The sequence below is a fragment of the Burkholderia pyrrocinia genome (genome assembly GCF_001028665.1).
GTDB lineage: Bacteria > Pseudomonadota > Gammaproteobacteria > Burkholderiales > Burkholderiaceae > Burkholderia > Burkholderia pyrrocinia.
Map to the genome: position 1 here is coordinate 288,358 of NZ_CP011505.1, position 112,230 is coordinate 400,587.

Consider the following 112,230-nt stretch of genomic DNA (forward strand, 5'->3'; position numbering starts at 1 on the left):
CGCGCGTGATCCGTTTTCCGGTTTTTGGAATGAGAGTTCCGGTCGTACCTTTTCACGACATTGCATCGTGAAAATCCGGCGGTCGTATTGTCGCGCCCGTCCGGTCTTTTATAACGCCGTAAAAATATGGAGGAATCGCATGGCCGGTTATCGCGAATTGAAGGCGCAAGCCGACGAGTTGATGAAGCGCGTCGAGGAAGCGAGACTCGCCGAACTCGAGGCCGTCATACACGAGGTTCGCACCCGGGTCGCCGAATATGGCCTGACAGCCGGACAGATATTCGGTCGCGCGGGCGGTGCCGGAAGACCGGCCGTGCGAAAGACCGCGGCAGCGCCGAAGTATCGCGATCCGAAGACCGGCGCGACGTGGAACGGGCGAGGTCGCGTGCCCGGCTGGATCAAGGGCGGGCGTCGCGAACGGTTCCTGATCGAGCGCAACGCCGCTTGAGCGCGTAGCGGCAAACCGGGCCGCGACGATCGGAGGGCGAGTCGTGAATCGCGGGAACGCACCGATCGTCTGGATACGTCCACGTCGATTCGGCACTGCGCGAACCGGGCTGTGACACGGCACTCGCGGTGCTCGCGCCCGGTGCATGACGTCACGCCGATTGTGTATCCGTTGATCGTACGTTACGAGCCGACGGCGCGCGACATCGACGACGAAAGCGCCGCGTAAACGCTGGCGGGGCGCGTTCGCCGCCCCCGGAAAATACCAACGGCTTCGTCGGACCGCACGAAGCCGTTTGTGCTGAAGCCGGTCGCCGCCGAATGCGGGCAAGCCGGCTTCGACATTGCCGTCACGCGCTGACGGCCTCCCGCTCGGCATCGCGCTTGACCTGCTCGATATCGCGAAACTGCGCGGCCGGATGTTCGTCCGGTAGCCGCGCCGTGCCGCCGAACAGTTTCTCGCGCAGCGTGCCCGGCGCATATTGCGTCGGATACACGCCGCGCCGCTGCAGCTCCGGAACGAGGTAGCGCACGATGTCTTCGAAGGTTTCATGCGCGACCGCATACGCGAGATTGAAGCCGTCCACATCGGTTGCGGCAACCCATTCCTGCAGGATGTCCGCCACGGTCGCTGCCGACCCGACGAACACCGGGCCCAGGCCGCCGATGCCGCCCCAGGCCGCCAGTGCCTCGATCGTCCACGCGGTGTCGCCGCCCGCCAGGTGCTCGACCGCCGAAACGATCGCATTCGTTTCGACGCGCCTGACGGGATCGGCCGGCGCATACTGGCCGAAGTCGATGCCGGTCCAGCCGGACATGAACACCAGCGAGCCGTCGTACGACACGTAGCGGCGGTACTCGTCGAACTTGGCCTGCGCCTTCTCGTCGGTTTCGTCGACGATCACCGTGACGAGGTTGTAGATCAGCACCTTGCGCGGATCGCGTCCCGCGGCGGCGGCCTGCGCGCGCACGTCGGCCACGTAGCGCGCGAGCTGCTCGCGGGTCGGCGCGGCGACGAACACGCATTCGGCGTGCTGCGCGGCGAACGCCTTGCCGGGGCCGGACGCGCCGGCCTGGAACAGCACCGGCGTGCGCTGCGGCGACGGTTCGCACAGGTGATAGCCGGGCACGTCGAAGAAACGGCCCTTGTGGCCGATCTCGTGCACCTTCTCGGGATGCGTGAACACGCGGCCGTCGCGATCGCGCACCACGGCGCCGTCTTCCCAGCTGCCCTCGAACAGCTTGTACAGCACCTCGACGTATTCGGCCGCGACCGCATAACGATCGTCGTGCGTGCGCAAGCCGTGATCGCCGACGTTCTTCGCGCCGCTCTCCAGGTAGGACGTGACGATGTTCCACGCGAGCCGGCCCTTGGTGTGGTGGTCGGCGGTCGACAGCCGGCGCGCGAACGTGTACGGGTGCTCGAACGTCGTCGACGCGGTGATGCCGATGCCGAGATGCTCGGTCGCCATCGCGATCGGCGCGGCGAGCTGCAGCGGGTCGTTGACCGGGATCTGCGCGGCCTGGTGCAGCGCGTGGTAGTTGCTGCCCTTGTAGACGTCGTAATAGCCGATCACGTCCGCGATGAAGATCGCGTCGAAGATCCCGCGTTCGAGGATGCGGGCGAGGTCGGTCCAGTAGTCGAGGTCCTTGTACTGCCACGAACGGTCGCGCGGATGCGCCCACAGCCCCGGCGACTGATGGCCGACGCAGTTCATCTCGAACGCGTTGAAGCGGATGGTCTTGCTCATTGAACGGCTCCCGTTTCCGTGCTCGGGCTCGTGCCGTCGCCGACGCGCCAGACGAACGGCGGCGTGCGGCCGTTGATGACCCAGTCGCCGACGATCCTGGCCTTGTAGACAAGCGGATTGTGCGACGACACCGTGCGCGCATTGCGCCAGTGGCGGTCGAGCGCGGTCGTGCTGCGCGTGGCGGACGCGCCGAGTGCGTCGAACAGGCGCGTCGCGGCACGCAATACGAGTTCGGACACGACGAGCTGGCTCTGCGCGGATTCGATTTCGGCCGCGACGTTCGCGTCGTGCTCGGCCTGTTGGTCGCCGCCGAAGCGCGCCTCGTAGGCGAGCTGAAGCGGCTGCGCGGCGCGCAGCGCGAGCGCGTCGGCCGCGTACGCCCACGATGCGATCTCGCCGATCACCTGCTGCAGCTGTGCGTCGTCGCCCGCGCGCGGCGCGTTGCCGTGGCTGTACACGCGGGTGCGAGCGCGCACGAGTTCGCCCGCGTCGCGCACGATCGCGTGGCCGATGCCGGCCAGCGTCGCGACGTGGAAGAGTTGGTAGAACGCGGTCTGGTACTTGAAGCGGCGTGCGAAGTCGATCACGTCGTGCGCGTCGACCGCCGCATTCTCGAAGCGCGTCGTGCCGCTGCCGGTAGTCGTCTGGCCGAAGCCGTCCCAGTCGTCGTCGCGGATCACGCCGGGCTGCGCGGTCGCGACGGCGACGATCACGTCGCTGCCGTCATGTGCGCGCTGCGCGAACACGTCGATCCAGTCGGCGAACAGGCTGCCCGTGCTGTAGAACTTCCGCCCGTTCAGCACCAGCCGGCCGTTCTGCTCCGACACCTTCGTGATGGTCTGGCCGAGCGGCACGTCGCCGGCCTCCGACCACGCGTTGCCGACGAGCTGGCCGCTTGCGAAGCGGTCGAACCATGTCGTGCGTTGCGGCCCGGGCGGCGCGTTCAGCCAGTCCTCGACGAACGCGAAGTGTCCGCGCAACGCCTGCGGCAGATTGGAATCGGCGGCGGCGAGCTCGATCAGCAGCCGGAACAACTGCGGCAGCGATGCGCCGGCGCCGCCGTCGCGTACCGGCAGCCGTACCGCGCCGAAGCCGGCCGCCTTCAGCCAGCCGATCGCTTCGTGCGGCAGTTCGCGGCGACGTTCGCGTTCGGCGGTGCCGGTTGCGATGCGGTCGAATATCGGCCGGAACCGGCTCGCGAGTGCGTCGTAGTCGGTGCCGGTGGAAAGGTCGGTGTCTGCGTGCGACGAAGTCATGCGGATTTCCTCGAAGGGCGGGGCCGTTTGCGCCGGGAGGCCAGTATAGGAAGCGCGGGGCGGGCGTTCCAATAACGGATTCGCAGATCGTTATCGTCGATCAGCATTACGCGGAACGGCCTGGAACACCCCGGCGCTCGGGCATCGATTGCGACGCAGAAGCACGATGTCGCGTGCGAGACTCTCCATGTCGTTTGTGATCCGAAGGAATATCGTTCCGAGAATCGCTCGGTTTGCCGACCTGCAACGTGCTGCTAGATTGAGTGCTATCGCCATTCGACAGGAGAGCCCGATGTCAGATACGAGCGCCACGATTCAGGAGCGGTCGGCCGATCAGAAACCGCAAGTGGCCCGCGTGATCGCCGACGATGCGCAGGCGATCGCAGCCGCGCATGCGCTGGCGCAGCGGCTTGCGGAAGGCGCTGCCGAGCGGGACCGGGAGCGCCGGTTGCCGCGCGACGAGATCGAATGGTTCTCGCAGTCGGGGCTATGGGCGATCACGGTGCCGAAGGCATACGGCGGTGCGGGCGTATCGCATGTGACGCTCGTCGAGGTGATCAGGATTATTGCGGCGGCCGATGCGTCGCTCGGACAGTTGCCGCAGAATCATTTCGGGCTGGTCGACGTGATCGCGCTGGCCGGCACCGACGCGCAGAAACGTCATTTCTTCGCGGAAGTGCTGAGCGGCAAGCGGTTCGGCAACGGTTTCTCGGAGAAGGGCACGAAGCACGTGCTCGATCTGAAGACGCGCGTGCGCCGCGATGGCGACGGCTATGTCGTCGACGGCACGAAGTTCTACTCGACGGGCGCGCTGTTCGCGCATTACGTGCCGGTGCTCGGTCTCGACGACGCGCAGCACGCGTGGCTTGCCTACGTGCCGCAGCCGAGCCCGAGGCTGACCGTGATCGACGACTGGTCGGGGTTCGGGCAGCGCACGACCGCGAGCGGCACGGTGGTGCTCGACGGCGTGCGCGTTCCCGCGTCGCATGTGCTGCCCGCGCAGCGCGTGTCGGACGAGCCGACGCTCAATGGCCCGCTGTCGCAGATCATCCAGGCGGCGATCGATGCCGGCATCGCGAAAGCGGCCATCGACGATACGCTGGCGTTCGTACGCACCCGCACGCGGCCGTGGGTCGACAGCGGCGTCGAACGGGCGGCAGACGATCCGCTGATTCTCCGTGAGATCGGCCGTCTGCACATCCAGCTTCATGCGGCGGAAGCGCTGCTGGAACGTGCGGCGCGCACGCTCGACGAGATCGGCGCGCGCGGCACGGTGACCGACGACGATGTCGCGCGCGCGTCGGTCGCGGTCGGCGAAGCGAAGGTGCTGACGACCGAGATCGCGCTGCTCGCGGGCGAGAAACTGTTCGAACTGGCCGGCACGCAGTCGACGCTCGCCGAGCATAACCTCGACCGGCACTGGCGCAACGCGCGTACGCATACGCTGCACGATCCGGTGCGGTGGAAATATCACCTCGTCGGCAACTACTACCTGAACGGCGTGCGTCCGGCGCGCCATGCGTGGAATTGATCCGCGCACGTTCGTCGGCTTCAACGACGTGCTGTTTGCGCGCAAGATCGTGATCGTCGTCGGGCTCGGCGTCGCGGCGCGTGCGTGCCGGTCGCTGTTGCGGGAGATCCTGCCGCATGAGCGCGCCGGCGCGGTGATTCTCGCGTTCGCGGTGCGCTCGCGCAGATGCGACGCCGTCTGACGCAACTACGCGGCGGTGCACACGACGCTCACGCGTACGCGTGGATCAGCGTGTCGAGATTGCGTTGCGCAAGCGGCGTGAGCGGCGCGAATTCCGCCGATTGAAACAGCGGGACTTGCCTGCGCAGATGTTCGAGCGCCTGCTTGCGGCCGGCACGGAAGGCCGCCGACGGCGCGTCCGGATCCTGCGCCCATTCGCGTGCGATCGCGCGATCGTACTCGCGCAGCCGGTCGGGTGCGGCCGCGAGGATCGCGAGATCGGCGTCGAGAAAAATCCACCCGGCGCGCTGCAAGCCCGGATCGGACGCGAACGTAGCGGGCAGCCGGTGCGACTTCGTCGCGAGCACGAGATCGTGTGCAGCGGACACATGCGATGCGTGCGCATGCAACCACGACTCGGTGCAGCGTTCGTTCGTGACCTGCACGAGCCAGTGCGCACTGCGCGCTTCGTTGTCCGCATAGTCCGGCAACGTCGTCGCGTAGACGAAATCGTGTGCCCATACGGCGAGCTCGATGGCCGGCCACAGTGGTTCCGCGCGATACGGCGCGAGGTGCGCGAACAGTTCCGCCAGGTGCGCGAGCGTGTGGTAGAAGCGCTGCGGCTCGTTGTATGCACGCTCGACGAGCGGCCAGACAGCAGCTGTGCCGAAGCAGGCGTCGCAGGATGCGCGCAGCGTGCGGGCGAGGTCGGGGGCGAGGGCGTTCATGTCGACGATCGGTTCGGGCGAGCGATGCACGCAGCATAACAAACGCGGCGGCGCGTGCTGCGTCTATACGTTGACGGTACCGCGCCCGAGTTCGATCACGCGCCCCCCGACACCGATTTCGCCGTTCGCGCTGACCGACAGCCGCAGCCGACAAGGCCGGCCCACGGCGTCGCCCTGCTCGACCTGAAAGGCCGCAGGCAGATCGTGTCGGGCGGCAAGCAGCCAGCCACCGAGGTTCGCACAGGCCGACCCGGTGCCCGGGTCTTCCGAAATGCCGCCGCCCTGTTTCACGAAGAAATAGCGGGATACCACTTTCCCGGGGCGCCCGGCGTCGAACGCGAACACGTAGGCGGTCTTGCGGCCGAGACTGCTTTTCGGCCAGATGTCGACGCACGCGCTGTCGGGCTGCGCGCGGCGCACCGCGTCGGTGTCCTTGAGTGCGACCAGCAGTTGATCGGCGCCTGTATTGATCCAGATCGGCGGTGCGAGCAAGTCGTCTTCCGTCAGCCCCAGCATTGCCGCCGTTTGGGCATCGGACAACTCGCACGCTGCCGTCTTCGGCATGCCCACGTGCGGCGCGATGAACGTCCACGCGTCGTCGTGTGCAGTGACGTGGACCACCCCGGCCTTGAATTCGAGCGCGAGCGCGTCGCCGGCACTCAGCAGGTCACGCACGACATGCGCAGTGCCGAGCGTGGGATGGCCCGCAAAGGCCATCTCGTACCCCGGCGTGAAGATCCGTACCCGCGCGTGCGCGCGGTCAGACGGCAACACGAAGGTCGTTTCGGACAGGTTGAACTGCACGGCCAGTGCCTGCATCGTTGCGTCGTCCATGCCGCGCGCATCTTCGAATACGCAAAGCGGGTTGCCGCCGAACGTCGATTCGGCGAATACGTTCAGCAGGCGGAAGGCATACGTGGTCATTCGAATCTCGCGTGGGTGTAGCGATCGCCGGTCTTTGGGCAGGGGATTATCGGCTGTCGGTGTCGACGCCGGGAATGCATGTCGTTGCGATGCAGTACGCCATTGTGCCCGCAAGATTCGATGAAGGGTGCGGCATGCGTGCCGTTTGAATTTCATGCATGATCAGGTTTCTCCGATGTGTCGATGGCAATCCGATCCGGGAATTCAAATTCCCGTACTACCGGCGGATATTCTTGCGTTGGAGCAGGCAGTCGCGCTTGAATGCGCGCGATGTGCGGTCGCATCGCGAACACCGTTTCACCCGATTTCGCGACAACGACACCGTTCCCCGGCAACCCTGTCGGGTTGGGCGCCGCCCGGAGCTTGCAGATTCAAGCGCGCAGGAGGAAGACATGGCATCCGACAGTAGTGTCCTGGAAACGATCGTGCGCGGCGTGGAACGCTTCCGGATCCCGGCCGAAACGGATTGGCCAGCGGCGAAGCGATACCTTGCGGACAACGACGGACAGTGGAAATTCTCGGCTGTCCTGGTGGCGATCGTTGCGCGGCACGAGCCGACGATCCTGCTGACCAAGCGTTCGTCGGGGCTCAGCGAATATTCGTCGCATGTGAGTTTCCCGGGCGGACGTCCGGCGGAATCCGACCGCGATATCGGCGCGACTGCATTGCGCGAAGCGTTCGAGGAAATTCGCCTCGAGCCCGGCGCGGTCCGGGTGATCGGGTGCCTGCCGATTCATAAAACCCGAAAGCGCCATCACGCGATCTTTCCTGTGATCGGCATCGTGCCGGAAACGGCCGAATGGGAAGCGGCGCCGGCCGAAGTCGAGGAGATCTTCGAGTTTCCGTTCTCCGCGCTGCTGAATCCGGATCTGCCACGGCAATACAGCGAAGGCGAACGCACGGGCGCCTGGTACTGGGCGGATCAGGCGCAGGACATCTGGGGCGTGACCGCGTTCATCCTGAAGTCGCTGGCAGGTCTGGTTCTCGACGCTGCGTGACGAACGCGTGTGCTGCGATCGGGCTCCGACGCACTTCAATGCGAGGACACATAAACCGCATCCTCGAATGCCTCCGGAATCGCGAAACTCGCGCGCATGCGCTGCGTTTCCTTCGCCGGCGTCAGACCGAACAGACGTTTGAATTCGCGGCTGAACTGCGACGGGCTCGTATAACCCACCGCATAGCCGGCCGCCTCGGCCGTCAGTTCCTGGCGCACCATCAGCAGCCGCGCCTGATGCAGGCGCGTCGACTTCAGGTACTGCATCGGCGACACCTGCGTGATTGCCTTGAAGTGGCTGTGAAAGCTCGGCACGCTCATGCCGGCTTCGTCGGCCAGTTGCGACACGTCGAGCGGCTGCGCGTAATCGGCATGGATCACGCGCAGCGATCGGCCGATCCGGCCGAACTGCCCGCGCATCGCGAGTGCGCTGCGCATCGCGCTTCCCTGCGCGCCGGTGAGCACGCGGAAATACAGCTCGCGAAGCAGCGCCGGGCCGAGCACCGCGGCTTCGAGCGGCCGCTGCATCGCCTCGACGAAGCGCAGCACCGACGCGTGCATCGCTTCATCCATCGGGGTCGACATCATGCTCCTGGGCGCCTGCACGTGTTCCGCCACGCCTTCGCGGTCGATCTGCGCCGCGAGCTCGGCGGCCATCGTGAAATCGAGGTGCAGATACAGCGCGAGCAGCGGGCGCTCGGGCGTTGCGTCGGTTTCCATGCTGAACGGGACGGGCACGGACACGGCGAGGTAGTGGTGTTCGTCGTACAGATAGCGTTCGCCGCCGAAGTATCCGCGCTTGCAGCCCTGGCACACGATCACGATTCCCGGGTCGTACAGGACCGGCGTGCGCGACAGTGCGCGGTTCGAACGCAGGATGCGGACGCTCGGCAGCGCGGTCAGGTTGTAGCCTTCGTCGGGCGCCAGCGTGCGCAGCAGCGTGACCAGGCGCTTCCGGTTTCGCGGTGACGGCGACAGCGACGGATGGCGGGCGGAGGTGGACTCGGTGCTCATAGTTTTGTGCAAGAAAATCAGCGGAATCGGGCTTATTCGACGTTGATCGTCAGACTAGTATGCATGCTTCAATCGACATTCGGGAGAAGCGAACATGGCATCCGGCAACATCATGCTCATCACCGGCGTCAGCAGCGGCTTCGGCCGCGCGCTGGCACAGGAGGCGCTCGCGGCCGGCTACACGGTGGTCGGCACCGTGAGAAGCGCGCAGGCGGCACGGGAATTCGAAGCCCTGTCCGCGCAGGCGGCTTTCGCGCGCGTGCTCGACGTGACCGACTTCGATCGCATCGACGGCATCGTCGCGGAAATCGAAGCGAATGTCGGGCCCGTGGACGTGCTGGTGAACAACGCCGGCTACGGGCACGAAGGCGTCATGGAAGAAGCGCCGCTGGCGGAGATGCGCCGGCAGTTCGACGTGAACGTATTCGGCGCGGTCGCGATGATGAAGGCCGTCGTGCCGTTCATGCGTGCGCGGCGGCGCGGCCGCATCCTGAACATCACGTCGATGGGCGGCCACATCACGATGCCGGGGATCGCTTATTACTGCGGCAGCAAGTTCGCGCTGGAAGGCATTTCCGAAACCCTCGGCAAGGAACTCGAGCCTTTCGGCATTGCGGTGACGGCCGTGGCGCCCGGTTCGTTCCGCACCGACTGGGCCGGTCGCTCGATGGCGCGCACGCCGCGCTCGATCGCCGACTACGACGCGACCTTCGACCCGATCCGCAAGGCGCGCGAGGAGAAGAGCGGCAAGCAGTCGGGCGATCCCGCGAAAGCCGCGCGGGCGATGCTCGCGGTCATCGCGGCGGAACATCCGCCCGCACATCTGTTGCTCGGCAGCGATGCGTTGCGGCTGGTGCGAGACAAGTTGTCGGCACTGGAACAGGAAATCCGTGCATGGGAGGCCGTGACGGTGTCGACGGACGGCTGACGGCTGACGATCGGCCGGGCGGGGCGCACGAATCCGGATGCCCCGTTTCGCACGGGGCGTCGTTGACGCGATGCAGCACGGCAAGAAAACACCTTGATCGACAGTCGGTCCGACTTGCCGTGCATCTCGTCCGGGCGCACCGGCGTGGTGCGTATTCCAGGCGCTCATTCACCGTCAGCGGATGGTCGGCAGTCGCGGTGCACCGTCGCATCGCGGTTTCACAAAAATGCTGATAATGGCTTTCGGCCGTACGCCGTGTTCGTCCAACTCACCACAGGAGTCAATCGCGATGCCATACGTCACTACGAAGGATAACGTCGAGATCTTCTACAAGGACTGGGGCCCGAAGGACGCACAGCCCATCGTCTTCCATCATGGCTGGCCGTTGTCGGGCGACGACTGGGATGCGCAGATGCTCTTCTTCGTTCAGAAGGGCTATCGCGTGATTGCGCACGACCGGCGCGGCCACGGCCGGTCGGCGCAGGTGTCGGACGGCCATGACATGGATCATTACGCAGCGGACGCGTTCGCGGTCGTCGAAGCGCTCGACCTGCGCAATGCGGTGCATATCGGTCATTCGACCGGCGGCGGCGAAGTGGCCCGCTACGTCGCGAAGCACGGCCAGCCGGCCGGTCGTGTCGCGAAGGCGGTGCTGGTCAGCGCGGTGCCGCCGCTGATGCTGAAAACCGAATCGAACCCCGAAGGCTTGCCGATCGAGGTGTTCGACGGCTTCCGGAAGGCGCTCGCCGACAATCGCGCACAGTTCTTCCTCGACGTGCCGACCGGCCCGTTCTACGGTTTCAACCGGGCCGGCGCGACGGTGCATCAGGGCGTCATCCGGAACTGGTGGCGGCAGGGGATGGAGGGCAGCGCGAAGGCGCACTACGACGGCATCAAGGCGTTTTCGGAAACGGATCAGACCGAGGACCTGAAGTCGATCACCGTCCCGACGCTCGTGCTGCATGGCGAAGACGACCAGATCGTGCCGATCGCGGATGCCGCGCTGAAGTCGATCAAGCTGCTGCAGAACGGCACGCTCAAGACGTATCCGGGTTATTCGCACGGCATGCTGACGGTGAACGCGGACGTTCTCAACGCCGACCTGCTGGCGTTCGTGCAGGCGTAACGGCGGCGGCAGGCGATCCGGCAGCGCCGTTGGAAACGGCTGTCGGATCGCCTGCCGCATCTACCGGTCCTAACCGCGTTGAGGCGGCGGCCCGGATACGTGACCCGAGGCCGAATTTCGTGATCGATCAGGCAGTGAGTCTCGCGTCGATAGTGTCGGAATCCTGCCTGGCTCGACGCACCGTGGCCGGAGGTTGATAGCGATGTGCGCCATGGAGCCGGCGCTCACCTCGATCGTCAGTCACTCGCGGGTGTATTCATCGATCACACCAAGCATCTTCAACGCCCGTCCATCCACCAACTGGTCGTGCACAAAGTCGTAGCGCCAAACCGAATTCGGTTGCGTCGCACCGGGCAGGCGAATGTCGTTGCCGCAATCAACCGAAAGAAGCGCCGCGTTGCGGGCACGAATGCGTCACGCCTCACCGTTTTTTGAACTGCAACAAACAATGGGGTTGGATTGAGAAATGAAAATCCAGCCCCTGGTGCCGAATGTCGGTAGTTTCCGGATTATTGAAAGTTTATCGAATGGCAAAGCGGGTGGCCGGTGAGCCATTCGCGCAATTGTTGCCGTAGACAAACAGGTTTCTATTTTCGGAATATGCCGAATAAATCAGCGGATAAACTTCCTTCGCGCTGAATGAATAGGCGCCATCGCCAATGGTCACCAGCAGGTTGCCGGTGGCGTCGGTTTCGATCTTGTCGATCTTGCCGGCCTTGCAAAGTGCCTGCGCGAAAGCGCACGAGGAGGCGAACATCAGGGCTGAAAAAAGCACGGTCGCAATCTTTTTCATGTTTATTCCTAGGGTAATAATGAATGGAGTAACGCGGTTTGGTGTCGCATGGCCATGCCCGGAACTACATGCCTGCTTTTCCAGATCGCTGATTTTCGAGTGTCGAGAAATATGCGATGGCCTCGTCAGGCAAAAAACTCGTGAAAATAAATGTATAAAATAATATTCTTGCACCTCCGTTGTCTCGTCGATTTGGAATCGCGATGTTGCGGCGCGGAACACAGGCTATTGATTGGATTCGATGGATTCCAATCGAATTAATTTATCGGCTTCTTGATCCGATAATTTTTTGAATTAACTATGTTTTCGTAAATTTTCGATGAAGCTGTTTTTGTTTATTGATTGCTGTTGGAATTTGAATAATCGGCGATGAATATTGATGCGATGGTTGATGGTGTTGCGAGCGGGAGGACCAGGCGCACGGGATCGCCGGCCGCACGTTTCAGCGCAACCCGTTCAAGCGCATGCCCGGATACGTCAGCCGCGGCATCCGGCTTTCGACGAATACGTGCGGTTCGCGCACCTGCGATCAGCCGTTCGTCGAGCCGCTTCACGCGGTGTGTGTTCTCGCCGAACTTGCCTGCGCCGAGCAGGGTCGCGCAAGCGCAGGATTCGCTGAAAAGATCGACGGTGTCGACATCCATCCGCACGCTCGCGATCTGCACCTCTTGGGCGGGCCGCGTCTTGCGAAACGCGGCGAGCGCGTCGACTCCACCGGGGGCTTGCGTTTGATGCGTCCAATCGCTTTCCCTTGCTTTGTCCGCATGAGGCTGCCAATACCGGCCGGACGCGATGTGTCGGACTGTCGACCGGGCGCTCAGGGCGCGGTTCCGGTATAGCGGCCCGGGCGATGCCATGCGACGACCATCGCGCTCATGGCGATGGCGCTGATCGCCGACCAGCCGACGCGATCGACCTGAATGACCAGCGTGGACGTCAGCAGGATCGTCGCGTCGATACACACTTGCGTAATACCGGCGTTAATGCCCCGCACGCGTTGCAGCCACAACGTGACGACACCGGTACCGCCGACGCCCGCGCCGTGCCGCGCGAGCGCAAGAATGCCCATGCCGCATAGCGTGCCGCCCACCAATGCCGCGAACAGCGGGTTCACGAAGGCAATTTTCAGTGTCCGGGGCATCGCCGCGAGGGCGAACGTGATGCCGCAGCTCGCGATCGTCGATTTGATCGCGAAACGTGGCCCCATCACGAAGTGCGCGAAGATGAAGAACGGCAGGTTCACCAGCGTGAAGATCGTACCCACCGACAATGGACAGAGGTACGAGACGAGCAGCGCAATGCCGGCGATCCCGCCGGTGACAAGTCCGGCCGCCTTGAGCAGGACGAGCCCAATCACCACGAAGGCCATGCCGACTATCATCCCGTAGATGTCTTCGAGCACGGAGTGCGGCGTTGCACTTTTGTCGCGTGTCGGAATGGCGCCGGATACGGCGCCTGATTCGTGCTTCATGATGTCTGCAGCCACATCGGGACGGCGGATCGAATCCTCCCAGGTCGATCGCGCCGCGGGTTCCTGGTACGTGCCGATGTCTCCGGGCGGCGCGTGTCAGGCAGCTTACTCAGGCAATATTATTTGGGCAAATAACTCAAGCGACGTAATGGACCCGGCCGAACGGATCGGCAACCTTGCTGCGCCGTATGCGGGTCGAGTGCCGTCGGGAGGCTACAGGTACCAGTCGATCGTCTTCAGGATGCCCGTCTCGAAGGTTTCCGTCGGCTTCCATCGAAGTTCGCGCTCGAGCTTGCCTGCGTCGATCGCATAGCGGCGATCGTGACCGGGGCGGTCGGCGACGAAGTGCTTGAGGCGCGCGTGCGGTGCGCCCTGCGGCCGCCGCACGTCCAGCAGCGAGCAGATCAGGTCGACGATGTCGGCGTTGCGCCACTCGTTGCATCCTCCGACGTTGTATGTCTCGCCGACCGTGCCGTGCCGGATCACGGCATCGATCGCCCGGCAGTGATCATCGACGTAGAGCCAGTCGCGGACGTTGGCACCGTCGCCGTAGAGCGGAATGGGGGTGTCGTTGATGCAGTTGCGGATCACCGTCGGGATGAACTTCTCGTCGTGCTGCCGCGGGCCGTAGTTGTTCGAGCAGTTGGTCGTCGTGACGGGTAGCCCATACGTGTGGAAGTACGCGCGCACGAGATGGTCGGAGCCGGCCTTGCTGGCGGAATACGGCGAATTCGGCGCGTACGGCGTGGTTTCCGAGAACGGTGGATCGTCCGGGGCGAGCGATCCGTACACCTCGTCCGTGCCGATGTGATGGAAGCGGCGCTGCGCGTGCACGTCGGCGTTCCGCCCCGTCATCCAGACCGTGCGCGCCGCGTCGAGGAGGGTCCAGGTGCCGACGACGTTCGCGCGGACGAATTCGCCCGGGCCGGTGATCGAGCGGTCGACATGGCTCTCGGCGGCAAAGTGGACGATCGTGTCGATCGCGTGGTCGTGCAGCAGGCTTTCGACGAGCGGCCGGTCGCAGATGTCGCCGAGCACGAACCGGTGGCGGCCGGTGTCTTCCGAGCCCGAGAGATGGTCGAGGCTGCCGGCGTAGGTGAGCAGGTCGAGATTGATGATCTGGACCTGCGGGTCCGTCGCGAGCAGGTAGTGGACAAAGTTGGCACCGATAAACCCGGCGCCGCCCGTGACGAGGACATGTTTCGGTCGATGGCTCATGAGGTTCGTTTCCAGGTATCGAGCACGTCGGCGAGCGCCGGGATCCAGCACGGCGCCTCGATGCCGAAATGCTCGCGAATGCGGGTGCAGTCGAGTGCGGAGTTCGCCGGCCGTGGCGCCGGCAGCGGATAGGCGGCCGTGCGGATCGGGCGCACGAGCGGTATGCGATCGATGAGGCCGGTGCGCCGTGCCTGCCCGAAGATCGTCTCGGCGAAACCGTGCCAGGTCGTGACGGGTGTGCCGCACAGGTGGTAGGTGCCCCAGCGCGTCATCGCACCCGTGCGATGGCGATCAGCGATCGCAAGCAGCGCGTCGGCGACTGCGCCGGCGTGCGTCGGGCCGCCGTACTGGTCGGCGACGACCGCGAGTTCGTCGCGCTCGCGGCCGACCCGCAGCATCGTGCGCACGAAATTGCCGCCGTGCGCGCCGAACACCCACGCGATCCGGAGGATCAGGTGCGCATCCGGCAGCCGCTGGCGGACCGCTTCCTCTCCTGCCCATTTCGTGTGTCCGTAGACACCGAGCGGCGCGACACCCGCCGCTTCGTCGTACGCGCCTTGTGCACGGCCGTCGAACACGTAGTCGGTCGACAGGTGCAGCAACGGAATGCCGGCCGCGGCGCACGCGTCGGCGAGCGTCGCCGGGCCGGCGCAGTTGGCGCGCCATGCGGCGTCGGGTTCGGTTTCCGCGCGATCGACGGCCGTCCACGCGGCCGCATTGATCACGAGCGTCGCGCGGTGCGTGGCGAGCGCATCGCGGACGGCCTGCGGATTGGCGATGTCGAGTTGCGCACGGGATAGCCCGATGGCCGGGCGCGCACCCGCGCGCAGCAGGAGTTCACGACCGACCTGGCCGAGCGCGCCGGTCACGACGATCGTCATCGCGGGGCTCCGTGAAGGTCGGGCGACGCCGGCGTAAGGTCGCGCAGGCGCGGCTGTCGGAGATCCTTGTCGGACAGCGCAAACGGCACGTCGAGCGCGGGCCATTCGATGCCGATGTCGGGGTCGTCCCAGAGTACGCCCGCGTCCGACGACGGATCGTAGTATGCGGTGCACTTGTACGCGAAGTCGGCCTCGTCGGACAGCACGCAGAAGCCGTGCGCGAAGCCTGGCGGAATCCACAGCTGGCGGTGCGACACGTCGTCGAGCACGGTGCCGAACCAGCGCCCGAGATGCGGCGAACCGGGCCGGATGTCGACCGCGACGTCGTACACGGCGCCGCGCGACACGCGCACGAGCTTGCCCTGCGGATGCCGGAACTGGTAGTGCAGGCCGCGCAGCACGCCGCGCCGGGAGCGCGAGTGGTTGTCCTGCACGAAGCCCGCGTCGACGCCCGCGTCGCGCAGCCAGGACTCGCGATAGCTTTCGACGAAGAAGCCGCGCGCGTCGCCGAAGCTCGCCGGTTCGATCAGCAGCACACCCGGCAGCGTCGTCTCGATGACGGACGTCATGCGGCAACCTCCTTGTTCAGGAGGTCGAGCAGGTAACGGCCGTAACCGCTTTTCGACAGCGCGTGCGCGAGCGCTTCGAGCTGTTGCGAGTCGATCCAGCCGAGCCGGTACGCGATTTCCTCGGGGCACGCGATCTGCAGCCCCTGGCGTGCCTGCATCACCTGGATGAAATTCGCCGCATCGAGCAGCGACTCGTGCGTGCCGGTGTCGAGCCACGCATAGCCGCGGCCGAGGATCTCGACGTTCAGCTTGCCGTGTTCCAGATAGGCGCGGTTCAGGTCCGTGATCTCCAGCTCGCCTCGTGCGGACGGGCGCACCTCCTTCGCGAGCGAGACGACGTCGTTGTCGTAGAAGTAGAGACCCGTCACCGCGTAGTGCGATTTCGGTTCGCGGGGCTTCTCTTCGAGATCGATCGCCCGCCCGTGCTCGTCGAACGACACGACGCCGTAGCGCTCCGGGTCGCGCACGTAATAGCCGAACACCGTTGCGCCTGTCGTACGCGCGGCGACGCGCTGCAGCAGTGCCGACAGCGCCGGGCCGTGATAGATGTTGTCGCCGAGCACGAGCGTCGCCGCGTCGTGTCCGATGAATGGCGCGCCGATCACGAACGCCTGCGCGAGCCCGTCCGGGCTCGGCTGAACCGCATACGAGAAATTCATGCCCCACTGTTCGCCGTCGCCGAGCAGTTGCCGGAACGCATCGAGATCGCGCGGCGTCGAGATGATCAGGACGTCGCGGATGCCGGCCAGCATGATCGTGCTGAGCGGGTAGTAGATCATCGGCTTGTCGTACACCGGCATCAGCTGCTTCGATACCGAATGCGTGAGCGGATGGAGCCGGGTGCCGGATCCGCCCGCCAGAATCAGTCCCTTACGGCCAGTCGCTGTGTGCATGATGTCCTCGCTGTGATGAAGAAGGGCGGGCCGCGTGCGCGTCAACCCGGATCGATGCGTCGGAACACGATCGCGAAGCCGGCCAGGTAGACGGCGGCGATCACCGCGAAACCGGCGGCGGTCGCGCGGTCCGGGTCGGCGATCGCGTGCAGCACGACCGACGCGATCGCGACGCCGACCAGCGAACCGATCTGCCGGCTCGCGTTCAGCGAGGCGGCGGCGAGATTCGCGTCCGCGGGGCCGGCCGACTGCATGACGACGAGATTCATCGCGGGGATCGCCTGGCCCGCGCCGAAGTTCGCGATCCCGACCGCGATCGCGAGCGCCGTGTAGGGCAGCGCCTCGATGCCGATCAGCGCGGCGCTGCCGAGCGTGGCGAGCGCGAGGCCCGCGAGCAGCGTGCTGCGCGGGCCGAGCCGCGCGCTCACGCGGGCGGACGCGAGATTGCCGATGCCGAACATCGCCATCAGCGGAAACAGTTCGAAGCCGGCGCGCAGCGCGCTCGCGCCGCGCGTCTGCTGCAGGTAAAGGCTCAGCAGGAAGATTTCGGCAAGGATGCCGAAATTGATCGCGAGCCCGAGCAGGCCGCCCGCGACGAAGCGCGGGTTGTGCAGCAGCGCGGGCGACAGGATCCGGTGGCGGGCGCGACGTTCGCGCCATACGAATGCGGCGCCGGCGGCGAGCGTCGCGGCCGCGCCGGCGACGATGGCGGGCGAGCGCCAGCCGGCGCCCGGCCCCTCGATCAGCGTATAGCTGAGCGCCGCGAGCGCGAGCACGCCGAGCAGATGGCCGAACGTGTTCAGCGGGCCGGGATGGCGCGGCGCGTGCCCGACGTGGCGGCGCGTGAGCCACAGTCCGGCGAGGCCGACGGGCAGGTTGACCCAGAAGATCCCGCGCCAGCCGATCGCGTCGACGAGCACGCCGCCGACGCACGGCCCGATCGCCATCGCCGCCGATACCAGCGCGCCCCAGATGCCGATCATCCGCGTGCGCAGCGGCCCGGCCGGAAATGCCAGCGTGAGCAGGCTGAGCGAGCTCGGCATGAAGAGCGCGGCACCGACGCCCTGCAGCAGCCGCGCGCCAACGAGCATGCTGCTCGTCTGCGCGGCAGCGCACAGCACCGACGCGGCGACGAACAGCGCGAGCCCGGCGACATAGATCGCGCGCGGCCCGTAACGGTTCGCGAGCGCGCCGCCGAACAGCAGCAGCGCGGCGAAGCTGAGCGTATAGGCGTCGACCACCCAGACAAGTGCCGTCAGCGACATCTCGAGACTCGCCTGCATCGCTTTCAGCGCGACGTTCACGATGGTCACGTCGAGCATCGCCATCACGAAGCCGCAGGCCAGCGCGACCATCACGCGCGCCGGTTGCGTGGCGGTCGCGCCGGCAGCAGCGGCGGTGTTCGTGCTCATGCCGCGCGCCCGCCGAGATAGAGGTGCCGCATCTCGTCGCTGTCGAGCAGTTCGGCCGACGTGCCCGTCAGCGCAACGCGGCCCATCGTCAGCACCACGCCGCGATCGGCGATGCGCAGCGCTTCGATCGCGTTCTGTTCGACCATCAGCACCGCGATGTGCTCGGTGTCGCGCATCCTGACGATCGCGTCGAACACCTCGTCGACCATCTTCGGCGACAGGCCGGCCGACGGCTCGTCGAGCAGCAGCAGCACGGGGCGGGGCATCAGCGCACGTGCGAGCGACACGATCTGCCGTTCGCCGCCCGACAGCGCACCCGCGGGCGACCGGTAGCGGCGCCGCAGCACGGCGTATTGCTCGCACAGCTCCTCGATCCGCGCTTCGCGCGGGAACGCGGACATCGCGTGGCCGCCGAGCATCAGGTTCTCGCGAACCGTCAGCGTGCCGAACACGTTGTCGGTCTGCGGAACGAAGCCGATGTCGTGCTCGCGGATCTTGCGGTGTACCGGCACTCGCGAGATGTCGCGGCCGTGCATCGCGACCGTGCCGGCGCGCGGCAGCACGAAGCCGGCGATGGCCTTGAGGAGCGTCGACTTGCCGCAGCCGTTCGGGCCGAGGATCGTGACGATGTCGACCGGCCCGACGGATAGCGATACCCCGTGCAGGATGTCGATGTCGGGTGTGTAGCCGGCGATCAGATCGCGGACGTCGATCATGACACCCCCAGCGGACGGCGCGCATGCGCCCGGCCCAGGTAGGCATCGAGCACGCGCCGGTTGCTCTCGAGTTCGGCGGGGCGGCAATCGGCGATCGCGGCGCCGCGATCGAGCACGATGCAGCGATCGCACAGCTCGCGGATGAAGTGCATGTCGTGCTCGATCACGACGAGCGTGACGCCCTGTCCGCAGATGCGGCGCAGTTCGGCGACCAGCTCGCCGCGCAGGTTGGGGTGAACGCCTGCGGTCGGTTCGTCGAGCAGCAGCAGCTTCGGCTCGGTCATCATCGCGCACGCGATGCCGAGCAGCTTCTTCTGGCCGCCCGAGATCGCCGCGGCGCCGAGCTGCGCGACGTGCGCGAGCTTCAGCTCCTCGAGCAGCGCGGTGGCGCGTGCGCGGGTTCCGGCTTCGAGCGTGCGCGTCGCGCGACCGCGCAGCAGCGCCGCGATCGGGCCGTGACGGGCCGACGACGCGGCCATCGTCAGTTCCAGCACCGACATGCGCGCGGGCATCGACGGCAACTGGAACGTCCGGCGGATGCCGAGCCGCGCGATCCGGTGCGGCGCAAGCGTGTCGATGCGGCGCCCGGCGAAGCGGATCGCGCCGGCCGCGACGGGAGCGAAGCCCGTGATCGCGTTGAGCGCCGTGCTCTTGCCCGAGCCGTTCGGACCGAGCAGCCCGACGATCTCGCCGGCGCCGACGGACAGCGTGAGGCCGGACAGCACCGTGTTGTCGCCGTAACGTATCGTGACGCCTTCAAGGTCGAGCAGGGCGCTCATGGGTGAACCTCCAGTCGTTCCGGCACAAGGCCGCGCGGGCGCCACAGCACGCACGCGAGCAGCATCAGGCCGACGAGGCCGAGGCGCACCGCGCCCGCGAGGTCGCTGCCGACGCCGAGCCAGTCCTTCAGAAACGGTGCGAGCGCGTAGACCGCTTGCACGATGAGCGCGCCGGCCAGCACGCCTGCGTGGCTGCCGAGCCCGCCGACCATGACGATGGTCCACAGCGCGAAGGTTTCGGAAGCCACCATCGCGTCCGGGCCGACGTAGCTGATGTACCAGGTGAGGAGCGCGCCCGCGAACGCTGCGGGCAGCGCTCCCGCGACGCTCGCCCAGGTCTTCAGCGCGACCGGGTCGTAGCCGAAGCAGACGGCGAGCGCGGGCTCCTCGCGCATCACCTTCAGCGCGCGGCCGAAGCGGCCGGTGGTCAGCAGCCGGCATGCGGCGTATGCGACGGCGAGGCCGCCGGCCGCGACGGCGAGGAACGCGAGGTCGGCCCACGGCGCGCGCAGCCCGGGAAAGAGCGGCGCGATGCCGCCGATGCCTTGCGCGCCGCCCGTCAGCCAGCCTTCGTTCAACGCGAACGTGCGCAGGATCTCGGCGATCGCGAGCGTCGCGATGCCCCAGTAGTCGGCCGACAGATGGCGGCCGAGCCGCGCGATCGCGACGGCCAGCACGCTCGCCGCGCCCGCCGCGAGCGCGAGCGCGGCCGGCAGCGGCCAGCCGAGCTGCGACGCGATGCCGGCAGCATAGGCGCCGAGCCCCGCGAACGCGACGAAGCCGAAATTGACGAGCCCCGCGTAGCCGGCCTGCAGGTTCAGGCCGAGCGCCATCGTCGCGTACAGGCACGCGACGGTCAGCAGATGGACGATGAAACTAGACACGACGCACCTCCCTGTCGAAGATCCCGTACGGCCGGAATGCGAGTGCGACGAGCAGGATCGCGAACGACACCGCGCCGACGTATTCGACCGGAAAGAACGCGAGCGGCCGACCGACCAGCCCGCCGAAGTCGACGTCGAGCGCCGTCGTTTCTGCGAACGCGATCAGCAGTGCGCCGGCCGCCGCGCCGAGCGGATTGCCGAGGCCGCCGAGGATGGCGGCGGAAAACACCGGGATCAGCAGCCCGTAGCCGAGGTTGACGTGCACGCTTTCGGTCGCGCCCAGCATCGTGCCGCCGAGTGCCGCGAGCACGCCGCTTGCGAACGTGATCACGTTGGTCACGCGCTGCGCGTCGATGCCCGTCGCGAGCGCGAGCGCGCGATTCGACGCGAGTGCGCGCATCGCGCGGCCGAGGCGGGTGCGGTACAGCAGCAGCGCGAACACGCCGAGCGCGGCGGCGCCGCATGCGATCGAACCCGCCTGCGAGGACGATATCGCGACGCCGCCGACCATCAGCGGCGGACGCACCGCCTGCGCATACTGCAGCGGCCGCGAGCCGGCGGCGCCGAGCATCAGCGCGACCGCGAGCAGCGACACGGCGAGCGAACCGATCATCGCGGCCGCGCTGCCCGAGCGCAGCAGCCGCGTGAACACGAACAGGTTCAGCAGCGTCGCGGCAAGGCCGACCAGCACGCACGACACGGCGGTCGCGAGCGCGAACGGCAGGCCCGCGCGCTCGAACCCGAGGGTCGCGAACGCACCGATCATCGCGTACTGGACGTGTGCGATGTTCGGGAAGCGAATCAGCGAATACAGCGTCGACAGGCCGACCGACACGAGAAGCAGGTCGGACGTGCGCATCAGGACATCGATCAGGAATTGCAGCATCGCGTTGCTCCCGATGGCTAGCGCGCTACCGCGCGACGACGGATTGCCGGTACGCGACCTTCTCGTACGGCTGCACCGTGCGCTGGCCGTCGGCGTCGAAGGCGATCGTGCCGGTCACGCCCGTATACGGCTGGCTGGCCGTGAGCGCCGCGCGCACCTTCGCCGGATCGGCCGATTGCGCGCGATTGATCGCGGCGGCGGACAGCATCGTCGCGTCGTACGCGTAGCTGCCGAACGCCGAGCGCGGCGCCTCGTGGTAGGTGGCGCGGTAGTCGGCCGCGTACGCGGCGGCGCTTGTGCCGAGCGCGGCGACCTCCAGGCCGATCTGCCCCTGCGCGATCTGGGCGGGCGTGTCGCTCGTGCACATCGTCAGGTAGATCCCGTACCACGGCTGCTGGTTGAGGCGCATCTCGAACGCTTGCCGGTTCAGCGTCGCGGCTTCCTGTCCGTACGCGCTGTACACGTAGCCGTCGGGCTGTGCGCGCGATGCCTGCTCCAGTTCGCGCCGGTAAGTCGATTGGCCCTCGGTGTAGAGCACCGTCGAGACGATCGTGCCGCCGAGCGCCTCGAAGCGCTTCTTGAACTCGGCCGCGATGCCCTGGCCGTAGCCGTTGTTCGGCGCGATCAGCGCGACGCGCCGCAGTTTGCGGTCGTACACATCCTGCGCGGCGAAGCGCGCGGACAGATCGTCGAGACCGATTGCGCTGAACGAGCCCGCGCCGATCTTGCGAACCTGCTGGCTCGACGAGCCGATGTTGATGTGCACGTCGCCCTGACGCACGAGGAATTGCCCGACCGGAATCGTCACCGACGAAGAGAATTCGCCGAGCACGAGCGGCACGCGCTCGACCGTCGCCAGCTTGCGTGCGGCGTCGAGCGCCGTGTTCGCCGTGCCGCCCGAATCCTCGATCCGCACCTGCAGCTTCTGCCCGAGCACGCCGCCTTGCGCGTTGATCTTCGCGACCGCGAGCTCGATCCCGCGCCGCTGGTCCTCGCCGATCGACGCGCTTGCGCCTGTCAGCGGCAACACGGCGCCGACGCTGACGTCGGCGCGCGCAGGAAATGTCGCCCACGCGCCGAGCGCGACGCAGATCCCGAGACTCCAGCAACCCAGCTTCATTTTTGTTCTCCTGAATGCGTGTTGAATTGCGTTTGAAATACAAAAGTGTCGACAGAATCACAGAACAAAATTCGTTGGCAAACATTTTTTGGAGCGCTGGGGCGAAGTCCGCAAGACGCACCGATTTGTGCGAGAAAATGCCTTGTTTAAAGGCAAAAAATGCACAAACCAAGAGACGGTAAACACCAACGACGGGCATATGCTCCAGATTGGAGCAGCCTCGAATATTTTTAAAAAAGTGTATACAGTTATGAATACGGATGCTTAGAATTCAACCCACTCGACACGGGAAACGGAGGCGGTGCGATGGAGATCAAGCGATATGGCGCAGGGGAACGGATGAGCCAGCTCGTGGTTGCGGGCGGCTTCGCGTTCATTGCCGGACAGGTTGCCGACGACACCGCACTCGACGTCGCCGGCCAGACCCGCCAGATCCTCGACAAGATCGACCTGCTGCTCGACGGCGCGGGGCTCGACAAGCGCCGGATCGTGTCCGCGAACATCTGGCTTGCCGATCACCGGAGCTTCGCCGACATGAACCGGGTCTGGGACGCATGGGTGCCGCAGGGCGATCCGCCGGCGCGCGCATGTGTGGAGTCGGCGCTCGCGTTTCCCGAGTACACGGTTGAAATCGCGGTGATCGCCGCGTTCTAGCGGAGGCGAATGATGAGGACGGTCGTGCTCGGAGGCGGTATCGTCGGTGTGACGACCGCATATTTTCTCGCGAAGGCGGGCGACGAGGTAGTCGTGGTCGACCGGCGCGACGGCGTCGCGCTCGAGACGAGCTTCGCGAACGCGGGGCTGATCGCGCCGGGGCATTCCTATACGTGGGCGTCGCCGCGCGCGCCGAAGATCCTGCTCAAGTCGCTGTTCTCGGACGGGCAGGCGCTGCGCCTCAAGTGGTCGACGGACTGGCGGATGTGGGCGTGGTGCCGCCAGTTCCTGCAGAACTGCACGGTTGAGCGGTCGCGCCGGAACACGTCGATCAAGGTGCGGCTGTGCCGCTACGCGCAGCAGCAACTCCAGTCGGCGACCCGCGACGAGCGGCTCGCGTACGACCGGACCAGCGGCGGGCTGCTGTACCTGTACCGGGATCCCGCGTCGTTCGAGCGCGGCGTTGCGAACATGCGGATCCTGTCCGAGAACGGCCTGCCGCTCGAGACGCTCGATCCGCGCGCGGTGATCGAGCGCGAGCCCGCGCTCGCCGGCGCGGCGGGCGAGATCGCGGGCGCGATCTACTGCCCGTCCGACGAGAGCGGCGACGCGCATCTGTTTACCCGCGCGCTCGCCGAGCGCTGTCGTGCGCTCGGCGTCGAGTTCCGCTTCGGCGCGACGATCGACGGCGTGCGCGCGAACGCGGACGCGGTGGACTACGTACAGACGTCGCAGGGCCGCGTGAGCGGCGACCGCTACGTGCTCGCGCTCGGTGCGTACTCGCCGTTCGTCGCGCGCCGGCTCGGCTACCGGTTGCCGATCTATCCGGTGAAAGGCTATTCGGTCACGCTGCCGATCGACGCGCGCCACGAGCCGCCGACGCTCGGCGGCGTCGAGGAAAACCAGCTCGTCGCGTGGGCACGGTTCGGCGAGCGGCTGCGCCTGACCGCGACGGCCGAATTCGGTGGCTACGACACGACCCACACGCCCGCGGACTTCACGCACATGCTGGCGACCGCGAAGGCGCTGTTTCCGAACGGCGCCGACTATACGAAACCGTCGTACTGGGCCGGGTTGCGGCCGATGACACCGGAAGGCACGCCGATCATCGGCGCGACCCGGCACCGCAACCTGTTTCTCAACACCGGGCATGGTCACATGGGCTGGACGATGTCGTGCGGTACCGCGAAGATCGTCGCCGACCTGATCCACGGCCGGCGGCCCGACATCGACATTACCGGGATGACACTCCAGTGAGCGAACTTCTTTCGACCCCTGTACAGCGCGGCGCGGATTCGTACGCGCGCTTCGGTTTCTCGCTCGATGCGGGCATCGCGCGCCGCGCGGCGATCGGGCTTGTCGTGCTCGCGACCGACCATACGATCGAATACGAATGGCGGCGCGTGCTCGCGCTCGACGGCGTCGCGTTCTACGAGAGCCGGATCGCGAACTCCGCCGACATCACCGCGGAGACGCTCGCGCGGATGGATGGCGGGATCGCGGCGGCCGTCGAGCTGATCCGCCCCGGCGAGCGCCTCGACGTGGTGGCGTTCGGCTGCACGTCGGCGTCGATGGTGCTCGGCGAGGAGCGCGTGTTCGAGCGGATCCGCGAGGCGCGGCCGGGCGTCGCGTGCACGACGCCGATCACCGCGGCGCGGGTCGCGCTCGGCGCGCTGGGTGCGCGCGGCGTCGCGCTCCTCACGCCGTACGAGCGCTCGATCAATGAAGCGATGGCCGCCTACCTGCGTGCGCGCGGCGTCGACGTCGTGCGAGCGGGCTCGTTCGAGCACCGCGACGACAACGAGGTGGCGCGGATCGACCGCGCATCCATCGAGCGCGCGGTGCTCGCGCTGGCCGCCGATCCGGCGGTGGACGCGGTGTTCGTGTCGTGCACGAGCCTTCGGCTCGTCGACGCGCTCGCGGAGATCGAGGCGCGTGCCGGCAAGCCGGTATTGTCGAGCAATCACGCGCTCGCGTGGCATGCGCTGCGGCTCGCCGGCATCGACGATCCGGTGCCGGGCTTCGGGAGCCTGCTGATGCGATGACGGTTGCTGCACGAGAGGCGTCCGCAGGCCGGTCCATGGCCGATAATGACGGTCGCCGACAGACGAAGGAGGAGGCGAGATGGTAGCGAATTCCGTGCTTGGCGGCCGCGAGGCACTGGCGCCCAGGCGCGCGGGCCTGACGGTCAACGAGATTTACGAGCAACTGAAGCAGATGGCCGTGCTGTATACGATCCGGCCGGGCGAGCGGGTCAACGAGCTTGAACTGGCGGAACGGTTCGACGTCAGCCGCACGCCGATCCGGGAGGCGCTGAACCGTCTCGTCGCAGAGAACCTGCTGGTATTCGTGCCGAATCGCGGATTCTTCATCCGCCAACTGGAAGGGAAAGACGTGTTCGATCTCTTTGAGCTGAGGCGTTCGATCGAGTCGACCGCGGTGATGCTCGCGTGCGAGCGGGCGTCCGACAACGAAATCAAGACGCTGCGCCGCTTCTGGCGGCAGGTGATGAAGAGCGCACCGCGGATGCCGTCGTCGGAGCTCGTCCTGAAGGACGAACTGTTTCACCTGGAACTTGCCGCGCTGTCGGGCAATGCGGAGATCGGGCGCGTACTGCAGGGAATCAACGCGCGGATTCACTACGTGCGATGGGTCGATGTCGACCAGCGGCGCGACGCGGCCTTCACCGAGCATCTGGAGATCCTCGACGCGCTCGCCGCGCGGGACACCGAACGATGCGTCGCGTTGACCGACACGCACATCCGCTGGCGGATGGAGGAAATCACGCGCGTCGTGGCAGCGAGCGTCGTCAAGCTGTACGCGAAATAACGGGCGGTCCCCGGCGCACGCGCGCCCGGAGAGACCGTGCCGACGAGACGCAAGGCAAAGGAGGACGGGCCGCCCGCCTGCCGGTGCGGCGCATCGCCACGCTTTCGTTACGAGGTGCCGTCATGAAACATGGCACGCTGGTCACGCTGTACAAGCCGTCCGCGGCGCAGATCGATCATCTGCTGGGCCTGCCCGCGCACAGTCCGGCCGTCGTCGCGGTCGACAACTCGCCCGTCGTCGATCGCGAACTGCACGCGCGGCTCGCCGCGCACGGCGTCGACGTGGTCGCGAACCACAACCGCGGCGGGATCGCCGGCGCGTTCAACGCCGGTGTGGAGTTTCTCGTTCGCCGCGGCTGCGACGTGTTTTTCATCTTCGACCAGGATTCGACCGTGCCCGCCGATTACTTCGAGCGGATGCTCACGGGGTGTGCGACGGTCGGCGATACGCGCTTCCTGGTCGGGCCGCGCATCTTCAACCGCAACTTCCGGCGCAACCTGCCGCTCTTCACCGTACGCCGCTGGTCTGCGCGGATCACGCCGATCGGCGACGGCGCACGCGGCTTGCTGCCGTGCTCGGTAATCATCTCGTCCGGCACTGCGATCTCGCTCGACGCATATCGCGCGCTCGGCCGGTTTCGCGAGGATTTCTTCATCGACCATGTCGACGCCGAGTACTGCATGCGCGCGCAGGCGAACGGCGTGCCGGTGTGCGTGAATGCGGACGTGTCGCTGCCGCACGAGCTAGGCAGTCCGTCGGTCCGGCAGCACTGGCCGCGCGTCGAGATCTTCGACCAGAGCGCGCTGCGCCATTACTACGCAGCCCGCAACTGCATCCTCGTCGCACGCGACTATTGGCGCCGCTATCCGGCCATGCTGCTGATCAACCTGATCACGCTGAAGCACGTTGCCTTCATCCTGCTGCATGCGCGCGACAAGCGAACCAAGCTGCACGCGATTCTGTGCGGCGTGACGGACGGGCTGCGCGGCCGCTACGGGCGGGTCTGACCGAATCGTGACGATGTGCGGAATCGCGTTTCATTATTTCCGTAATCCTAAATGAAATGAGGCTGACAAGATGATTCATGACACGCAGGCAACGCGCCGTTATACGGGCGCGTTTTCCGTCGCGCCGACCATTTTCGCCGAATCCGGCGAATTGGACCTGGAAGGGCAGATGCGTTGCGTCGACTTCATCATCGACGCGGGTGCAGACGGGCTGTGCATCCTCGCGAACTACTCGGAGCAGTTCTCGCTGTCCGACGACGAGCGCGAGCGGCTCACCGGGATGATCCTCGAGCATGTCGCGGGCCGGGTGCCCGTGATCGTGACGACGACCCATTTCAATCCGGTGATCTGCGCGGCGCGCAGCCGGGCCGCACAGGCGGCCGGCGCGGCCATGGTGATGATCATGCCGCCGTATCACGGCGCGACGATTCGCTGTGGCGAGGCGGCGATCGGTGCGTTCTTCTCGGAGGTCTCCGATGCGATCGACATCCCGATCATGTACCAGGACGCGCCGATGAGCGGCACGCAGGTATCGGCGGCGTTCCTCGCGCGGCTCGCGCGCACGATTCCGAACCTGCGCTATTTCAAGATCGAGGTGCCGCAATCGGCGGCGAAGCTGCGCGAGCTGATCGCGCTCGGCGGTGACGCGATCGAGGGGCCGTGGGACGGCGAGGAGGCGATCACGCTGCTCGCCGATCTCGACGCGGGCGCAACGGGCAGCATCCTCGGCGGCGGTTATCCGGACGGGCTGCGGCCGATACTCGCCGCCTATCGCGCGGGCCGGCGCGACGAGGCGGTGGCCGGCTACGAGAAGTGGCTGCCGCTCATCAACTATGAAAACCGGCAGGCCGGGCTGCTCGCCTGCAAGGCGCTGATGAAGGAGGGCGGCGTGATCGCGTCGGACGCGCCACGGCGCCCGCTGATGCCGCTGCACCCGGAGACGCGTGCGGGCCTCGTCGAGATCGCGCGGCGGCTCGACGCGCTCGTGCTGCGCTGGGCGCGCTGACACGCCCGTATTTTTTTCTTTCCCTTCGAGGAACGTCCTGATGAGTATGCCAACGATACGACACATCCGCGCGCTGACGGTGCGCGGCGGCGGCGCCGACTACCACGACCAGGGCGCGGACCACTGGATCGACGATCACATCGCGACGCCGATGGCGCGTTACCCGGAATACCGGCAGAGCCGGCAGTCGTTCGGCATCAACGTGCTGGGCACACTCGTGATCGAGATCGAGGCGAGCGACGGCACCGTCGGTTTCGCGGTGACCACGGGCGGCGAGATCGGCGCGTTCGTCGTCGAGCGCCATCTGGCGCGTTTCATCGAAGGGCAGCGCGTGACCGACATCGAGAAGATGTGGGATCAGATGTTCTGCGCAACGCTCTATTACGGGCGCAAGGGCGTGGTGCTGAACGCGATCTCCGGCGTCGATCTCGCGTTGTGGGACCTGCTCGGCAAGGTACGCGGCGAGCCGGTGCACCAGTTGCTCGGCGGCAAGGTGCGCGACGAACTGCAGTTCTATGCAACGGGGGCGCGGCCCGATCTCGCGAAGGAGATGGGGTTCATCGGCGGCAAGCTGCCGCTGCATCATGGCCCGGCGGAGGGCGACGAAGGCTTGCGTCGCAACCTCGACGCGCTGGCGACGATGCGCGATCGCGTCGGCGCGGATTTCTGGCTGATGCTCGACTGCTGGATGAGCCTCGACGTGCGTTATGCAACCCGGCTTGCGCACGAGGCGCGCGCTTGCGGGCTCAAGTGGATCGAGGAGTGCCTGCCGCCCGACGACTACTGGGGCTACGCGCAGTTGCGCCGCGCGGCGCCGCCCGATCTGCTCGTGACGACGGGCGAGCACGAGGCGACGCGCTGGGGCTTCCGGATGCTGCTCGAGATGGGCTGCTGCGACATCATCCAGCCCGACGTCGGCTGGTGCGGCGGCCTGACCGAACTCGTCCGCATTTCGGCGCTCGCCGACGCGCACGGCGTGCTGGTGGTGCCGCACGGCTCGTCGGTCTACAGCTATCACTTCGTGACGACGCGGCACAACAGCCCGTTCGCGGAATTCCTGATGATGGCGCCGCAGGCGGATCGCGTCGTGCCGATGTTCGATCCGCTGCTGCTCGACGAACCGGTGCCGACGGGCGGACGGATGAAGGTGCCGGATACGCCCGGCTTCGGCGTGCGGCTCAATCCGGCCGTGCGTACCGAGCGGCCCTACACGCACTGAGCCGCCGCGATGAAACTGCTCGAGAACAAGGTCGTTATCGTCACCGGCGGCTCGCGCGGCATCGGCCGGGCGATCGCGCTCGCGTGCGCCCGCCATGGCGCCGACGTCGTCGTCAATTACTGGGCCAACCCGTTGCTGCCGGCGCAGTCGGATCACGCGCTCGACGCGCTGGTCGACGAGATCGGCGCGACCGGCCGGCGCGCGCTCGCGGTGCCGGGCGACATCGCGCGGCCGGACACCGCAGACGAGCTGGTCGCGCGGGCCGTCGATGCGTTCGGCCGGATCGACGTGCTGGCGAGCAATGCCGGGATCTGTCCGTTCCATGCGTTCCTCGATCTGCCCGCCGACCTGCTGCGACGCACGATGGAGGTCAACCTGCACGGGGCGTTCCACGTGACCCAGGCGGTCGCGCGCCGAATGGCCGCGCAGGGCGACGGCGGCGCGATCGTCGCGACGAGTTCGATCAGTGCGCTCGTCGGCGGCGGCATGCAGACGCACTACACGCCGACGAAGGCCGGCGTGCATGCGCTGATGCAGTCATGCGCGGTCGCGCTCGGCCCGCACCGGATCCGCTGCAATTCCGTGCTGCCGGGCACGATCCGCACCGAGATCAACGAGGCGGATCTCGCGGTGCCCGGCAAGGCCGAGTACTTCGAGCAGCGAATTCCGCTCGGCCGCCTCGGCGAGCCCGGAGACGTCGCGGACTGCGTGGTGTTCCTCGCGTCGGACCTGGCGCGCTACGTCAACGGCGCGGCACTTCTCGTCGACGGCGGCCTCTACGTGAACCTGCAATGACGGGGGCGGACATGGAGACGATCGCTTTCCGGATGCGGTTGCATCCCGGGCAGAAGGACGAGTACCGGCGGCGCCACGATGCGATCTGGCCGGAGCTGGCCGACGCGCTGCGCGCGGCCGGCGTGGCCGATTACTGGATCTTTCTGGACGACGAAACGGATTGCCTGTTCGCTGTCTTGAAACGTCCGGCCGCGCACCGGATGGCCGAACTCGCGCAGGCCGACGTGATGCGCCGCTGGTGGGCGTACATGGCCGACCTGATGGCGACGGACGGAGACGGGCGCCCGCTCGAAAAACATCTGGAACCGATGTTCCATCTGGCGTGATTACTGGGAGGCGTCATGCAGGTCGTCGATCCACATGTGCATTTCTGGGATGCCGATGCGTTGAGCTACGGCTGGCTCGACCGCGCGCAACCCGCGTTCTCCGGACCGGTGGCAGCGTTGCCGCGCGCATACGGCCCGGCCGACCTGCGCGCGGACGCGGGCGAGATCGACATCCTGAAAGTCGTGCACGTCGAAGCGATCCATGACGCGTGGACCACGCCGAGCGAGGTCGAATGGGTACAGGCGCTCGCCGATACGCCGGCGAGCGGCGGCATGCCCGAGGGCATTGTCGCGGGTGTCGACCTGTCGCATGCCGACGCGCCTGCGAGGCTCGAGGCGGCCGCCGCCTGCGCGAACGTGCGCGGCATTCGCCAGGTCCTGAACCGTCACGCGAACCCCTGGTACAACTATGTCGATCGGGACTATCTCGACGATCCCGGCTGGCGCGACCAATTCGGGTGGCTCGCACGGCTCGGGCTGTCGTTCGACCTGCAGCTCTATCCGTCCCAGGTCGGGGCTGCGCTGGCGCTGGTCGACGCGCATCCGGACACGGTCTTCATCGTCAATCATGCGGGCATGTTCGTCGACCGCGACAGCGTGCACGGCTATCGCGCATGGCGCACCGGGCTGCACGGGCTTGCCCGGCGCGAGAACGTCGTGCTCAAGCTGAGCGGGCTTGCGATGTTCGATCACCGGTGGACGGTCGAGAGCTTCCGGCCCTATGTGCTCGAGGGAATCGATGCGTTCGGCGCCGCGCGATGCATGTTCGCGTCGAATTTTCCGATCGACCGGCTGCATGCCGGGTATCCGGCGCTCTGGCGAGCGTATTCGGAAATCATCGCAGGGGCGAGCGACGCCGAGAGGCAGTCGCTGTTTGTCGGCAACGCAGAGCGGATTTATCGCATCTGATCCCACGCTGCATCAAAACCCTCGAGTTGCGTTTGCATCTCCGTGGCTGTGCCGGCACCGTGATTTGCAATCAAGCGTGAAGACCTACGGCGCGCGGACGGCTACGAAGTCGACGCATATCGCTGGGCCCGGGCTGAATCCGGTTCGGGAGCAGCGCGGACGTCGCCGCGTTTCCGCCTGCTAGTTGTTGCGCAGGAACACGACGTAGCCGCGGAACCACGGATTCGCCGCGAGGTAGGGCGGCGCGTCCCATTCGCCGCCCTGGATCACGCCGACCCGAAACGGCAGTTGCAGCCGCGCGACGCGCGGCAGGTAGGCCGCGTAGTCGGGGATCGTGCTGCGCCCCTGGTAGGTCTGCACGACCACTTCGTCGACGATTCCCCTGAGCTGGTTGACCTGGTCGGTATCGATGCGGCTGCTCCAGTCGAGCAGCCCCGTGATGCTCAGCCGGCAATCGGCGGGCAGGGTCTCGCGCAGCGTGCGCAGGAATTCCAGGTAGTCCTGCAGATGGCGCGTACGCGCATCGAAGTCGATCTGGATGCCCGCGATCGTGCGGCCCGACGCGCGCCAGCGCGTGAGCTGCGCCAGCATGATCTGCGTGACGCGCGGCGTCCAGCGCAGCGTATGCGCACGATAGACGAGCCAGACGTGCGCGTTCGGCGCGGGCGGCAGTGCGACACCCTGCGCGATGACGCGTACCTGCGATTCGTCGCGCGGCGACGCTTCGATCTGCCCTTGCAGCACGTACACGGCGCGTGCGCCGCGTACGACCGCCTGCGGCTTCACGCCGGCCCACAGCCAGAATGTGTCGTACTGCACGGGATCGACGGTGCCGGCCAGCGCGACGCGCCCCGCCAGCAGCAGCGCGACGCACGCGATGCGCTTCACGCCGTGCTCACCAGTAGTAGCGGAGCTTCTGCGCCCACGGGCTGCCCGGATAGCTGGCCTTCAGCGTATCGAACCAGCGCTTGCGCGTGTTCTTCGGCACGTCCTTGCCGCCGCATTCGTTGCTGCCCCCCGGCGCATAACACTTGATCGCGCGGTAGAGCGCATACGCGCGGTCGTTCGGGTTCGCCTGCGCATCGGCCATCACCGTCACGTAGCTCGACATCCGCTCGTACGGCTTGCCCGCGAACTGCGACGGCGCTGCGCCGAGCGTCGGCGGTACGCGCGTGGCGGTCGTCGACGATGCGTTGCGTATCCACAGCGGCACCGGATCGCTTTCGAGACCGGCCGCGGGCGGATGCAGGCGCGCGAAATCGGCGAGGCAGTTCAGCCCTTTCGCGTCGCCGGGGTTCTGCTGCAGCGTCGTGGCGATGTCGCGCGCGGACGGGCACGTGTAGCCGTCTTCGTTCCTGGCGCCGGGCGCGATGAACGGTTTCAACGGATCGGCAGGCGTGCCGGACACCAGCGCGGCATCGGCGAGGAAGTCGGCATAGTGCGAGCGCGTGAGCTCCTTGTACAGCAGGGTGTACAGCGCGGTGTCGCGTAGCGCGCCGCCGGCCGCCGGGTTCTGCGCCTGTGCGCGCAGCAGGTCGGCACTGGCCGAACGCTGCAGCAGGATCGCGCGGAGCGCGGCGTTCTGCACGGGTGAATCGTCGGCGAACGCGTCGTTGACGAGCCCGGCCTGCTCCAGGTTGATCGCGAGCGCGAGTTCCAGCGCCTCGCGCTGGAAGCGGAATTTCGCGAGCGGGATCAGGTCGCGCCACAGCTGGCGGGCCTTGTCGGTCTGGCCGCTGTCCTCCAGCGCGAACGCGCGCAACGCCTGCTGGCTCAGGCCGAAGTAGTCGAGCGGCGCGGCGGGCGTCTGCGGCAGCAGTTCGAGCGCGGCATCCGGCTTGTGCCCGATCTGGACATACCAGGTCGCGAGCAGGTAGTCGTAGAGCGCGGGCGCGTTCGCGAAGCGCGGCTTCTGCGCCTGCAGGTCGTCCAGCGTCAGCGGCTTGCTGCGGCTCGAATTGCTGCTGTCCGACGTACGCATGCGCAGCAGGTCGACGGTCGCGAGCACGGTCGGCGACTGGATCTGCGCCGCGTCGAGTTCCGACCCGAACAGCAGCTTGCTGTCGAGTTCGTTTGCCAGTTGCATCAGCGGCACGTTCGACGTCGCGGGCGACCAGCGCGCGAGCGCGTGGCCGTAGAGGTCGGCCTGTTGCGTGACGTTTCCGCCGAGCCACGCGACGCGGCGCAACAGCCCGGACGCCGACACCGCATAGTGCCCCTGCGGATACACCTTCAGGTAGGTACGAAACACCGTGTTCGCGGCGTCGAGCGACACCTTCGTCACGCGCGCGCGCGACGGGGTCGGGCTGTCGTTGTCGAACGCATTGGCTTGCGCGGCATTCAACTGCGCGCGCCCGGTCATGTACAGGCCGGTTTCCTTCAGCCACGGGTTCGCGCTGTGCGATGCGTTCGCGAACGCCTGGGTCGCGGTCAGGAAGTCGGCGCGGTAGAACGCGTTGGTGCCGTCGAGGTACGCGGCGAACTGCTGACCGAGCGGCGACTTGACCGCGGGCCGCGTCCACGCGGCGCTCGCGCCGCCCGCCGCACAGGTCTTTTGCGCGATGTCGGCGCGCGCCGTGCGCAGGCGCGTGGTTTCGTCGGCAGGGATGCCGCCGGCGGCAGTCAGCGCGTCGTTGAACGCGTCGGTGCCGGCCGTCATGCTGCGGCAGATGCTGCCTTCGCCGTCGGCGTACTGATTTGAAGGCGCATCGGTATCAGACGCGCCACCGGTCTTGTCGGGCTGCTTCTGGCCGATGTAGATCCACCCGGAAAAATCCATCGGGAACGGCACGACGATCTGGTTGATCCGGTCTTTCACCGGGATCGTTTTCGGGTCCGGAAACACCTGCGCGACCTTGCTGCTGTCGACCATCATCAGCATCGCGTTGATGCGCGTGTCGTTGGCGGGGCTCAGCATCGGCAGGTTGGCGCAGGAGTAGGCGGTCTGCCGGAGCGTGGTTGGCGCATAGCAGCCGTCGTCCCCGCTGGCATGGGCGGCCGGAATCCAGAACAGGCCGGCCGCCAGCGCGGCGAACAGGTGTCGGTGCAGCAATGGGTTTCTAGGCATTTTTTTCTTGTGCCGGGTGTGGGGCCGCAGCGGCCGGGTCTCTCAGGCGAGGCGTTTCGCCCCGGCGCGTATCGTACCGCACCCGCCGCCCTGGCCGCGAGCGCGCGCAGGCCGGCCGGCGATCGCGTCGAATGCGGCCCGGCGAAATGGAAGTCCACTCACTGTAGACGTAACGCCACCTTGAATCCGGTTCGCTTGAATTAAGATTCAGCCGGCAGTTGCGGACATCCGGCGACGGACGATGTTTCGTCGTCGTGGTCCGCAGGGGGCGGTCTGCCGAAAGCGGCGTTCGCGTCGATCCGCGCGACGGAATCGATCATGACGGGGAGGCGAACGAATGCCGGTTTCCATGCCTGTTCAATAGTATTGCTTATCAATAGGCCGATCGACGACGCACGTCGTTTCGGCAAACGGCAGACGAGAGTGCGCCGGCAAACGAAAACAAGAGGATTCCGATGAAATCCGTTACATGGATGGTCATGGCAGCCGTTCTCGCGCTGTCCGCATGCGGCGGCGACGACGTCGCCACGAACGGCGGCGCGTCGCTGTCGACGCCGAACAATCCCGGTTCACCTTCCGGCTCGACCTCGCCCGGCGGCGGTTCGAATGGCGGGCCGACGGGCGGCGGGACCACGCAGCCGCAGGCCGGATGGTCGAAGGCCGCCGCCGTGGACGGCAAGGGGCCGGAGGGCGAGCCCAGCGTGACGATCGACGCGAGCGGCAACGCGCTCGCCACCTGGATGACCAACGGCACGACCGGTACGACCGGCAACGAGATGTGGGGTGCGCGCTATGTGCCGGGCTCGGGCTGGGGAAGCGCGACGCGGCTCGACACGAGCGACGGTTCGCATGCGATGAACGCGCTGACCGGGGTGCAGCCGCAACTGGTCGGCAACGCGAGCGGGCAGGCGGTCGCGTTCTGGACCGAATGGACGCCGGGCCCCAACACGTACGCCCTGTGGGCGCGCCCGTACACCCCGAATGGCGGATGGGGCACGCCGGTCGCACTGGTGCCGGACATGGCCGGTTCGTCCTATTCGGCCGGCATGGACAGCCAGGGCAACGCGCTCGTTACATGGACACAGTCGATCAGCCTGCTCGATACGCGCATCGCGTGGACACGCTATACGCAGGCCGGACAGTGGTCGCCGACGGCGCTGGTCCAGATGCCGGTGCAGACCGGGCCGGGCGCGGTGACCGGCGATACCGACAACGTGAGGCCGATGCTGTCGGTCCTGTCGTCCGGCCGCGCGGTGCTCGCGTGGCGGCAGACCAACCATACGAAGTCGGCGCTGTGGACGGCCACGTACGACGCAACCAACGGCTGGACCAACGTCAATCAGGCCGTGTCGAACACGAGCCTGTTTACGACGATCATCTCGCCGGTCGCAGGCATGGACGCGAAGGGCAACATCACGCTGATCTGGGGGCAACTCGACGTGACCGGCGGGAAGATCCTCACCACGACGATGTCGCAACGCTACGTATCCGGAACCGGGTGGCAACCCGCGCAGCCGGTGGCGCCCGCGATCGCGGAGCCGACCGGTTTCATCGCGACGCCGATGCTGACCGTCAACGAAAACGGCGTGGCCGCCGCGATGTGGGCCGAAGGAGGCGCGGTCCTGCAGGCGAGCGTGTCCGATCCCAGCGGTAACTGGGGGCCGCTGCAGAGGCTGACCGAACACCTGAACGGGGCGGCGCTCCAGTACCCGCCGCTGGTGATCGACGCAGCCGGCAACGTGACCGTCGCCTGGCAGGACACGGGTACACCGAACGCGTCGGTCCTCCTCGTGGCCGGCTATCGGAACGGTGCGTGGAGCACGTCGACGCTGGATCCGCAGGACGGGTCATGGCCGGCGCTGGCGGTCAACGCCGCGGGGGCGATGGCGCTCGTCTGGCAATCGTTCGTCGCGAACGTCGGCAGCCAGATCCAGTCCAGTTTTTACACGCCGGGCTCGTAATCGTGCCGCGTCGGGAATTCGAAGGAGAAGTCATGAAGCAAGTCTTGCAGTGCGCCGTCACCTTGCGGACCGCGCTGGGCGCGGCGGTCGCCGGCCTCGTGTTGTCTGCGTGCGGCACGACGCAGATGAATATGGTCGACGTCCAGACGTCGACCGCGAAGACGCTCGGGCTGGCGTCGTCGGACGAGATCACGATCGCCAACGTGCAGTACGGGAAGAAGGACGCGCTGGGCGGCCAGAAGGTGAGTTACGACGCGACGACCGGCAAGGGGCGGCGTTTCGGCTGTACGGTGTTCATGATTCCGGGGCTCACGCCGATCGACCGGCCGACGTACAACAACTGGGAATGCCATCCGCAGCGCTGATGGCCGCGATGACGACGACGCCCGTCGCAGGGCGTCGGTCGACCGCTTCGGTGGACGATATGCCGCGTCGGCCTTGCGCCGGCGCAGTTTGGTCCGATAATCGACGAACCGATTCATCCTTTCCCGTCGGCTCGATAAAAAAACTGTCATGGATCAAGCGGCATTCGTCCCTGTTTTCAAGTTTCGCACGATCGACTACCCCGAACCGGACCGGTTCCACGTCTGGGTCAAGGACATGCTGTGCGACTACCGGCTCGATGACGACGGCGGCCACGGCGCGTTCGACGCGGAAGCGAGCGGCGCGGCGCTCGGCCCGTTGATCCTGTCGGGCCGGCACTGGCGGTCGCGCGCACCGACCTATACGGTCCACCGGACCACACGGCGGATCCGGCTCGACGGCCAGGATTCGATCCGGTTCACGCTGCTGCTGGGCGGGCGCCTTGCGAGCCGCATCGGCGGGCCGGAACTGGTCAAGGGCGCCGGCGACCTGTTCGTCTACGACGTCGCGCAGATCAACGATTGCAAGGTCGACGCCGGCGACGTGATCAGCCTGGTCGTGCCCAGATACCTGCTGCCGAGCCACGCGGCGCAGTTGCACGGCCAGACGCTGACGAGCGGCGTGGGCCGCCTGCTCGGCGACCAGATGCTGTCGCTGTTCCGGAACTTGCCGAACCTGCGCATGCACGAGGTGCCGAGCATCGTGCAGTCGGTGTTGCTGCTGCTGGCCGCGGCGGTGTCGCCGACCGCGCAGGCGCTGCACGACGCGCGCGGCCCGATCGACAACGCGCTGGTCGAGCGGGTCCGGCGCTACATCGACACGCATCTGCTGGAGCCCGACCTCACGCCCGACCGGATCTGCCGCGACATTGGCGTGTCGCGAGCGCGGCTCTATCAACTGTTCAAGGAAGAGGGCGGCGTGATGCGGCAGATCACGCGCAGGCGGCTGCGTCACGCGTACCACGTGCTGGGCGATCCGCAGCGCAGGCATCAGCGCATCGCGGAAATCGCGTGGGCGCACGGCTTTCCCGACGAAAAGTATTTCCACCGGGTGTTCAAGGCGGAGTTCGGCCATACGCCGAAGGAAACGCTCGAATGTGCGGCCGCGCCGATTCTGCTGCCTTGCGACGCGGTGGAGGATCGATGGGCCGACGGCAGCCGGCTGGCGGGGTGGACGCTGCCGTTCGGCGTGCTCACCAACTGAGCGGGCGGCGCGTTGCCGTTGCGTGACGGCCCGGCTCGTGCATCACGCCCACACGCTGCTCGCGACACCATCGTCGGCGACATCGTCGATCGCGGCCCGCAAGTCGTCGATCGCCACCATCAGTTCGCGGACCTGCCGCAACGACGGATATTGATGCAGCACGGCATGCCATTGCGGCAGCGCCAGCAGCGCGTGCCAGATGACGCCGAGGCCGCCCGGATCGACATCCGGCTGCCGTGCGAGCGCGCTTGCGTATTCGAGGCTCGCCTGCGCCGACAGCAACTGCATCCGGCTCGCGGCGCCCAACAGGCGCGGCGTCGCGTCCGCGGACGCATCGCAGCAATAGAGCACTTCCCGTTGCAGTGCCGCGTCGTCGGTCGTCAGCGAACGGAGCGACGCACCGTGCACGCGCACCGTGCCCTGGTGCGTCTCGAACGAATAGATCGTGTCCGCGTCGGCCTGCGCGAGCAGGTTCAGGCCGCGCAGCAGCCGCGGCAAATCGGTCGTCGCCGCATCCGCGGACGCCTTCGCTTCGACGAGGAAGCGGACGTTCCATGCGGGCGCCGCTTCATCGCCGCGCGGACGTTCGAGCAGGATCGCATCCCATTCGGTCTTCGCGCGGTCGTGCCGGCCCGGTATCGATGACGGCACGCGCATCGATGTGACCACCCGGTACGTGCGCTGCTCGTCCACGGCTTCGAGCCTGCCGGCCAATGCGTCGAGCACCTGTGCGGCCAGCGCTTCGACGGCCGCGCCGCGCTGCTGCGATGCGGCGCCCTGCGCGACCGCGATCGTGCTGCCTTCGAGCGGCCCCTGGCGTACCCAAAGTGCGCGGTATCGACGAACGTGCTCGTCCGACGCCAGCGCATCGAGACGCAGCAGGCGTTCGAGCGCCGCACCATCCTTCAGCTTGGCGATGTCCTGCGCGAAAGCGGCGTCGGTCGCCATGTCGGGCAGCGCGAGCAGGTGCTGCAGCGTGGCATGGAGATCGGCCCACGACGCGGACGTTGCGGCCGCATGCAGCCGCGCGAGCCCGTCGCGCTGCCACGCCTGGGCACTGCGCTCGAGTTTGGCCGGGTGCGCGATCGCGTTGACGGCCGAGTGCAGCGCGCGCCGGTCCTGCTCGCCGTGCGCGTGCAACGACGCGTATTCGCGCACGCTCGGCGCATCGTGCCGCAGCACGGCAGCCTGGAAGGCGGGATCGCCGGATTGCCTGTCCATCGCGTCGCGGATCATCCGTGCGAGCGCATCGACGAAGCGCTGCTGCAGTTCGATGCCGGGAGATTGTCCGTCGCTCCGCGTCCGGCGCGCTTCCTCGATCACGATTGCAAGGGTGGCGGCCGGGTTCGCGGCGTCGGCCGGCGACGACGCGCGGTCGAGCGGCGGCAGCCGGTAACGGCGAGCGACGGTGCGCAGGACTTCGTCGAGCAGGGCGGGCAGCGGTGTCATCGACATGGCAGGTATCGGGGTGGATGCGGTTCGCAGGCCCGGTGTTCGGGCCGGGGCGCGCGTTGATGTGCAACGTTATCACGCCGGAGCGGGCCGGACAGGCAGGGTGGCGGTGCCGTCCTTCCTGACTTCGACGCAACCGGCGATGCATCCGCCGACCTCGGCGACGATCAATAGTCGCAGGTTTGTCCTGCACGTCACGTCGACCAAGGAAATCAGGTCGGGCCGCAGCGCGCCCGACACATCACGCCGTCAACGTCACCGATAAACTGCCGAGCTCGCCGAAGCGGACCGTCAGCGCATCGCCGAGCGGCACGTCGATCGCGCCCGCGTACGAACCGGTCGTCACGATCTGGCCGGCGCGTACCGCATCGCCGCGCGACGCGAGGAAATTGACGAGCCACACGAGCGGCTTCAGCGGATCGCCGTCCGGATGACGGCCGTCGATCGCGCGGTTCAGCGCGCCTTCGAACGACAGCGCCAGCGTCGCGAGCGGCACGTTCAGCCCGTCGTGCACGACAGGGCCGACGCACAGCCCCTGGTTGAATTGCCCGTCGGCCAGCAGCTCGAACTTCGACGCGCGCGCCGGTTCCGCATAACGGCAGCCGAGCACTTCGAGCACGATGCGCACTTCGCGGATCGCGGCGCGCACGTCGTTCTCGTCGTACGGCTGCTCGCGCGCGGGCAGGTCGCGATCGAGCACGAACGCGATTTCCGGTTCGATCCGCACGATCGGCCCGCCGACGACGCGGTACGGCGCATCGGCTTCGCGGATCGTCGACGCGAAGATCGGCGCGAGGATCACGCGGTCGGGCGGCGGCAGCGCGCATTTCCATCCGCCGACGGGTTCGCCGAGCAGGTCGGCGACGCGCTGCTGGATCGCCAGCGCGGTGTCGACGTCCTCGGGGCGCAGCGCATCGGGTAGCAGCGGGCCGGGCGAGCCGGCATGGCGGGCGGCGACGAGATGCTGGGCGGCGCCGTCCACGCGTTCGGTAGTCGTTGTCATGTCGGTTGAGCGAATTGAAAGTGAGCCGGCAAAAAAGGGCCGGACGAAGGTTGAAGCTCCGATGATAGCGCCTTCGGCGCGGTCGCTGCGCGGCAGCCTGTCGCCGGCCACGCGCGCAACACCGGCAGCAGGCACGAAGGGCGGACACGTGCGGCGCGTCGCTTTGCCACATGGCCGGGTTCCCGCGACGCTTGATCGCCGTCAACAACCGAACCGGTCGTCGGCCGATGATGGTGACATGGCTGCGCGCGATAGGGCGCGCGGCAGTTCACCCCAGCGAGGTTCGCATGTACGAGAAGATCATGGTGGCCGTCGACGGCAGCGCTTCGTCGAAACAGGCGCTTGCCGAGGCAGTGAAGGTGGCACTGGCGGGCGACGCGCACGTCAGCGTCGTGTATGTGGTCGACAAGTCGGTGCTGTTCACTTACGCGGGCCGTTTCGACCCGCATGCGCTCGTCGAGGAAATCCGCGAAGACGGCTGCAAGGTGCTGCGCGAAGCCGAACAGATCATCGCGTTGGCCGGCGCGAAGGGCGAAGCCGAACTCGTCGAGACCGAGAGCATCGGCGAGGACATCGCGGAACGCCTGCAGCGCTACGTGAAGGAGCGCGGGATCGATCTCGCGGTGGTCGGCACGCACGGGCGGCGCGGTATCCGGCGCGTGCTGCTCGGCAGCGTTGCCGAGCGCTTCGTGCGCGGCTCGACATGCCCGGTGCTGCTGATTCGCGGCGACGATGCCGATGTTCCAGTTGCCGCTGCTGCAGCGTAACGCGGCGGGCGCGCGATGATACGCCGCCAGTACCGGATCGTCGTCGCGGCGATCGCCGTGTTCGTTTCGCTCGCGGGAATGATGGCCGTCGTGACCGGGCTGCTGTTCGATTCAGGCGTGGCGCTGCGCGGCGGTGCGATCGCGTTGGTCGCCGGCGTGGCCGGCTTCGTCGTGATGCTCAATCCGGGTGCGAAAGGCGAGGAGTGACGCGGGCGCGGTTGGCGGGCTTCTTCCGGTCGACGGTGACGGAAGCGGCCGGCAACCGCTTTCCGAACGACCGGCGATAGCCGCTGCCGCGCCGGTCTCGTCGCTTCGCGCAGCGCTGCCGCGCTGTTTCCCCGTTTACTCGCTTGCCGTACCCGGCGCTTTCGCGTTGTCCTGCCCGACCTGTATCTCCAGCCGCTTCAACGTCTCCTCCAGCTCCGCGTTCTTCGGCTGAATCTGCCGTGCCTGCGCGAACGCATCGCGCGCTTCATCCTTCCGGCCCAGTTTCCACAGCACTTCGCCCTTGTGCGTCAGGCCCGTCGCATGCGCTTCGCGCGCGGTGTTCGCGTCGTCGCCGTCCTTCGCGAAGATCGCGATCGACCGGTCGAACCACGTCAGTGCTTCGTCGTTGCGGCCGAGGCGATACAGCGCCCAGCCCTTGCTGTCGAGCGCATACGCATCGTCCGGCGATTTCGCGAGATGGGCGTCGATCATCGCGAGCCCGCGCTCGACTTCCACGCCCGCATCGGCGAGCCGATAACCGATGTCATTCAGCCGGTCGTCGGGGATGTCGCCGAGGTCGAGCACGGCGGCGACGCGGCCCGCGTCGTGCCCGGCGATCGCGAGCGACAGCAGCTTGGTGACGATCTGTTGCCGCAATTCGGCGCTGATCTGGTTGCCGTTCGCCACCAGGCTGCCGAGGTATTGCGTGTACAGGTCCGGCGCGCCCGGAGCATTCGCGCCGTTCGCGATGGCCGCGCCCGGGCCAGCGCACCAGTCGGCGTCGGCGGAACCGGCCAGCATCCCGGTGTAGAGGTTGAGGTTCCGCGGCGTGCGCGATTGCGCGTAGTAGGTGTAGCCGTTCTCATCCGAGTAGCCGCACGCGAGATATTCGTTTTCCACGTCCAGCACATACGGGAAGTGGCCGAGCGGCTCCTTGCCGGATGGATCGACCAGCCGGAACGATTCGCCCATGTCGCCTTCGCCGACGATCGCGTTGAACACCCACTGCTTCTGCGGATGAACTTTCGGCAGCCGGATTTTGACGGTGCGCCCCGCGGCGTCGGTCGTGCCGAAGATCACGCTGTCGTGCTCGCTCGGCTTGACGGGCAGGCCCGCGATGACCTGACCGGGCAGGAACAGCCGGTACCGCGCATTCGGCAGCGGCTGGTGCGTGACGGGGTCGCGCAGCACGAACTGGTGAACGTGAGCGCCTTTCCCGAGCGGCGCCGTCGGTGCGATGTAGGTACGCGCGTGTGCGGCGGGCAGGGCGGTGCAGCTCAGGGTCGCGGCAACGAGCGCGGAGAGAAGGCGGGATGTCATGAATTTGCGGTTCTTGTAGGTAAGGGTTTTATTGACCGACGGCCGGAAATGCACTGAACAACCCGCGCAACCTTCGATAAACGACGGGCTGCGGCTTGCGAATCCCGATGCGGATAGCCGGATCGTCCAGCGCAATTCAATGCGGATGCCGCCCGCCGCACCGTGATGCGTGGAAGCGGCGGACGGGCGACACGCGAATGCAGCGCGCAGCATAACAGGCACGTGTCGTGCACTCGCGTCGATCGACACGCCGGACGCCGCGCCCAACGTTTCCGGTCGCGCTTGCTTCTGTCAAACTGGCGCCCATGAAACCGCGCCTCGCCCCACCGCCTTCCTCCGATTCCGCGCCTGCACCCGCAGGTTTTCCCGACGCCGACGAACTGGCCGCGCTGCGTGCGTGGTACGCGGGCATGACCGTGCGCCAGGCCGTCGAGCGCTACCTGCCCGATCGTCTCGGCGAAGGACGGTCGGCGCGCGGCGTGATCGGCGACATTCGCCGTCGCCTCATGCGCGTCGCGCGGCAGGCCGGCCGGCCAGATGTCGCGGAACAACTCGGTCATCCCGACGGTGAGCGTTTACGGGAGGCGAAGGCCGCAGCCGAAGCGATCGGCCTGCTGCGTCATGCGCGCGCGCCGATCCCGCAGATCAGCGACGACGTCGGGCTGTGGCTGCCCGCACGCGCGGTCGCTGCGCTGCGTGCGCACGGGATCGCGACGCTCGCCGATCTGACCGTGCGGATTCCGCGCCGGCGCCAGTGGTGGAGTGCGATTCCGGGCCTCGGCATGGCCGGCGCGCGACGCATCGAGGCATTCTTCGCCGCGCATCCGGACCTGACCGAACGGGCGCGCGCGCTGATCGCCGCGACGCCGCGCGGCACCATCGTGCCGTGGGAGCAGTTGAAGCTGCCGCACGAGGTCGACGGCTCGGCCGGCACGTTCCGCGCGCCGCGCGCGACCAGCACGCTCGACGCGGACAACGATTACGCGGCCGTGCACGCCTGGCTGTCGCTGCACGAATCGGCGGCGACGCGGCGCGCATACCGGAAGGAGGCCGAGCGGCTGATCCTGTGGGCCATCGTCGAGCGCGGCCGTGCGCTGTCGTCGCTGACGACCGAGGATGCGGTCGCGTATCGCGCGTTCGTGCGCCGCCCGACGCCGCACGAACGCTGGGTCGGGCCCGTGCGGCCGCGCGGCGCACCCGACTGGCGGCCGTTCTCGGGCGGGCTGTCCGCGCGCTCGGCGGCGTACACGCTGTCGGTGCTCGGCGCGCTGTTCCGCTGGCTGATCGAGCAGCGCTACCTGCTCGCGAATCCGTTCGCGGGCGTCAAGGTGCGCGACACGCGCGGCGCGAACGCACTCGACACGTCGCATGCGTTCACCGAAGGCGAGTGGCTGCTGGTCCGCACGATCGCCGACGGGCTCGAGTTCCGCAAGGACGTGTCGTCCGGCTGGACGCTTGCCGCCGCGCAACGGCTACGCTTCATCCTCGATTTCGGCTATGCGACCGGGCTGCGCGCGAGCGAGCTGGTCGGCGCGACGCTCGGCGACATCGAGACGGACGCGCACGGCGACGCGTGGCTGAAGGTGATCGGCAAGGGGCGCAAGGCCGCGCGCGTCGCGCTGCCGCCGCTGGCGCGCACGGCGCTCGATCGTCACCTGGTCGCGCGACGGTTGCCGGTCACGCCGGCGCGCTGGCGGCCCGATACGCCGCTGATCCCGAGCCTCGCGGAAGACGGCGCGGCCGCGATCACGAGCGTGCGGCTGTGGAAGGTGATGCAGCGCTTTTTCGCGCAGACGGCCGACGTCGTCGATGCCGATAACCCAGCGCTCGCGCAGAAGCTGCGGCAGGCGAGCCCGCACTGGATGCGTCATACGCATGCGACGCACGCGCTCGCGCGCGGGGCCGAGTTGACGACGGTGCGCGACAACTTGCGGCATGCGTCGATCTCGACGACGTCGATTTACCTGCATGGCGACGATGTGAAGCGGGCGCGGCAGATGTCGAGTGCGTTTGCGGCCGACAAGTAGGCGGAATGTGCGGGGGCGTCACGTCTGCGCCATTTTTTCGTGAAGCGCTATCGGGCGATTCATCGGGCCGCGATGTAACTGTCAGGCGTGTCAGGAGATTGTTGGCCTGGAAGGCGCACCCGCGTGCCTGAATGCGCTTTCCGTCGACGCATGGATGACGCGCCGCAGCGTATCTGCCGACAAGACGGAACGGTCCGGCGCACACGGCGGTCATAAACTTTTTCACCAGGAGCAGCGGATGGCATCGAGCCAGGGTACGGTCGATTTCATCGTCGAGCAGATGGCGGCGGCCGGCACGGTATCGGCCCGCAAGATGTTCGGCGAATACGGCATCTATTGCGACGGCAAGATGGTCGCGCTCGTCTGCGACGACCGGCTGTTCGTCAAGCCGACACCCGAAGGCCGCGCGTTTCTCGGCGCCTGCGAAGAAGGCCCGCCGTATCCGGGCGCGAAGCCGCACCTCGTCATCGCCGGCGATCGCTGGGACGACCGCGAATGGCTGTCGGCGCTGATCCGGATCACTGCCGCGCAGTTGCCGGTGCCGGTGAAGCGAAGCCGATAGCGGCCGTGCGCGACGCGCCACGTCGCGTCACGTCGTGCACTGCGCAGGCGTATTCTGTGACACATGCGTGCGACCACCGCGCGCCCGGAGGGAGCACAAGAATGGAAACATCCGGACATCCGCGCGGCAGGTGGCTTGCCCGTCGCGCCTGGCACGCGCTCGTCGCGGCCGTTTGTGTCGGCTGGGGCGCGCTGTCGTTCGGCGCGGAAGGCGCAGGCGGCGCGGCGGCGCTGCTCGACCGTTACCACGGCCTCGGCGCGCAGCTGAAGGACAACGCGTTTCACCGGCCGCTGTACCTCGAATCGTCGGAGGCGTCGTCGTCGCTGAAGGGCGACATCTACGCACTGGTCGACTATCCGTTCGCGGTCGTGAACGGCCAGCTCAACGATCCCGCGCAAGGCCCCGCGAACTGGTGCGCGGTGCTGATCCTGCACCTGAACACGAAGTACTGTCATGCGTCGAGCGGCAGCAACGGCCCGGTGCTCGACGTGAACGTCGGCCGCAAGATCCAGCAGAAGCTCCCGGATACCTATCGCCTGCAGTTCCGCTATCGCGTGGCGGCCGCGACGCCCGACTATTTCCAGGTCGACCTGACCGCCGACAGCGGCCCGATGGGCACGAAGGATTACCGGATCGCGCTGGAGGCCGTGCCGGTCGGCGCGTCGCGCACGTTCCTGCATCTCACGTATTCGTACGGCTTCGGCACGGTCGGCCGGATGGCGATGAAGACCTACCTCGCGACGGTCGGCAGCGACAAGGTCGGGTTCACGGCCGTCGGCGGCGCATCGGCCGCGCAGCCGCAGTACATCGGCGGCGTGCGCGGGCTGCTGGAGCGCAACACGATGCGCTACTACCTCGCGATCGACACGTATCTCGCGACGCTCGACAAGCCGCTCGACCAGCGCCTCGCGCGCTGGTTCGACGCGACCGAGCAGTATCCGCAGCAACTACACGAAGTGGAAAAGAGCGCGTATCTGCAGATGAAAGCGCAGGAAGTGCAGCGGCAGCAGGCGGAGCGGTAGGCGGCGCCGTCCGCCGGCTTGCCGCTCAGTTCGACGCGCCGCCGACCGTGCGGATGCTGTGCCACTGCCCCTGTTCGACGCGGAACAGCGTGTAGGGTGGCTTGATCAGGTCGCCGCGCTCGTCGAACGAGATCTTCCCGGTCACGCCCGTGACCGACACGCCCGGCAGGCTCGCGACGACCTTGCCGCGATCGACCGAATCGGCCTTGCGGATCGCCGCGATCATCGCGAGCGCCGCGTCGTACGCGAACGGCGCATACAGCTCGACGTCCTGGTTGAAGCGCGCCTTGTAGCGCTGCGCGAACGCGACGGCGGACGGCAGCTTGTCGAGCGCCGGGCCCGGTTCGAGATCCTGCGTGCCTTCGCCCGAATTGCCGGCGATCTTCAGGAATGCATTGCTTTTCAGCGCGCCGGCGCCGAACAGTTGCGCGCGGATGCCGAGCGAGCGCATCTGCTTGACGAGCATCGCGCCCTGTTCGTCGAGCCCGCCGAAGAACAGCAGGTCGACGTTGTTGCTCTTCATCGTCGTCAGGATGCCGCGGAAATCGACAGCCTTGTCGTTCGTGTATTCGCGGCCGACGATGCTGCCGTGCGCGTCCTTCACGCCTTTCTCGAACGCGTCGGCGAGGCCCTGGCCGAACGCGGTGCGATCGTCGATGATGCCGATCCGCTTCGCCTTCAACTGCTCGACCGCGAAGCGGCCGGCCACCACGCCGCCGATGCCGTCGTGCCCCATCGTGCGGAACACGTTCTTGAAGCCCTGCATCGTCAGTTGCGGATTGGTCGAGCCGGGCGTGATCATCGCGACGTTCGCCTGCCGGTAGACGGCCGACGCGGGGATGCTGCAGCCCGAGTTGTAGTGGCCGATCACGCCGATTACGCCGTCGTCGACGAGTTTCTGCGCGACCTGGATCGCGATGCGCGGATCGGCCTGGTCGTCCTGCACGTCGAGCACGAAGCGCACCGGCTTGCCGCCGATGGTCGGATGCTTCGCGTTTTCCTCGTCGAGCGCGAGTTGCGCACCGTATTGCAGGTCCTTGCCGACGCGCGCGACGGGCCCCGTCAGCGGGCCGGCGAAGCCGATCTTGACGGTTTCCGGGTCCGCGGCCTGCGCGGACGCGGCGGCCGTGCCGATCGAGCAGACGGCCAGCCAAACCAGCCAGTTACGACGATTCATGATGCATGCCTCCTTGCAGTGGTTGAAGTCGCGGCGCGCGTCAGAATCGCGCGGCCCGGTATGGCGTGAGGTCCAGCGGCGGTGCGCGCTGGGCGACGAGGTCGGCGACGATCCGCCCGGTGATGCCGGCGAGCGTCACGCCGAGATGCTGATGACCGAATGCGTGGATCACGCGCGCGCTGTCACGTGCGTGGCCGATGACCGGCACGCCGTCCGGCAGCGTCGGCCGGAAGCCGAGCCAGCTGCGCGTCGGCGCGCCGAGCGACGGCAGCGCCTCGCGTGCCGAGCGCGTGAGCAGCGCGACGAGCGAGCGGTTCATCGGCGCGTCGAAGCCGCCGAGTTCGACGGTGCCGGCCGCGCGCAACCCTTCGTCGAGCGGCGTCATGTAGAAACCGCGCTCGGCCCAGCCGACCGGCCGCGTGACGATCTGCTCATGCGCGGCGAACTGCACGTGATAACCGCGCTCGGTATCGAGCGGCACGGCGTCGCCGCACGCAGCGGCGAGGTCACGCGAGCGGGCGCCCGCGGCAATGACGACGTGGTCGAAGGCGCGCACCGAGCCGCCCGCATGCACCTGAACGCCGTCGCCGACGGGCTCGATCCGCGCGACGCACTCGCGTTCGAGCGTCGCGCCGCCGGTTGCCAGATGCGCGAACAGTTCGCCGAGAAACCCGTGCGGATCGGAGAAATGCCAGCTTCCGACGAACAGCACGCCGCGCGCGAAGATCGGCGCGAGCGCGGGCTCGAGCCGGCGGATCGCGCTCGCGTCGAGCAGCTCGAACGGCACGCCGAGCCGGCGTCGCAGCGCGAGCGACGGCTGCGCGGCATCGAACGACGCCTGCCGCGCGTACAGGTACAGGCATTCGCGCGGCCGCACGAACGCCGCGAGCCGCGGCGGGGCGAGCAGCGGCGCATAGCCGTCGGCGGCGCGCGACAGCAGCGCGGCCAGCGCACTCGCGCTGCGTACGTGGCGCGCGGGCGTCGATGCGAGCAGGAACCGCGCGAGCCACGGCGCGCCGCGCAACAGGTATGGCCAGCGGATGCGCAGCGGGCTGTCGGCGGCGAACAGGAAGTGCGGGATGTTGCGGAACACGGACGGGCCGTTCACCGGCACGCAGCCGTATGGCGCGAACGTCGCGGCGTTGCCGAACGACGCGCCGTGGCCGACGCCGGCCGGATCGAACAGCGTCACGCGATGCCCGTCGCGCTGCAGCCATGCCGCCGCGCCGAGCCCGATGAAGCCTGCACCCACGATGGCGACGTTCGCCATGACGCATCCCCTCCGGCACACATGGTTCACACAAAGTTGCGATTAAGAATCACACAGTAATTTTTTGTGTGCAATCAAAATGAGATTGTGTGGCGCTAGTGTTTACCCGATTTCAACTGGCTGATTCAACAGACTTTTCTGCTGACGTTTGACGGGGAAGGGATGTCATATACAATCGCTGGGCAGGCAAAAATGGCAGACAAACGCTTTTTGTGTGGTCACAGGCGATAAATGGCATCAGACAAACTTTCCGGCGAGCGCGACAGCGGCGAGCCGGTGCAGGCGAAGCGGCCGACTTATGTCGAGGTATCGAGCTCGATCGAGGAGGAAATCCGCAACGGCACGTATCCGCCGGGCAGCCGCCTGCCGCCGCAGCGCCAGCTCGCGACCGAGCTCGGCATCAACGTGTCGACCGTGTCCCGCGCCTACAAGGAACTGCAACTGCGCGGCCTCGTGATCGGCAGCAAGCGCCGCGGCTCGCTCGTCACCGGCGGCGCGATGCCGAGCATCGCGCCGGCCCGTGCATGGCTCGCGGCGGGCAACGGCGTGATCGACCTGACCGTGAACCGCCCGGCGACCGGCGAATTTCTCGCGAGCCTCGCGCGGACGTTCGGCACGCTGCCGAACGACCCGCGCTTCGCCGCGCTGCAGGAATACCAGCCGCCGCAGGGGCCCGACTGGGCGCGCGCGGCCGGCGCACAGTGGCTTGCCGCGCCCGGCTTCGCGCCGTCGAGCGACCAGGTGGTCGTCACGAGCGGCGCGCAGCACGGGCTGTATGCGGTGCTGAACAGCCTGATCGGCACCGACGGCGTGATCGTCGCCGATCGCCTCACGTATTACGGGCTCAAGGCGCTCGCGCCGGTGTTCCAGTTCGAGATCGTCAGCGCGCCGTCCGACGACGACGGCCTGCTGCCCGACGAGATCGAGCGGATCTGCCAGCGCATGCCGGTCAAGGCGATCTTCGTCGTGCCGAACCTGCAGAACCCGACCGTGACGACGATGAGCCTCGCGCGCCGGATGGCGCTCGTCGACATCGCGCGGCGCCATCACGTGACGATCATCGAGGACGATGTGTACGGCCCGCTCGTACGCGACCGGCTGCCGGCGATCGCGGGGCTGTGCCCCGAGCTGACGTTCCATATCGGCGCGACGTCGAAGATCCTCGCGCCGGGGCTGCGCCTCGGCTACCTGAGCTGCCCGCGCGACAGTGTCGCGCTATGTGCGGAAGCGGTGCGCACGACCGCGTGGATGCCCGCGCCGATCTCGATGCTGATCGCGACGGTATGGATCGAGGACGGCACCGCCGAGCGGATCATGGCCGCGCAACTCGCGGAGATCCGCGCGCGCGTCGATCTCGCGCGGGAACTGCTGCCGGCCGGGCAGTTGAAGTCCGACCCTGCGTGCATGTTCGTGTGGCTGCGGCTGCCGCCGCCGTGGCGCGCCGACGACTTCGCCGCGAACGCGAAGGCGCGCGGCGTGATCGTGATGCCGTCGTCGACGTTCGCGGTCGACCGCGCGGAAATCGAACACGGCGTGCGCATCAACCTCGCGTGCCCGGCCACGCGCGACGAGCTCGTCAACGGGCTGCGGATTCTGTCCGGCACGCTGAAGGACCGGCCGCGCGCGCTGTTCGGTTCGATCTGACGGCGGGCGCTCAGTCGAGCAAGCCCGCGACGACGTCGACGATCCGCTGCAGCAGCGCTTCGTCGTAAGGCAGCCACGGCACCGCGCGCAGCGGCGACGGCGGCGGCTCGGTCGCGGGTTCGACGGGCTCGCCGTCGCGCGTCACGCGGCCGGTCGCGCAATGCACCGACCACGCGCCGACGCGCACATGGCGTTCGTCGATCGCCATCCTTCCTTGCGCAATCGCGTCGGCGAACACGAGCGACAGCACGTGCTTGCGATGGCGCGCCATCACGCCCAGCGGCAAATCCGACAGCCGGTTCAGGCGCTGCCAGCGTTCCGCGTCGATGTCGCGCTGGCGAACCGGATCGACCGCGAGCGCGGCGGCGGTGGCCGCGCGCGTCGCGTCGTCGTCGAGCGCGAATGCGGACACGCTGACGAGCAGGTCGACCGCGCGCGCCACTTCCGAGAACACGACACGATCGATCTCGCCGATCGGCAGCGGCACCCAGCGCCGCTCGTGCCGGCGTTCGACGTGCAGCCGGCGCGACGTGCCATGGCTTTCCGAGCCGGGATAGAGCCGGGCATCGACGACGAAGGTTGCACGCACGTCGCCGAATTCGCGGACGAGCCCGTCGTCGTATGCGCGGATCGACCAGCCTTCGCGGCGCGCGACGCCGAGCAGCGGCCGGCTCGACAGCACGTGACCTTCGAACATTGCGGAATCGCTGGCCGCGGCGTCGCTTTCCTCCGGCACGTAGTACTCGCGGAATGCCTGCCTGATTGGCTGCCGCAGCGCGCGGCCGACGATCGCGCGCTGCCACGCGAGCCGCTCGTCCGCATCGGCCAGCAGCGGGTGCCATAAGCGGATGTCGCTGTCGTCGGCGATGTCGCACGCGTGCCCCGCCGCGTCGCGCAGCACGACCTTGCCCTTCGCGACGTCAGGCATGAACGACAGCGTCGTCCCGTCATGGCCGCGCGCTTGCCAGATCATGCGCGTCGAGAACGCGGCGCCGGCCGGCGCATCGACGAGCCGCTCGCGCCATTCGGCATGGCCGAGCGTGATCGGCTGCCAGAAGCCCGCTTCCATGCACGCGGCGAGCATCGCGAGCTGCTTGTTGTCGGGCTTCGCGTCGAGCGTCATGCGCAGCGCGGTATGCGGCCGCTCGCCGAGCGCGCGTTCGGCCGGCTTCAGGTTGCGCGCAAGCTTCTTCTGCACGCCGGCATGACGCACGGCGGCCAGCGCGTCGCGCAGCGCGCGCACGCTCTCGGGTGTCGGGATCGTCTCGACCGCGTGGCCGAGCGCGATCGCGAGCGACTGCGACGGCGCCGTCTTCGCGGCGGTCGGCGCGACGCACACGCCCGTCAGCAGCGGCCCGATCAGCGGGCGCAGCCACGCTTCGTCGCGATAGGCGGCCACGCGCGCCGCGCGGGCGACGACCTGCGCGTCGTCGGTCGTGAACGCGCGATCGGCCTGGTACGGAACGGTGCCGGCATGAATCGCCGCGACTTGCCGCGCGGCCTCGGTCAGCGCGTCGCGCGCGAATTCGACGTACGCGGCGTCTTCCGCGAGCGTGACGGCCGGATCGCTGAAGTCGATCCACAGCCGCTTCGGCGCGAAATAGCCGTCGTGCGTCGCGGCCAGCGCGAGCAGCGCGGCCGGCCCGAGTTCGGGCAGCACGTTGAGTTCGCGCACCCGAAACGGCGAATCCGCCAGCGCTTGCGCATACGCGTCGCGTCGCGCCGAGAAGTCGCGGCGGCCGGCGAACCAGTCGAGCGCATACGCGCCATACGCGGACGCGGCGCGCAGGCCGCCTTCCTCCGGTTCGCCCGCGATGCGCGCAAGCTCGGCCTGCAGCGCGGGCGACGGCAGCGCGTCGAGGCAGGGCAGTTCCTGCAGCGCGCGCTGCCACGCGCCGGGAGGGATATCGCGGAACAGTTCGAGTGCGGTATCGGCGTCGACGAGCGGCACGAGGCCGAGCGCATCGATCTGCCCGTGCAGCCAGCGCACGAATTCGGCGCGGGGGTCGTCGTACGCGAAGTCGCGCTGGATGATCTCGCGCTCGGTGCGACGCAGCGCCGGCCACACCGTGCCGAGCGTGTGCGCGTCGAGCGTCGACAGGTCGATCGGCGTGCCGGTGAAGCGCGGATGGTCGGCGGTGCCGGTCAGCCGCGCAACGAGCAGGGCGGCGAGCGCGCGGTCAGTCATATGCGCTCTCCTTGCCGGCGGCGCGCGATGCGCGGATGTCGGCGCGGCGGCTCGCGCGAGCCGATTCGCGTTCGACCGGCGCGCCGCTCGCATCGGGGAGGTCGATGACGATCTGCACGCCGAGCCCCTGCAGGATCCGGAACACCTTGCCCCACCGGACGGTGCCCGCGCCGCCTGCGGCCTTGACCATGACCGATTCGCTACCGCCGAGACGGCCAGCCGCATCGTTCTGGCGCCATTTCCGTACTTTCCGGGCCGCGCGGATCGCGCCGCCAAGGCCGGATGCCTGTTCGATCGTGTGCTGCATGGTCGGACTCCACCCGTGAAAACCGTGCGACCGCACAGTATTGCACCCCAATTGCGATCGTCGGACGAAAGACCGTGCGGCCGTCGCTTCGGGCCGGCGCCGGCGGCGCCGCGCAAGGCTTCCGGCCGCCCGGTCATTTCATAAGACGCACAGTTATCCCGTCATACGCGATTCGCGCCGAACTGTACTCTTGTTCGCACGATCGATGTGTGTGCTCGTCGCCGACTGTTCTGCTTTTAAGATTCCACCATCAAGTGCACAGTGCCGCAGATCCAGTCATACCGGAACCCTGCCGGCGCATCTTCAAGAGAGAGCCAGTGCGATGGAAAAAGCAAAACCGGAGGGAAAGATCAGGAATCACGACGGCCTGGTCGGCGGGTGGAACACGCGCGTGTCGGACGCGCGCAGCATGGCGGCGCGGCGGCGCATGCCGACGGGAGGCGCGCGATGAAACTCTATGAAAAACTCGCGGACGATATCGAGCGCCTGATCCGCCAGGGCGTGTACCGGCACGGCGACCGGATTCCGTCGGTGCGGCAGGCGAGCCAGCAGCACCGGATCAGCATCACGACCGTGCTGCATGCGTATCTGCTGCTCGAAAGCCGCGGGCTGCTGGAAAGCCGGCCGCAGTCGGGCTATTTCGTGAACCTGCGCCGCGACGACAGTCATGCGCCGGTGCGCGAGCTGCGACCGTCGAAGCCGATCGCGATTTCGTCGTCGGTGGACGTGAGCCGGCTCGTGCTGTCGACGCTGCGCTCGATCGGCACCGACGACGCGGTGCCGCTCGGCTCGCCGTACCCGGACCCGAGCCTGTTCCCGTTCGAGAAGCTGAACCGCTACGCGTATGCAGCCGGCCGCGACAAGTCGCTGTCGGGCGTGACGGACGGGCTGCCGCCCGGCCATCCGCGGCTGATCCGGCAGATTGCGCGCCGCTACCTGGAAAACGGGATGTCGGTGGACCCGAACGAGATCATCGTGACGGTGGGCGCGACGGAGGCGATCAACCTGTGCCTGCAGGCGGTCGCAAAGCCGGGCGATACGATCGCGGTGGAGTCGCCGACGTTCTACGCGATGCTGCACGCGATCGAGCGGATGGGGATGAAGGCGATCGAGGTCGCGACGCATCCGGAATACGGGATCGACATCGCCGCGCTGGCCGCGATCGCGAAGTCGCAGCCGATCGCCGCGTGCATGGTGATGCCGAACTTCCAGAACCCGCTGGGCTTTCAGATGCCCGACGAGCGCAAGCGCGAGCTGGTCGAGTTCGCCACGAAGGCCGGTATGCCGATCATCGAGAACGGTGTGTATAACGAACTGTATTTCGGCGATACGCATCCGAGTTCGTTGAAGTCCTACGACCGCAGCGGAATCGTGCTGCATTGCTCGTCGTTCTCGAAGAGCCTGACGGCTGCATACCGGATCGGCTGGGCATTGCCGGGCCGCTATCGCGATCAGGTCGAGAAGCTGAAATTCCTGAATACGCTCGCGACGCCGTCGTTGCCGCAACTGGCGATCGCGGAGTTTCTCGAACGCGACGGCTACGAGCATCACCTGCGGCGCTTACGCAAGGCGTATGCACAGCAGGCGAATCTGATGCGTGCGATGGTGTCGCGGTTCTTTCCGGAGGGCACGCGCATTTCGAGTCCGGCCGGCGGGTATGTGCTGTGGGTCGAACTGCCCGTGCAGGTCGATGCGATGCGGTTGTATCAGCTTGCGCTGGAGCAGGGGATCACGATCGGGCCTGGCTACATGTTTTCGATTACCGACAGCTACCGGAACTTCATCCGGTTGAACTACAGCAGCCCGTGGTCGCCGGAGATCGAGCAGGCGGTGATCACGGTCGGGAAGCTGGCCGCGGCGTGCATGAAGTGACAGGGCGTGTGTGGTGTCTTGCGCTTCGACGACGAAGCCGGCCTTGTGCCGGCTTTTTCTTTTTCTTGGGTCTTCGTGGATTCCTGTGGATGTTGCTTGCCGACCCGGAGCGGTCATGCCCCAGTGCAAGCGTCGATGACCGCTTCGCAGTAGAGTTCTGCCGGTGATGACGGAGCCTGACAAACGGTTTTCAACGTATTCCGTCAACGCCCACATTATCGTTTCCCTTATTCACTACTCATGCTCGGGCTGAACTACTCTTCAACAGCCGATTCGATGGAACAACGGCTCGTGGAAATGGTGATTTGCGAGGATCTTACCGACTTGGCTTATTCATAAAGAAAATGAGGGTTCCATGGATAGACGACTCTTTATTTCGGGGATTGCCTCAGGCGCACTCGTCGAACATCTGTCCGCCTCGGCAGACGAACGACAAGCGATGCCGGGCTCGTTTGAAGCGTTGCTCAGCCGAATCCAGGCTGACTCGGAGATGGTCGAGGCTGGCTGGAAATACCGAGAGCCTTCCGTAAGCCGAGGGGTTGGTCACGGTGAACCCTCCAAACGTAAGCTTAGCCAAGCGGCGATCGATCTCATTGTTTCCTGTGAGATCGCCAGTCCAGCCGTCTATGAACGAAAATATCGCCGGCCGATCTGGCCAAAGGGTGCGTCAGGCGTGACTATCGGAGTGGGGTATGACTTGCGCTACGCAAATGCTAGGTACATAAACCGTGATTGGCCCATGTTAAGCACGGCTGATCGGGCCGCGCTTTTGAAAGTGGCTACACTCTCGGGACAAGCGGCAAAGGCGGCTTTGCCCCAAGTTCACGACGTCGACATTCCATGGCCTGCTGCGAATAGCCAGTTTTTAGCGTTTCTGCCATATCCAACCAAGCAGACCGAAGGCGCTTTCCCTAATTGCAACGCGTTGTCCGATGATAGCTTTGGCGCTTTGGTCTCACTGATCTACAACCGCGGACCTGCGATCGTTCGTAACAGTAAGTCCCGACTGGAGATGTATGAAATAAAGCAGTTGATGGCAGCCAAAAAATTCAAGTCAGTGCCGGACCGCATTCGTTCGATGAAGAGACTTTGGACAACCCCCGATTCTCGAGGTCTAGTCCTTCGACGTGAGGCAGAAGCTGCGCTCTTCGAACGAGGACTCCATGCTTGACCCGATTGCGATCGCCAATGTTGAACACCTTCTTCGACATCACTGGACTCAGCTGGGCCGCGCCAGAAGATCGCTCCTTGTTGTGGCGTCGCTCGCATGCTGCGGGGCCAGCGCACCACTGCCGGCGCGCATCGCACTCGTCATCGGTAACACACACTACACCGCCCTTGACCCGCTGCCGAATGCGCTAGCTGACGCCAAAAGACTGGCAAAACAGTTGCAGCAACTGGGTTTTGCATTGCAACCAGACAGTCTTGACCTCGATCAGTCGCATTTGACCGCTGCTGTCGCCGCGTTTGGTGACCGGCTGCGTTCCGCCGGACCCAACGCCGTCGGTTTTTTCTATTATGCTGGTCATGCGGCGCAAGACGAGTTCGGTGTCAACTATCTCCTTCCCATCGATGCTCGAGCACGGACGCCTGCGGACGTTCGAACTGCAGGAACTCCTTTGCCACCACTGCTGCTGGCACTTGAAGATGCAAACACGCCAGTCAACATAGTGGTCCTCGATGCATGCCGCAGTTGGTACAAGTCCAAAGGCAATCCAAAAGACCCGAAAGGATTGCACGATATGGGGCAGCACGCCAGCATGCTCATTGCTTACGCCACTCGCGCTGGTGAGACCGCTGACGAAGGCCCAGGGCTTTCCAGCAGCCCGTTTTCTCGCCGCTTGATTGAAGCACTCGAGCAACATGGGGGCGAACCGCTTGTACTGCTATTCGACGACGTAAAGACCCTCGTGTACACCGACACGGATGCAGCGCAATCGCCGTTGTTAGTTGACGGTCTTAACGCGTCTGGTCGGTGGAGCTTTGCCAGCGGCACGTTGGAAAGTGTGCCTGATAAACCAAAACCTAATGGGGCCGCGACAATTTCTCCGTTCCTAGCTAGCCTCGACCGCGCAAAGCTTGTGGCATTTTTCCGTGGGAGGGAGTCTCTTGCGGACGCCCTGCTTAAGCGTCGTGACGTACTCGCCAAGTACGCGATCGATTCGCCGAACCGGCTTGCTTACTTCCTCGGGAATATCGGTCACGAGTCGGGCGGATTCACCGTGTCCAACGAGAAATTCGGATATTCGGCCGCGGACTTGCGCAAAAACTGGTCGAACAAGGTGCTATTGTAGTGGTCAACTAATCCCGGACACTGCGTTAAGTTTTTCTTCCGCAACCGCCGGCGCCAGTCCGTCATTGAACTGATGCGGCCGTATCCAGTTGTACCGGTGCATCAGGTAGTGGCTGATGTCCCGGTGTGCCTCCTGCGCCGACATGTAGCCCACTGACGGTAGCCATTCGGTCTTGAAGCTGCGGAACAGCCTCTCCATCGGGGAGTTATCCCAACAATTTCCTCGACGGCTCATGCTCTGCTGTATCCGATAGCGCCAGAGGCGCTGACGGAATTTCCGGCTTGCATATTGGCCGCCTTGATCCGAGTGAAACAGCAAGCCTTGCGGTCGACCACGTTGCTCATAGGCCATCTCCAACGCCTGCACGACCAGATCGGCATCAGGGCGTGTCGAGAACGCCCAGCCAACAACCCGACGCGTGAACAGGTCGAGTACTACGGCCAGATAATGCCAACGGCCCTGCGCCCAGACATACGTGATGTCACCACACCACACCTGATTCGGCGTACCAACCTCGAATTCGCGATTGAGATGGTTCGAGATATCGATCCGCTCGACCGTGGCCTGCTTGTAGGCATGGCGGCCCGGCTGCTTGCAGATCAACCCGAGTTCTTCCATCAAGCGGCTGACCTTGAAGCGGCCAATCGCCGTACCTTCCTCGCGCATCATGCCCATGATGCTGCGACTGCCAGCAGAGCTTCGACTCTCGATGAACAGCTCGTGTACCCGGCTACGCAGTGCCATTCGCTCGGCATCAACGCGTCGGGCTCGCCATCGGTGTGCATACAGGCAGGACCGCGACACGTCGAATACCGCGCAGATCAGCTCGACCGATTCGCTTGCGCCAATCTGATCAATTACTTCGTACGTTCGATGCCTTCCGACATCAAGAGCGCGGTAGCCTTTTTTAAAATGGCCTTCTCACGCTCGAGGCGTTCGATACGCGCCTCGAGTTCCTGAATACGCTGTTGATCCGGCGTGATTGCCTTGCCCTGCGGCGTGACGCCCTGGCGTTCCATCTGAAGTTGCTGCACCCAGCGGCGCAGCACCGTCTCGCCGACGCCGACCGAGCGGCTTGCTTCCATATGGCTATAGCCCTGGTCGAGCACCAGACAGGCGGCTTGCTGTTTGAACTCCGGGGAAAACGTACGTCGTTGCTTGCTCATCAGACACCTCTTCATGGCGAACATTCTCGCCTAAATCAGTGTCCGGATTCATTAGACCACTACATATCAGATGAAATGGCGCAAGCCATCGTTGGCAAGCCTGAAGCAGTCGCCAATACGATTCACGCCAACACTCTGGGAAATGGAGGTCCCGATAGCGGCGATGGGTGGCGCTATCGCGGTCGCGGTCCGTTCGGTTTCTTCGTCACCGGTCGGGAAAATTATAAGCGCTTCGGGGAAATGATCGGAGTGAATCTTCTAGACTCGCCAGATTTGGCCGATGATCCAGAGATTGATTTTGCGATTTCGGCGGCAATATGGTCTGCATACAAGGTCAACGCGGCGGCCGACTCTGACGATCTAGCAGAGGTCGCGCATAGGTTGCGCACGCCCGCCAACCCCGAAAAAATAGCAGCGCGGAGAACCTGGGTTCGGCTGGCGAAGGAAGCCATCAATTGAGGCGCTTCTGGATATAACGGCTCGTAAATTGCTGGTCTATCATGAAGCGAATTCAATTCCCGCAACGCGGTTCGGTGACTGACCTCGTGCGTCGCTACGATGGTCCAGTCGATCCGATGGGCGCGACAATGGCGCGATATTGCGACGCCCGCCAGCGTTGTCTGTCTCGTGTGTTAGCCGCCGTGACATTGAAACCGTCCATTTGAGGTCTCGTAACCGACATTCAGACATCAGGCCAATGGCACGGGTCAATGACAGCAACTGGCCGAATCCGGAAGCTCGAAGTTGGTGGACGGTCGCCCGCGCTGGCGTCGACCGGTTGAATCCGCCACCCTTTTCGGTCGTTGCGGTCCCCAATGGTGAACGGCCGCTTTCTGCCCCAAAGCCGTCTAGTAGTGAAAAGCCGCGAGCAAGTGGTGAGCCATCTCGCTAATTGTCATCGCGCGGCAGTTGTAGTTATTAAAGCTTTTTTCGCTAGGCTGCGGCCGGTTTGCGACACCTTATTTAGACTAGGGGGCGGCTTGCGTACCAGAATGGGGCAGTTCACCTTGTACAATCATGGCGGCCACACCCCGAAGTCAACTTAAGCGAGTCAACTTGGCAACCTCACATCCGACCAGTTCTCGAGGCATCTCCAGTGGTGGCGCCGCAGCAGCAGGAGGTATTGGGTTTCAGGCCCAGCTTGGGGCGCTTTTCGGTCTGAAGTTGCTTGCCCAAGTTCCTGTCGACCACGTACTGGAACTGGGGCCGGCCGTTCCTGTCTGGATTCGCTTCGAGACCGAGGCACCTGTCGACGACATCTTGGTGGCAACGTCGGATGGTGGGTTCATCGCGGTGCAGGCCAAGACGACCGTGAACCTCTCGTCCGGGGCTGAAGGTGGCTTGGCCAAAACCGTCCAGCAGTTCATTCGACATTGGCTTGTCTGCCGCGATGGTCAGGGCGAACAACTTTGGGATCGCAGCCTCGATCCGAACAAGGATCGACTCGTGCTGGCAGTAGGACCCACAGCACCCGCCTCGGTTCGTGTGGATCTCCCGGCAGCGCTGAGATCTCTCTCGCAGCCATCGCCAGCTGCGCTGACCCAAGACCAGCAAAGGGCACTGGGGGTGTTCGAGACATGCATGCGGGAAGCCTGGAGCAACACTACGACCGAACCATGGAGTTCGATCTTGCTTCGAAGCGTTGCGCAGATTGTGAGGGTGATGACGTTTGACCCGGCTGGCGCGTACGCCAACGTCATGGAGGGGCTAGCAGCAAGGGTGACGACGACGGATCAGGCTCGACCTTTGATCACTGCGCTGAGCCAGATCAGCCAGCGCTGGATGACCGAGCGGAGCGGTGGCGACTTACCTCAGCTGCGGCAAGCCGTCATGCATGCGGGAGTGCAGTTGTCTGCGCCACCACGCTTCGAAGACGATATCCGTAAGCTTAGGGAACACTCGGCGCAAATTGCCGCCGACTTGCGGTCCTACGAGCAGATCGAGGGAGCCGAGAGCGTCATCCGAATCACCCGGGAATGTCAGGCAGCCGCCTTAGCCGCGGCTCAAGAAGGATCGCTCCTCTTGATTGGCGAGCCCGGCGCCGGTAAGAGCGCTGTCATCAACGCGTTGGCCCGTGCTTTGCGGAGCCATGGCGATGTCGTCGAACTCGCAGTCGACCGCTATAGCGTTCAAGATCTCGTTGGACTGAAGAACGAACTGGGTCTCCAACACGACCTGGTCAAAGTGCTCGAGGCCTGGGACGGACCATCGGGGGGATGGCTAGTCGTCGACGCCCTCGACGCTACGCGTGGTGGACAGGGAGAGGGCGCGTTTCGAACACTGATCGAGCGTGTTCTCGCTTTGAAGGGGCGCTGGAAAGTCGTGGCCTCGATACGGACGTTCGACTTGCGCATGGGTGTCCGATTCCGTGAGTTGTTCGTAGGTCGTCCGGCCAACCCGCATTATCGGGATGCCGCATTTTCAACGGTGAGGCATCTGCTTGTGCCGTCTTGGTCAGGGGAAGAGTTCGACCAGATACTGAACCAAGCGCCAGAACTCCGTACGGCCCTCGATGGCGCCCCAACGAAGCTCCGGCAACTTGCGCTTGTGCCGTTCAACACACGTCTCATCGGCGAGTTGCTCCGCACAGGAATGGGTGCTGAAGCACTTCGCGAGCTCGCTAACCAAGCGGGCCTGCTGAGGTTGTATTGGGAGCACCGAGTGACGCCATTGGGGGCGCGCGCCGATGCCTGCTTGCACAGCGTTGTACAAGCGATGGTCGATAGCCGAGCGCTGCGGGCCCCGGCTCATGTCATCGCTGCCGAAGCGCCCGATGGCTTGGATGAACTTCTTCTCCAGGGCGTGTTAGCCAAGGTCGAGAATGAGCGCTATATCCAGTTCCGTCACCATCTTCTGTTCGATTATGCTGCCTCGCGGCTTCTTATGGACGTCGATGGACTCGTTTCAGGCGAGGTGCAGTACCTGAAAGCACAGACGATTGGCCTGTTGCTTGCGCCGGCGATGGGCTTTCTGCTGCAGGAACTCTGGGTGGCACAGCCGGATCACGAGCGCTATTGGATCGCCGTCGAAAGGATGGTCGGCAATCCGGAGGGCGACCCAATCCTGCGCAGCGTGGCTGGACGGCTCAGCGCCGAGCTGCCGGAGAATGCTGCAGACACTCATGCCATCGCAAAGCATGTCGCCGACGGTCGAGATATGGTGCCTACGGCGCTTTGGCACGTGGTGTCTGCGCTGGCGGTGCGCCTAGAAGACCATCCGAATGTGAGTCTCGCGCCGTGGGTCTCGCTAGCCGGTGAACTCGCTGTCAGCGTCGAGCGAGTTCCTTCCCCACTGAGGACGCTGCTTTACCTCTTGATCAACACGGCGCGTCCGTCTCAGACAGGTGAGGCAGTCGGTCTTGCGGCAAGATCACTGTTGGGATTCGTGTTTGACCATCCTGAGTTGAGAATCGATGCTGCGCTAGTCATCCCTAACGTCGTCGCCACTTACGCGACCGCGCCTTCGGAGTCTCGAGCGCTCTTGGAACGAATCTTCGAATCTGAGCGCGCCGATACACACAACTGGGAAGACGTTCCGGCGCTGTGTCGTGAGATTTCCAAACTGGCCGACGCCGATCCGGATTTCGCTGCGACCGTGTATTCGAAGACCTACGCAGGCACCGTGAAAGACGATGTCACTACTAGCATGGGCGGTCGAAGTCAGATTCTATCTTTGACGTCGAACTCCAGGCAGGACTACAACATGGCGCTGTACTCGCTGTGCGAGTTCTTCCCGACGTTTCTGCAGAATCACCCTCGAGAGGCCACCCGAGCGTTTGTGGAATCGGTAGGCCATTACATTCTGCGGGAGCACAAGCCAGCAGAACGCGAAGTTATTACCCGAACGATTGATGGCCGGACTCTCCGACTTGAATCTGACCTGAGTTACGTCTGGGGTCACGACCCTGGCAACACGTATGGTCGGGATGGCGACGCCCTGATCGCGAAGTTCGTGCCTGCGTTTGTTGCGTTGCCTGAGTCCGATGCTCGCTTGGTTGCAGACCAGATCTCGACTTCATCAGCGTGGGCATTGACATGGGCAAGGCTCTTTCTTGCGGCAGTGCAACGCAACGATAGCTTGATCGACCAACTTTGGCCGATTGCGGCAGATGAGGCTTGGCTTTCTAATATCAATACCCGGAAGGATGCGATTGACCTCGTGGCCCGCGGGTACGGGCGGCGCAGCATGGCTGAGCGGGAGGCACTTGAAGCTTCGGTGACGACCTTCTCAATGGAAGGGTACGCCGATCCGGAAGCAGTCAGGAAACACCTGATTCAGCGTCTGTACAGCCTCATTGGGCCTGATCAACTCGTCACTGAGAGTGCACGTGCCATTCTTGCGGCCACGCCAGCAGAGGTGGTAGAGCGCAGCCTTCGAAACGAACGACCATATCGCATTACAAGCGGGTTCGGTCTGTCGGAGCCCTTCTACTGGATCGATGGCCTGGACAGGGATAGGCCTTCGAATATCACCGTCATGGAGGCCGTAGAGGCGGCCCGGGACTACATAGAGGCCAAGCCCGGTCGTCCATCGACCGACGAAATGGATACGGCTCGCGCGCTCACGTTGCTTGAGGCAGTCGTTCGTGGCCTAAAGGCTCCTGATTTGGACGAAACGCTGCGTAGCCACAGTGAAGGTGTCATCGGCCAAGGATGTGGGCAACTTGCACAGGGCGAGCGCTTGGTTGTGAGAGAGGGCTTCGATCCAACTGACCGCTATCTTGCGCTCGTTCAGATAGCTGCCACTTCTGGTAACCCAGAGGTCACCGACGAGACGGAGCATCAGTACGAAGAATCCCAGTCCTGGGGCGGACCTGCGGCTCGCATTGAGGCCGCGACGGCGGTGCTGGACGTTTGTCTTCAGCGGCCCGACCTATACCCGCGACTTGTAGACTATATCGATCGTTTTCTGGATGATCGCCATCCTGCTGCGCGATCTCAGTCGGCCGGGCATCTCATTCGATTGTGGGATCTCGATCGGGCTGGTTTCTGGCGGCGCCTCGAGCTTCGTCTTGAACGAGAGACCAACTTTGCGGTCTTGGGCTCCGTCGTCAATGTGCTGCGGATGGTCATCCATGTCGAGCCCGACCGAAGCGAACGACTGATCATCGCGCTCCTAGAGCGGTATAGCGGCACGGCGAAGCAGGCTGAACTTGAGAATTCTCTGGCTGACCTCGTTGCGATTCTTTCGGTAACCTATCAGAGAGCCTCAGCTGAGACCATCCTGTCAAGATGGTTGGGCGACCCGTCTGTGCACAGTGGAAAGCTCGAAACGATTCTATTCACGCTCCGCGATGCAGTCGTGCTGGGCCTGCATCCTGGTCAATCGGACGAGGGTGTGCTTCGGCGTCGAGCCCAAGCCCTGCTTCATCGAATCGTCGTCGCCGCGAGCGGACCACTTGCAACGTATGACCCGGGCGTCGCTGTTCCCGACGACCAGGTGCCGAGATTGAAAGCATGCGTCGGGCTCATCGACAAGGCAGCCATGGAGCTCTATTTTGCGACCGGTCGAGCCAACGGCGGTGCGGGAATCGACGAGACTGGGTGTGCGATCTATTTGCACGAGGTAGCGTCGACGCTCGAGCTTATTGCAGATCAACCACAGCCGCACACCATTTATCAGCTCCTGCAATTGATGGAGATTCTGGCTCCGCAGGACCCAGAGCGTGCATTCGATCTGACCGCGCGTGCAATTCGAGGGGGCGGCGCAAAGGGTGGTTACCAATACGAATCGTTGGGCGCCGAGCTGATGGTGCGACTGATAAGTAGCTTCCTGGCGGATAACAAGGAGATTTTTGGGACTGTTGAACGGCGCCGAGCGCTCGTGGACTGCCTCGAGATCTTCATGGAAGCAGGGTGGCCGTCGGCAAGAAAGTTGCTCTATCGCCTGCCGGAGCTGCTCCAGTGATTCGCGAAGTCACGGAGGCAGAGTTCATCGAACGATTTGCCGATCTGATCGATCGCTTCGATGCGTCGATCACCCCAGACGCGCGCCCGGAGTTTGCCGGAGCGGAGCCCGGCGATCCTCATGAACACACGACGCGCATTCATTTTTTGGATGAGCTCGTAGAACTGCTTGGTTGGTCGCTCGGATTGGGTGGGGACATGGCAGAAGAGGCCCGTCTCAAGGGCGAGACGACCACGTTCATGGACTATCTTGGTGTCAGAGCAGACGCCAATGCTCCAGCCTTACTCATTGAGGCCAAGGCATGGGACAAGGCCTTTCTAGAGCCACGAAAGAGAGAAGCTTTTGAAGCCCCGACTCTGTTGGGTGAAGGGATCAATCATTGGAGAAGCGGTGGCGAGGCGAAAGACTCTCCGGTGGCGGGGCAATGGCATGCCTACATCGATCAAGTGGGCGGCTACGTTAAAGGTCTGAAAGACAGATATGGCCACACGCTGCCCAGGGCCGTGATCACAAGTGGGCAATGGATCGTTGTGTTCATTGACCCAGTGCAAGCCTTCGTCGAGGGTACCGTCGAAGACGTCAAGATCAAGATCTTTCAGAAGCAGAATTTTAAGGCTCAGGCCAGCGAGTTGTTTTCGCTGATATCCAAGAGGGCTCTTGCCGCCGAGACGCCCTTCAGTGTGCGGCCTACACAAGTCTTGAACTACCTCACAAAGGACTTGGTCGTCGCATGTTTTCACGCGGTTCACGTGAGCTACGAGGCAAGCGGATCACCTGTCTTCGGGCGAAAGCCGCGTGTATTGGTTTATCCCGCGCTGGTGCTGCGTGGAGCGGACAACATGCTCCTGACGGTGCTGGAGGAATCTGAGGAGTCCTTGCTCGAATACACGAAGGACGAGATAACGGACGAACTCTCTCTGGGGCCGCACGTCAACAAGCTTGCTGCCGGCGCCGCTGCGCTACTGGCGCGAACGGGAGAGCAGCTCGACCTTGAGCTTCGGCCCGCGCCGATGGTCAATTTTCCTGGGTTCCCGCGCGAGCCGATGCACAAACCGGCGGTCACACGGCCGCTGACGCGTTCGAATCCCAGAGAGCGCGATAACTGGATCATCGTCACTGGCCAAGCCCCCCACTTTGTCAAAACTGGCCCAGACGTGGACTGCAGGTTTCATAAATGGAGCGTCTGCAATGTCGCTCGCCTAGCGGCAGGACCATCTGCGATTTCTAGGCCGGTGTTGTCGACCCCGAGGGCTCTCTTCATTGACGAAACGCCTCACCACTGCGCCCACCGAGATGTCATTGACCGCAGAGAGCCCCGTTGTCAGATACACATGATCGACGCGAGCCTTTGTTGTCGCGGCTGCACTTTTGTCTCAGATTGTTGGCCCGGCAATACCCGCCCGCCGTTGCCGTGTGGCACCTAGCAGGCTATTGAGATGGCAAGACTGAGGCCGTTCCTGAAGCGAGCAGGATGTGCGAGAAAGTCTAGGCTGAAAGTTCCGCGACATCCGGCGCACGTTCGACGTGTTGTTCGCGAATCTGCGGACCTTCACGCGACGTGACAGCTTTGCAGAGCGTTAATCACCGTTCGCCAGATAGAGTCAAAAGACCGGTATCAGCCTAGAGCGTACATCGCTTGGCGCTGTCACGACGGCCGCTTTTGGCCGAACGCCGACGCGTCTGCCCCGTGTTCCCCCCCGGTAATCCGCGATGAACCCTTTTGCTTTTGCGGGAAGGGTGCCGCATCGACCCGCACCAATCGCGCCGCAGATCTCGACGCGCATCGGCGCCGCCGCGACGGCCGTGTTCGCCACGAAAGCGATGAAGTGGCTGCATTGAAGATCGCAGCCACCTGATCCGCGTTACCCGCCCGTCACCGGCGGAAAAAACGCCACCTCGCTATCCTCCCGCACGACGAATCCGCCCGTCACCATCTCGAGATTCACGGCCGCCCGCACGGGCCGGTCCATCCGCAGCGCTTCCGCGCTGCGCGCGTCGCGCGCGGCGAGCGTACTGCGCAGCGCATCGACGGTCAGTTCGCGCGCATCGATCTCGACGATTTCCTCGTCGGTATCGAGTTGCTCGCGAATGCTTGCAAAGTATTTGATTGTCAGTTTCATCGCGATGTCTCGAACGGAATCTGCGGAATCGGAAAATACAAAGCGGGCGCGGCGGTCAGCCCCAGCGCCGCATCGCCTGGTCGTCGTGCACCTTCGCCTCGACCCAGCCGGATTCGCCGTCGTGGCGGATCTCCTTCTTCCAGAACGGCGCGTGGGTCTTCAGGAAGTCCATCAGGAATTCGCACGCATCGAACGCGGACCCGCGATGCGCGGCGGCCACCACGACCAGCACGACCGCCTGGCCGAGCGGAATGCGCCCGACGCGGTGCACGATCCTGACCGCTTCGAGCCGCCAGCGCGCGCTGGCTTCCTCGACGATGCTCCACAGGGCCTGTTCGGTCATCGTCGGGTAGTGCTCGACCTCGAGTGCGACGACGTCGTCGACGTCGCCTTCCTTGCGCACGACACCGAGGAAATTCACGACCGCGCCGACATTCGGATTGCGAACGATCGGTGCAAGCTCGGCACCCGCGTCGATCGCCGCATACTGCACGCGCACCTCGAAGCCGGCAGAAATGGCCGGGGGCGGTTCGGTGTGCGGTTCGGTCGTGTCGGCGGATTGGCCGTGGCTGCCGGCGCGCGACGGATCGTCCGGCAGCCCGGCGCGGGATTCGGTGAAGCTCGTCATGACGGTTCTCCTGTAGGCGGTGCGTCCTGTGTCGCGCGGCGGCCCGTCAGCCGCCGACGAGCGACATGCGCACGGTCGGATAGGTCTTGCCCGGCGCGCGGGCCGGCCGTGCGGCCCGGCGCTCGGAATAGCGGTCGTCGCGCCGCGTCCAGCGATCGCGTACGGCGGCGGCGAGCGCGTCGACCGGCGCCGCATCGTCGAGCCACGGCCGCAGGTCGGTGCCCTGGGTTGCGAACAGGCACGTATAAAGCTTGCCGTCGGCCGACACGCGTGCGCGCGAGCAGGTGCCGCAGAACGGATGCGACACGCTCGCGATGAAGCCGACCTCGCCGGCGCCGTCGATGTGCGCGCAACGGATCGCGGTCGCGTCGTGCCCCGGTTCGCCGACGAGCACGAGCGGATAGTGCTCATCGATCAGCTCGCGCATCTGCGCTGCTCGCACAACCTTGTCGCCGGACCAGAAGCTCGCGCCGCCGACGTCCATGTATTCGATGAAGCGCACGGCCACGCCGCTATGCCGGAAGTGACGCACGAGCGGCAGGATCTGGTCGTCGTTCGCGCCGCGTTCGATCACCGCATTGACCTTGACCGGCGCGAGTCCGGCCGCATGCGCGGCTTCGATGCCGGCCAGCACGCGCGACACGGGCACGTCGGCGTCGCTCATCCGGCGAAACACCGCGTCGTCGAGCGCATCGAGGCTCACGGTCACGCGCGACAGTCCCGCGTCGCGCAGCGAGCGTGCTTTCGCGGCGAGCAGCGAACCGTTGGTGGTCAGCGCGATTTCGACGGGCTTGCCGTCGACGGTCGTCAGTGCCGCGAGCCGTTCGATCAGCGCTTCGAGATTGCGGCGCAACAGCGGCTCGCCGCCGGTGATGCGGATTTTCTCGACGCCGAGCGACGTGAACGCGCGTGCGATCTTTTCCAGTTGCGCGAACGACAGCCGCTCGGACGACGGCATGAATGCGTAGTCGGCACCGAAGCTTTCGCGCGGCATGCAGTAGCCGCAGCGGAAATTGCACTGGTCGATGACGGACAGGCGCAGGTCGCGCAGCGGGCGGCCGAGCGTGTCGGTCGTGCGGGGGAAGGCGCCGGGCGATGCGCCGCCGGAGGAAGCGGCGGCGGCCGGCGTGGCGGAGACGATGGCATTCACGATCGGTTCGTCGGCCTGCATGAAGTAAGCGGTTGGGCGTCGCCGATCGGCCGCGTGCGTGCCGACGTATCGGCGCACAGGTCGTGGCGAGCCTCATCGTGAGCATAGTCCGCCGGACTTTTCCGGCAGGGACACAATCGCGCCCGTATTGCAGGAATACAGTTCACCGTGCGGGATGCGTGGCGAATATGCTGCATCGGGCGGTTATCAGGCGTCGCGCTCATCCGAGCCAGCGCGCGAATTCGTAATACGGTACCGAGTCGCCGCGCGCGATGCGCTTCCCGGCCGGCAGCCGCGCGAGCCCGCTCGCCTGCACGAGCGACTGCAGCGTGCCGGCGCCTTGCTGCCGCAGCGTGTCGAGCACGACCGTGCCGTCGGCGCCGATGGTGCAGCGCACGCGCACGAAGCGCTCGCGCTGCGCATCCGGCTCGAAGTCCATGTCGATCGGCAGCGACGGCACGATCGGCACGCACGCGTCGCGCCCCTGCAGGCAGCGGATCAGCGGCGCGACGAACAGCGCGAACGCCGTCATCGCGGCGCCCGGATTGCCGGGCAGCAGCACCACGGGCCGCGCGTCGAGCCGCGCGAGCGCGACCGGCTTGCCGGGTTTCATGCGCACGCCGCTGACGACGAACGACGCGCCGAGCGCAACCAGCGCGGGGCGCAGCAGATCCTTGTCGCCGACCGACGCGCCGCCGACGCAGATCACCAGGTCGCAACCCGCGTGCAGGTCGCGCAGCGCACGATCGACGGCGGGCGCCGTATCGGCCGCGTGCAGGCTCATTGCAACGCCGGCACCGGTTCCCGATACCAGCGCGGCCAGCATCGGCGCATTGCTGTTGTAGATCTGCTGAGGCGCACGCGGCTCGCCGCACGCGACGAGTTCGTCGCCGGTCGTCAGGATGCCGACGCGCAGTGCCGGGCGCACGTCGATGCGCGCGAAACCTTGCGCGGCAGCCACGCCGACGTGCATCGCGCCCAGCCGCACGCCGGCCGGCACGAGCAGGTCGCCGGCGCGCACTTCCTCGCCGCGGCGGCGGATATGCGACCCGCTGCGCTGCGGCGCGTCGAATGCGACCCAGCCGTCCTGTTCGCGCGCGTGTTCCTGCATCACGACGGTGTCGGCGCCGGGCGGAATCAGGCTGCCGGTGAAGATGCGCGCGGCCGTGCGCGCGGCCAGCGGCGCGGGCGTGTTGCCCGCATAGCAGCGCTGCGCGACGCGCAGCGGCTCGCCGTGCGCGAGATCCGCGTGACGCACGGCGTAGCCGTCCATCGCGCTCTGGTCGGCCGGCGGCTGGTCGAGCACGGCGGTCAGCGGCACGGCCAGCACATGGCCGGCCGCGTCTGTCACCGGAATGGAGGCGGCCGCAGCAAGCGGCGCAAACGCGCCGGCGAAATGCTGCTGCGCGGTATCGAAATCGATCAGTTGTTTCATGACGAGAGGGCCGGATGCGCTTGCGCAAGCGCCGGTTGGTCGGGAAGGGCGGTGTCGGGCGACACGTATTCGACGAAGCCGTCGTTGCGGCAGAAGCCGAGCAGCCGAACGCCGGCTTCGCGGGCGACGTCGATCGCAAGCGACGTCGGCGCCGAGATCGTCGCGATCATCGGGATGCCGACCCGCGCGGCCTTGCGCACCAGTTCGTAGCTCGCGCGGCTCGACAGGAACACGAAACCCGCGCGCAGGTCGGCGCGGCGCCGCGCGAGCCGGCCGATCAGCTTGTCGAGCGCGTTGTGGCGGCCGACGTCCTCGAACACGTCGAGCACGGCGCCGTCGCGGTCGCACCATGCGGCCGCGTGGATGCCGCCCGTCTCGCGCATCAGCGTCTGGTGAGCCGGCAACGCGCGCGCGGCGCGTGCGATCGCGTCGGCGCCGATGCCGGCGGCCGCACCGGCGGCATCGATGCGCGCCGGATGCAGGTCGAGTTGCGCGATGCTTTCGATTCCGCATACGCCGCAGCCCGTGCGGCCGGCCAGCGCGCGGCGGTGCGCCTTCAGCGCCATGAACGCCTGCTGCGACACGGTGAGCCGCACTTCGGCGCTGCCGGGCCGGGTTTCGCTCTCGATGTCGAACACGTCGGACGCGCGCTCGACGATGCCTTCGCTCAGCGCGAAGCCGAGCCCGAACGCGTCGAGGTCGATCGGCGTCGCCATCATGACCGTGTGCGAGATGCCGTTGAACACGAGTGCAACCGGCGTTTCGTCGACGACGCGATCGACGGTGTCGCGCGCTTCGCCGGCACGATGACGCGTCACATGACACGCGGTGCTGCCGGTCGGATCGTCGCGGCGGATGCAGGACTCCATGCGTTTTTCTCCAGGCGGATCGGCCGGCGTGCCGGCCGGGCTCGGCGCGTGCGCCGAACGACGGGAATCGATGCTGCCGGGCGGGCGCCGAGGGGCGCCGTCGCCGCGGGCAGGTGTCGCATCACATGTTAAGGGCGGTGAACAGCGCGCCGGAGGCACAGCGTCGCAACGCGGAAAGCAGTACAGACGGCCATCCCGCGGGCACGAAATGTGTTTTCCGTACACACATCTTCGGCAACGGAAGCAGCACAGTTTCAGCGCACGTTCGAGTGATTGCGAGTATCGTGGCAAACGCGATATCGTCATTCACGCTTCGATGCCATGCGAGTGACCGTAGGTGATCGCATGTGTTGTCGCCAAGCCGTCGCGCGATTTCCTGCTTCGGGCGGACGTTCTCACAACCACGAGCAAATTACGGTCATGGAAATCTTCGATGCGTTCCATCTCGCACGATTGCAATTCGCGTTCACGGTGTCGTTCCACATCGTGTTTCCCGCGATCAGCATCGGCATGGCGAGCTTCCTGGCGGTGCTGGAATGGCGTTATCTCGTCACCGGCGACGCCGCCTACAAATCCATGTTCCAGTTCTGGTCGAAGATCTTCGCGATCGGCTTCGGGATGGGCGTGGTCTCCGGCGTCGTGATGGCGTACGAGTTCGGCACGAACTGGGCCGGCTTCTCGCGCGTCGCCGGCAACATCACGGGCCCGCTGCTCACGTATGAAGTGCTGACGGCGTTCTTCCTCGAAGCCGGCTTCCTCGGCGTGATGCTGTTCGGCTGGCAGCGCGTGAGCCCGCGCGCGCACTTCTTCGCGACGCTGATGGTCGCGGTCGGCACGCTGATCTCGACGTTCTGGATCCTCGCGTCGAACAGCTTCATGCAGACGCCGCAGGGCTACAAGATCGAGAACGGCCTCGTCGTGCCGGTCGACTGGTTCAAGGTCATCTTCAATCCGTCGTTCCCGTACCGTCTCGTGCACATGACGATCGCGGCGTTCATCGTCGCGGGCTTCATCGTCGCCGCGTGCGGTGCATGGCATCTGCTGAAGGGGCGCCGCGACGAGCCGGTGAAGCGCACCTTCTCGATGGCGCTGTGGATGCTGCTGCTGCTCGCGCCGATCCAGATCGTCGTCGGCGATGCGCACGGGCTGAATACGCGCGAATACCAGCCGGCGAAGATCGCGGCGATCGAGGGGCTGTGGGAAACCGAGAAGGGCGGCACCGCGCTGAACCTCGTCGGGCTGCCCGACATGCAGGCCGAAACCACGCGCTATTCGATCCAGGTGCCGCACCTCGGCAGCCTGATCCTCACGCACAGCTGGGATGGCGAAATCCGCGGGCTGAAGGAATTCCCGCCGCAGGACCGCCCGTATTCGCCGATCGTGTTCTGGACGTTCCGGATCATGGCCGGCCTCGGGATGCTGATGCTGCTGACCGCGCTGCTCGGGCTGCTGCTGAGAAAGGGCGGGCGCCTGTATGAAACGCGCTGGTTCCAGTGGTTCGTGGTGGGCATGGGGCCGTCGGGCATCGTCGCGCTGCTGGCCGGCTGGATCACGACCGAGGTCGGGCGGCAGCCGTGGACCGTGTACGGCGTGCTGCGCACTGTCGATTCGGTCGCGCCGCTCAGCGCGCAGCAGGTCGGCGTGTCGCTGCTGATCTTCGTGGTCGTGTACTTCCTGGTATTCGGATCGGGTATCTACTACATGATGAAACTGATGAAGCGCGGGCCGGCTGCACAGGCCGGGTACATCGAGCTGCACCGGCATCCGGGGCTGCGCAAGAGCGCGCTGTCCACGCCGCTGAACGTCACCGAAGCGGAGTAAGCCATGCAAATCGATCTTCCTGTCGTGTGGGCCGCGATCATCGGCCTCGGCGTGTTCATCTACGTGATGCTGGACGGCTTCGATCTCGGCATCGGCCTGCTGTTTCCGTTCTTCGATGCGAAGGCCGAGCGGCAAGTGATGCTCGACACCGTCGCGCCGGTGTGGGACGGCAACGAAACGTTCCTGGTGCTCGGCGGCGCGGGGCTCTACGGCGCGTTCCCGGTCGTGTATTCGACGCTGCTGCCCGCGAATTACCTGCCGCTGGTGCTGATGCTGGTCGGGCTGATCTTCCGCGGCGCGGCCTTCGAACTGCGCGCGAAGGCCACCCGCACGCAACACATGTGGGATCTCGCGTTCATCGGCGGCTCCGCGCTCGCGGCGTTCTGCCAGGGGATCGTGCTCGGTTCGCTGCTGCAGGGCATCAAGATCGAGAACAACCAGTTCGCGGGCGGGCCGTTCGACTGGCTGTCGCCGTTCAGCCTGCTCTGCGGGATCGGCGTGCTCGTCACGTATGCGACGCTCGGCTGCGGCTGGCTGATCCTGAAGGTCGACGGCGAATTGCAGCGCAAGATGCGGCTGCTGATGAAGCCGCTTACGGGTGTGCTGCTCGCCGTGATGGCCGTCGTCAGCCTGTGGACCGTGATCGGGCTGCCGGCCGTCGCGCACCGCTGGTTCGGCAGCGGCAACCTCGGCTGGTTCCTGCCGGTGCCGATCCTCGTCGTCGCGTGCGTGTGGGGCATCTTTCGCACGGTCAAGCGCGAGCACGAAGCCACGCCGTTCCTGCTGACGCTCGCGCTCGTGTTCCTCGGTTACACGGGGCTCGTGATCAGCATCTGGCCGAACATCGTGCCGCCGTCGCTGACGATCTGGGATGCATCGTCGAGCCATTCGAGCCAGCTGTTCGCGCTCGTCGGCACCGTGATCGTGCTGCCGATCATCCTCGTGTACAACGCGATGCAGTACCGCGTGTTCCGCGGCAAGGTGCGCGAGGGCGACATCGGCTATCACTGAGCGGGGCGCGATGTGACAGGGCGCGGCGTGCGCGGGCGTACGTCACGCGCAACGCGGCCCCGGCACGGCACCTGCCCGAAAGCGGCCCGCCACGCGCGGGCCGTTGCGCATCGGGCGCGGGCGGGTCGCTATAGGTATTCCCCAGGCAGTCGAGACAACATCATGATCGTCAGACCACGACAAAACTGGCTCAGGATGCTGTTCGTATGGAACGGCTCCGTGCTGCAATCGATCATTCCGCAACTGGTGTTCATGGCGATCGTCAGTACGCTGGCGGTCTTCACGAACGGGCGCATCTTCGGCGAGAAGATTCCGCTCAACACCGCGCCGTTCACGCTGTTCGGGCTCGCGCTCGCGATCTTCCTCGCGTTTCGCAACAACGCGAGCTTCGAGCGTTTCAAGGAGGCGCGGCATCTGTGGGGCAACCTGCTGATCGCGGCGCGCACTGTGACGTCGCAACTGAATCGCTACCTGCCCGACAGCGTCAGCGATGCCGAGCGCAACCGGCTCGCCGACCTGCTGATCGCGTTTACGTATGCGCTGAAGCATCAGCTTCGCCATACCGATCCGACCGAAGACCTGCAGCGGATCCTCGGCGCGGAGCGTGCCGGCGAGTTCGCGCGCAAATGTTTCAAGCCCGTCGCGATCCTCGACGAGCTGCGCGGCGGCATCGTCCGCGCGCTGGGCCGCGCGCCCGGCAGCGACGCGACCTGCTGGATGTTCGACGCGCAGCTCGACGAACTCGGCAAGTCGGTGGGCGGTTGCGAGCGCATCCTGTCGACGCCGATCCCGTTCTCGTACAGCGTGCTGCTGCACCGTACCGTGTATGCGTACTGCGTGCTGCTGCCGTTCGGTCTCGTCGATTCGACGGAATTCTTCACGCCGCTGATCTGCGTGTTCATCTCGTACACGCTGATCGCGCTCGAAGCGATCGCGAACGAGGTTGCCGAACCGTTCAGCCTCGCGCCGAATGCACTCGCGCTCGATGCGATGACGCGCACGATCGAGCGGTCGGTGCTCGAACTGGGCGACCGCCCGATGCCCGAGGAATTCGTGCCGGCGTCGACGTACCAGATCACGTAAGCGGGCGCGTCGGGATGGTCGACGGAAATGAACGCATTCAGTTCACGCCCGTCATGGGCAACGATCGATCTTCGATGCATGTCGGGAAACCGGGTGAGGTTGCGGACCGAGGGAACAGGGTGCAAGCGCGTCAGGTCGGGCGCAACGCGCCGCGCCGCCACAATCTGACGAAGGGCGACGTCATGGCGGTCGTGCCCAGCGCGACCAGCAGCAGGACCGCATACGAGCTCCGCGACAGCGCGTGGATCTGCAGGCCGGCGGCCAGCACCACCAGTTCCACGAGCCCGCGCGTGTTCATCAGCGAGCCGACCAGCGCCGCGTCGCGCCGGGTCAGTCCGCACACTCTTGCGCCCAGGTAGGCGCCACCGAACTTGCCGACGAACGCAACGCACAGGAACGGCAGGAACCACAGCCACAGCGACGATCCGTCAAAATTATCGAAGGTCACGGACAGCCCGGAATGGACGAAGAACACCGGCAACAGCACCGTGTTCACAAAGCCTTCCATCTTCGACTCCCACTGCTCTCGCAGGCCCGGCACATCGCGCAGCATCACGGCGGCCAGCAACGCGCCGAACGCCGAGTGGGTGCCGATTTCCGTGGTCGCCCATGCCGACAGCAACACATACGGAACGACCACACTCAGCAACTTCGCCGACGACGCGTTCTTCACGGCATCGGCTGCCATCGGCAACACGATGAAGCGGACGACGAGCTTCGAGATCAGCAGGAACACGGCGATGCCGGCGACGATCTTCCATGTCCCGGACCCATCCGGTCCCGCCATCGCCACCGCGGAGACGAACGCCAGCATGACCCAACCGGCCAGATCGGTCAGCATCGCGGCGGACAGCGCGAGCATCGAGGGCGGCACGTCGACGAGATCCATGTCGACGATGATCCTGGCCATCACCGGCAGCGCGGAAACCGACAGGGCGACGCCGCAGAACAGCACATAGGGCAACTCGGCGATCTGCGGCGCGAGCGCGTCGTGCGACAGATAGCCGATCGCCATGCCGCCGGCCAGGGGCAGCAGCATGCCGGCCAGCGCGACCACGGCGGAGTCCGGCACCTTCTTCAGCGATCGGGGGGGCGACATCTCGCCGAGGTTCATGTGCAGACCGATCTGGAACATCAGCGCGATCACGCCGAGCTCGCCGAGATGGGACAGGCCGACGGACGCGGCCGGCCCGAAGATGGCCTGATAGAAACGCATATCGAGCGCTCCCAGTACGGCGGGCCCGAGTACGATGCCCGCGGCCAGTTCGCCGACAACCTTCGCCTGCCCCACCCGTTGCGCCAGCCAGCCGAAGCAACTGCAAGCGATGAGAATCAAGGCCAACTGCATTAACCACATCACCATCCGAAACCTCCTCGGCTCGATCGAAATGAAGGCGGGCAATCCATCCCGGGAATGCATTCTCACCTGCGCGGCGGCGCGCGAAGCATCGCCGGGGCTCTGTCACGTCATGTGGCGAAGCGTTCCTGGAGTACGGCATGATGATATGCCGCATTCATTTGATGTCCGGGCAACGCGAATCGCTGTCGGATTGGGTCGAAACATGAGAGAAACGCCTGCGTGCGACGCGCATCGCGAAATCCGGACATCTGGCGTTCGCGCCGGCGGGTCGGCTGGTGGCCGCGAGCCCGAGCGGGCCCGCCGTGCCGTACGCCGTGATGACCGTGACGCCGCTCGCCAGGTTCGCGAGCACCTGGCGGAACGACGCGGCCGAGACCGGCTCGGCCAGGGCCGCCGACTCACGCATCGCCGCTCACTCGCGGCGGCGCGGTCGAGCGGTCGCCTCGGCGACGCGGTCGACCCAGTCCCGGTAGAACGCGCGGTACTTGAGCACGAGCTTGTCGTACTTGCTGTACGCGCCGCCGCCGTCCGGCTTCATCCCGTTCCAGATCTTGACGTCGTACCCCGCGGCCTGTCTGGTCTGCAACCCGAACAGCACGTAGTCGGTCGCGCGGCGCAGGGCGCCGCCCACCTTCTTGATCGAGATGAGCATGTGCATGACGTTTTTGCCGTCGCTCACCGGCGTCACGCACTGGAGCAGCTTGTATTTGAAGTCTCCGTCCAGGGCGACGGTCATGACGCACCCGCCGGGGTAGCCGTCGAAGTGCAGGTTCATCTGCGACATGCTCAGGCCGAGCGCGCGCGACAGCATGCCGAGGGGCCCGAAGTACCGGTCCACGGTGAAGTCGATCCCGGCACCGAACCACGCGCCCGCCCGGGCCAGCGACTCGACCTCCGGCCACTGGCGCCAATCGTCGAAGAGCTTGAGCTCGAAGGCCGAGATCGGGAGCGCGTGAACGGGGTTCGCGTGCTGCGCGTCGTAGAAGTTCTCGACGATCCGCAAGACGGCCGTCGTCGTCTCGAACGCGAAGTGCAGGTGCATGAAGTCGCCGTTGTCGACGTCGGCCGCGGCGATTTCGGGCAGCGGGTGCAGCGGCTGCGGGGAGCCGTACCAGACCCACACGTAGCCGTATCGCTCGGCGGTGACCAGCGTCGGCTGGCGCGCCCCGCGCGGGACGGGCTCCAGCCGGCTCACCGCCGAGCTGTGGCCGGGGATGTGAACGCACTGGCCCTGCTCGTCGTACCGCCAGTGGTGAAACGGGCACTGGATGCACCCGTCCTCGACCCGCCCGTCGGCCAGGTTCGCGCCGAGGTGCGAGCAGTGGCGGTCCATCACCACGGCCCGCCCCGTCGCGCCGCGCCACGCCACGCACGGACGGCCGAAGAGCATCAACTCCGTCGGCTTGTCCTTGAGGTCGTCCGAGCGCATCGCGACGTACCAGCTCGCGGCCAGGCGCGTGGTCGCGTCGTACACCCCCGGGGGATGCTCCTCGGTGCGCGCTTGATCCAATTGAACGTCGTTCATCGTTTTCGTTCCGGAGTCGGCCGACTACTTCAGCGCCAGGCCGATGCGGGTCGTGACGTACGCCCTGAGCAGCGCGAACATCGGGTTGTAGTCGAAGTACCTTTTCACCTCTGCCGGCGCGCTGGTTTGCGTCCAGTGCAACAGCTTCATCGCCGGCAGCAGGCTGTACTTCGAGTTGTTGAGCTGCGGCTTGGCTCCGGTGATGCAGTACCCGAAGCCGAACATCGGCCTGGCGAAGTCTCGTTCGTCGATGAGGGCGTGAATCCGCGCCGCGGCCTCCTCGGCCGGCTTGCGCCCGGCGCTCACGGCCTCGACCTCGGCTTTGGCGTCGTTGAACAACTGGTAGTACCCCTCCATGTCCGCGCACAGGTACCCGAGGTACGGGGGGTTGTCGTCGAGGTGATCGAGGTCGCCCTCGTCACGCGACGCGCGGAACCTCGCGTGGGCTTGCACGAGCCGGAACTGCCCGAGGATCGTGCCGACCGCCCACAGCCGGTGGAACGCGTCCCACAGGCGGAAGTCCGAGAACGCCGTGTAGCAGCAGCTGACGAAGTCGTCGTTGTGGTCCAAGAGCTTCTGCTGCAGGCGCTCGATGTACTCGAAGCGCTCGGGGGAGAAGTCGTCGTCGCGCAGCGCCTTGATGAGGCGCGCCGCGAGCGCGTGGATGGTCACCGCGGTGTTCTCGAGCCCCCGGGAGAAGAGCGGGTCGATGAACCCGTTCGCGTGCAGCATCAGGCAGTAGCGGTCGCCGACGCAGGCGTTCGACGAGAATTGCAGGCGGTCGGTCTTGACCCAGTCGCGCACCGGCACGGCGTCCCGGAACTGCGCCCCGATGCTCGGGAACCGCGCGAGGAACTCGTCGAATTCCTGCTGCGCGGAGATGTCCGTTTTCGGGTAGACACGCGGGTCGAGCTGCAGGCCGACGCTCACCAGGTTGTTGGTCGACCGCGGGTGGTTGTTGAACGGAATCACCCAGAGCCAGCCGCCCGCGAACATGTGGTGCAAGGTCCCCTCGTGCCAGCGCCAGCGTTGCCCCTTGACCTTGAAGATGTCGTCGAACGGCTTGACCCCGAGCATGTGCGTGTAGAGGCTGCGCGAGTGCGTCTTGAAGCGACACGGCTCTTCGCGGAGCTTGAACTTGGTCGCGAGCGGCGCGCGGGGTCCTCCGCAGTCGATCATGTACCGGCCGGTGAACCGATCGCCCTGGGCGGTGGTCACTGCGACGCCGTCTTTGTCGGCGTGGTATTCGGTCACGTTCGTCTTCTGGCGGACCGTGCAGCCGTATTTGATGGCGGCTTGCAACAGGTAGGCGTCGACGTCTTGCCGGTAATAATGGCTCTCCGGACCCCACGGCAGCTCGGGAATGACGCACTGCGTGAATTCCTTCGGGTCGTGCTCCTGGCCGGGCTTGTGGAACACGAAGCCGAAGTTGCGCTTGATGCCCGTGCTCGACGCGACGTAACGCTGCGTCGAGTAGAACGACGTGATGCGGTCGAGCTCCGGAATGCCGTAGCGATCGGCGATGATGCGATTCATAAGCGACGTCTCGGGGATCGACGATTCGCCGATCGTGAACCGCGGGTGCGACGACTCCTCGATGATCAGCACGCTAAACCGTTGTCTGGCCAGGATGGCTCCCATCTGGGTGCCGGACATGCCCGAGCCGAGGATGATCACGTCGAAGTGGTTGCTATCGCGCCCGTTCGCGGGGCTGTTCTGAGTCATGGGGGCACACTCTCCTTGTGAGATGGAACACATGGACGCACGTGTCAGGTGTCAGGGCTCGTCGAGCGCGGCGCGGAGGCGGAACCGCGCGGCACGCGTGAGCGCGAGTAGATCGACGAGCGCGCTGGGCGCGTACCCCCCGCTGCCGATGGCGGGGCCGCTTTGCCCGGCTTCGTACGCCCGCTCCGCCAATTTGAGGTGAGGCGCCCGGAAGCGCAGCAGGACCTCGAAGACCCGGTCGAGGGCCGCCAGCCCGGCCCCGACGGGCTCGCCCCGCGCGCCGGCCGCTTGCACTTCGTCGAGCACGCGGTCGACGAGCGCCGGCTCCCCGGCGAACCGGGCGTAGACCGCCCTGTACGCGGGAAGCACGTAGGGCAGGTACGTCTCCTTGAATTCTCGATAAGCCGGGTGGTCCGATTGTGAGCCCCACAGGACGTGCTCCAGCACGAAGAGGGGCATTTCCACGGCACCGGGGCCGAGGTAGCTCTGGCCCCCGACTCGAATCGGTTCGTAGAAGGGGCGGAGCTCGTTGTAGAAGACCTGCAGCGAGATGAAGCGGTAAGCGTAAACGACCGATTCGACCATTTTCTGAAGATAGGCCGCCAGCTCGTCGCACCCTTGCGCGAACGCGGGCGACCGCAGGGGCACGTCGGACAGCTCGACGGTCACCGCGATGGCCGCCTCGAGGGCCGCCATCGAGATGCGCACGCTCTCGAGCAGGTGCGCTTCGTCGCGGAGCCCGGTGTAGCTCCGCTGCGCGTCGGCCGCCGCGGGGTTCCAGACCGTCACATGCAGGAGCGTCTCGCGCGGCGGCAGGTCGGTCGTGCGCGCCAGGTCGAGCAGCACCGGCTCGAGCCCGGGCACCACGTCCACGGGCTCGTGTCCGTGCCGCTTGAGCGACCCCAGGAAGAACCCGATGTCCCGCATCGCGGCGGCGGCTTCGACGAAGCCCCAGCCGGAGGGCACGCCGCGCGCCGGGAGGAACTCGCGCAACAGGCCGACGATGCCGGGCACGTCCTTGTTACGGTTCAGGCCAGGCAGTTGCAGAACGAGCGCCCGCGCCCGCAGCGGATCGCAGGCCGCCACCGCGGCGTGCGTGGCCTCGAATGCGCATACCCGGTCCAGGGTGCGCTCCACTACAGGATTTCCGGCGCCGCGAGCGTCGATCCGGGCTGGCTGCGAGACAGCCCCGCGTCGCCGTCACGCAGCGATCGCAGGTAGTCGTAGTTCGTCGGCAGGCTGGTCCGCAGACGCTCGGCCTCGCGCCGGATGCGGGCGAACATCGCCTCGGCCTTGTCGATCGACTCCGGTCGGTGCCGCAAGAGCGGCAGCGACCGGTCGGGCAACATGCCCAAGCCGGCAAAGATGCAGTAGTAGTTTCCGTTCAACCAGAAGTTCTTGAATTCGTAGTCGAACGTTTCGTAGTACGTGGAATCGTCGAACGACGTGGTGGTCAGCGGCAGCCCCGCCTTGTAGCGCTGAACCTTCTCCTTGATGGCGTCCGAGAGCCGCAGGTCGTGCCGGTTCGCGAGCCAGAACGGCGTGTCGTCGCGCGACGTGGCGAAATAGTGCGCCTGGACGAAATCCCGGCAGTCGTCGAACATGTAGACGATCTCGGCGTTGAACGCGTCGGTCAAGCGCGGATCGAACGACGTATCGGGGAAGTGCTTCACGAGCTGGTAAAGCGCCGCGTAGATGAAGTAGATTCCCGTCGATTCCAGGGGCTCCAGAAAGCACGACGACAGCCCGATGGCGACGCAGTTGTTGACCCACGCCCGCCCGTTGCGCCCGACCCGGAACTTGATCTGGTTGAGCGGCTGGTTGTCCGAGAGGCCCCAGAGGTTGAGGAAGTCGGCGGTGGCCTGGTCGCGCGACGTGAACTTGCTCGAGAAGACGTAGCCGCTGCCGAACCGGCCCAGCATCGGAATCTTCCAGGTCCACCCCGAGTTCATGGCGATCGCGGAGGTGTACGGCTCGACCCCCACACGCGCGTCGGCGTTGGGCACGGCGCTGGCGACCGCGCTGTCGCACAGCAGGTAGTCGGACATGTCGATGAAGGGCTCCTTCAGGGCCTGGTTGATCAGAAGCCCCCGCATGCCGGAGCAGTCGATGAACAGGTCCGCCTCCAGCGTGCGCCCCTCCTTGGTGGACAGGCTGGAGATGTAGCCGCGGTCGTTCAGGCGAACCTCCACGACCTCGTCGACCACGCGTTTCACCCCGCGTTCGACGGCCCAGCGCTTCAGGAAGTCGGCCACGAGGTGGGCGTCGAAGTGCCACGCGTGGGACATCTGGCGGGTGCCGTCGGACAGGCACGGTGCGAGCTTGCCGTCGAGCGCCCCGGGCTGCGGGTAGCACGCGTACTCCATCGGCTGCTGGAAGCCCTGTTCGCGCTTGCGCAGCCAGTAGTGGGTAAGCGGCACGCCGTCGCAGTTCGGCACGCTGCCGAACAAATGGTAGAAGTGATCGTCGCGCGAGCGGTCGGGCGACTTCCTCCAGTTCACGAACTTGATGGCGGCCTTGAACGCGCCGTTCACCTGGGGCATCCACTCCCGCTCCGGTATCCCGAGGAAGTCGAAGAACACCTTCTGCAAACTCGGGATGGTCGCCTCGCCCACGCCGATCCGGGGGATCGCCGCAGACTCGATGAGCGTAATGTTCGTCTGCTGCTGGAGCGCCCGGACGAGGTACGAGGCGGCCATCCAGCCCGCGGTGCCGCCGCCCACGATGACGATATTCTTGATCGGGTTGCTCATGACACGTTTCTCATAGGATTTAAAACCTGAATGGATAGTGCCGCCTTGTCGAGCTGAACTCGCAACTCGTCCGGTAACGCGTCATGACGTGTCGGGCTCTTCACGACAAATGACACCGGGAAGGCAGAGCGAATCGTAGCGAAGTTCGGCAAAATGGAGGACGCCCTTCACGCAATATCCGGACATCCTTACCGACAGCCCCGGAGTTTGATCTGAGGCTGTTACCCTCTCAGTTCAAATGGAAGCACAATCGAACCATGCGAGGCGCCCATCGCATCGGCGGCACACCGCGTAAGGGATGCCGAATCAACAGAATGACTTGCCGATGCGGCAATCGCCATTAGCGCATCGAGATGCTCAGGCAACGTCAGCATCCCGAGGCTTGCCGTGCCATGCACGTAACTCCGATACACCATAGCAGTGTTCACGATGGCACACCTCGCAAAATTTCATATCAATCTCAATTGATCCAGAGAGATACTCAATCCCGGAAAATATCGGTGAATATTTTTCGGCAAACTATTTACTTTTTTAAAAACAAATTCTCTCTTTAATTGGGGGTGTGTGCACCGATGGATTTATTGTATATAAATGCGAAATGAACGAATGAATTCAAATGAAAGAAATAAGGTCGTCACCATTTCTGAAACAAAGATATCAACCTTTGCGCATTTCGGCGGTCTTGACCTGCTCCCCGCTTTTAGAGGGCGGCGTGGCTTGCTGCCCGAAATCATCGACTTCATTCATATGGGTTCATGACAGGCTCTAGAATGGCGCTAGCCCATTCTCCGGATCAGACACGATGACCCTCGTCGATACCTATCTCGCCGGCCTGCGCACCGCGCTGCCCGACGCCGACAACGCGGCGCTCGCCGCCGCCACGGGCGCGACGCCCGCGCAACTCGACGCGCTGCGCGCGGCCTATCCGCAGTGCCCGGCCAGCCTGCTCGAACTGCTCGGCAAGCTCGACGGCACCTACTGGCGCGACTACGGCGGCACGACGATCAATGTGCTGGTGCTGGGTTCCGACGTCTACGAGTACCCGTACTACCTGCTGTCGGCCGAGCAGATGCTCGAAGAGGGCGAGAAGTACCGCGACAGCATCGCGGACATCTACGGCGACGACGCGAACGACGACGGCGAACTCGTCGATCCGCGCATCGACATCGCATTGCCGATGAATCGGCGCCTGTGCTTCTCGCATTGCATGAACAACGGCGGCACGTCGCAGCTCTACATCGATTTCGAGCCGGCGCCCGGTGGCAAGGTGGGGCAGGTCGTGCGCTTCCTGCACGATCCCGACAGCTACGCGGTGATCGCCGACGACTTCGACGACTACCTGCGCAAGCTGATCGACGACGGTTACGCGTTTGTCATCGATTTCGACGAAGAATAGCGGCACGGGAGTTGCCTGTTACCGACGACGCGGCATGACCGGGCGAACGGCGATTGCCGGTTGCCGCTTCAGGAGAGACTGACATGCGAATCTACGTGACGAGTATTTTCGTCGACGACCAGGACAAGGCGTTGACGTTCTATACCGACAAGCTCGGCTTCAGGCTGAAGAACAATATCCCGGTGGGCGACTACCGCTGGCTGACCGTCGTGTCGCAGGACCAGCCGGACGGCACCGAGTTGCTGCTCGAGCCGAGCAACCATCGTGCGGTCGGGCCTTACAAACAGGCGCTGTACGAGGACGGCATCCCGGCGGCATCGTTCCAGGTCGACGATCTCGATGGCGAATTCGCGCGGCTCACGGCGCACGGCGTGCGGTTCACGCTGGAGCCGATGGACGCGGGGCCCGTTCGCGTCGCCGTGATCGACGATACGTGCGGCAACCTCATTCAACTGATGCAGATGAAGTAACGCGTTGCGCGGGCCTGCTCAGAGCGCCGCGACCGGCGGCGCGTCGTGCATCCAGCTACGCTCCTGCAAGCGGCTCTGGATGCGCCACCCGCATTCGGTTCGCACCAGCAGGTCGCGATACCACAGGCCGACGAAGCACACGCGATCGTCGCCAGCTTCGTCGGCCGAGATCATCATCACCTGGCCGGCGGTGCGCGCGGTCGCGGCGTTGCCGTCGACGATCAGCAGCGATGTCGAGATCGTGTGCTGTGTGCCGCGCATCGTCGACGTCATCTGTTCCAGATAGGCCGCTATCTCCGCGCGGCTGCCGACCGGGCCGCCGAACGCCGCGTAGTCGAGCATCGCATTGGCTGCGAACAGCCGCTCGAATTCGCGCCAGTCCTGGCGGTCGACCGCGTGGCAATAGCGCGTCAGCAGATCCTGGATCTCCAGCCGGTCGATCGTTTCCTGTGGCGTCATGGTGTCGTGGGTGTGCGTGGATGACGGGGAAACGATAGCGGGTGCGTTCGGGCACGGCATCGGCGGAGTGGACTAAGGGCTTGTGCCGTTCGGCGCCTGACAAGCCGCTCCGATTTTCCGCCGCGCATCGTCACCGAATCGCGTTTGCCGCCTGCGCCGCTCAATCGAAATACGTGAGCCCCAGCGCACCCTTCACATCCGCGAGCGTCGCGCCGGCCACTTCCCGCGCGTGCATCGTGCCGCGCTTCAGGATCGCCATCACCTCGGCCTTGTCGGCTTCGAACTCGCGGCGGCGCGCGCGGATCGGCTCGATCAGCGCCTGCAGCCGTTCATTCAGCACGCGCTTGACCACACTGTCGCCGAGCCCGCCGCGCCGATAGTGCGCCTTCAGCTCATCGACCTTCTGCACGTCCGGCTCGAACGCATCGAGGAACGTGAACACGACGTTCCCCTCAACCTGGCCGGGATCGCTCACGCGCAGGTGATTCGGGTCCGTATACATGTCCTTTACGGCCTGCGCGATCTCGTCCGGCGTCGCGCCGAGCGTGATCGCATTGCCGAGCGACTTGCTCATCTTCGCCTTGCCGTCGATGCCCGGCAGCCGCGTGACCGCCGACAGCACGGCCTCGCATTCGACCAGCACCGGCTGGTCGACGGTCGCATTGAAGCGGCGCACGAGTTCGTTGGTCTGTTCGATCATCGGCAACTGGTCGTCGCCGACGGGCACGTGCGTGGCCTTGAACGCGGTGATGTCGGCGGCCTGGCTTACCGGGTAGGTCAGGAAGCCGGCCGGGATGTCGCGCTCGAACCCGCGCAGGCGGATCTCTTCCTTGATGGTCGGATTGCGTTCGAGGCGCGCGACCGTGACGAGGTTGAGCAGGTATTGCGACAGCTCGGCGAGCTCGGGCACCTGCGACTGCACGACGATCGTCGAGAGCGCCGGATCGATGCCGACGGCGAGATAGTCGAGCGCGACCTCGATCACGTTCTCGGTGACGCGTTGGCGGCGGCCCATGTTGTCGGTCAGCGCCTGCGTATCGGCGAGCAGCAGGAATTGCCGCGCTTCGTGCTGCATTTGCACGCGTGCGCGCAGCGAGCCGATGTAGTGGCCGAGGTGCAGCGGGCCGGTCGTGCGGTCGCCGGTGAGGATGGTCGGGCGGTTCGGGTGGGTCATGGTGATCGTTGGCTCCGGGTTGTCGAAGCCGCCAGCCATGGATGTAAGCGCAGAAACGCAAATGCCGCCATGGCTGGCGGCATCACGTTTGGGACATGCGAAAGGAAACGGGCCGCCTGGGTCAGGCGCGCCACCAGCAATGCAGGTTCGGCAGGGCGGGTTTCGTTTTCATCGCGGCAGTATAGCGTATGGCGCGGCGTCGGGCCGGCCGTGCGCGTCAGCGGATCACCGACTCCATCGCGAGGTACGCGGTTTCGGCGGACGGCCACAGCAGGTACAGCAGGCCGGCCATCAGCAGCAGCGCGCCGGCGCGTACCAGCGGCGTGCGGTCTTTCTCGCGCGGGGGGCGGGTGGGCGGCTTCGAGTTCTTCATGCTTGCTGGCGCGCGATGCGCCACTCCAACGGTTGCTGCAACGGGTCGTGTGGGGCGACGCCGGGGTGTTGCGGGAAAACGGGCGGTGCACAGCGGTATGGGCGGCTGCGCGACGCAAAAAAGGGGGATCAGACGGCCGCTCGGATTCCGGAACGCACGCTGTGCATCACAGACATTGCGAGGCGACGCGCATGTTATCAGTTCGGCGGTTCGCGAACCGTCAAGAATTGTCGGGCAATGGCCGGGTTAAAGAGCGGCCGGACGCGGGGACGTTTTCCGTCGGGTATCTGAAATATTCAGAATTTCAATAAAAATTGCCCGATCCGGACATGGCACCGATGCTGCCGTTGCCGACGGAGTCGATCGCGGCTCGGTACAGGGAAATCTACATTCACAGTAAACTGCTGCTGATCGACGACAGCTTCTTCACGTTGGGCAGCGCCAACCTGAATTTGCGGAGCATGGCGGTCGATGCGGAAATCAATGTGGGTAGCGACGATCGAGCCAAGAGTACGGATCTGCGGAAGCGAGTTTGGAATCTGCATACCGGTGGCAAACATGATGGCAGCGACGGCAGTCCCGTCGCCATCAAGGAAACGTTCATGAAGTGGCAAGAACTCATGGATTCGAATGCCATTCAACGGAAGCGCGGTCTAGAGCCGGTGGGCTTCCTGCTGGCATTTCAAGACGATCGTACGTCCAGCGTTCGGCTGGCCTAGCGCACTTTCAGATCATGCGGGTTCCGATGAGTTCTACAACGTCTAAACGATTGCGCCTGGCGGGCGTGTTTTCCCTCTTCCTGTTCTTTGCTTGTACCGCTTGCTCGATGAACGATTCCCTTCCGCGAAATATGTCGCTCGACGCTTTCAACCCACATCGCGAGACGTTTGATTGCGTGCACGAAGCCACCGTCGTTCCGGCCGTTGATCCAGAGGCGGATCGCTGGAATCAGCAGGCGATGAAGATGACAAGCGCATTGTTGTGGCCGAACCAGCGCGATTACGCTGGTGCCGTCGCGCTGTGGAGCAAGGCTGCCGAGCGCAAGCACTGGAAGGCGATGCTGAACCTTGCGAATGCCTACGCGCAGGGGCTGGGTGTCGATCGCAATACCGAGCGTGCGGTGCAGATTACCGAGCAGGCCATGAAGCTGGGCATCCCTGCGGCCTATGATCTGATGGGCACGTACTACATGAACGGAGTTGGCGTAAAGCAGGATGCCAGCCGTGCGTATGCGTTCTGGCAACTTGCTGCGGACAAGGGTAGCCCGAGTGCGATGGCTTATTTGGGTAGTAAGCTCGATGCAGTCTACGACGATCCGAAATCCGGTTTTTGGGGCAATCGAAAGGTTGCGCTCAAAATGCTCGAGTGTGGATTCGCCCAGGGTAGCGGGGATGCAGCATACGCCCTCGGAACAACTCTCGTTGGCTCCGACCAATCACTTGGCGAAGACAACGTGCAGGCTCTCAAGATCTTGCATGAAGGCGTGAAATACGGAAGCGCCAAGAGTGCGGCGTATTTGTTTGGCGCGTTCGACGATGGCGATGCCGTGGTCGGCAACGTGAAGGATCGTGCCCGGGCCGAGCGTTATAGCGTTCTTGCCGATCGCCTCGAGCGCGACCCCGATCTACGTCTGCCGAATCTGGACAAGGCGGTGCCGCTGCCGCCGGCCAAGTTGCCCAAGTGGGACGGCAACAAGGAGACGTTGATCAATGCGGCGAAGGCGGTGACGTCGGCACCGGTGTCGCCGTCCAAACCCGCCGCGCACCCCGTGTCGCTGCGTACCGGTCGCGCACACGTGCCCGATGGTTACATGCTGCCCGCGACGCCTCCCGCGGGCGTTACTCCGCAGGCAGAAACGACCGCCGCCCCGTTGGCGGCTACTGGCTCGCACAACTGAAATATCCGAATGCCGAACGGCATTTTGTGTGGAATACGGAACCGGTGTGGACCTGGTGGAACGAGGCTAATCGCCTCGGGTTCGCGAAGCTGCCTCAGGTCAGCGTCGGCAACTTTTCCGACGACGCGTGACGGGAGGGAAGGTGCGTAAAACGACGATGGCCGCGATCGTGGTTGCCGGAGGTCTGATATTGGCGGCCTGGGGCGTGCTCGCGCTCGTGGGAGCCGCGGCCCAGGTCAGCGGAGGCAGCTACGGTTCGCACGATGTGAGCGATTTCGCGATCGAGAATTTCCTGTTTCTCGGGCCGCTGATTGCATTGGGCGGCTTGGTCGCATGGTTCGCCAGCCGTGATTCGACATCGCCCGGCGATGCCGACGATCCTCCGTCGGGCAACGACGGGAGTGATTCGTCTGCTCCCGCGCAACGGGATGCGGACTCATGAGCAGTACCGAGCCATCTACAAGCATGACCAGTGGCGCAAGGGCGCGGGTCGTATGTCCGCTGGGCTGTCCGGTCAGTCGGACAGTTCGACCTATGCCGGCCTCGATCTGAGTCTGGCGCAGTTTGCGCTGCTTTACCCAGAGCGATTCAACATCGGAATCTGAGTCCTAACCCGCCTCACACACGGAATTCCGGATACCTCCGAGTGCTGCCGCCGCTTCCCGCTCGCCTTCGGCGAGCAGCGTGAGCGCGCCCGCCGATTCGCGTCCGAAGTATGCGAGCAGGCCCCACGTGTCGCCTGCGTCGACTTTCGCCTCGCGCGCGAGCGACATGCACACGCAGCCGGCGCGCGGCGACGACTGACTTCACAGACCCTTCGCACGGTTCGTCCCTGCAGCAGTCCTGCCGAAATTTCCGGCAAGGCCGTCGCGCATCCATTTCCCGGAGGACACCATGCGATATCCATTGCAGCACGCCGACCGAGGCACGTCGGCGCTGCGTCGATCCGAACCCGAACCGCACGCACCGGCGCCGCGGGCGGACATCGAGGAGGTGTGAGCCATGAGCAACGAAGCCCTCGACCCCCTGCTGCGGCAGCTCGCAGAGAAGCGATTGGGACGGCCCCTCGAGCCGGGCGAAGAACAGGCGCTGCTGGAGCGGCTGCCGAGCAGGCACGGGAACCAGCCGGCGCCGGTCGCCGGCACGGCCGCGCAGGCGAGCGCCGCGAATCCGCCATTGCCGCGGTTGAAAACCCGGCAGGAGGCGCGCGAACAGGTCAAGCATTTTCTGCAGCTCAACCAGCAGAAGGCGTACGAGAAGATGCGCGGCATCCTGCAGACGATCGACGCGCAGAACGAGACGACCCTCGGCATGCTGGCGTCGGAACAGCAGAAAGTGTCCGGCGTACTCGACGCGCACGAGCCGCCGGGCGACGCGCAGGCATCCGGCGCGGCCGAGATCCAGGACAGCACCCGCCAGGCGCTGGCGATGATCGGCGAACAGCTGACGGGCCTCATCCGGCAGGAAATCGACACATGCTTCCGGCAATACGTCGATTCGCTCGTCGAACGGTTCGCTGTACGGCTCGACGCGATAGACGACCGGCTGCGAAGCGTCGGCGCCGGCCCGACCGAACGGTCCGAACCGGCCGCGCCGGGTGCTGCCGCCACCGCTGCCGTTCACGATACGCCGGGCCCAGCGTCCATGGAGTAGCACGCGGGGCATGCGGCTGAAGTCAAGCGGCCGAACGCGAAACCGGCCGGCCCCGATGTGCGATCTCTCAACTACGTGAATCAAGGAGCAAAAAATGGGTGATACGTGTCAAGTGTGCCAGGTCAATCCCGCGATTACCGATGCGGTCACGCAGGTCAACGTCAAGGTGGTCGCCGAAGCGCCGGCAATGGCGATGGGCTCGCTGTACCAGGCCCAGAGCCATTCGCTCAGCATCCTGTTCGAGAACGCGGTGCAGCAGCAGTCGCAGGCCGCGATCCAGTCGCAGACGTCGACGAACGTGGGGACGATGCAGCTCTACACGATCGGGCCGGAAAGCGCGGGCGCGGCCGCCACGGAAATCGGCGCGAACGGGATCATCTCCATTCTGGCCGACGTGATCGCGATCGGGAAGGCGATGCACCCCTAAGGCGCCGTCGCAACGCCGTGGTCGAGCGGCGGCGCAAGCGGCACGAGCCGCCCATGCCGCCGCCGTGCCGCGGATCCGCAGCACGGCCGCCGGCGCCTGAACAGCGGTGCCGCGCGGTGTTCCGGAGCAACCGACAGAACGGGCAGAGCCGATTCGATGCGGCGCCCGTTCGCAAACCAGGAGAAATACGATGGCTGATGATGCAAACGCGAACGCCAACGCCAACGCCAACGACACGAAGGACCCCTGCAACTGCAAGACTTGCGCGGTCAATGCCGCGATCACCGACGCGGTCACGCAGACCAACGTCAAGGTGGTGGGCGAAGCGCCCGCGATGGCGACGGGCTCGCTGTACCAGGCCCAGAGCCATTCGCTCAGCGTGCTGTTCGAGAACGCCGTGCAGCAGCAGTCGCAGTCCGCGGTGCAGCTGCCGACCTCGACGAACGTGGGCACGATGCAGCTCTACACGCTCGGGCCGGCAAGCGCCGGCGCCGCCGCGACGGAAATCGGCTCGAACGGCGTGCTGTCCGTGCTGGCTGACGTGCTCGCGCTCGGCAAGGCGCTCGTCTGACGCGTAACCCGGCGTCGACGCCGGGCGGCGGCCCCGATTTCCGCGGCTGCCGCCCGGCGCCTGTCGTCATGCCGACGCCCGCGACGGCGAGCGCTCGCGCGCACCGATGCTACCGACCGGCGCGCGTCGCCGACCGACCCATTCATGCTTTCGCCGTGACTGCACCGCAGCGGCGAGCAAACCAGGAGCAACGACATGCCGGAACAGGTTTCCGCCGCGATGACCGATGCGGTCACGCAAGCCAACGTCAAGGTGGTGGGCGAAGCGCCCGCCGTGGCCTTGGGCACGCTCATGCAGTCGAACAGCCATGCGTCCGCGATCCTGCTTCACAACGCGGTGCAGATGCAGGCGAACCAGGCGATGTCCAACCTCGCCGCCACGACCGTCGGCATCATGCAGCTCTATGCCGGCTCGCCGGCGGCGGCGGCCGGCGCGGCGCGCTCGGCGAACGACAACTTTGCGTCGCAACTGTCCGCCGTCGCGCAGTTGATGAACGCCATCGGCCACTGGCGCGGCTGACCTTCACCGCGCGCCGCGCAACCCGGCGCGCGCACCTTCCTCCCGCCGCCGCGCCGCGCGGCGCACGCGCTTGCCGGCGCGTCAATTGGCGTTGACGATGTGCCGAAGCTGCTCCGGTTTCTCGATCGTCACGCCGTGCTCGTGAAGCCGGATCAGGCCGTCGCGCTGCATCTTCTGCAGGCTGCTGTTCAATCGCGGCCGGCTGACGTTGAGCATCGCGGCGAGGATGCTCTGGTTCTCCGGCAGCGGCACCTCGAGATCGTTCCCTTGCATGCGGTTCAGCAGATGGCGCGCGAGCCTTGCTTCGAGCCGGTACAGGCACGCCGATTCGACGAAGTCGCTCAACTGGTGGATGTGCCGGCACAGCTGCTCGTGGATGCGGTCCATGAAATCCGCATTGGCCAGCAGCGGCGCGAAGTACTGGCGATGCAGCAGCGACACGCGGCAGTCGGGGCTCAACTGGGCGGTGAAGCTGCGCCGGTGGGCGCGAACCAGCGTGTTTTCGCCGATGAGTTCGCCCGGCAACGAGTGGCCGAGAATGATTTCGCGTCCGCCAGGTTCGTGCAGCGTCTTGTAGACGCGACCGCAGTGCACGAAGGCGACGAAATCTCCCGGATCGCCCTTGAAGAACAACAGGCGATTGCCGTGTTCGGGCCAGGGCGCGAGATGCCGTTCGATGTGAGCGAGAAGGCTTTCCGGAAGATCGGCGAGTATCGGTATATCGCACAGCGTTCGACCGTTAGCAAGGGCAGGCATGTTTTCCGTGCAAGGTTGTTTGACGATGCGGCCACCTAGCGAAAAACGTTGCCTTTTGCACTGCGTGAAAAATGGATGATGAAAATAACCAGATAATGGGAAAGCAGTCCCGAAATGGCTGTGCTTCGGCGCCAAGAACGTTTGATGGACCGGCATCGACAGCAGCGTGCCGGCGCGCGAACGCATCGCGACGGCAGTCGTTGTTTTTCATCGAAATGGCATTGTTCACGCTCGACAGCGCACCAGAAACGACGGATGAGGAGATGCCAGGGAATTAAAGTTTCCGTTCATAATAATCAACAAAATTTACATAAGCCGATTATCTTGATAACGGTGTTACGCGGGTAACAGCGCCATTCTGGGCATCGAATCGATTCTGTGTTTTCCATAAAAAAGGAAGGCACGGGATGACAACCTCGAACCAGCACGCTGTTTCGACGCCTGAGTCGCCGGCGCAGCAGCTCGATCACACGTGGCGGGAAATGCAGGGGAAATTGCGGCGCCGCGCGCGCCTGTTGTGCAAGGGCGATATTCACCGTGCCGACGAACTGCTCTCCGATACCGCACTCAAGGTCCACATTTACCTGCAGCGTTCGCCCGAGCGCGTTCGGAACCTGGCCGGCTTTCTCTTTCTGGCGCTGAACCATGCGTTCCTCGATGGCGCGCGCCGTCGTCTGCGCGAAAGCGGCATGCTCGAATTCGACCCGGGCTGGGACGACGATCACACCGTCGAGCTGGCCGGCCACGCGCCGTCGGTGGAGCAGCAACTGCTGCTCCGGCAACAGCTGCTGCGTCTCGAGCAGGTGCTGTCCACGCTCCCGCCGCAGCAGCAGATGCTGTTCACGCTGAAGTTCGAGGAGGACCGGCCCTACCTGCACATCGCGGCGACGCTCGGGATCAACGAGCCGCTGGCCAGAAAGCGCGTCGAGCTGCTGCGCAAGAAGTTGCGCGAGGAACTCGCCTGAGCGCGTTCACGAACGCGGGCACGCAGCGTTCCTAACGGCATGCGCGGCGTCGATGGCCTGCCGGCCCGCCGTTCCTTCAATCGCACGCCGGAGCCGAGATCCAAGGAGGCCTCGTGGCAGACAAAGTCAATGAGCAGGTTACCGACGCGCTGACGCAGACCAATGTCAACGTCGTCGCGGGCTCCCCGGCCCAGGCACTGGGCATGCTTTACCAGATGTTCAGCCAGGCGGTCGGCATCTCGGCGCAGAACATGACACAGCAGCAGGCGGCGCTGAACCAGATTTCGAACGCGGTCGTGTCGAAGGCGGTGGCCATGATCCTGTCCGTCGAAGCGTCGCCGAAGCCGCCCTCTGGCGGCGCGGCGCATGCCCCGACGGCCGGGCCGCAGACGGATTCCACGCATTAGCACGCGATGACTCTCGGGATACCTGAACCATGAACATGAAAGGCCTGTTGGGCGGACGCGGCGACGGCGCGCCGCAGACGCCGGGCGATACCGCAGACGCCGCCGACACCGCAGCCGAAGCAACGACGCCGGCCGAGGTTGCGCCGCACACCGCGGCGTCGAAGGCCGGCGCGCGCGCGTGGCCGGCCAACCGGCTGCGCAGGCTCACCGACGCGCTGAAGGCACCGAACCAGATCGCGGATGCGGCCGGGTCCGGCGGCTCGGCACTGCAGACCGTGCAAGCGATCAACGCGGAGGCTGCGTCCTACGCGACGACGCAGATCGCCGTCGGCCCGAACATGATGATCACGCAGGCAGGTGGTCTGGTTGCGCAGGCGGCGGCCAACTACTTCGAGGCGTCGACGTCGCTGGCGATCGCGGGCAAGAGCGTGCTGATGAAGGATCTGGCGCAGAAGACCATCGACGAGAACGAGCGCGGGATGGCGATGGATGCGGTGGGCCTGCTGTTGACGGACCTGTTCGTCGCGACCGCGGCGCTCGTCGCGGGTGCCGCGGAGGCGATCGAAGGGGAGGCCGCGAGCATCGCGCTCGACAAGATCGACGAGAGCCTGCAGAAGTATCAGGCGCTGCTGGACAAGAAGGGAACGTAGCGCGCGACCGCGCGCGCAGCGACAAAGAATCAATCGACACGACCCGCCGGGCTATCGGGCCCGATGCGGGATGTGAGCGGCGGGACCGATGCACGTCCGTTGTCTCGAACGCGCCGCGGCCCTGCCAGGCACCAGCAGTCCCATCGAGTCATGCGAGGAACCCATGCCCTACATCATTCAGAACGTACAAGGTCCCGCGCCGCTGGCGGTCGGCGAGCGCAACTGGGGAGATGCGACGGAAATCGATTTCGGCGCGATGACGAGCTGCATCGCGCTCGTCGAGCAGACGCCGGGCCAGCCGGCGTCGGTGCGCGCAATCCACCTGTCGATCGTCAGCGGCGACGGCACGCCGGTCTACGATCCGGCGTCGAACGTGGCCGGACAGGTCGACACGATCATGCAGCAGAACGGCAACCTGCGCGCGTGCCTCGGGCGTATCGACCTCTGGCAGGCCAGCCAGTCGCCGGAGTTGCAGGATTTCTTCGCCGGGCTGATGCAGGGCCTCGACATGACGACCTGGGTGCAGTTGCCGGACGGCAACCTGCGGGTGCGGATCAACGGCGGCGTGATCCAGTATCAGCAGGGCACCGGCGCGTGGACCGACGCGTAGCCGGCGCGACCCGGTGCAGTACGGGCGCGTCGTCCTGCGCCGCTCGCCGCCCGCGCCACGCCCAGCTTTTTGCTCGTCAACACCAACAAAAATCATCATTTCGCCTCCGGCGGTGTGTCAGCAGAATGTCTCCATTCCAACTCGTGCGACAGCAAGACCATCGCAGCGAGCCGCACTTCAGAAGGAGACAGCCGTGGCAGTCGAAACAACCTCAATCGATACGCTCGTCGTCGGCGCCGGGCAGGCCGGCGTGGCCATGAGCGAGCACCTGGGCAAGCTGGGCGTTCCGCATCTGGTGCTCGAGCGCAGCCGCATCGCCGAACGCTGGCGCACGGGGCGCTGGGATTCGCTGGTCGCGAACGGTCCCGCGTGGCACGACCGCTTCCCGGGGCTCGAATTCGACGGCCTCGATCCCGATGCGTTCGCATCGAAAGACCAGGTCGCTGACTACTTCGAAGCGTATGCGCGGAAATTCAACGCGCCGATCCGCACCGGTGTCGAAGTGAAGAACGTCGTGCGCAATGCGGGCAAGCCGGGCTTCATCGTCGAAACATCGGACGGCACGATCGACGCGAACCGCGTGGTCGTCGCGACGGGGCCGTTCCAGCGGCCTGTCATTCCGCCGATCGCGCCGGACGACGCGCGTCTCGTGCAGATCCATTCCGCCGACTATCGCAACCCGGGCCAGCTCCCGGAAGGCGCGGTGCTGGTGGTCGGCGCGGGTTCGTCCGGCGTGCAGATCGCCGACGAGCTGCAGCGCGCGGGCCGGCAGGTTTACCTGTCGGTCGGGCCGCACGATCGTCCGCCGCGCGCGTATCGCGGCCGCGACTTCTGCTGGTGGCTCGGCGTGCTCGGCGAATGGGACAAGGAAGTCGCGACGCCCGGCCGCGAACACGTGACGATCGCGGTGAGCGGCGCGCGCGGCGGTCATACGGTCGATTTCCGCAAGCTGGCGAACCAGGGCGTGACGCTCGTCGGGCTGACGAAGTCGTTCGACGGCGGCGTGGTCACATTCGAACGCGATCTCGCGATCAATCTCGCGCGCGGCGACGACAACTACCTGTCGCTGCTCGACGCGGCTGACGCGTATGCGGTGCGCAACGGCCTCGACCTGCCGGAAGAACCCGAAGCCCGCGACATCCTGCCGAACCCCGAATGCGTCGCGCATCCGATCCTCTCGCTCGACCTCGCCGGCGCCGGCGTCTCGTCGATCGTCTGGGCGACCGGCTATGCGGTCGACTACGGCTGGCTGAACGTCGACGCATTCGCGGAGAACGGCAAGCCGCAGCACCAGCGCGGCGTGTCGAAGGAGCCGGGCATCTATTTCCTCGGGCTTCCGTGGCTGTCACGGCGCGGCTCCAGCTTCATCTGGGGCGTGTGGCACGACGCGCGGCACATCGCCGATCACATCGCGACGCAGCGCACCTACCTCGAATACCACGACGCATCGCAGCACCGCTCGACATCGCGCCCGGAGCAGGACGGCGCCGCGGCGCGCGCCGACGCGCAGCCGCTTGCCGACGCGGTGAACTGACCGAACGCATGCTGCCTGCCGCGCCGCGTTCGCGTCCGGTGCGGCGGCGTGACCATTGACGACTGAAGGATTTCGATGAGCCAACCCACCCATACCCGTATCCGCATGTTCAACACGAAGGATACCTATCCGAACCAGACGCTCGACAACGACCTGTGCCAGGCCGTGCGGGCCGGCAACACCGTCTACGTGCGCGGCCAGGTCGGCACCGATTTCGACGGCAACCTGATCGGCCTTGGCGACGCGCGCGCGCAGGCCGGGCAGGCGATGAAGAACGTCAAGCAGTTGCTGGAGGAAGCCGGCAGCGACATCACGCATATCGTGAAGACGACGACCTACCTGATCGACCCGCGTTACCGCGAGCCCGTGTACCAGGAAGTCGGCAAGTGGCTGAAGGGCGTGTATCCGATCTCGACGGGGCTCGTCGTGTCCGCGCTCGGCCAGCCGCAGTGGCTGATGGAGATCGACGTGATCGCGGTGATCCCGGACAACTGGCAGCCGCACCGCGCATAGGAGGCGACATGACTTTCTCCATCGTCGGGCGCTGCCCGGAAACGGGCCAGCTCGGGATTGCGATCAGCTCGTCGAGTATCGCGGTGGGCGCGCGCTGCCCGTGGGTGCGCGCGGGCGTGGGTGCCGTCGCGACGCAGAACATCACGCTGCCGGCGCTCGGCCCGCAGATTCTCGACCTGATCGAGCACGACCAGCTCGCGCCCGCCGCGGCGCTCGATCGCGCGCTCAGCGCGAACGGCTGGAGCCAGTACCGGCAGGTCACGGTGATCGACGGGCAAGGGCAGACGGCGTGCTTCACCGGCAAGGAAGCGCTCGGCACGCATCACGCGGTGAAGGGCGAGCAATGCGTGGCGGCCGGCAACCTGCTGGCCGCGCCGGCCGTGATCGACACGATGGTCAGTGCATTCGAACAGGCGCCCGGCGTGCTCGCCGATCGCCTGCTGGCCGCGATGCACGCGGCAATGGCAGCCGGCGGCGAGGCGGGGCCGGTGCATTCGGCCGCGCTGAAGGTGGCCGGCGACGTGACCTGGCCGGTGGTCGACCTGCGCGTCGACTGGGCCGATGCCGACCCGATCGGGCAGCTCGACACGCTGTGGCGCGCGTATCGCCCGCAGATGCAGGACTACCAGACCCGCGCGCTGAACCCGACCGCCGCACCGAGCTACGGAGTGCCGGGCGATGAGTGATACGTCGAGCCGCGCGCTGCTCGAACGGCTGACCGCGTTCGCGACGGTCAGCCGCGATTCGAATCTCGAGATGATCGAGTTCATCCGCGACTATCTCGCGGGCTTCGGCGTCGCGAGCGAACTGTTCTACAACGCGGAACGCACGAAGGCGAGCCTGTACGCGACGATCGGGCCGCGCGATCGCGGCGGCATCGCGCTGTCGGGCCATACGGACGTGGTGCCGGTCGACGGGCAGGCGTGGACGGTCGAGCCGTTCCGGCTGACCGAGCGCGACGGTCGCCTGTACGGCCGCGGCACGGCCGACATGAAGGGTTTCATCGCTTCGGTACTCGCGGCCGTACCGACGTTCGTCGCACGGCCGCTGAGCGTGCCCGTGCATCTCGCGTTCTCGTACGACGAGGAAATCGGCTGCCTTGGTGTGCGGCCGATGCTCGCGGAACTGGCCGCGCGCGAGCACCGGCCGCGCCTGTGCCTGATCGGCGAGCCGACCGAACTGAAGCCGGTGCTCGGTCACAAGGGCAAGCTCGCGATGCGCTGCCACGTGAAGGGCGCCGCGTGCCACTCGGCGTACGCGCCGTCGGGCGTCAACGCGATCGACTATGCGGCGAAGCTGATCGGCCGGCTCGGCGAAATCGGCGCGGCGCTCGCGCGGCCCGAACGGCACGACAGCCGCTTCGATCCGCCGTTCTCGACCGTGCAGACGGGGCTGATCAAGGGCGGCCGCGCGCTGAACATCGTGCCGGCCGAATGCGAGTTCGATTTCGAGGTGCGTGCGCTGCCGGACTTCGATGCGCACGACGTGCCGAGGAAGCTGCAGGACTATGCGGAATCCGAACTGTTGCCGAGAATGCGCGCGGTGCAGCCCGATACCGATATCCAGCTGCAGCCGCTGGGTGCGTATCCGGGGCTCGCGACCGCGCCGGATAGCGAAGCCGCGCGCCTGCTCGCGATGCTGAGCGGGTCCGACGCGTTCGGCACGGTCGCGTTCGGCACCGAGGGCGGGCTGTTCGGGCAGGCCGGCATTCCGACCGTGGTGTGCGGGCCCGGCAGCATGGACCAGGGGCACAAGCCCGACGAGTTCGTCACGCTCGAACAACTGCACGGATGCGACGCGATGCTGGGCCGTCTGGTCGCGCATCTTTCCGCGGCCGCCTGAACGGGCTGCCGATACTGCCGACACGCACGCGCCCGTCCTGCGGCGCGTGCGTTTTCTGCTTCGTTATCGCGCCGATTCCGCGACGATCTGCGCGAGCCGCTCGCGGCAGAAATCGACGAACGACTGCGCCTGCTTGGTGAGCTGCCCGCGTTTCAGGCGCGCGCTCACGAGCCCCGACGGGCTCACCGTTTCGCTGAGGCCGATCGTCACGACGCGCCGGCCGTCGTACGTGTATTCCGAATGCGGGCGCGTGACGAGCAGCGAGAAACCGAAGCCCTGGCCGACCATCCCGCGCACCATCTCGATCGACGGCGAGCCGAACACGATGTTCGGCGTCAGCCCGAGCTCATGAAACAGGCTGACGAAATACGTGCGGCTCGGCTGCACGTCGAGCAGGATCATCGGTTCGACGCAAAGATCGCGTAGCGACACGTGCGGCTGGCCCGCGAACCGGTGGTTCTCCGGCAGCAGCACGTACGGCTGCTGCGGCGGCATCAGCGGCTCGGTTTCGATCGTGCCGTCGAGATCGTGGTCGTACATCAGCGCGAGATCGAACGTGCCGGACGTCAGGCCCTGCACGAGTTCCTGCTGGTCGCCGTCGCGCAGCCGGATGTTGACGCCCGGGTAGCGCTCGCGAAACCCCGCGATCAGTTGCGGCAGATAGAGCGGCGCGACCGTCTCGAAGCAGCCGATGTCGATCTGCCCGGTGATCACGTCGTTGTCGGCGAGCGCGTTCTGTTCGAATTCATGCGCGATGCGCAGCAGCTCCTGCGCTTTCCGGTAGAAACGCGTGCCGCTCGGCGTCAGCGACACGCCCTGCGCGTGATGGCGGATGAACAGCTTCACGCCGAAGCTTTCCTCGAGCCCCTTGATCGCGCTGGAGATCGACGGCTGCGCGATGAAGAGCTGGCGCGACGCCTCGGCGACGCTGCCGGATTCCACCGTCGTCACGAAGTACTTCAGTTGCCGCAAAGTGTAGTGAGCCACAAGCACCTCTGATGCCCGGCCCCCGGCGTGGCGCCGCGGGCGCATTCTGTCCATGGTTTCGCGTAGCACCTTACCCGAAGACCGCCGGCGCCGAAATTTCCGCTGCAGAGCTTTTTCGTATGTCCCGGAAATATTTTTAGTATTTTCCGGCCCCGGCGCGCGTGGCGCACCATCGTCTCCAATCCGGATCACAACGAGGCTGCGCGTGTGCCGGCGGGATATGTCATCCGTCCCCGCCTGCCGAGCATCCTCTGCCTCGGCCGACACCGCCGCGCGTGCACGCGGCGCGTCGTCGCTCGCGTATCCGGACCCGATTGCAGGCGCGCACCCCATCGCGCGCCGGCTGAAACGGCAAGCGCGCATCGCCGCGCAGGACAGGAGACTTCACCATGACGAACGTGGACCGCAACGCGTCCCCGATGATAGAGAAACACACGATCGGCTACGTGCCGCCCGCGGAACGCCACGGCAAGGTGCGCGACCTGTTCACGCTCTGGTTCGGCGGCAATATCGCGCCGCTGCCGATCGTGACCGGCGCGCTCGGCGTGCAGCTGTTTCACCTGAACCTGATGTGGGGCATCGTCGCGATCGTCGTCGGCCAGGCGGTCGGCGGCGTGCTGATGGCGCTGCATTCCGCGCAGGGGCCGCAGATGGGCATCCCGCAGATGATCCAGAGCCGCGCGCAGTTCGGTTCGTGGGGTGCGCTGCTCGTCACGGTGATCGCGGCCGTGATGTACGTCGGTTTCTTCGCGTCGAACATCGTGCTCGCCGGCAAGTCGGTGCACGGCATCGCGTCGTCGGTGCCGGTGCCCGTCGGCATCGTGATCGGCGCGGTGGGCTCGGGGCTGATCGGCATCGTCGGCTACCGCTTCATCCATATCCTGAACCGCATCGGTACATGGGTGCTCGGCATCGGCATTCTCGTCGGCTTCTGGATGATCCTCACGCACGTGACGACCGACGATTTCCTGACGCGCGGCGGCTTCAACTTCGCGGGCTGGCTCGCGACGGTGTCGCTGTCGGCGTTGTGGCAGATCGCGTTCGCGCCGTACGTATCGGACTATTCGCGCTATCTGCCGGAGGATGCCGGCGTTGCGTCGACGTTCTGGGCGACCTACCTCGGCTGCACGATCGGCTCGACGCTCGCGTTCATCTTCGGTTCGGTCGCGGTGCTCGCGGTGCCGGCCGGCGCGGACACGATGGATGCGGTCAAGCAGGCGACCGGCCCGCTCGGCCCGCTGATGCTCGTGCTGTTCCTGCTGAGCGTGATCAGCCACAACGCGCTGAACCTGTACGGCGCGGTGCTCGCGGTGATCACGTCGGTGCAGACGTTCGCCTACAAGTGGATTCCGACTGCGAAGACGCGCGCTGTGGTGTCGGTCGTGATCTTCGTGGCGTGCTGCTACGCGGCGATCGGCGCGTCGACGAACTTCGTCGGCAACCTCGTCGATCTCGTGCTCGCGCTGCTGGTCGTGCTCGTGCCATGGACGGCAATCAACCTGATCGACTTCTACGTGATCCACAAGGGCAAGTACGACATCAAGTCGATCTTCATGGCGGACGGCGGCATCTACGGCCGTTTCAATCCGCAGGCGCTGCTCGCGTATGCGATCGGGATCCTCGTGCAGATTCCGTTCATGAACACGCCGATGTATGCGGGCCCGATTCCCGCGCATCTCGGCGGCGCGGACCTGTCGTGGCTCGTGGGGCTGCTGCTGACGTCGCCGCTGTACTACTGGCTCGCATCGCGCGACAGCGCGTATCGGCGCCGGCAGGGCAGTGCGCATCTGCCGCCGACGGCAGCGCAGTAAGCGGGCCGCAGTTCGAAGCGGAGCAGGAAGAGTGGGGCCGCCGCAGCGGTGGCGATGCGGCGGCCCGTGGAAGTATGTCGATATGACGAGGGCAGGCTCGCGGCGGATGAAGCACCGCAAGCCTGCCCGCGCATCACGCGACCGCCGATCGCTCGACGCGCACCGGCACCGACTTGTACGACGGCGTGCCGCTTTCCTTGTCGATGTAGTCGAGCGGCACGAGCACGTTCGCTTCCGGGTAGTACGCGCCGACCGAACCCGGCGCGATGTCGTACTCGATCGCGGTGATCTTCTCGAGACGCAGCGTCCGGCCCGACGCGGTGATCGTTTCGATGTCGACGAGGTCGCCGTGTTCGAGCCCGTACTTCGCGAGATCCGCCGGGTTCATGAACAGCACGTCGCGCCGCCCGAACACGCCGCGATAGCGGTCGTCGAGCCCGTAGATCGTCGTGTTGTACTGGTCGTGGCTGCGCAGCGTGATCAGCCGCAGCACATGCTCGCCGCCGAGCACTTCCGCGTCTTCCGCGACGCCCTTGTACACCGAGAACATCGCCTTGCCGGTCGCCGTGGGCCACACGCGCTCGGTGGGCGGCAGCGGCAGCCGGAAGCCGCCCGGCGTGCGGATGCGCTCGTTGAACGCCTCGAAGCCGGACACCGTGCGGTCGATCAGGTCGCGGATGCGGTCGTAGTCGGCGATCAGGTCGAGCCACGCGACCTTGCTGTTCGGCAGCGTCGCATGCGCGATCCCCGCGACGATCGCGGGCTCCGAGCGCAACTGGTCGGACGCCGGCTTGAGCTTGCCGGCCGACGCGTGGACCATCGACATCGAATCCTCGACGGTGATCGATTGCCGGCCGCTCGCCTGCATGTCGAGCTCGGTGCGGCCGAGCACGGGCAGGATGAAGGTTTCCTTCCCGACCAGCAGGTGCGAGCGGTTCAGCTTCGTGCCGAGGTGCACGCTCAGGTCGAGCTTCGCCATTGCCGGGAACGACAGCTCGGGATCGGGCAGCGCGACCGCGAAGTTGCCGCCGAGGCACAGCAGCGCCTTCGCGCTGCCGTCGACCATCGCCTGCATCGCCTGCACGGCGTCATGCCCGTGATGCGCGGGCGGCGTGAAGCCGCACACATCCTCGATCTTCTTCAGGAACTCGGCCGACGGCTTCTCGGTGATGCCGACCGTGCGGTTGCCCTGTACGTTCGAATGGCCGCGCAGCGGGCACACGCCGGCGCCGGGCTTGCCGATGTTGCCGCGCATCAGCAGCAGGTCGGCGATCAGGCGTACGGTTGCGGTGCCCTTGTTGTGCTGCGTGACGCCCATCCCGTACGTGACGATCGTCGCGTTCGACTTCGCGTAGGCGAGTGCGACCTGTTCGAGCTGCGCCTGGCTGAGGCCGCTCGCGCGCTCGATGTCGTCCCACGACGTGACCTGCAGGTCGGCCGAGAACGCGTCGAAGCCGTTGGTGTGCTGCGCGATGAAGTCGCGGTCGAGCACGTCGCCGCGCTCGGCTTCGAGCTGCAGCAGCGCCTTCATGATGCCCTTCAGCGCGGCTGCGTCGCCGCCCGCGTCGAGCTGGTAGTACGTCGACGCGATCCGCGTCGAGCCGAACGACGCCATCTCGATCATGTCCTGCGGATCCGCGAAGCGTTCGAGCGCGCGCTCGCGCAGCGGATTGAACACGATGATCGGCACGTTGCGCCGCGAGCATTCGTGCAGCGTGCCCATCATCCGCGGGTGGTTCGTGCCCGGGTTGTGGCCGATCGAGATGATCAGCTCGCAGTGGTCGAAATCCTCCAGCGACACGGTGCCCTTGCCGATGCCGATCGATTGCGGCAGGCCGACGCTGGTCGGCTCGTGGCACATGTTCGAGCAGTCGGGGAAGTTGTTGGTGCCGAGTTCGCGTGCGAACAACTGGTACAGGTACGCGGCTTCGTTCGACGCGCGGCCCGACGTGTAGAACTCGACCTGCTCGGGCGGCAGCGCGCGCAGCACGTCGCCGATGCGCGCGAACGCGTCGTCCCATTCGATCGCGCGGAACGTGTCGGTCGCGCGATCGTAGACGAGCGGATGCGTGAGCCGGCCCATGTTCTCCAGTTCGTAGTCCGACATGCGCAGCAGCGACGACACCGTGTTCGCCGCGAAGAACTCGGGCGTCACGCGCTTGGTCGTCGCTTCCCACGTGACGGCCTTCGCGCCGTTCTCGCAGAACTGGAACGTCGACTTGTGTTCCTTGTCGGGCCATGCGCAGCCGGGGCAGTCGAAACCGTCGGGCTGGTTGGTCCGCATCAGCACGATCGGCGCCTCGATGGTTTCCATCTGCGTGCGAACGGCCTCGGCTGTCGCGCGAAGCGCGCCCCAACCGCCGGCGGGCCCATCGTACTTCCTGATGCCTGGCACTTCGCGTCGATTTGTCATGAGAATCTCCAAGAGCCGGGCCCGGTGCGGGCGGCTCGGGTTGCGCCGTGTCGCGGCGTGGTGCGGCTCCGTCCGTCGGACGGAGCAGGTCATGCGTGCCCCGGGGTACAGGGCAGGCGGGGTTTCAGTGCGCGTCCTTCTTCGCGCCGGACGACTTCTTGGCCGAAGATTTCGCGGTGGGCGGCGGCACGTCGGCAGGCGCAGCGCCGTCCTTCGCTTCGCCGGATGCGTTGGCGGCCGCGTTGCCGTTCGGTTTCGCCTTGCCGTCGGCGTCTTTCTTCGCGTCCTTCGTGTCCTTCGCTTCAGGCGCGGCGAGCTTGTCGAACTTCACTTCGTCGCTGTCCTTGTCGTAGTCGACCTCGACGCGGTCGCCCGATTTCAGCCGGTCGGCGAGGATCTCCTTCGCGAGCTTGGTCTCGATGGTCTGGCGGATCTGGCGCTTCAGCTCGCGCGCGCCGAACTCGGGCTGGTAGCCGGCTTCGGTCAGGTGCTCGACGAGCGCATCGCCCATCACGAGCGTGATGTCCTGCGCTGCGGCCGTGCGCACCACGCGGTCGAGCTGAATCTGCACGATCGCGCGGATGTTCTCCTTCGACAGCGCGTGGAAGACGATCACCTCGTCGATCCGGTTCAGGAACTCGGGGCGGAAATGGCCCTTCAGCACCTGCATCAGCTCGTCGCGGATCGCCTTGTCGGTCTTGCGCGCGGCTTCCGGCTGCGTCAGGTTGTCCATGATGATCGCGGCGCCGAGGTTGCTCGTCGCGATGATGATCGTGTTGCTGAAGTCGACCACGCGGCCCTTGCCATCGGTCAGGCGGCCGTCGTCGAACACCTGCAGCAGCACGTTGTAGACGTCCGGGTGCGCCTTCTCGATCTCGTCGAGCAGGATCACGCTGTACGGGCGGCGCCGCACGCGCTCGGTGAGCTGGCCGCCTTCGTCGTAGCCGACGTAGCCGGGCGGCGCGCCGATCAGCCGCGCGACCGCGTGCCGTTCCATGTACTCGGACATGTCGATGCGGATGATCGCCTGCTCGTCGCCGAACACGGTCTCGGCCAGTGCCTTCGCGAGCTCGGTCTTGCCGACGCCCGTCGGCCCGAGGAACAGGAACGTCGCGATCGGCCGGTGCGTCTGGCCGAGCCCCGCGCGCGACAGCCGCACGGCATCGCTGACGGCCACCACCGCGTCGCTCTGGCCGACCACGCGCTCGCGCAACTGCTCCTCCATCTTCAGCAGCTTCTGGCGCTCTTCCTGCGTGAGTTCGGACACGGGGATGCCGGTCAGCCGCGACACGACCTCGGCGACCGATTCGACCGTCACCTCGAGCGTTTCGGAACCGGTCTTGCGCTGCCACGCCTCCATCTTTTCGTCGACCGCCTTCTGCTTCGCGTTGATCTGCTCCTCGAACTGCTTCGCTTCGTCGAAGCGCTTGCGCGACGTCGCGTAGTCCTGCTCGCGCTTCAGTTGCGCGATCTGCGCTTCGCCTTCCTGGATGTCGACCGGGCGCGACGTCGCGCCGATCCGCACGCGCGCGGCGGCCTGGTCGATCAGGTCGATCGCCTTGTCGGGCAGGAAGCGCGACGTGATGTAGCGGTCGGCGAATTCCGCAGCCGCGACGAACGCGTCGTCGGCGAACGTCACCTGGTGGTGCGCCTCGAGGCTGTCGCGCAGCCCGCGCAGGATCACGATCGTCTGCTCGACGCTCGGCTCCGGCACGAACACCGGCTGGAAGCGCCGTTCGAGCGCGGCGTCCTTCTCGATGTACTTCTGGTATTCGTTGAGCGTCGTCGCGCCGATCAGGCTCAGCTCGCCGCGCGCGAGCGCGGGCTTCAGCACGTTCGCGATGTCGAGGCCGCCTTCGCCGCCGCCCTGGCCCGCGCCGACGATCGTATGCAGCTCGTCGATGAACAGGATCAGTTCGTCCTGCTTCGCGGTGACTTCGTCGATCAGCTGCTTCGCGCGCTCCTCGAATTCGCCGCGATACTTGGCGCCGGCCACCATCGAGTTGATGTTGACCTCGACGAGCCGCTTGTTGCGCAGCACCTCGGGCACGTCGCCGTTGACGATCCGCTGCGCGAGCCCTTCGACGATCGCCGTCTTGCCGACGCCCGGCTCGCCGATCAGCACCGGGTTGTTCTTCTTGCGGCGCGCGAGCACTTCGATCGTGCTCTCGATTTCCTGCGCGCGGCCGAGCACCGGGTCGAGCTTGCCCTGGCGCGCGATCGCGGTGAGGTCGCGGCCGAACTTGTCGAGGTTCGGCGTGCCGGTCGGTGCATCGACGCGGCCATCCTCGGCGCCCTTGCCGACCACCTTCACGACCTTCTGGCGCAGCGCCTCGGGCGTCACGCCGTATTTCTTCAGCAGCGTGCCGGCGATGCTGTCCGGCACCGATGCGAGCCCGATCAGCAGGTGCTCGGGGCCGATATACGAGTGGCCGAGATCGCGCGACGCCTGGAACGCGTATTGCACGGCTTTCTTCACGCGCGGCGAGATCGACAGCTTGTCGAGCGGCGCATCGGGGGCGGCCGTGCCGGTGTGCGCATGCTCGTCGATATACGACTTGATGTCCTGCGGCGACAGCTTCAGTTCCTTCAGCAGCGCGGCGCACACGTCGGTGTCCGCGAGCGCGTAGAGCAGGTGTTCGGAGTCGAGTTCGCTGCGGCGCAGCTCGTGCGCCTTCTCGGCCGCGCGCTGCAGCAGTTCGAGCGTCTGTTCGCTGAACGCGTCGGTCGGGTCGACCGATTCGCGCGGCACCTCGGCGGCGAGCGGCGATTCGTCACCGAGCTCGCCGAACAGCGACGACGAGCCGCCGCCGCCCAGCAGCGAATCGAACGGGTTCAGCATGCTCTGATGCCGCATCAGCTGACGGAAGTGGTAATCGCAAATCGAGATCGTCTTGCGCTCGCCGTCCTGCATCACGGTTGCGCGCGCGACGGCCGGCCGGGCGTGGCAGATATCGCAAAGTGCGGGCATGGTGGTCTGGCTCCTGTCGGTGAAGGTGGATCGAAGGGTGAAGTCCCGATGCGATGCGGCGCTCGCACGTCCCGACCGCGAACATGCGACGTGCGGCGCGGCGGTGCGCGTGCGGCGCCCGCGCTGTCGCGCAGCGCGCGCCGGCGTATCACACGGTCGCGGTCGGGGCGGGAAGCGCGAGTGCTGCGAGGAGCCCACGGCATCGCTTCGACTGCGTTCAAAATAGCGAATCGGCGGGGGCCATCCAAGACACAGTTCCACATCGGACCGACCGCGAATTGCACCCTCACATGCGCGCGCGCACGAGGGGCAAGGAGTACAGACGGGCGCGCACGCGGCGGCACGGGCATGCGCGGCATGCGCCGCGTGCGGTGACTGGAGGCAGGGAGGAGCGGAACGAGAACGGAGCGCGGTGCGACATCGGCGCGCAGGGCGCCGGTTGCCGGCAAACGGACGGTGATGCGGGTAGACCAGCGCGGCAGAAGTGCCGCAGTGCGAGCGCGCGCGCCGGTGGCGTGCGCGAACCGGTCATGGCCGGCCACGCGCGCACCGCAGCCGATGCGCGCGTGGCGGCCAAGGGAGAGGTCGGGTTGCACGGTACGGGCCGGACATGGCGCCAACCGTGGCGAACCGCGATCAGTCGGACAGTTTCATCGCGAGCCGCTGCCGGGCGATCTGCTTCACGTCTGTTGCGAGTGCCGCATTCGGCAGACCATTGGCCCAGACGGAGAACGAATCCTCGATCAGGTTGCGCGTGTCGGGCGGCAACTCAGCCAGCATCAGCGACACGACGGTAAACAACACGGCGGTGTCGCCGGCCTCGCTGCCCGCGTTCGCGTCGACCGTCTTCTTCAGGCTGTCGACCGACGCTTGCAGTGTCTGCAGTGCATCATTCGTATCGCTCATGACAATCTCCATGCAAGATGGGTTCGATCGGCGACGAACATGCGGCCGGCAGCGCGGCAGGTCGCGCGCGACGCCCGGGCGGGCAGCGCGCGCAGGCAACTGCTGTCAGGCCGCCGGATTGCCCTGCGGCGCCACGGCCACCGATGCTTCGCTCGTCAGCATCAGGAACGTGAACGTCTCGCGCAGGTACAGGCGGACGGCCTTGTCGGTATGGCTCGTGTAGCCGATCGATACGTCTTCCCCGAGGTGCAACGCGTAATCGCCGCCGCGCATCGACAGCACGCAGCCGCCGCTGAGCGCCGGCGCCCAGATGATCTCGCCGCTGACGATCCGCTTGATGTGGCCGAGGACCGGATAACCCTGGTCGCGCGCCTCGCTGAGCGCGGTATACGCGTCCGAGCCGAGCACCACCGAGTACGGGCCGTCGACGCCCGCAAGCCGCAGCGCTTCGAGCGCGTCGCTGATCGCGTCCGGGTACGCGCTGACGTCCGCCGGCAGCGTGAGCTTGCGGTTCGACGTGCCTTCGCGAATGCCGACGATGCCGGCCGCCGGGTAGCCGTCGAAAATCGCGTTGTCCTCGGCGAACGCGAGCCGCTGCGCGGCCTCCTTCGCCGGTTGCCAGTCGGCATCGCGCGCGCCGCGCTCGACGCTGTCGATCGCATCGCGGCTCAACTCGAACGGCACCGTCAGCTCGACGATCGTGCGGACCTCGCGCAGCCGCGCGTTCACGTGCTCGCGCGGCGCGCTGACCTCCACCAGGTGCCCGGTGCCGACGGCCGACAGCTCGGGGCCTTCGGGGCCGTCGACGTCGACGACGCGGCGGCCGGCCACCGATCGTTTGAAGGTGCGCGCCACTTCCTCCTCGATTTGTTCCCAGGCGGACGACGAGATCGGGGCGAGTTCGCGGTGCAGGTTATTCATAGGCTTGGGTTCCTTTCAGCGAGCCGATTTTCAGCGAGCCGTCGCGCTGCGGCGCGGACGACGAGGATTCCGGTTGCACGGCGTCGGCGGCCGGCGCCGCGCGATCGGCGAGCGCTTCGAGCAGGTCGGTCGACGGTACGAAGAACAGCGAGCCGGTGACCGCGCGGCTGTAGTCGAGCAGGCGGTCGTAGTTGCCGGGCGGGCGGCCGACGAACATGTTCTCGAGCATTTGCTCGATCGGCGCCGGCGAGCGCGCATAGCCGATGAAATAGGTGCCGAATTCACCGGCGCCCGGGCGCCCGAACGGCATGTTGTCGCGCAGGATCTTCACTTCCTGGCCGTTCTCGTCGAGCGTGGTCAGCGAGCTGTGCGAACACGACGGCTTCACGTCCGGCGCGAGCTCGATGTCGGACAGCTTGGTGCGGCCGATGATGCGCTCCTGCGTCTCGACCGCGAGCGCGTTCCAGCCGGCCATGTCGTGCAGGTACTTCTGCACGATCACGTAGCTGCCGCCGGCAAATTCCGCGTCTTCATCGCCGATCACCGTGAAGTCGACCGCCTCGCGGCCTTCGGGGTTCTCGGTGCCGTCGACGAAGCCGATCATCGCGCGCTGGTCGAAATTGCGGAAGCCGTGCACCTCGTCGACGACCGTGACTGCGCTGCCGAGCGCGCCGAGCAGTTGCGTCGCGAGTTCGAAGCACAGGTCCATCGCTTCGGCGCGGATGTGCAGCAGGATGTCGCCCGGCGTCGCGACCGCGACGCGCTGCCCGGCGCCGAATTCGCGGAACGGATGCAGCGACGCGGGGCGCGGGTCGCCGAACAGCGTATCCCACGCGTCGGCGCCGAAGCCGCACACGCAGGTCAGGTTGCCGCCCGGCACGCGCTTGCCGACCGAGCGCACGAGCGCGGCGATGTCGCCGCACCATGAACGGATCGTGTCGGCGTGATCGGCACCGGGATTGATCGTCGCCACGAGGAAGATCGCGCTGCGCGTGATCGTGCTGTGAACGGCCTGGGAGAGTGGGGGAGGTGTCTGCATCGCGGCCTGCCGGTCAGTCATGTCGGAACGGACGGGCCGCGGCTGCCGCGGCGCGCGAAGGCGAACGGTTGAACTGTGTCATGCGACTGTTCTCTTTGTGACATGCGGATGAAGGACGTTGCGCGCGCATCGCGCAACGGGCCGCAGCAGCAGCGGCCGGCCGCCCGGCGCGTGACCTGCGCGCACCGCGTAACGTCGTCGAGCATGCAATCTAGCAGCTTCGGCGGGGCTTTGCACTGGTATCGCCAATCTGTCATTCGAATGCGTCAAACGGGGCCGGATTTTGCGCGTGGCCCGCGCAGCTGTACTCCTGGCATGCGCGGCGCTGTGCTCTTGAGCGTGCGTGCAGCGTGCAGTAGATTAGGTCCCGCTGCGCCGCCGACGAGGAGCGTCACCATGAACCTGCTGGAAGCGATGCGTGTTTATGTCGCGGTGGTCGAGCATGGCGGCCTGTCCGGCGCCGCGTCCGAACTGAAGCTCGGCGACGCGCAGGTGAGCGAGCGGATCGACTGCCTCGAACGGTATCTCGGCTGCCGGCTGCTGCTGTGCCGCGAGCACGACGACGTGGCATGTACCGACGCGGGCGTCGCGTTCCACGTGTGCTGCCGCCGGACGTTGTCCGCGGTCGAGCAGGCGACCGGCGTGGCCGGTGCGGCTCGCAAGCCGGTGCCGGATGCGCTCGATGCCGCGCATCGCAGTGCGCTTTGCGCCGATTTCGTGCCGCCCGGCACCGCTCATCCATCGTCACACCGACAGTCACCTTGAATACGTCTACCGTTTCCTGTTCGCCGTCCGAGCGCATCCGTCGCCGTTTCGGCCATTTCCTTCACGCGGCCGAACTGGCCGGGCTGGTCGTGATCGGGCTCGCGACCGCGTTTGCGATGACGCAGGAAGCGTGGAAGGTCGTGCTCGCGGGCGAGGTGTCGCTGACCGACCTGCTGCTGATGTTCCTGTATCTGGAAGTGCTCGCGATGAACGTGCGCTACCTGCGGCTCGGCCGGCTGCCGGTGCGGTTTCCTCTGTTCATTGCGATGACGTCGCTCGCGCGCGACCTGATCCTGCGCGGCGCGACGGATAGCCCCGAGCGGATGCTGATGACGACCTTCGGTATCGTGCTGCTCGCGGTGGGCGTGCTGATCCTGAGTTTCGGTCAGCATCGTTTCCCGGCCGATGTCGACGATGTCGAAGAGGACGCGCATGTGGGCCGGTGACGCGCGAACGATATGCACCCTATCTCTACAGGGAGGGGCAGGATGAGCACGCATTCCGTCGAAACGAAGCAGGCGATCGAATTGCAGCAAGCGTCGTCGGATGCCTACCGGCTGGCGCGCGACGTGCGTGACGCCGATACGGCGCGCACACGTGCGCAGTCCGTCGTCGCGATGCAGCTGGCGGCCGCGCAAGCGTATGTCGATGCGGCCCGGGCACGTGAAGCGGCAACAGGCATCTGAATTGAACACCGGGGTGCCCGCGCACCGCGCGTGCGTGGTCCCGGACCGTCGTGCCGTGCGATGTGCGGCAGCCGCGTATGTCCATCTACACGAGAGAGGTGTCGAATGACCAAGCAACTGATCGTCGCCGTGTTCGGCAGCGTCGACACGGCCCGCCACGCCGCGAACGATTTCGACGCGCTGTCGGAGAAGAATGAAGGATTCCACATCGAGAACGGCGTCGTCGTCGAAAAGGACGCGTCCGGCAAGCTCGCGGTGCTCGACGCCGAATCGCGGCCGTTCAAGGGCGGCGTGATCGGCGCGATCGCGGGCGGCCTGCTCGGCATGCTCGCCGGGCCGCTCGGCGTGATCACCGGCATGGCGGCCGGCGCGGGCGCCGGCATTCTCGCGGAAGCGGCCGGCAACGCGCTGCTCGACGGCACGTTCGTCGAGACGGTGGCCGCGCGGCTCGTGCCCGGCAGCGTCGCGATCATTCTCGAGGCGAAGGAAGCCACGCCGTTCTCGGTCGACAACGTCGTGACGGGATTCGGCGGCAAGGTCTTCCGCCAGTCGCTCGGCTGAGCGCCGCCTTCCTACCGCTTCCGGAGAACAGCATGCGCATCGATCAATCGTACCGTCGCTTCGACATCGCGGCGACGCTGTCGCCGCTGCCCGGCAACCGCGCGATCGCGACCGTCGACGTGACGACCGCCGATCCGGCCCGCATCGCCGATCTCGGCACCGGCTACTTCCTGCAGATCCGCAAGTGGGTCGAGTCGAACGACGTCGAGCAGCTGACGGTGGTGTTCGACGAGTGCAAGGTTGCGATCGACCACTACGCGGACAACGTCGACGACGCTTGAGCGCACGCGGGCTCGCACAGCGCAGCGCGCTCGGCAGCCGTGCGAGTGCACGGCCGCTTGCAACGGCATGCAACCGAGCTTCGCATCGCGTCAGGTCAGCCGATACGATTGCGCACCCGTTCCCGCGAGCGTGCCGCCGTCGACGATCAGGTATTCGTTCCGGATCGGCTTGCCGTCGAACCAGCATTGCAGGATTTCCAGCGTGCCGGCCGCATAACGCGCCTGAGCGGACAGCGACGTGCCCGAGATGTGCGGCGTCATCCCGTTGAACGGCATCGTGCGCCACGGATGGTCGGCCGGCGCCGGCTGCGGAAACCACACGTCGCCGCCGTAGCCCGCGAGATGCCCGGACGTCACGGCACGCACGACCGCGTCGCGGTCGACCAGCTTCGCACGCGCGGTGTTGACCAGGTATGCGCCGCGCTTCATCCGCGCGATCATCGCCGCGTCGAACAGGTGCTCGGTCGACGGGTACAGCGGAATCTGCAGGTTCACGATATCGACGGCACCTGCGAGCGACGCGGCATCGGCGTGATACGTGAGCGCGAGTTCCTTCTCGATCGGGGCGTCGAGCCGGTGCCGCTGCGTGTAGTGCAGATGCAGCCCGAACGGCTTCAGCCGGCGCAGCACCGCGAGGCCGATGCGCCCCGCGCCGACCGTGCCGAAATGCATGCCTTCGACGTCGTAGCTGCGCGACACGCAATCGGCGATGTTCCAGCCGCCTTGCTGCGCGACCGCATGCGACGGCAGGTAGTTGCGCACCAGCGCGAGCGTCGTCATTACCACGTGCTCGGCGACGCTGATGCTGTTCGAGCCGGTGACTTCGGCGACGGTGATGCGTGCGCGCGCCGCGGCGTCGAGATCGACGTGATCCGAGCCGATGCCGGCCGTCAGCGCGAGCTTCAGCTTCGGCGCGCGGGCGATCCGTTCGGCCGTCAGGTACGCGGGCCAGAACGGCTGCGAGATCACCACGTCCGCGTCGGGCAGCCGGCGCTCGAACTCGGAGTCGGGGCCGTCCTTGTCGCTCGTCACGATCAGCGTGTGACCGTGCGCCTCCAGATAGCCGCGCAACCCGAGCGCGCCGGACACCGAGCCGACGAGTTCGCCGGGCCGGAAGCCGAGGGGGCCGGCCGGCGTCGGCGCGGTTTGTCCGTCGGCGTATTGCGTGATGACCGGAATCGCGTCG

At 66.0% G+C, this 112,230-nt stretch carries 109 protein-coding genes and 3 pseudogenes (2 of these 112 cut by a window edge); 59 read left to right on the forward strand and 53 right to left on the reverse strand.

Translation table 11 applies throughout. The annotated features are described in order from the left end of the window. Positions 1–9 carry the 3' portion of a flagellar transcriptional regulator FlhD gene (locus tag ABD05_RS31470; RefSeq protein WP_047904086.1) on the forward strand. It extends 225 nt beyond the left edge of the window, so only the last 9 of its 234 coding nucleotides appear in the window; its start codon lies off the left edge, out of view; its stop codon occupies positions 7–9. A gap of 130 nt (positions 10–139) precedes the next feature. Next, positions 140–448 (forward strand): H-NS histone family protein, encoded by a 309-nt coding sequence (locus tag ABD05_RS31475; RefSeq protein WP_047904087.1) that lies wholly within the window; start codon positions 140–142, stop codon positions 446–448. A gap of 349 nt (positions 449–797) precedes the next feature. Here ABD05_RS31475 and ABD05_RS31480 read toward each other — a convergent pair whose 3' ends face one another. Both ABD05_RS31480 and ABD05_RS31485 read right to left on the reverse strand, forming a co-directional pair. Next, on the reverse strand, positions 798–2,198 hold the full coding sequence (locus ABD05_RS31480; RefSeq protein WP_047904088.1) for an LLM class flavin-dependent oxidoreductase: 1,401 nt from the start codon (positions 2,196–2,198) through the stop codon (positions 798–800). Beyond that, on the reverse strand, positions 2,195–3,454 hold the full coding sequence (locus ABD05_RS31485; protein WP_047904089.1) for an acyl-CoA dehydrogenase family protein: 1,260 nt from the start codon (positions 3,452–3,454) through the stop codon (positions 2,195–2,197). The genes ABD05_RS31480 and ABD05_RS31485 overlap by 4 nt, the downstream gene beginning before the upstream one ends. A gap of 292 nt (positions 3,455–3,746) precedes the next feature. Between ABD05_RS31485 and ABD05_RS31490 the strand changes: the two genes are divergently transcribed. Next, positions 3,747–4,985: an SfnB family sulfur acquisition oxidoreductase gene (locus tag ABD05_RS31490; protein ID WP_047904090.1), complete on the forward strand. Its 1,239-nt coding sequence runs from the start codon at positions 3,747–3,749 to the stop codon at positions 4,983–4,985. Further along, a complete protein-coding gene (locus tag ABD05_RS31495) occupies positions 4,972–5,166 on the forward strand; it encodes a hypothetical protein (protein ID WP_047904091.1) in 195 nt (64 codons plus the stop codon). Before ABD05_RS31490 ends, ABD05_RS31495 begins: the two co-directional genes overlap by 14 nt. Before the next feature lie 28 nt (positions 5,167–5,194). On the opposite strand, the gene ABD05_RS35390 is transcribed toward ABD05_RS31495, so the two are convergent. Both ABD05_RS35390 and ABD05_RS31505 read right to left on the reverse strand, forming a co-directional pair. After that, positions 5,195–5,872: a hypothetical protein gene (locus ABD05_RS35390; RefSeq protein ID WP_148669183.1), complete on the reverse strand. Its 678-nt coding sequence runs from the start codon at positions 5,870–5,872 to the stop codon at positions 5,195–5,197. 63 nt (positions 5,873–5,935) lie between these two features. Further along, positions 5,936–6,796 (reverse strand): PhzF family phenazine biosynthesis protein, encoded by an 861-nt coding sequence (locus ABD05_RS31505; RefSeq protein ID WP_047904092.1) that lies wholly within the window; start codon positions 6,794–6,796, stop codon positions 5,936–5,938. A 158-nt stretch (positions 6,797–6,954) separates the two neighbouring features. Between ABD05_RS31505 and ABD05_RS31510 the strand changes: the two genes are divergently transcribed. After that, entirely contained in the window at positions 6,955–7,794 is an 840-nt protein-coding gene (locus ABD05_RS31510) for an NUDIX hydrolase (protein ID WP_238594225.1), read from the forward strand. A gap of 35 nt (positions 7,795–7,829) precedes the next feature. On the opposite strand, the gene ABD05_RS31515 is transcribed toward ABD05_RS31510, so the two are convergent. After that, positions 7,830–8,807, reverse strand: coding sequence for an AraC family transcriptional regulator (locus tag ABD05_RS31515; protein WP_047904094.1), 978 nt, complete (start codon positions 8,805–8,807; stop codon positions 7,830–7,832). 94 nt (positions 8,808–8,901) lie between these two features. On the opposite strand from ABD05_RS31515, the gene ABD05_RS31520 reads away from it, so the two are divergent. Further along, on the forward strand, positions 8,902–9,735 hold the full coding sequence (locus tag ABD05_RS31520; protein ID WP_047904095.1) for an oxidoreductase: 834 nt from the start codon (positions 8,902–8,904) through the stop codon (positions 9,733–9,735). 289 nt (positions 9,736–10,024) lie between these two features. Further along, on the forward strand, positions 10,025–10,861 hold the full coding sequence (locus ABD05_RS31525) for an alpha/beta fold hydrolase (RefSeq protein WP_047904096.1): 837 nt from the start codon (positions 10,025–10,027) through the stop codon (positions 10,859–10,861). A gap of 243 nt (positions 10,862–11,104) precedes the next feature. Here the strand turns inward: ABD05_RS31525 and ABD05_RS39585 are convergent. From ABD05_RS39585 to ABD05_RS31590, 14 genes and pseudogenes are all read right to left on the reverse strand, one after another. Beyond that, positions 11,105–11,236, reverse strand: a pseudogene (locus ABD05_RS39585) (IS3-like element ISBcen23 family transposase); the annotation flags it as partial. A 145-nt stretch (positions 11,237–11,381) separates the two neighbouring features. Next, positions 11,382–11,654 (reverse strand): hypothetical protein, encoded by a 273-nt coding sequence (locus tag ABD05_RS31530; RefSeq protein ID WP_047904097.1) that lies wholly within the window; start codon positions 11,652–11,654, stop codon positions 11,382–11,384. Positions 11,655–11,989: 335 nt separating this feature from the next. Next, positions 11,990–12,298: a hypothetical protein gene (locus tag ABD05_RS31535; protein WP_148669184.1), complete on the reverse strand. Its 309-nt coding sequence runs from the start codon at positions 12,296–12,298 to the stop codon at positions 11,990–11,992. 173 nt (positions 12,299–12,471) lie between these two features. Further along, positions 12,472–13,125, reverse strand: coding sequence for a YitT family protein (locus tag ABD05_RS31540; RefSeq protein ID WP_082146306.1), 654 nt, complete (start codon positions 13,123–13,125; stop codon positions 12,472–12,474). A gap of 213 nt (positions 13,126–13,338) precedes the next feature. Next, the gene (gene rfbB / locus ABD05_RS31545; RefSeq protein ID WP_047904099.1) at positions 13,339–14,343 is read right to left on the reverse strand and encodes a dTDP-glucose 4,6-dehydratase; all 1,005 of its coding nucleotides are present in this window, start codon (positions 14,341–14,343) and stop codon (positions 13,339–13,341) included. Beyond that, positions 14,340–15,224 (reverse strand): dTDP-4-dehydrorhamnose reductase, encoded by an 885-nt coding sequence (rfbD, locus tag ABD05_RS31550; protein ID WP_047904100.1) that lies wholly within the window; start codon positions 15,222–15,224, stop codon positions 14,340–14,342. Before rfbD ends, rfbB begins: the two co-directional genes overlap by 4 nt. After that, positions 15,221–15,793, reverse strand: a complete 573-nt coding sequence (gene rfbC, locus ABD05_RS31555; protein WP_047904101.1) for a dTDP-4-dehydrorhamnose 3,5-epimerase — start codon at positions 15,791–15,793, stop codon at positions 15,221–15,223. Before rfbC ends, rfbD begins: the two co-directional genes overlap by 4 nt. Next, entirely contained in the window at positions 15,790–16,686 is an 897-nt protein-coding gene (gene rfbA / locus ABD05_RS31560; RefSeq protein ID WP_047904102.1) for a glucose-1-phosphate thymidylyltransferase RfbA, read from the reverse strand. Before rfbA ends, rfbC begins: the two co-directional genes overlap by 4 nt. 41 nt (positions 16,687–16,727) lie before the next feature. Further along, the gene (locus tag ABD05_RS31565; protein WP_047904103.1) at positions 16,728–18,098 is read right to left on the reverse strand and encodes an MFS transporter; all 1,371 of its coding nucleotides are present in this window, start codon (positions 18,096–18,098) and stop codon (positions 16,728–16,730) included. Next, the gene (locus ABD05_RS31570; RefSeq protein WP_047904104.1) at positions 18,095–18,814 is read right to left on the reverse strand and encodes an ABC transporter ATP-binding protein; all 720 of its coding nucleotides are present in this window, start codon (positions 18,812–18,814) and stop codon (positions 18,095–18,097) included. The genes ABD05_RS31565 and ABD05_RS31570 overlap by 4 nt, the downstream gene beginning before the upstream one ends. Beyond that, positions 18,811–19,593: an ABC transporter ATP-binding protein gene (locus ABD05_RS31575; RefSeq protein ID WP_047904105.1), complete on the reverse strand. Its 783-nt coding sequence runs from the start codon at positions 19,591–19,593 to the stop codon at positions 18,811–18,813. The genes ABD05_RS31570 and ABD05_RS31575 overlap by 4 nt, the downstream gene beginning before the upstream one ends. Further along, the gene (locus tag ABD05_RS31580) at positions 19,590–20,477 is read right to left on the reverse strand and encodes a branched-chain amino acid ABC transporter permease (RefSeq protein ID WP_082146307.1); all 888 of its coding nucleotides are present in this window, start codon (positions 20,475–20,477) and stop codon (positions 19,590–19,592) included. The genes ABD05_RS31575 and ABD05_RS31580 overlap by 4 nt, the downstream gene beginning before the upstream one ends. Then, the gene (locus ABD05_RS31585) at positions 20,470–21,363 is read right to left on the reverse strand and encodes a branched-chain amino acid ABC transporter permease (RefSeq protein ID WP_047904106.1); all 894 of its coding nucleotides are present in this window, start codon (positions 21,361–21,363) and stop codon (positions 20,470–20,472) included. Before ABD05_RS31585 ends, ABD05_RS31580 begins: the two co-directional genes overlap by 8 nt. Positions 21,364–21,388: 25 nt before the next feature. Further along, positions 21,389–22,483: an ABC transporter substrate-binding protein gene (locus ABD05_RS31590; RefSeq protein WP_047904107.1), complete on the reverse strand. Its 1,095-nt coding sequence runs from the start codon at positions 22,481–22,483 to the stop codon at positions 21,389–21,391. A gap of 306 nt (positions 22,484–22,789) precedes the next feature. On the opposite strand from ABD05_RS31590, the gene ABD05_RS31595 reads away from it, so the two are divergent. The 10 genes from ABD05_RS31595 to ABD05_RS31640 all read left to right on the forward strand — a co-directional run bounded on the left by ABD05_RS31595 (position 22,790) and on the right by ABD05_RS31640 (position 31,228). Continuing rightward, a complete protein-coding gene (locus ABD05_RS31595; protein ID WP_047904108.1) occupies positions 22,790–23,137 on the forward strand; it encodes a RidA family protein in 348 nt (115 codons plus the stop codon). A 12-nt stretch (positions 23,138–23,149) separates the two neighbouring features. Next, a complete protein-coding gene (locus ABD05_RS31600) occupies positions 23,150–24,394 on the forward strand; it encodes a D-amino acid dehydrogenase (protein ID WP_047904648.1) in 1,245 nt (414 codons plus the stop codon). After that, complete coding sequence (locus tag ABD05_RS31605) at positions 24,391–25,182, forward strand: maleate cis-trans isomerase family protein (protein ID WP_047904109.1); 792 nt, start codon at positions 24,391–24,393, stop codon at positions 25,180–25,182. Before ABD05_RS31600 ends, ABD05_RS31605 begins: the two co-directional genes overlap by 4 nt. 79 nt (positions 25,183–25,261) lie before the next feature. Next, positions 25,262–25,966: a GntR family transcriptional regulator gene (locus ABD05_RS31610; RefSeq protein ID WP_047904110.1), complete on the forward strand. Its 705-nt coding sequence runs from the start codon at positions 25,262–25,264 to the stop codon at positions 25,964–25,966. A gap of 122 nt (positions 25,967–26,088) precedes the next feature. Beyond that, a complete protein-coding gene (locus tag ABD05_RS31615) occupies positions 26,089–26,973 on the forward strand; it encodes a glycosyltransferase family 2 protein (RefSeq protein WP_047904111.1) in 885 nt (294 codons plus the stop codon). A gap of 70 nt (positions 26,974–27,043) precedes the next feature. Further along, a complete protein-coding gene (locus ABD05_RS31620; protein ID WP_047904112.1) occupies positions 27,044–27,979 on the forward strand; it encodes a dihydrodipicolinate synthase family protein in 936 nt (311 codons plus the stop codon). Between the two features lie 40 nt (positions 27,980–28,019). Further along, a complete protein-coding gene (rhmD, locus tag ABD05_RS31625) occupies positions 28,020–29,198 on the forward strand; it encodes an L-rhamnonate dehydratase (RefSeq protein WP_047904113.1) in 1,179 nt (392 codons plus the stop codon). A gap of 9 nt (positions 29,199–29,207) precedes the next feature. Then, the gene (locus tag ABD05_RS31630; RefSeq protein WP_047904114.1) at positions 29,208–29,993 is read left to right on the forward strand and encodes an L-rhamnose 1-dehydrogenase Lra1; all 786 of its coding nucleotides are present in this window, start codon (positions 29,208–29,210) and stop codon (positions 29,991–29,993) included. Between the two features lie 11 nt (positions 29,994–30,004). Next, entirely contained in the window at positions 30,005–30,319 is a 315-nt protein-coding gene (gene rhaM, locus ABD05_RS31635; RefSeq protein ID WP_047904649.1) for an L-rhamnose mutarotase, read from the forward strand. A gap of 15 nt (positions 30,320–30,334) precedes the next feature. Next, on the forward strand, positions 30,335–31,228 hold the full coding sequence (locus ABD05_RS31640; RefSeq protein ID WP_047904115.1) for an amidohydrolase family protein: 894 nt from the start codon (positions 30,335–30,337) through the stop codon (positions 31,226–31,228). 180 nt (positions 31,229–31,408) lie between these two features. Here the strand turns inward: ABD05_RS31640 and ABD05_RS31645 are convergent, their stop codons facing one another. Continuing rightward, a complete protein-coding gene (locus ABD05_RS31645) occupies positions 31,409–32,116 on the reverse strand; it encodes a DUF3142 domain-containing protein (RefSeq protein ID WP_047904116.1) in 708 nt (235 codons plus the stop codon). Between the two features lie 7 nt (positions 32,117–32,123). Further along, entirely contained in the window at positions 32,124–34,295 is a 2,172-nt protein-coding gene (locus ABD05_RS31650; RefSeq protein ID WP_047904117.1) for a PA5441 family protein, read from the reverse strand. Positions 34,296–34,750: 455 nt separating this feature from the next. Between ABD05_RS31650 and ABD05_RS31655 the strand changes: the two genes are divergently transcribed. From ABD05_RS31655 to ABD05_RS31665, 3 genes are all read left to right on the forward strand, one after another. Next, positions 34,751–36,256, forward strand: coding sequence for a hypothetical protein (locus tag ABD05_RS31655; RefSeq protein ID WP_047904118.1), 1,506 nt, complete (start codon positions 34,751–34,753; stop codon positions 36,254–36,256). Between the two features lie 32 nt (positions 36,257–36,288). Beyond that, a complete protein-coding gene (locus ABD05_RS31660) occupies positions 36,289–36,621 on the forward strand; it encodes a hypothetical protein (RefSeq protein WP_047904119.1) in 333 nt (110 codons plus the stop codon). A 148-nt stretch (positions 36,622–36,769) separates the two neighbouring features. After that, positions 36,770–37,822, forward strand: a complete 1,053-nt coding sequence (locus tag ABD05_RS31665; RefSeq protein WP_047904120.1) for a helix-turn-helix domain-containing protein — start codon at positions 36,770–36,772, stop codon at positions 37,820–37,822. 42 nt (positions 37,823–37,864) lie between these two features. Here ABD05_RS31665 and ABD05_RS31670 read toward each other — a convergent pair whose 3' ends face one another. Together ABD05_RS31670 and ABD05_RS31675 are read right to left on the reverse strand one after the other, a co-directional pair. Continuing rightward, positions 37,865–39,277: a hypothetical protein gene (locus ABD05_RS31670; RefSeq protein ID WP_047904121.1), complete on the reverse strand. Its 1,413-nt coding sequence runs from the start codon at positions 39,275–39,277 to the stop codon at positions 37,865–37,867. Between the two features lie 238 nt (positions 39,278–39,515). Then, entirely contained in the window at positions 39,516–40,277 is a 762-nt protein-coding gene (locus tag ABD05_RS31675) for a 2-keto-4-pentenoate hydratase (RefSeq protein ID WP_047904122.1), read from the reverse strand. A gap of 287 nt (positions 40,278–40,564) precedes the next feature. Here ABD05_RS31675 and ABD05_RS31680 point away from each other — a divergent pair, with 287 nt between their 5' ends. Then, positions 40,565–41,044, forward strand: coding sequence for a universal stress protein (locus tag ABD05_RS31680; protein WP_047904123.1), 480 nt, complete (start codon positions 40,565–40,567; stop codon positions 41,042–41,044). Between the two features lie 15 nt (positions 41,045–41,059). Continuing rightward, positions 41,060–41,251 carry a DUF2964 family protein gene (locus ABD05_RS31685; RefSeq protein ID WP_047904124.1) on the forward strand — a complete coding sequence of 64 codons (192 nt, stop codon included), beginning with the start codon at positions 41,060–41,062 and terminating at the stop codon, positions 41,249–41,251. A 135-nt stretch (positions 41,252–41,386) separates the two neighbouring features. Here ABD05_RS31685 and ABD05_RS31690 read toward each other — a convergent pair whose 3' ends face one another. Beyond that, on the reverse strand, positions 41,387–42,571 hold the full coding sequence (locus ABD05_RS31690; protein ID WP_047904650.1) for a tetratricopeptide repeat protein: 1,185 nt from the start codon (positions 42,569–42,571) through the stop codon (positions 41,387–41,389). A 305-nt stretch (positions 42,572–42,876) separates the two neighbouring features. Between ABD05_RS31690 and ABD05_RS31695 the strand changes: the two genes are divergently transcribed. The 3 genes from ABD05_RS31695 to ABD05_RS31705 all read left to right on the forward strand — a co-directional run bounded on the left by ABD05_RS31695 (position 42,877) and on the right by ABD05_RS31705 (position 46,182). Further along, positions 42,877–44,598 carry a site-specific integrase gene (locus ABD05_RS31695; protein WP_047904125.1) on the forward strand — a complete coding sequence of 574 codons (1,722 nt, stop codon included), beginning with the start codon at positions 42,877–42,879 and terminating at the stop codon, positions 44,596–44,598. A gap of 238 nt (positions 44,599–44,836) precedes the next feature. Next, positions 44,837–45,160, forward strand: a complete 324-nt coding sequence (locus ABD05_RS31700) for a TfoX/Sxy family protein (protein ID WP_047904126.1) — start codon at positions 44,837–44,839, stop codon at positions 45,158–45,160. 101 nt (positions 45,161–45,261) lie between these two features. Continuing rightward, positions 45,262–46,182 (forward strand): hypothetical protein, encoded by a 921-nt coding sequence (locus ABD05_RS31705; protein WP_047904127.1) that lies wholly within the window; start codon positions 45,262–45,264, stop codon positions 46,180–46,182. Between the two features lie 25 nt (positions 46,183–46,207). Here the strand turns inward: ABD05_RS31705 and ABD05_RS31710 are convergent, their stop codons facing one another. Both ABD05_RS31710 and ABD05_RS31715 read right to left on the reverse strand, forming a co-directional pair. Continuing rightward, complete coding sequence (locus ABD05_RS31710; RefSeq protein ID WP_047904128.1) at positions 46,208–47,359, reverse strand: branched-chain amino acid ABC transporter substrate-binding protein; 1,152 nt, start codon at positions 47,357–47,359, stop codon at positions 46,208–46,210. Positions 47,360–47,399: 40 nt separating this feature from the next. After that, on the reverse strand, positions 47,400–48,629 hold the full coding sequence (locus ABD05_RS31715; RefSeq protein WP_047904129.1) for an NAD(P)/FAD-dependent oxidoreductase: 1,230 nt from the start codon (positions 48,627–48,629) through the stop codon (positions 47,400–47,402). A 231-nt stretch (positions 48,630–48,860) separates the two neighbouring features. Between ABD05_RS31715 and ABD05_RS31720 the strand changes: the two genes are divergently transcribed. Then, on the forward strand, positions 48,861–50,273 hold the full coding sequence (locus tag ABD05_RS31720) for an aminotransferase-like domain-containing protein (protein ID WP_047904130.1): 1,413 nt from the start codon (positions 48,861–48,863) through the stop codon (positions 50,271–50,273). A 10-nt stretch (positions 50,274–50,283) separates the two neighbouring features. Here the strand turns inward: ABD05_RS31720 and ABD05_RS31725 are convergent, their stop codons facing one another. Beyond that, positions 50,284–52,461 carry a DUF4132 domain-containing protein gene (locus ABD05_RS31725; RefSeq protein WP_047904131.1) on the reverse strand — a complete coding sequence of 726 codons (2,178 nt, stop codon included), beginning with the start codon at positions 52,459–52,461 and terminating at the stop codon, positions 50,284–50,286. Beyond that, entirely contained in the window at positions 52,454–52,768 is a 315-nt protein-coding gene (locus ABD05_RS31730) for a helix-turn-helix domain-containing protein (protein WP_047904132.1), read from the reverse strand. The genes ABD05_RS31725 and ABD05_RS31730 overlap by 8 nt, the downstream gene beginning before the upstream one ends. 447 nt (positions 52,769–53,215) lie before the next feature. Between ABD05_RS31730 and ABD05_RS31735 the strand changes: the two genes are divergently transcribed. The 3 genes from ABD05_RS31735 to ABD05_RS37020 all read left to right on the forward strand — a co-directional run bounded on the left by ABD05_RS31735 (position 53,216) and on the right by ABD05_RS37020 (position 56,934). Next, positions 53,216–54,640, forward strand: coding sequence for an aminotransferase-like domain-containing protein (locus ABD05_RS31735; protein WP_047904651.1), 1,425 nt, complete (start codon positions 53,216–53,218; stop codon positions 54,638–54,640). 355 nt (positions 54,641–54,995) lie between these two features. After that, the gene (locus tag ABD05_RS38115; protein WP_148669186.1) at positions 54,996–55,811 is read left to right on the forward strand and encodes a lysozyme family protein; all 816 of its coding nucleotides are present in this window, start codon (positions 54,996–54,998) and stop codon (positions 55,809–55,811) included. Beyond that, positions 55,804–56,934, forward strand: coding sequence for a caspase family protein (locus tag ABD05_RS37020; RefSeq protein WP_148669187.1), 1,131 nt, complete (start codon positions 55,804–55,806; stop codon positions 56,932–56,934). Before ABD05_RS38115 ends, ABD05_RS37020 begins: the two co-directional genes overlap by 8 nt. 3 nt (positions 56,935–56,937) lie before the next feature. Here ABD05_RS37020 and ABD05_RS37025 read toward each other — a convergent pair. Then, a protein-coding gene (locus ABD05_RS37025) for an IS3 family transposase (RefSeq protein ID WP_148669060.1) occupies positions 56,938–58,100 on the reverse strand; the annotation gives its coding sequence in 2 pieces (ribosomal slippage) (positions 56,938–57,845 and positions 57,845–58,100; 1,164 coding nt in all). 75 nt (positions 58,101–58,175) lie between these two features. Between ABD05_RS37025 and ABD05_RS38120 the strand changes: the two genes are divergently transcribed. From ABD05_RS38120 to ABD05_RS31770, 3 genes are all read left to right on the forward strand, one after another. Next, positions 58,176–58,559, forward strand: coding sequence for a glycoside hydrolase family 19 protein (locus ABD05_RS38120; protein WP_148669188.1), 384 nt, complete (start codon positions 58,176–58,178; stop codon positions 58,557–58,559). Positions 58,560–59,156: 597 nt separating this feature from the next. After that, positions 59,157–64,007 carry a DEAD/DEAH box helicase family protein gene (locus ABD05_RS31765; RefSeq protein WP_148669189.1) on the forward strand — a complete coding sequence of 1,617 codons (4,851 nt, stop codon included), beginning with the start codon at positions 59,157–59,159 and terminating at the stop codon, positions 64,005–64,007. Further along, positions 64,004–65,431: a hypothetical protein gene (locus ABD05_RS31770; RefSeq protein WP_053060022.1), complete on the forward strand. Its 1,428-nt coding sequence runs from the start codon at positions 64,004–64,006 to the stop codon at positions 65,429–65,431. Before ABD05_RS31765 ends, ABD05_RS31770 begins: the two co-directional genes overlap by 4 nt. Before the next feature lie 438 nt (positions 65,432–65,869). Here the strand turns inward: ABD05_RS31770 and moaD are convergent, their stop codons facing one another. The 5 genes from moaD to fdhD form a co-directional block, all read right to left on the reverse strand. Then, positions 65,870–66,127, reverse strand: a complete 258-nt coding sequence (gene moaD, locus ABD05_RS31775) for a molybdopterin converting factor subunit 1 (protein WP_047904135.1) — start codon at positions 66,125–66,127, stop codon at positions 65,870–65,872. 55 nt (positions 66,128–66,182) lie between these two features. Continuing rightward, positions 66,183–66,755, reverse strand: a complete 573-nt coding sequence (locus ABD05_RS31780; RefSeq protein ID WP_047904136.1) for a molybdenum cofactor biosynthesis protein MoaE — start codon at positions 66,753–66,755, stop codon at positions 66,183–66,185. A 46-nt stretch (positions 66,756–66,801) separates the two neighbouring features. Continuing rightward, positions 66,802–67,926: a GTP 3',8-cyclase MoaA gene (gene moaA / locus ABD05_RS31785; protein ID WP_047904137.1), complete on the reverse strand. Its 1,125-nt coding sequence runs from the start codon at positions 67,924–67,926 to the stop codon at positions 66,802–66,804. Positions 67,927–68,125: 199 nt separating this feature from the next. Further along, complete coding sequence (locus tag ABD05_RS31790; protein WP_047904138.1) at positions 68,126–69,340, reverse strand: molybdopterin molybdotransferase MoeA; 1,215 nt, start codon at positions 69,338–69,340, stop codon at positions 68,126–68,128. Further along, entirely contained in the window at positions 69,337–70,209 is an 873-nt protein-coding gene (gene fdhD, locus ABD05_RS31795; protein WP_047904139.1) for a formate dehydrogenase accessory sulfurtransferase FdhD, read from the reverse strand. Before fdhD ends, ABD05_RS31790 begins: the two co-directional genes overlap by 4 nt. Positions 70,210–70,629: 420 nt before the next feature. Between fdhD and ABD05_RS31800 the strand changes: the two genes are divergently transcribed. The 3 genes from ABD05_RS31800 (at position 70,630) to ABD05_RS31810 (ending at position 74,124) form a co-directional block, all read left to right on the forward strand. Continuing rightward, positions 70,630–72,030 (forward strand): cytochrome ubiquinol oxidase subunit I, encoded by a 1,401-nt coding sequence (locus ABD05_RS31800; protein WP_047904140.1) that lies wholly within the window; start codon positions 70,630–70,632, stop codon positions 72,028–72,030. 3 nt (positions 72,031–72,033) lie between these two features. Further along, on the forward strand, positions 72,034–73,041 hold the full coding sequence (gene cydB, locus ABD05_RS31805) for a cytochrome d ubiquinol oxidase subunit II (RefSeq protein WP_047904141.1): 1,008 nt from the start codon (positions 72,034–72,036) through the stop codon (positions 73,039–73,041). A 162-nt stretch (positions 73,042–73,203) separates the two neighbouring features. Next, positions 73,204–74,124, forward strand: coding sequence for a bestrophin family protein (locus ABD05_RS31810; protein WP_047904142.1), 921 nt, complete (start codon positions 73,204–73,206; stop codon positions 74,122–74,124). On the opposite strand, the pseudogene ABD05_RS39490 reads toward ABD05_RS31810, so the two are convergent. The 7 genes and pseudogenes from ABD05_RS39490 to ABD05_RS31840 form a co-directional block, all read right to left on the reverse strand. Then, a pseudogene (locus ABD05_RS39490) lies at positions 74,115–74,204 on the reverse strand (alpha/beta hydrolase); the annotation flags it as partial. The gene ABD05_RS31810 and the pseudogene ABD05_RS39490 overlap by 10 nt on opposite strands. Positions 74,205–74,254: 50 nt before the next feature. Continuing rightward, the gene (locus tag ABD05_RS31815) at positions 74,255–75,487 is read right to left on the reverse strand and encodes a cation:proton antiporter (RefSeq protein ID WP_047904143.1); all 1,233 of its coding nucleotides are present in this window, start codon (positions 75,485–75,487) and stop codon (positions 74,255–74,257) included. Between the two features lie 104 nt (positions 75,488–75,591). After that, positions 75,592–75,762 (reverse strand): annotated as a pseudogene (locus ABD05_RS39130) (IS6 family transposase); the annotation flags it as partial. 134 nt (positions 75,763–75,896) lie between these two features. Next, positions 75,897–77,009 (reverse strand): Rieske 2Fe-2S domain-containing protein, encoded by a 1,113-nt coding sequence (locus ABD05_RS31825; protein WP_047904144.1) that lies wholly within the window; start codon positions 77,007–77,009, stop codon positions 75,897–75,899. A 24-nt stretch (positions 77,010–77,033) separates the two neighbouring features. Next, positions 77,034–78,734: an NAD(P)/FAD-dependent oxidoreductase gene (locus ABD05_RS31830; protein ID WP_047904145.1), complete on the reverse strand. Its 1,701-nt coding sequence runs from the start codon at positions 78,732–78,734 to the stop codon at positions 77,034–77,036. Between the two features lie 51 nt (positions 78,735–78,785). Beyond that, positions 78,786–79,871 carry a monodechloroaminopyrrolnitrin synthase PrnB family protein gene (locus ABD05_RS31835; protein WP_047904146.1) on the reverse strand — a complete coding sequence of 362 codons (1,086 nt, stop codon included), beginning with the start codon at positions 79,869–79,871 and terminating at the stop codon, positions 78,786–78,788. Next, positions 79,871–81,487, reverse strand: a complete 1,617-nt coding sequence (locus tag ABD05_RS31840) for a tryptophan halogenase family protein (protein ID WP_047904147.1) — start codon at positions 81,485–81,487, stop codon at positions 79,871–79,873. The genes ABD05_RS31835 and ABD05_RS31840 overlap by 1 nt, the downstream gene beginning before the upstream one ends. 606 nt (positions 81,488–82,093) lie before the next feature. Between ABD05_RS31840 and ABD05_RS38430 the strand changes: the two genes are divergently transcribed. The 3 genes from ABD05_RS38430 (at position 82,094) to ABD05_RS31850 (ending at position 83,353) form a co-directional block, all read left to right on the forward strand. Beyond that, positions 82,094–82,246, forward strand: coding sequence for a hypothetical protein (locus ABD05_RS38430; RefSeq protein WP_158361713.1), 153 nt, complete (start codon positions 82,094–82,096; stop codon positions 82,244–82,246). 43 nt (positions 82,247–82,289) lie between these two features. Beyond that, a complete protein-coding gene (locus ABD05_RS31845; RefSeq protein ID WP_047904148.1) occupies positions 82,290–82,883 on the forward strand; it encodes an SMI1/KNR4 family protein in 594 nt (197 codons plus the stop codon). 83 nt (positions 82,884–82,966) lie between these two features. Beyond that, positions 82,967–83,353, forward strand: coding sequence for a VOC family protein (locus ABD05_RS31850; protein WP_047904149.1), 387 nt, complete (start codon positions 82,967–82,969; stop codon positions 83,351–83,353). An 18-nt stretch (positions 83,354–83,371) separates the two neighbouring features. Here ABD05_RS31850 and ABD05_RS31855 read toward each other — a convergent pair whose 3' ends face one another. From ABD05_RS31855 to ABD05_RS38690, 3 genes are all read right to left on the reverse strand, one after another. After that, positions 83,372–83,812, reverse strand: coding sequence for a nuclear transport factor 2 family protein (locus ABD05_RS31855; protein ID WP_047904150.1), 441 nt, complete (start codon positions 83,810–83,812; stop codon positions 83,372–83,374). 160 nt (positions 83,813–83,972) lie between these two features. Beyond that, positions 83,973–84,986: a tryptophan--tRNA ligase gene (gene trpS / locus ABD05_RS31860; RefSeq protein WP_047904656.1), complete on the reverse strand. Its 1,014-nt coding sequence runs from the start codon at positions 84,984–84,986 to the stop codon at positions 83,973–83,975. A gap of 217 nt (positions 84,987–85,203) precedes the next feature. Next, positions 85,204–85,359, reverse strand: a complete 156-nt coding sequence (locus ABD05_RS38690; protein WP_167347869.1) for a hypothetical protein — start codon at positions 85,357–85,359, stop codon at positions 85,204–85,206. Positions 85,360–85,688: 329 nt separating this feature from the next. Between ABD05_RS38690 and ABD05_RS31865 the strand changes: the two genes are divergently transcribed. The 3 genes from ABD05_RS31865 (at position 85,689) to ABD05_RS31875 (ending at position 87,698) form a co-directional block, all read left to right on the forward strand. Then, positions 85,689–86,078 (forward strand): phospholipase D-like domain-containing protein, encoded by a 390-nt coding sequence (locus ABD05_RS31865; protein WP_047904151.1) that lies wholly within the window; start codon positions 85,689–85,691, stop codon positions 86,076–86,078. A gap of 107 nt (positions 86,079–86,185) precedes the next feature. Further along, complete coding sequence (locus ABD05_RS31870; protein WP_238594226.1) at positions 86,186–87,256, forward strand: tetratricopeptide repeat protein; 1,071 nt, start codon at positions 86,186–86,188, stop codon at positions 87,254–87,256. 142 nt (positions 87,257–87,398) lie between these two features. After that, positions 87,399–87,698, forward strand: a complete 300-nt coding sequence (locus tag ABD05_RS31875) for a hypothetical protein (protein ID WP_047904657.1) — start codon at positions 87,399–87,401, stop codon at positions 87,696–87,698. Positions 87,699–87,864: 166 nt separating this feature from the next. On the opposite strand, the gene ABD05_RS38440 is transcribed toward ABD05_RS31875, so the two are convergent. After that, positions 87,865–88,029 (reverse strand): hypothetical protein, encoded by a 165-nt coding sequence (locus ABD05_RS38440; RefSeq protein WP_162489614.1) that lies wholly within the window; start codon positions 88,027–88,029, stop codon positions 87,865–87,867. A 229-nt stretch (positions 88,030–88,258) separates the two neighbouring features. Here ABD05_RS38440 and ABD05_RS31880 point away from each other — a divergent pair, with 229 nt between their 5' ends. The 4 genes from ABD05_RS31880 (at position 88,259) to ABD05_RS31895 (ending at position 90,426) form a co-directional block, all read left to right on the forward strand. Then, complete coding sequence (locus tag ABD05_RS31880; RefSeq protein WP_047904152.1) at positions 88,259–88,909, forward strand: hypothetical protein; 651 nt, start codon at positions 88,259–88,261, stop codon at positions 88,907–88,909. Between the two features lie 94 nt (positions 88,910–89,003). Beyond that, complete coding sequence (locus ABD05_RS31885; RefSeq protein ID WP_047904153.1) at positions 89,004–89,336, forward strand: RebB family R body protein; 333 nt, start codon at positions 89,004–89,006, stop codon at positions 89,334–89,336. 190 nt (positions 89,337–89,526) lie between these two features. Continuing rightward, a complete protein-coding gene (locus tag ABD05_RS31890; RefSeq protein ID WP_047904154.1) occupies positions 89,527–89,907 on the forward strand; it encodes a RebB family R body protein in 381 nt (126 codons plus the stop codon). Positions 89,908–90,102: 195 nt separating this feature from the next. Next, entirely contained in the window at positions 90,103–90,426 is a 324-nt protein-coding gene (locus ABD05_RS31895; RefSeq protein WP_047904155.1) for a RebB family R body protein, read from the forward strand. Positions 90,427–90,507: 81 nt separating this feature from the next. On the opposite strand, the gene ABD05_RS31900 is transcribed toward ABD05_RS31895, so the two are convergent. Then, entirely contained in the window at positions 90,508–91,368 is an 861-nt protein-coding gene (locus tag ABD05_RS31900) for a Crp/Fnr family transcriptional regulator (protein ID WP_238594228.1), read from the reverse strand. A gap of 221 nt (positions 91,369–91,589) precedes the next feature. On the opposite strand from ABD05_RS31900, the gene ABD05_RS31905 reads away from it, so the two are divergent. The 8 genes from ABD05_RS31905 (at position 91,590) to argE (ending at position 97,703) form a co-directional block, all read left to right on the forward strand. After that, positions 91,590–92,147 (forward strand): RNA polymerase sigma factor, encoded by a 558-nt coding sequence (locus ABD05_RS31905; RefSeq protein WP_047904157.1) that lies wholly within the window; start codon positions 91,590–91,592, stop codon positions 92,145–92,147. 113 nt (positions 92,148–92,260) lie between these two features. Next, positions 92,261–92,554, forward strand: coding sequence for a RebB family R body protein (locus ABD05_RS31910; RefSeq protein WP_047904158.1), 294 nt, complete (start codon positions 92,261–92,263; stop codon positions 92,552–92,554). Positions 92,555–92,583: 29 nt separating this feature from the next. After that, the gene (locus ABD05_RS31915; RefSeq protein WP_047904159.1) at positions 92,584–93,204 is read left to right on the forward strand and encodes a hypothetical protein; all 621 of its coding nucleotides are present in this window, start codon (positions 92,584–92,586) and stop codon (positions 93,202–93,204) included. Between the two features lie 163 nt (positions 93,205–93,367). After that, the gene (locus tag ABD05_RS31920) at positions 93,368–93,814 is read left to right on the forward strand and encodes a hypothetical protein (protein WP_047904160.1); all 447 of its coding nucleotides are present in this window, start codon (positions 93,368–93,370) and stop codon (positions 93,812–93,814) included. Positions 93,815–94,007: 193 nt separating this feature from the next. Then, complete coding sequence (locus tag ABD05_RS31925; RefSeq protein ID WP_047904161.1) at positions 94,008–95,348, forward strand: flavin-containing monooxygenase; 1,341 nt, start codon at positions 94,008–94,010, stop codon at positions 95,346–95,348. A gap of 75 nt (positions 95,349–95,423) precedes the next feature. Beyond that, positions 95,424–95,861 carry a RidA family protein gene (locus tag ABD05_RS31930; RefSeq protein WP_047904162.1) on the forward strand — a complete coding sequence of 146 codons (438 nt, stop codon included), beginning with the start codon at positions 95,424–95,426 and terminating at the stop codon, positions 95,859–95,861. 8 nt (positions 95,862–95,869) lie between these two features. Then, positions 95,870–96,547, forward strand: a complete 678-nt coding sequence (locus ABD05_RS31935) for a DUF1028 domain-containing protein (RefSeq protein WP_047904163.1) — start codon at positions 95,870–95,872, stop codon at positions 96,545–96,547. Next, positions 96,540–97,703 (forward strand): acetylornithine deacetylase, encoded by a 1,164-nt coding sequence (argE, locus tag ABD05_RS31940; protein ID WP_047904164.1) that lies wholly within the window; start codon positions 96,540–96,542, stop codon positions 97,701–97,703. Before ABD05_RS31935 ends, argE begins: the two co-directional genes overlap by 8 nt. A gap of 63 nt (positions 97,704–97,766) precedes the next feature. Here the strand turns inward: argE and ABD05_RS31945 are convergent, their stop codons facing one another. Further along, positions 97,767–98,690, reverse strand: coding sequence for a LysR substrate-binding domain-containing protein (locus tag ABD05_RS31945; RefSeq protein ID WP_047904165.1), 924 nt, complete (start codon positions 98,688–98,690; stop codon positions 97,767–97,769). A gap of 389 nt (positions 98,691–99,079) precedes the next feature. Here ABD05_RS31945 and ABD05_RS31950 point away from each other — a divergent pair, with 389 nt between their 5' ends. Continuing rightward, positions 99,080–100,501: a purine-cytosine permease family protein gene (locus tag ABD05_RS31950; protein WP_047904166.1), complete on the forward strand. Its 1,422-nt coding sequence runs from the start codon at positions 99,080–99,082 to the stop codon at positions 100,499–100,501. Positions 100,502–100,634: 133 nt separating this feature from the next. Here ABD05_RS31950 and ABD05_RS31955 read toward each other — a convergent pair whose 3' ends face one another. The 5 genes from ABD05_RS31955 to ABD05_RS31975 all read right to left on the reverse strand — a co-directional run bounded on the left by ABD05_RS31955 (position 100,635) and on the right by ABD05_RS31975 (position 108,772). Continuing rightward, positions 100,635–102,914 (reverse strand): FdhF/YdeP family oxidoreductase, encoded by a 2,280-nt coding sequence (locus ABD05_RS31955; protein WP_047904167.1) that lies wholly within the window; start codon positions 102,912–102,914, stop codon positions 100,635–100,637. Positions 102,915–103,038: 124 nt separating this feature from the next. Then, positions 103,039–105,885: an ATP-dependent Clp protease ATP-binding subunit gene (locus ABD05_RS31960; protein ID WP_047904168.1), complete on the reverse strand. Its 2,847-nt coding sequence runs from the start codon at positions 105,883–105,885 to the stop codon at positions 103,039–103,041. Positions 105,886–106,521: 636 nt separating this feature from the next. Next, positions 106,522–106,791 (reverse strand): hypothetical protein, encoded by a 270-nt coding sequence (locus ABD05_RS31965; RefSeq protein WP_047904658.1) that lies wholly within the window; start codon positions 106,789–106,791, stop codon positions 106,522–106,524. Positions 106,792–106,896: 105 nt separating this feature from the next. Further along, entirely contained in the window at positions 106,897–107,712 is an 816-nt protein-coding gene (locus ABD05_RS31970) for a family 1 encapsulin nanocompartment shell protein (protein WP_047904169.1), read from the reverse strand. Beyond that, positions 107,705–108,772 carry a Dyp-type peroxidase gene (locus ABD05_RS31975; RefSeq protein ID WP_047904170.1) on the reverse strand — a complete coding sequence of 356 codons (1,068 nt, stop codon included), beginning with the start codon at positions 108,770–108,772 and terminating at the stop codon, positions 107,705–107,707. Before ABD05_RS31975 ends, ABD05_RS31970 begins: the two co-directional genes overlap by 8 nt. A 375-nt stretch (positions 108,773–109,147) precedes the next feature. Here ABD05_RS31975 and ABD05_RS31980 point away from each other — a divergent pair, with 375 nt between their 5' ends. From ABD05_RS31980 to ABD05_RS32000, 5 genes are all read left to right on the forward strand, one after another. Further along, positions 109,148–109,516, forward strand: a complete 369-nt coding sequence (locus tag ABD05_RS31980; RefSeq protein WP_082146310.1) for a LysR family transcriptional regulator — start codon at positions 109,148–109,150, stop codon at positions 109,514–109,516. Further along, positions 109,513–109,962, forward strand: a complete 450-nt coding sequence (locus ABD05_RS31985) for a phosphate-starvation-inducible protein PsiE (RefSeq protein WP_047904171.1) — start codon at positions 109,513–109,515, stop codon at positions 109,960–109,962. Before ABD05_RS31980 ends, ABD05_RS31985 begins: the two co-directional genes overlap by 4 nt. A gap of 42 nt (positions 109,963–110,004) precedes the next feature. Next, positions 110,005–110,202: a hypothetical protein gene (locus tag ABD05_RS31990; RefSeq protein WP_047904172.1), complete on the forward strand. Its 198-nt coding sequence runs from the start codon at positions 110,005–110,007 to the stop codon at positions 110,200–110,202. A 105-nt stretch (positions 110,203–110,307) separates the two neighbouring features. Beyond that, entirely contained in the window at positions 110,308–110,763 is a 456-nt protein-coding gene (locus ABD05_RS31995) for a DUF1269 domain-containing protein (protein ID WP_047904173.1), read from the forward strand. 32 nt (positions 110,764–110,795) lie between these two features. Next, complete coding sequence (locus ABD05_RS32000; RefSeq protein WP_047904174.1) at positions 110,796–111,044, forward strand: hypothetical protein; 249 nt, start codon at positions 110,796–110,798, stop codon at positions 111,042–111,044. Positions 111,045–111,134: 90 nt separating this feature from the next. Here the strand turns inward: ABD05_RS32000 and ABD05_RS32005 are convergent, their stop codons facing one another. Beyond that, positions 111,135–112,230, reverse strand: the 3' portion of a protein-coding gene (locus ABD05_RS32005; protein ID WP_047904175.1) for an NAD-dependent formate dehydrogenase. Its footprint extends 65 nt past the window's final position; only the last 1,096 of its 1,161 coding nucleotides appear in the window; its start codon lies beyond the right edge, outside the window; it ends in the stop codon at positions 111,135–111,137.

Bases quoted from the DNA above. Each gene is read 5' to 3' on its own strand.
- ABD05_RS31475 (WP_047904087.1), top strand. From the start codon at position 140: ATGGCCGGTTATCGCGAATTGAAGGCGCAAGCCGACGAGTTGATGAAG.
- ABD05_RS31480 (WP_047904088.1), bottom strand. From the start codon at position 2,198: ATGAGCAAGACCATCCGCTTCAACGCGTTCGAGATGAACTGCGTCGGC.
- ABD05_RS31485 (WP_047904089.1), bottom strand. From the start codon at position 3,454: ATGACTTCGTCGCACGCAGACACCGACCTTTCCACCGGCACCGACTAC.
- ABD05_RS31490 (WP_047904090.1), top strand. From the start codon at position 3,747: ATGTCAGATACGAGCGCCACGATTCAGGAGCGGTCGGCCGATCAGAAA.
- ABD05_RS31495 (WP_047904091.1), top strand. From the start codon at position 4,972: ATGCGTGGAATTGATCCGCGCACGTTCGTCGGCTTCAACGACGTGCTG.
- ABD05_RS35390 (WP_148669183.1), bottom strand. From the start codon at position 5,872: ATGAACGCCCTCGCCCCCGACCTCGCCCGCACGCTGCGCGCATCCTGC.
- ABD05_RS31505 (WP_047904092.1), bottom strand. From the start codon at position 6,796: ATGACCACGTATGCCTTCCGCCTGCTGAACGTATTCGCCGAATCGACG.
- ABD05_RS31510 (WP_238594225.1), top strand. From the start codon at position 6,955: ATGATCAGGTTTCTCCGATGTGTCGATGGCAATCCGATCCGGGAATTC.
- ABD05_RS31515 (WP_047904094.1), bottom strand. From the start codon at position 8,807: ATGAGCACCGAGTCCACCTCCGCCCGCCATCCGTCGCTGTCGCCGTCA.
- ABD05_RS31520 (WP_047904095.1), top strand. From the start codon at position 8,902: ATGGCATCCGGCAACATCATGCTCATCACCGGCGTCAGCAGCGGCTTC.
- ABD05_RS31525 (WP_047904096.1), top strand. From the start codon at position 10,025: ATGCCATACGTCACTACGAAGGATAACGTCGAGATCTTCTACAAGGAC.
- ABD05_RS31530 (WP_047904097.1), bottom strand. From the start codon at position 11,654: ATGAAAAAGATTGCGACCGTGCTTTTTTCAGCCCTGATGTTCGCCTCC.
- ABD05_RS31535 (WP_148669184.1), bottom strand. From the start codon at position 12,298: ATGGATGTCGACACCGTCGATCTTTTCAGCGAATCCTGCGCTTGCGCG.
- ABD05_RS31540 (WP_082146306.1), bottom strand. From the start codon at position 13,125: ATGAAGCACGAATCAGGCGCCGTATCCGGCGCCATTCCGACACGCGAC.
- rfbB (WP_047904099.1), bottom strand. From the start codon at position 14,343: ATGAGCCATCGACCGAAACATGTCCTCGTCACGGGCGGCGCCGGGTTT.
- rfbD (WP_047904100.1), bottom strand. From the start codon at position 15,224: ATGACGATCGTCGTGACCGGCGCGCTCGGCCAGGTCGGTCGTGAACTC.
- rfbC (WP_047904101.1), bottom strand. From the start codon at position 15,793: ATGACGTCCGTCATCGAGACGACGCTGCCGGGTGTGCTGCTGATCGAA.
- rfbA (WP_047904102.1), bottom strand. From the start codon at position 16,686: ATGCACACAGCGACTGGCCGTAAGGGACTGATTCTGGCGGGCGGATCC.
- ABD05_RS31565 (WP_047904103.1), bottom strand. From the start codon at position 18,098: ATGAGCACGAACACCGCCGCTGCTGCCGGCGCGACCGCCACGCAACCG.
- ABD05_RS31570 (WP_047904104.1), bottom strand. From the start codon at position 18,814: ATGATCGACGTCCGCGATCTGATCGCCGGCTACACACCCGACATCGAC.
- ABD05_RS31575 (WP_047904105.1), bottom strand. From the start codon at position 19,593: ATGAGCGCCCTGCTCGACCTTGAAGGCGTCACGATACGTTACGGCGAC.
- ABD05_RS31585 (WP_047904106.1), bottom strand. From the start codon at position 21,363: ATGCTGCAATTCCTGATCGATGTCCTGATGCGCACGTCCGACCTGCTT.
- ABD05_RS31590 (WP_047904107.1), bottom strand. From the start codon at position 22,483: ATGAAGCTGGGTTGCTGGAGTCTCGGGATCTGCGTCGCGCTCGGCGCG.
- ABD05_RS31595 (WP_047904108.1), top strand. From the start codon at position 22,790: ATGGAGATCAAGCGATATGGCGCAGGGGAACGGATGAGCCAGCTCGTG.
- ABD05_RS31600 (WP_047904648.1), top strand. From the start codon at position 23,150: ATGAGGACGGTCGTGCTCGGAGGCGGTATCGTCGGTGTGACGACCGCA.
- ABD05_RS31610 (WP_047904110.1), top strand. From the start codon at position 25,262: ATGGTAGCGAATTCCGTGCTTGGCGGCCGCGAGGCACTGGCGCCCAGG.
- ABD05_RS31615 (WP_047904111.1), top strand. From the start codon at position 26,089: ATGAAACATGGCACGCTGGTCACGCTGTACAAGCCGTCCGCGGCGCAG.
- ABD05_RS31620 (WP_047904112.1), top strand. From the start codon at position 27,044: ATGATTCATGACACGCAGGCAACGCGCCGTTATACGGGCGCGTTTTCC.
- rhmD (WP_047904113.1), top strand. From the start codon at position 28,020: ATGAGTATGCCAACGATACGACACATCCGCGCGCTGACGGTGCGCGGC.
- ABD05_RS31630 (WP_047904114.1), top strand. From the start codon at position 29,208: ATGAAACTGCTCGAGAACAAGGTCGTTATCGTCACCGGCGGCTCGCGC.
- rhaM (WP_047904649.1), top strand. From the start codon at position 30,005: ATGGAGACGATCGCTTTCCGGATGCGGTTGCATCCCGGGCAGAAGGAC.
- ABD05_RS31640 (WP_047904115.1), top strand. From the start codon at position 30,335: ATGCAGGTCGTCGATCCACATGTGCATTTCTGGGATGCCGATGCGTTG.
- ABD05_RS31650 (WP_047904117.1), bottom strand. From the start codon at position 34,295: ATGCCTAGAAACCCATTGCTGCACCGACACCTGTTCGCCGCGCTGGCG.
- ABD05_RS31655 (WP_047904118.1), top strand. From the start codon at position 34,751: ATGAAATCCGTTACATGGATGGTCATGGCAGCCGTTCTCGCGCTGTCC.
- ABD05_RS31660 (WP_047904119.1), top strand. From the start codon at position 36,289: ATGAAGCAAGTCTTGCAGTGCGCCGTCACCTTGCGGACCGCGCTGGGC.
- ABD05_RS31665 (WP_047904120.1), top strand. From the start codon at position 36,770: ATGGATCAAGCGGCATTCGTCCCTGTTTTCAAGTTTCGCACGATCGAC.
- ABD05_RS31670 (WP_047904121.1), bottom strand. From the start codon at position 39,277: ATGTCGATGACACCGCTGCCCGCCCTGCTCGACGAAGTCCTGCGCACC.
- ABD05_RS31675 (WP_047904122.1), bottom strand. From the start codon at position 40,277: ATGACAACGACTACCGAACGCGTGGACGGCGCCGCCCAGCATCTCGTC.
- ABD05_RS31680 (WP_047904123.1), top strand. From the start codon at position 40,565: ATGTACGAGAAGATCATGGTGGCCGTCGACGGCAGCGCTTCGTCGAAA.
- ABD05_RS31685 (WP_047904124.1), top strand. From the start codon at position 41,060: ATGATACGCCGCCAGTACCGGATCGTCGTCGCGGCGATCGCCGTGTTC.
- ABD05_RS31690 (WP_047904650.1), bottom strand. From the start codon at position 42,571: ATGACATCCCGCCTTCTCTCCGCGCTCGTTGCCGCGACCCTGAGCTGC.
- ABD05_RS31695 (WP_047904125.1), top strand. From the start codon at position 42,877: ATGAAACCGCGCCTCGCCCCACCGCCTTCCTCCGATTCCGCGCCTGCA.
- ABD05_RS31700 (WP_047904126.1), top strand. From the start codon at position 44,837: ATGGCATCGAGCCAGGGTACGGTCGATTTCATCGTCGAGCAGATGGCG.
- ABD05_RS31705 (WP_047904127.1), top strand. From the start codon at position 45,262: ATGGAAACATCCGGACATCCGCGCGGCAGGTGGCTTGCCCGTCGCGCC.
- ABD05_RS31710 (WP_047904128.1), bottom strand. From the start codon at position 47,359: ATGAATCGTCGTAACTGGCTGGTTTGGCTGGCCGTCTGCTCGATCGGC.
- ABD05_RS31715 (WP_047904129.1), bottom strand. From the start codon at position 48,629: ATGGCGAACGTCGCCATCGTGGGTGCAGGCTTCATCGGGCTCGGCGCG.
- ABD05_RS31720 (WP_047904130.1), top strand. From the start codon at position 48,861: ATGGCATCAGACAAACTTTCCGGCGAGCGCGACAGCGGCGAGCCGGTG.
- ABD05_RS31725 (WP_047904131.1), bottom strand. From the start codon at position 52,461: ATGACTGACCGCGCGCTCGCCGCCCTGCTCGTTGCGCGGCTGACCGGC.
- ABD05_RS31730 (WP_047904132.1), bottom strand. From the start codon at position 52,768: ATGCAGCACACGATCGAACAGGCATCCGGCCTTGGCGGCGCGATCCGC.
- ABD05_RS31735 (WP_047904651.1), top strand. From the start codon at position 53,216: ATGAAACTCTATGAAAAACTCGCGGACGATATCGAGCGCCTGATCCGC.
- ABD05_RS38115 (WP_148669186.1), top strand. From the start codon at position 54,996: ATGGATAGACGACTCTTTATTTCGGGGATTGCCTCAGGCGCACTCGTC.
- ABD05_RS37020 (WP_148669187.1), top strand. From the start codon at position 55,804: ATGCTTGACCCGATTGCGATCGCCAATGTTGAACACCTTCTTCGACAT.
- ABD05_RS38120 (WP_148669188.1), top strand. From the start codon at position 58,176: ATGGCGCAAGCCATCGTTGGCAAGCCTGAAGCAGTCGCCAATACGATT.
- moaD (WP_047904135.1), bottom strand. From the start codon at position 66,127: ATGAAACTGACAATCAAATACTTTGCAAGCATTCGCGAGCAACTCGAT.
- ABD05_RS31780 (WP_047904136.1), bottom strand. From the start codon at position 66,755: ATGACGAGCTTCACCGAATCCCGCGCCGGGCTGCCGGACGATCCGTCG.
- moaA (WP_047904137.1), bottom strand. From the start codon at position 67,926: ATGCAGGCCGACGAACCGATCGTGAATGCCATCGTCTCCGCCACGCCG.
- ABD05_RS31790 (WP_047904138.1), bottom strand. From the start codon at position 69,340: ATGAAACAACTGATCGATTTCGATACCGCGCAGCAGCATTTCGCCGGC.
- fdhD (WP_047904139.1), bottom strand. From the start codon at position 70,209: ATGGAGTCCTGCATCCGCCGCGACGATCCGACCGGCAGCACCGCGTGT.
- ABD05_RS31800 (WP_047904140.1), top strand. From the start codon at position 70,630: ATGGAAATCTTCGATGCGTTCCATCTCGCACGATTGCAATTCGCGTTC.
- cydB (WP_047904141.1), top strand. From the start codon at position 72,034: ATGCAAATCGATCTTCCTGTCGTGTGGGCCGCGATCATCGGCCTCGGC.
- ABD05_RS31810 (WP_047904142.1), top strand. From the start codon at position 73,204: ATGATCGTCAGACCACGACAAAACTGGCTCAGGATGCTGTTCGTATGG.
- ABD05_RS31815 (WP_047904143.1), bottom strand. From the start codon at position 75,487: ATGGTGATGTGGTTAATGCAGTTGGCCTTGATTCTCATCGCTTGCAGT.
- ABD05_RS31825 (WP_047904144.1), bottom strand. From the start codon at position 77,009: ATGAACGACGTTCAATTGGATCAAGCGCGCACCGAGGAGCATCCCCCG.
- ABD05_RS31830 (WP_047904145.1), bottom strand. From the start codon at position 78,734: ATGACTCAGAACAGCCCCGCGAACGGGCGCGATAGCAACCACTTCGAC.
- ABD05_RS31840 (WP_047904147.1), bottom strand. From the start codon at position 81,487: ATGAGCAACCCGATCAAGAATATCGTCATCGTGGGCGGCGGCACCGCG.
- ABD05_RS38430 (WP_158361713.1), top strand. From the start codon at position 82,094: ATGAATTCAAATGAAAGAAATAAGGTCGTCACCATTTCTGAAACAAAG.
- ABD05_RS31845 (WP_047904148.1), top strand. From the start codon at position 82,290: ATGACCCTCGTCGATACCTATCTCGCCGGCCTGCGCACCGCGCTGCCC.
- ABD05_RS31850 (WP_047904149.1), top strand. From the start codon at position 82,967: ATGCGAATCTACGTGACGAGTATTTTCGTCGACGACCAGGACAAGGCG.
- ABD05_RS31855 (WP_047904150.1), bottom strand. From the start codon at position 83,812: ATGACGCCACAGGAAACGATCGACCGGCTGGAGATCCAGGATCTGCTG.
- trpS (WP_047904656.1), bottom strand. From the start codon at position 84,986: ATGACCCACCCGAACCGCCCGACCATCCTCACCGGCGACCGCACGACC.
- ABD05_RS38690 (WP_167347869.1), bottom strand. From the start codon at position 85,359: ATGAAGAACTCGAAGCCGCCCACCCGCCCCCCGCGCGAGAAAGACCGC.
- ABD05_RS31865 (WP_047904151.1), top strand. From the start codon at position 85,689: ATGGCACCGATGCTGCCGTTGCCGACGGAGTCGATCGCGGCTCGGTAC.
- ABD05_RS31870 (WP_238594226.1), top strand. From the start codon at position 86,186: ATGAACGATTCCCTTCCGCGAAATATGTCGCTCGACGCTTTCAACCCA.
- ABD05_RS38440 (WP_162489614.1), bottom strand. From the start codon at position 88,029: ATGTCGCTCGCGCGCGAGGCGAAAGTCGACGCAGGCGACACGTGGGGC.
- ABD05_RS31880 (WP_047904152.1), top strand. From the start codon at position 88,259: ATGAGCAACGAAGCCCTCGACCCCCTGCTGCGGCAGCTCGCAGAGAAG.
- ABD05_RS31885 (WP_047904153.1), top strand. From the start codon at position 89,004: ATGGGTGATACGTGTCAAGTGTGCCAGGTCAATCCCGCGATTACCGAT.
- ABD05_RS31890 (WP_047904154.1), top strand. From the start codon at position 89,527: ATGGCTGATGATGCAAACGCGAACGCCAACGCCAACGCCAACGACACG.
- ABD05_RS31895 (WP_047904155.1), top strand. From the start codon at position 90,103: ATGCCGGAACAGGTTTCCGCCGCGATGACCGATGCGGTCACGCAAGCC.
- ABD05_RS31900 (WP_238594228.1), bottom strand. From the start codon at position 91,368: ATGCGTTCGCGCGCCGGCACGCTGCTGTCGATGCCGGTCCATCAAACG.
- ABD05_RS31905 (WP_047904157.1), top strand. From the start codon at position 91,590: ATGACAACCTCGAACCAGCACGCTGTTTCGACGCCTGAGTCGCCGGCG.
- ABD05_RS31915 (WP_047904159.1), top strand. From the start codon at position 92,584: ATGAACATGAAAGGCCTGTTGGGCGGACGCGGCGACGGCGCGCCGCAG.
- ABD05_RS31920 (WP_047904160.1), top strand. From the start codon at position 93,368: ATGCCCTACATCATTCAGAACGTACAAGGTCCCGCGCCGCTGGCGGTC.
- ABD05_RS31930 (WP_047904162.1), top strand. From the start codon at position 95,424: ATGAGCCAACCCACCCATACCCGTATCCGCATGTTCAACACGAAGGAT.
- ABD05_RS31935 (WP_047904163.1), top strand. From the start codon at position 95,870: ATGACTTTCTCCATCGTCGGGCGCTGCCCGGAAACGGGCCAGCTCGGG.
- argE (WP_047904164.1), top strand. From the start codon at position 96,540: ATGAGTGATACGTCGAGCCGCGCGCTGCTCGAACGGCTGACCGCGTTC.
- ABD05_RS31950 (WP_047904166.1), top strand. From the start codon at position 99,080: ATGACGAACGTGGACCGCAACGCGTCCCCGATGATAGAGAAACACACG.
- ABD05_RS31955 (WP_047904167.1), bottom strand. From the start codon at position 102,914: ATGACAAATCGACGCGAAGTGCCAGGCATCAGGAAGTACGATGGGCCC.
- ABD05_RS31960 (WP_047904168.1), bottom strand. From the start codon at position 105,885: ATGCCCGCACTTTGCGATATCTGCCACGCCCGGCCGGCCGTCGCGCGC.
- ABD05_RS31965 (WP_047904658.1), bottom strand. From the start codon at position 106,791: ATGAGCGATACGAATGATGCACTGCAGACACTGCAAGCGTCGGTCGAC.
- ABD05_RS31970 (WP_047904169.1), bottom strand. From the start codon at position 107,712: ATGAATAACCTGCACCGCGAACTCGCCCCGATCTCGTCGTCCGCCTGG.
- ABD05_RS31975 (WP_047904170.1), bottom strand. From the start codon at position 108,772: ATGACTGACCGGCAGGCCGCGATGCAGACACCTCCCCCACTCTCCCAG.
- ABD05_RS31980 (WP_082146310.1), top strand. From the start codon at position 109,148: ATGAACCTGCTGGAAGCGATGCGTGTTTATGTCGCGGTGGTCGAGCAT.
- ABD05_RS31990 (WP_047904172.1), top strand. From the start codon at position 110,005: ATGAGCACGCATTCCGTCGAAACGAAGCAGGCGATCGAATTGCAGCAA.
- ABD05_RS31995 (WP_047904173.1), top strand. From the start codon at position 110,308: ATGACCAAGCAACTGATCGTCGCCGTGTTCGGCAGCGTCGACACGGCC.
- ABD05_RS32000 (WP_047904174.1), top strand. From the start codon at position 110,796: ATGCGCATCGATCAATCGTACCGTCGCTTCGACATCGCGGCGACGCTG.